The following is a 111,257-nucleotide window of genomic DNA, read 5'->3' as shown; positions in this document are numbered from 1 at the left end:
CGGTCTGTCGAATCGATGGAATTCTCTCCCCAACAGGATGAGGCGTTGAAGGCGGTGGCGCGCTGGCTGAAAGAGGGCCGGCCACAGGTCTTCCGGCTGTTCGGCTATGCCGGCACCGGCAAGACCACGCTGGCGCGCTATTTTGCCGAGCATGTCGACGGGCAGGTGCAGTTCGCCGCCTTCACCGGCAAGGCGGCGCAGGTGCTGCGTTCCAAGGGCGCGGTCAATGCCCGCACCATCCATTCGTTGATCTACCGGCCGAAGGGCGAGGAATCGGTGTCGGACGAGGTGACCGGCAAGACCTCGATGTCGCCGACCTTCTCGCTCAATCGCCAAAGCCCTATTTCACGGGCGAAGCTGGTGGTCATCGACGAATGCTCGATGGTCGACGAGCAGCTTGGCCGCGACCTTCTGAGTTTTGGCACGCCGATCCTGGTGCTTGGCGATCCGGCGCAGCTGCCGCCGATCTCGGGCGGCGGCTTTTTCACCGAGCATGAGCCGGATGTGCTCTTGACCGAAATCCACCGCCAGGCGCGCGACAATCCGATCATCCAGCTGGCGCTCGACGTGCGCGAGGGCCGCGAGTTCATGCGTGGCGACTACGGCACCGCGCAGGTCATCGGCAAGGAGGACGTCACCCAGGAGCTGGTGCTGAAGGCGGACCAGGTGTTGGTCGGCACCAACCGCACACGCCGCCGCTACAATCAGCGCCTGCGCGAGCTGAAGGGTTTCAATGCCGATTATCCGCAGGCCGGCGACAAGCTGGTCTGCCTGCGCAACGACCCCGCCAAGGGCCTGCTCAACGGTTCGCTGTGGAAGGTGATGACCTCGTCGCGCGAGACGGTGAAGCCGGGTATCAACCTTCTGGTCTCGCCCGAGGAGGACGATCCCGACCGCGGCGTCGCCAAGATCAAGCTGCTCAAGTCGGCTTTCGAGGATCCGGACGCCGATATCCCCTGGCAGCAGAAGAAGCGCTTTGACGATTTCGACTATGGCTACGCGCTGACCGTGCACAAGGCGCAGGGTTCGCAGTGGAACGACGTCGTGCTGTTCGACGAGAGCTGGGCGTTCAAGGAAACCCGCCAGCGCTGGCTTTATACCGCCATCACGCGGGCGGCAGAGCGGCTGACGATTGTTAGATAACTGGCGTTGGATAGCTGGCGTTAGATAGCCGGCGTCAGGTAGCAGCCGGCGCAGCAGGGCTGAGTGGCGTCGCACCCAGCCATTGCCAGGCATCCGCTTCGTCCTCGGCCGCGAAGTGCCTGAACTCGATGGGTGGCGAAGCCGGAAGGAAGTTCCGCGCATCCGCTATCCAGTCCGGCTCACCGATCGTCGCGCACCGGGCGATATGCTCTAGCGCATGAACCGTACCTTGTTTCAGCGTCTCGTCGTCCATATCGATCCAGTCGACGCCCTCATGGTCGACCAGCCGCACCAAGACGTCGATCCTCGGGTGCAGCGCGTAGGCAGCCTCCAGCAATCCGAACAGATTTTCGCCGTCGGCTGCCGATACATGGCCGACGACGTCGATGGCGAAAAGGTCCTCACGGTCGGTTTCGAGGCGGCGGATCGCGGGCACGGATTGGAGAAAATTCATTGGCTGGGTTCCCCCTTGCGAGCAGATGTCATCACTGGAACACCCGAAAGCCCCTGTCTGTTCCCATCAAAGGCAGTATAGATGCGCTGCACAAACAGCCGGACCTCACGCCATGCCCGCGAAACTCTCGGTCAATCTCAACGCCATCGCCATGCTGCGCAACCGCCGCGACCTGCCGTGGCCGAGCGTCACCGGGCTCGGCCGCCTGGCGCTGGCGGCCGGCGCGCACGGGCTGACGGTTCATCCGCGGCCCGACGAGCGCCACACCAGGCATTCCGACCTGCCGGAGATCCGGGCGCTGATCGACGACGAGTTTCCCAAGGCGGAATTCAACATCGAGGGCTACCCGACCGAGGATTTTCTGGCGCTTGTGGAAAGACACCAGCCGGAGCAGGTGACGCTGGTGCCCGACGATCCGGCGCAGGCGACATCGGACCATGGCTGGAACTTTGCCGCCGAGGCGGCGTTCCTTATCCCGATCGTCAAGCGTCTGAAAAAAGGGGGCTTCCGCGTGTCGCTGTTTTCCGATCCGGATCCCACCGGCGTCAATGCCGCGCGCGACACCGGCGCCGACCGCATCGAGCTCTATACCGGGCCCTACGGCAGCTATCATTCCGATTCCGCCAAGGCGCGGAAGGAGCTGGAAAGATTGGGAAAAACCGCGGATGCCGCACTCGCCGCCGGGCTCCAGGTCAATGCCGGGCACGATCTGGTGGTGAACAACCTTCCGGCATTGGCAAAGCGCATTCCGGCATTGGCCGAAGTGTCTATCGGACACGGGTTGACAGCCGATGCGTTGGAGTATGGCATGGCCGGCACGGTGGGGCGGTTTCTGAAGGCTTGCGGTTGGTAGCGGTGGTAGGCTCGTGTCGAAGGTGATATCGCATGACAGCAAGCAAGGCGCACCGCGCGGTGATCGGGGAGTAGTCGATGGCTCTTTCCAGCATCGGTAGCGAGGCTGAACCCGTCGAACAACCGAACCACTCCCAAACTGAACAGCACAGCACCAAAGTTCTGATGCTGGGCGCGCTTGGCGTCGTCTATGGCGATATCGGCACCAGCCCGATCTATGCCTTCCGCGAGGCGCTTCACGCTTCGCCTGGTACCGACACGCGTATAGATGTCCTGGGCGTGCTGTCGCTGATCGTCTGGGCGCTGACGATTATCGTCACCATAAAATACGTCGCTTTCGTGCTTCGCGCCGACAACAAGGGCGAGGGCGGCACGCTGTCCCTGATGGCGCTGGCGCGCAGCGCCTATCCAAAAGGCGCCAAGCTTATCCTCGGCATCGGACTTTGCGGGGCGTCGCTTTTTTTCGGAGACGCTATCATAACTCCGGCCATTTCCGTGCTGTCGGCAGTTGAGGGCCTGGAAGTGGTGACACCGACGCTGGAGGCCTATGTCGTTCCGATCACCTTGGTCATCCTGGCATTTCTGTTCTCCGTGCAGCGCTTCGGCACGGGGAAGGTGGCGGCAGTATTCGGGCCGGTGACGGCGCTATGGTTCCTGGCCATCGGCGTTTCCGGGCTCTACCACCTGACGGATGATCCTTCGGTGCTGTTGGCGATCAACCCGTATTATGCGATCGCCTACTTAGCCGGCACGCCGACCGCCGCTTTCGTGACCGTTGGTGCAGTGTTCCTGGCGGTAACGGGGGCCGAGGCGCTTTATGTCGACCTTGGACATTTCGGGCGCAAGCCGATCGTGCTCGCGTGGTTTTCCGTGGTGTTTCCTTGCCTGCTGCTCAACTACTTCGGCCAGGGCGCCTTTGTATTGGCGAATGGCGGCAGGCCGACCAATCCATTCTTCGAGATGTTGCCGGATTGGGCGCTGATGCCAATGGTCGGCTTGGCAACGGCCGCCACCGTGATCGCCAGTCAGGCGGTGATCTCGGGTGCTTTTTCGCTGGCACGTCAGGCAGTGCAACTCAACCTGCTGCCCCGCATCGAGGTGCAGCACACGTCCGAAATGCAGAGCGGCCAGATTTATATGCCGCGCGTCAACCTGCTCATAGCCGTGGGAGTGATGCTGCTGGTTGTCGGCTTCGGCAGCTCGAGTTCGCTGGCTTCCGCTTACGGAATTTCGGTAACCGGCGAGATGCTGATGACAACCATTCTGCTGTTCGTTGTCATGCGCAATTTGTGGAAATGGCAGCTTGGGCTCGCCCTCGCATTGGCGCTGCTGTTCGGCACCATCGACATGGGTTTCTTCCTGGCGAATGTCGTCAAGATCGTGGAAGGCGGATGGGTGTCAATATCCGTTGCCTGCCTCATGGGGCTGATCATGACCACCTGGATACGCGGCAGCCGCTATCTGTTCGACAAGACCCGGCGCAACGAAATCCCGCTCGATTTCCTCGCCGGCAATCTGTTGAAGAAGAAGCCGCAGCTGGTGTCCGGCACCGCCGTGTTCCTGACCAGCGATCCGCAAAGCGCGCCGACAGCGCTGATGCACAGCCTGAAGCACTACAAGGTGCTGCACGAGCAGAACGTCATTCTGTCGGTGGTCACCGCACCGCAGCCGCTGGTGCCCGACAGCGAACGGGTCAAGATGGAGACAGTCAACGAGTTGTTCATGCGGGTGACGCTGACCTTCGGCTATATGGAGCAGCCCAACATTCCGCGCGCGCTGGCGATCTGCCGCAAGCAGGGCTGGAAGTTCGACATCATGACGACTTCGTTCTTCCTGTCGCGGCGCTCGCTCAAGGCATCGCCCAATTCCGGCATGCCGGTGTGGCAGGACAAGCTGTTCATCGGGCTCGCCCGCTCGGCGGCCGATGCGACGGAGTATTTCCAGATCCCGACCGGACGTGTGGTCGAGATCGGCACGCAGGTGGCGATCTAAGGTTTCCGGCAGCCTTTGACGCCACGCACCGGTCATTGCGGGGCAAGCCCTGCACTGGGAACATGGTAGCCCTACCGTCACGGCACTTGATATTGCATCGCAGCAAGCGTAGAGCACCGCGCGCTTATCGGAGTGTCGTCCATGGCCCTTACCAATGCTGGTATTGAGGCAGAACCCGTCGAACAATCGAGCCATCCCGAAATCGAACAGCACAGCACCAAAGTTCTGATGCTGGGCGCGCTCGGTGTGGTCTATGGCGACATCGGCACCAGCCCGATCTACGCCTTCCGGGAAGCGCTTGTTGCGTCCTCCGGCGGCGAAATCGCCGAGCGCGGCGATATTCTGGGCGTGCTGTCGCTGATCATCTGGTCGTTGACGATTATCGTCACCATCAAATACATCATGTTCGTGCTCAGAGCCGACAACCGAGGCGAGGGCGGCGTGCTGTCGCTGATGGCGCTGGCGCGCGGCAGTTTCCCGACCCGCTCGGCGATCATCCTGGCCATCGGTATTGTCGGCGCGTCATTGTTCTTCGGTGACGCCGTCATCACGCCGGCAATCTCGGTGCTTTCGGCGGTTGAAGGCATGAATGTCGTTACCCCGACCTTCCAGCCCTACGTCGTGCCGCTGACGCTGGTCATCCTGGCGATCCTGTTTTCGGTGCAGCGCTTCGGGACCGGCGGTGTGGCGCTGATCTTCGGGCCGATCACGGCGGTCTGGTTCCTGGCTATCGGTCTTTCGGGCTTGAACCACATCATCGCCGATCCCGAAATCCTGTGGGCGATCAGCCCGCACTACATCGTCGCCTTCCTGATCAATTCGCCCGATGTCGCCTTCGTCACCGTCGGCGCCATCTTCCTCGCCGTCACCGGTGCCGAAGCGCTTTATGCCGATCTCGGCCATTTCGGCCGCAAGCCCATCGTGCTCGCCTGGCTGGCGATCGTGTTTCCCTGCCTGCTGCTAAACTATGCCGGGCAGGGCGCTTTCGTGCTGGCGAAGAACGGTCACGTCGGCCATCCATTCTTCGAGATGAACGAAGGCTGGACGCTGATCCCGATGGTGGTATTGGCAACCGCGGCGACGGTTATCGCCAGCCAGGCGGTCATCTCCGGCGCCTTCTCGCTGACCCGGCAGGCGGTGCAGCTCAATATGCTGCCGCGCCTCGAAATCCTGCACACGTCGGAACGGCAGTCGGGCCAGATCTACATGCCGCGCGTCAATGTTTTGCTGGCGTTGGCGGTGATGTTGCTGGTCGTCGGTTTCGGCGAATCGAGCAAGCTGGCCTCCGCCTATGGCATCTCGGTGACCGGCAACATGCTGGTGACGACGGTGCTGCTGTTCGTCGTCATGACGCGCATCTGGAAATGGCGCCTGTGGGTGGCGGTGGCGATGACGGCGGTGTTCGCGTTCATCGACATCGGCTTCTTTGCCTCCAACATCGTGAAGGTGTTCGAGGGCGGCTGGGCGTCGCTTGCGGTGGCCTTCACCATCGTTCTGGCGATGTGGACCTGGGTGCGCGGCAGCCGCTATCTGTTCGACAAGACCCGGCGCAACGAAATCCCGCTCGATTTCCTCGCCGGCAATCTGCTGAAGAAGAAGCCGCAGCTGGTGTCCGGCACCGCCGTGTTCCTGACCAGCGATCCGCAAAGCGCGCCGACAGCGCTGATGCACAGCCTGAAGCACTACAAGGTGCTGCACGAGCAGAACGTCATTCTGTCGGTGGTCACCGCACCGCAGCCGCTGGTGCCCGACAGCGAGCGGGTCAAGATGGAGACAGTCAACGAGTTGTTCATGCGGGTGACGCTGACCTTCGGCTATATGGAGCAGCCCAACATTCCGCGCGCGCTGGCGATCTGCCGCAAGCAGGGCTGGAAGTTCGACATCATGACGACGTCGTTCTTCCTGTCGCGGCGCTCGCTCAAAGCATCGCCCAATTCCGGCATGCCGGTGTGGCAGGACAAGCTGTTCATCGGGCTCGCCCGCTCGGCGGCCGATGCGACGGAGTATTTCCAGATCCCGACCGGACGTGTGGTCGAGATCGGCACGCAGGTGGCGATCTGAGGGTCTCGAACGGATAAATCGTCGAGGAGGCTAATATGAGCGGCGAATTGGTGCTGGTCACCGGCGGGTCCGGCTTCCTCGGCGCTCACTGCATCCTCGAACTGTTGAAGGCCGGCTACCGCGTCCGCACCTCCGTGCGATCGGCGAGGCGCGAAGCCGATGTGCTCGCCATGCTCAAGGCAGGTGGCACGGAGCCCGGTGACGCCCTTTCATTCGCCCATGCCGATCTGATGGTCGACGCAGGCTGGCCGGCGGCGGTGGCCGGCTGCGATTACGTGCTGCATGTCGCATCACCTTTTCCGCCCGGCGCGCCCACGCATGAGGATGACCTGATCCTTCCGGCGCGCGAGGGCGCGTTGCGCGTGCTGCGGGCGGCGCGGGATACCGGGGTCAGGCGCGTCGTGCTCACCTCATCCTTCGCGGCCGTCGGCTATGGCAAGATGCGCGCGGATGGGCAGCCTTTCAACGAGGAAAACTGGACCGATCCGGCAGGCAAGGTCAGCGCCTATGTGAAGTCCAAGACGCTCGCCGAGCGCGCGGCCTGGGATTTCGTCGCCGAGCAGGGCGGCGCGCTGGAGCTTGCGGTCGTCAATCCCGTTGGCATCTTTGGACCGGTGCTCGGCGCGGACCATTCGACCTCGACCGAATTTGTCCAGCGCATGCTGAACGGCGCCGTGCCTGGGCTGCCGCGCCTGTCCTTCGGCGTCGTCGACGCGCGCGACGTGGCGGATCTGCATGTTCGCGCCATGACCCACCCCGCCGCCAAGGGCGAACGGTTCCTCGCTGTCGCCGGCGATTTCATGACGGTGCGCGAGATCGCGCAGACCCTGAAGACGCGGCTCGGGCCGGCGGCGTCGCGCGTCTCGACGCGGGAGTTTCCCGATTGGCTGGTGCGCATCATCGGGCTGTTCAATCCGGAAGCGGCACAACTCGCAACGGAACTGGGCAAGATCAAGAACGCCACCAACGCCAAGGCGGTGCGCGTGCTCGGCTGGGCGCCACGCTCGCGCGAAGATGCTTTGATTGCCACGGGCGAAAGCCTGATCCGGCTGGGACTGGTCAAGCGACGTAAGTAATTGTGCAGGAGGCCGAATCGTAAGGGCTCGGCGTCCCGCAACGGCAGCTTTCAGCCGGCCAGTGCAGCCTTGTTCGTCTCCAGAAACTGCTTCAGCGGCACCGACTTTCGGCCGGAGAGTTTTTCGACCGCGTCGGTCACCATGCCGAGGTCACCTGCGCGGGCGGCAGCGTCGAACGACACCAGCACCTTTGCGAAGGGTTCAGGCAGGCCGGCCGACTTCATTCCCTCGGTCAGGGCTTCGTCGGAAAGCTGGATGACCTTGATCGGCTTGCTGGTGACCTCGGTGACCAACGCCGCCACTTCGGCAGCCGTATACGCACTGGGGCCGGTCAGCGTGTAAGTCTCGCTTTCGCTGCTGTCCGAGGCGAGCCCCGCTGCGATCGCCGCCGCGAAATCGTCACGCGTGCCGTAGGAAATGGCGCCGTCGCCGGCGGAGGTGTACCACTGACCCGATGCCAGAACCTGCGGCAACGCCATGAACAGGTTCTCGTTATACCAGCCATTGCGGAAGATCGTGTAGGGGATGCCGCTCGCCTTGACCGCCTGTTCGGTGTCGTAGTGGTCGGGCGCGAAAACAACCGGCGAACCAGGCTCGGGGTTGGGCATCGAGGTGTACAGCAGGTGGCCGACGCCAGCCTGTTTGGCCGCCGTCACCGCCGCAAGCTGCTGCTCGCGCCGCTTCCCCTGTACCTCGAGTTCGTTGGTCGAGATGACGAGTGCCCGGTCGGCTCCCGCGAAGGCCTCGGCAAGCGATTGCGGGTCGTTGAAGTCAGCGGCTCTGACGAGGACGCCGCGCGCCGCCAGATCGGCAAGGTTGGCGGGTGTACGGGTGGCGGCGATGATGCGGTTTGCGGGGACCTTTAATGTGTCCAGCAGGTGGTTGATGACGCCGCGGCCAAGCTGGCCGGAAGCGCCGGTGACGAGAAGGGTTGCGGTCATGGGGGATCCTGAAATTGCGCCGGGTGGCGGGTGCTTCTGACAGTCTCAAAAAGAGACCAGCACTAAAATAAGAATTGACCGGCCACCGTAAAGAAGGCAGTTTTTAGGGAGGTAGGCACCGCCAGGGAACCAGCAGCCATGGACGGCAAGGTCGTCAATCTGAGAACCAAGCTCAATATATTCAAAGCCACCAGCGATGGCGCAAACATTGCCGATTGCCCGGTTCGCGACGTGATGCAGGGCGTGAACGGCAAATGGAGTTCGCTGCTGATGGCGGCGCTCGCCGAGCAGCCCTATCGTTTCGGCGAGTTGCGGCGCCTGGTGCCCGACATCTCGCAGCGCATGCTCACCCAGACGCTCCACGATCTGCAGCGCGACGGCTTTGTTCATCGCGAAGTGTTCCCGACCAAGCCGCCAAGCGTCGAATACAGCCTGACCGATCTCGGCCGTTCGATGTTCGGCGCCTTGCATCAATTGATCCTGTGGGCCGAACTCAACCATGGTGCGGTGCGCAAGGCGCGCGCTGCCTTCGACGCCGGTGGCTGATATTTTGGTCCATGCAGCAGCGGCTTGATTTGACAATGGCGCTGAAGGATTGTCCCGCCAGTGGTTGGGCGGGCAATGGAAAAATCTCTAGACATCGCGATTGCGGGCGCCGGCCCGGCAGGGCTCGCCACCGCGCTCTTTCTCAAGCGTGCGGGCCATAACGTCACCATCTTCGAACGTTTCGAGGAGCCCAAGCCCGTCGGCTCCGGACTGATCCTGCAGCCGACCGGGCTGAGCGTGGTTGCCGATCTCGGCCTGCTCGACGACATTCTGGCGCTCGGCAGCCGCATCGAGCGTCTGCATGGCGCCGATGCCTCGACCGGCCGCACCGTGCTCGCCGTGCGCTACGACGCGCAGCCTGGCGGCCGCTTCGGGCTGGCGGTGCACCGGGCGGCGCTGTTCAACGTGTTGTTCCGCGCCGCGCAGCGCCAAGGCATCGCCATGGAAACCGGTGTCGAGATCGAGACGCTGGACGTCGGTGAGCGGGCGATCCTGATCTTCGACAAGAGCCGAACGGTGGGGGGCCGCAGGGCAGGGCCGTTCGACCTCGTGGTCGACGCCAGCGGCTCGCGTTCGAAGCTGCGCCGGTGCCTCAACGATCCGGCCCAGCCGCGGCAGCTCACTTACGGCGCGTTCTGGGCCTCGCTCGGCTGGCGCCAAGGCTTCGACGAAAATGCGCTGCTGCAGCGCTACGACAAGGCCAGCGTGATGATCGGCGTCCTGCCGATCGGCCGACCGGAACCGGGCGGGGAAAAGATGGCGGCGTTCTTCTGGAGCCTGAAGCCGGCGGATGCCGAAAACGTGCGCGCGGCAGGGCTCGACGCCTGGAAGGCGAGACTGGTCTCGCTGTGGCCACAGTGCGAGGCGTTCACCAGCCAGATCGACAGCTTCGACCAGCTGTCGCTGGCGCGCTACGGCCATCACACGATGAAGCTGCCGGCCGGCCGCCGGCTGGCGGTGATCGGCGACGCCGCGCATTCGACCAGCCCGCAGCTCGGGCAAGGCGCCAACATGGCGCTGCTCGACGCGGCAGCGCTCAGCCATGCCTTGGCACAGACGGGCAACGTCGAGGCAGCGCTGGAAAGCTACGCCCGGGCGCGGCGATGGCACGTCCGGATCTTCCAACTGCTGTCGCTGGCGTTGACGCCGTTCTACCAGTCGGACGGCACGATGCTGCCCTTCTTCCGCGACAGGCTGGTGGCGACCATCGCAAAGGTGCCGCCAGTGCCAAGCGTGCTTGCCTCGATGGTGGCCGGCACGCTGATCGATCCGTTCAGGCGGATCGGGCTAGAGGAGGTGCACTGGCCAGATCATCCGGCGGGATCAGGGTCGAGAGAAACGAATTTCTCGCACGCAGGAATAGACGCAGCCGCTGCGGATAGTCCGGCGCCACGGCACCCTTGATCGAGGCGCGTTCGCTTAACGCCTTGCGCCAGGCCTGGACCAATGGCTTGCCGTCCAGAATGCCGAAATTGCCGATCCCGTCGAAGGCGTCGAGATAGCGGAAGACCGGGCCGTAGACGGCGTCGACGAGGCAAAAGCGCTCGCCGTTGAACCACGGTCCGGTCTGGTCGGCCAGTTCGTCCTCCAGACGATCGAACATGGCCGAAAGTGCCGTGGACTCTGCCAGGAAGGCGGCCTCCGTCGATGCCGAGTAGAACCGGCCGATGGCGTTCAATGTCGCTGAGCCGAACTCGATCCAGGCGCGATGCCGGGCACGGGCGTAGGCGTCGGACGGATGCAGAGGATTGGCTTGCGTCTCCTCGAGGAATTCGAGAATAACGGCAGATTCGAAGATCACCGTCTCCTCGCCATTTGCGTGGACGATCAGCAGCGGCACCTTGCCCAGCGGCGAAATCGCCTTGAACCAGTCCGGCCTGTTGGCGAGGTCGATGGTGACACGCTCGAACGGTACGCCCTTCTCGGCCAGCGAGATCGCCGCGCGCTGCACATAGGGGCATAGATGATGGCTGACGAGAATGAGCTTGCCAGTCATTTCATTCTTCTCAGTCATTTCATTCTTCTCAGGCATGTCACTCTCCCCAGACATAGTTCAACGCGCCGTCCTCGACGCGCGTCGACAGGAACATCAGTCGCGACGCTTTTGGCGCCGGACCTTCGATCCGGTCGCCTGATGTCATGTCGAAGGCGGCGCCGTGCCATTGGCAGACCAGCTTGCCGTCCCTGCAGTCGAGCGGCCCGCCGAAATGCAGGCAGACATTGGCGGCGGCGCGGATGCGCTCACCGCTGCGCCAAATATGGACCTCGCGGCCGAAGAATGGCGCGATCAGGCTGCCCGTCTGTGGGACGTCGGCGACTTTGCAAATTTCGTGTTTCATGGATCTTTCCCGGATCGATGCAGTTGCATGCATATAGATGCAAGTGCATTGACCGTCAAGCTTGATGCAACTGCATCTATCGCCTAGAATGGGTCATGGCCAAAACAACCACGCCTTCGCCCGAAGCCGTCAAGGCCTGGGCCCGCCTGATGCGGGTTTCGCGCCAGCTCATCGAAAAGGCGGAAGAGGCTTTGAAGACTAGCGGCTTGCCGCCGCTCGACTGGTATGACGTGCTGCATGAACTCGCCGAGGCGGGTGAGGGCGGGCTGCGGCCATTTCAGCTGACCGAGCGCACTCTGTTTGCGCAGTATAATATCTCGCGGCTTCTGGCGCGGCTCGAGGCCGAAGGACTGGTCGAGAAACTCAGGGTTGCCGACGACGGCCGCGGCCAAACCATCCGCATCTCGGCCAAGGGCCGTGAGACCAGGCGACGGATGTGGGCTGTCTATGGACGGTCGATTGCGGAATTGGTCGGCGCAAAACTCTCCGCGGAGGAGCTGAAGATACTGGCGAGCCTGCTTGGAGAGCTGCGCCATCCGCCCGCCGATGATTGATCCGTCAGAATCTCGTGGTTGCTCGGCGGCTCTCACGTCGACGATTTTTCTACCTGACCCCTTGCGTCGAGCATAGGATTGCGCAATATGCCGAACCGTAACGTACGGTACGCAGTTTGAGGCGGCCCGGCGACCTCATCGAATGGGCAGGAAATTGTTGCAGGCAAGGGCCGAGATCGATACCAGCGAAGTGCTGACAGAGCGGCAAAAGGTCGTCCTGGACGCGGCTTTGCGGCTGCTGGTCGAGGAGGGCGACAATCTGACCATGACGGCGGTGGCGCGCCGCGCCAGCTGCTCCAAGGAAACGCTCTACAAATGGTTCGGCGACCGCGACGGACTGCTGACGGCGACCGTGCAGTGGCAGGCATCGAAAGTGCGCGTGGTGCCGGTCGACGGTGAGCGGCTCGATCTTGCCTCGCTGACGGCAAGCCTGGAAGGCTTCGCCTCGGACTGGCTAAAGGTGATTTCGAGCGATACCTCGATCGCGCTGAACCGCGTCGCGGTCGGCCATGCCGGATCCGGAAAGGACGATCTCGGCGCCATCGTGCTGGAGAATGGCCGTTTCGCGCTGGCCAGACGCCTGAAGCCGGTGCTGCTTGCCGGCAAGCATGCCGGGCTGCTCGACTTTACGGATGCCGAAATGGCGTTCCGGACCTTTTTCGGGCTGGTCGCCCGCGACGTGCAGATCCGTCTCCTGCTCGGCGACAGGCTGGAATTGACTGAAGCGGCGATCGGCGGCGATGCCGTCCGGGCAACGCAGCAGTTTCTCGCTCTTTATGGAGCAAAAACCGGGCCGCAAGGCCTCTAATCTCTACGGGAAGGAAGCAAAAGATGCGTGTCTATTACGATCGCGACGCCGATCTCAATCTGATCAAGGGCAAGAAGGTCGCCATAATCGGCTATGGCAGCCAGGGCCGGGCGCACGCGCTCAACCTCAAGGATTCGGGCGCCAAGGAAATCGCCATCGGGCTCAAGGCTGGATCGGCGACCGCCAAGAAGGTCGAGGCCGACGGGCTCAAGGTGATGAGCGTGGCGGACGCTGCCAAATGGGCCGATTTGATGATGATGGCGACGCCTGACGAGCTGCAGGCCGACATCTACAAAAACGAAATCGCGCCGAACATTCGTGACGGCGCCGCGATCGCCTTCGCACACGGCCTCAATGTGCATTTCGGCCTGATCGAGCCGAAGTCGACCGTCGATGTCGTCATGATCGCGCCGAAAGGCCCCGGCCACACGGTGCGCGGCGAATACCAGAAGGGCGGCGGCGTGCCGTGCCTGGTCGCCGTCAACCAGGATGCTTCCGGCAACGCGCTCGATCTCGCTCTGTCCTACGCCTGCGGCGTCGGCGGCGGCCGTTCGGGCATCATCGAGACCAATTTCCGCGAGGAATGCGAGACCGATCTGTTCGGCGAGCAGGTCGTGCTCTGCGGCGGCCTGGTCGAACTGATCCGCGCCGGTTTTGAGACGCTGGTGGAAGCCGGCTATGCGCCCGAAATGGCCTATTTCGAGTGCCTGCACGAGGTCAAGCTGATCGTCGACCTGATCTATGAAGGGGGCATCGCCAACATGAACTACTCGATCTCGAACACGGCCGAATGGGGCGAATATGTCTCTGGCCCGCGCATTATCACCGCCGAGACCAAGGCCGAGATGAAGCGCGTGCTGAAGGACATCCAGACCGGAAAATTCACCTCGGAGTGGATGCAGGAATACCGCGCCGGCATGTCGCGCTTCAAGGGCATCCGCCGCAACAATGACAGCCACCAGATCGAGGAAGTCGGCGCCAAGCTGCGCGCCATGATGCCCTGGATTTCCAAGAACAAGCTGGTCGACAAGGCCAAGAACTAACCCGCAGTCGTCGGGATTGGGAGCAAAGAGCCGGCGGAGCGATCCGCCGGCTCTTTCATGCCGGTTTATCGATCAGGACGCTCAGCCATAGTGCCAATGCGGCTTCGGCTCGGTGCCGGTGAACTCGACGCCGATGCGGTCGTCGCGGCGCCAGCGCACGATGGCCTTGTAGCCGATGCCGTCGACCGGCACATAGAGCAGGAACTCGTCCGGCACGCGCGCGTCTATAGACACTTTCAGCTCGGCGCCGCCGGCATGCATGTTGCGCACCGTGCACTTGACCTCGGAATTGGTGAGGCCGGTCAGAATCGTCGCGCCTTTCAGCACGCGCTGCCGGTGTTTGTTTCGCAATTCGTTGTCGGCCATGACGGCACGTCCTTCGCGACCGGATCGGCGCGATCGTCAGATGGGGCACGATATCACGGATAGGCTGAGCCGATAAACATATGGTTAGCGGTGACCGAGACCAGCCGTCTTTCCCAAATGAAAACGGCGCCGCGATGGGGCGGCGCCGTCGTGTATTGTCGTTTATAGTTCAGCTGTAGGGCGACCAGCATTGCTGGCGCGGGCCACCATAGGGCTGGAACGTGTTGTCCCAGGCCCGGTAGGACCGATAGCGGTCGTAGCACCACTGGACATGGGCGCTGGACAGACGCTGCGTGCGGTAATAGCGGCGGGGCGCCGGCTGCACGTAATAGCCGTCATTGTAATAGCCGTTGTTGTAGTAGCCGTTGTTGTAGATGCTGCCGAGGCCGAGACCCAGGCCGAGGCCGAGAACTGCTGCGGCGCCGGTGTCAAAATCACGGCCGCGATGGTGGCGGTGATGGCGCCAGCGCCAGTTGTCGCCGCCGTTCCAGTTGCCGCCATTCCAGTTGCCGTTGTTCCAGTTGCCTGACCGGGCAAAGCGACGGCCGTCGTGGCGGCGCCACTGCCAATCGTTGAAGGAGCGGCGGTCATTGCCGCCCGCCCAGCTGTCGCGAACCGGTGTGATGTCAGACAATGCGGTGCTTGCCGGCACCGACAAGTCCGGCTGCAGGATCGGGCCCGCGGCGGATGGCGCCGTGAGACCCGAGAAAAGACCGAGCGCTAACAGCCCGGATTTGACTGTGGACGAAAAGAGCGAGCTCATTGCACTCTCCAAGTGATACAGGCCCCACGCCCGGATACCCCAGGGAAGTGGCCTATTGATGGACCTTGGCGTCTGAACGGAGGATGAACGGAAAGGTTCCATCAGCCATGACGAGCAGCCCTTGTTTTCATGGGCGCTTGCAGGCAAAGGTCAGCCCATGTCGCTGCGCCTCGCCACTTTCAATGTCGAAAACCTGATGAACAGGTTCGATTTCTCGGGCTTCCGCAACCAGCTCAACGAAGACCGCACGCTGGCGCTTTTCGACATCCAGAGCGAAGCCGAATACCGGATGCTGGAGCAGGCGCGCGCCATCGCACAGTCCGACGATACGCGCCAGTTGACCGCGCTCGCCATCGCCGCCACCCGCGCCGACATCATCTGCATGCAGGAGGTTGACAACATCGAGGCGCTGAAGGCGTTCGAGTATGGCTATCTCTTCAAGATGGTGGGCGAGGGTTACCGGCAGAAATACACCACCGCCGGCAATGATTCGCGCGGCATCGACGTTGCCCTGATGATGCGCAACGAGACAGCGCAAGGTCAGCCGATCGAATTCGTGCGCATGACCAGCCATGCCTATGTCACGTTCGAGCAGTTCGGATTGCACACGCCTGAACTCGAGGCGCTCGGCAACCTGGCCAATGAACGCATCTTCCGGCGCGATTGCCTGGAGGTCGACATCAAGGTCGGCGGCGTGCCGCTGACGCTTTACCTCGTCCATTTCAAATCGATGGGCTCGCCGCGCAACGGGCTCGACGGACGCGAGGCGACGATGCCGGTGCGCATCGCCGAGGCGCAAGCCGTGCGCCGCATCATCGAGGAGCGCTTCGGCAAAGAGCACGCAGCCGATAAAAACTGGGCGATCTGCGGCGACATGAACGACTACCGCCAGCGGGTGAAGATCGAGGGCGACGCCGTCGACGGCTACCGCTTCCAGGTGATCGACGAGAGCCAGTCCTGTATCGATGTGCTCACCGCCGGCGGCTTTTGCGAGAATGTCGTCGAGCGGCGGCCGGAGATGGACCGCTGGAGTTTCTACCACACGCGCGGGCCGAAAGAGCGGCATCTGTGCCAGCTCGACTACATCCTGCTGTCGAAAGGGCTGGCGGCGAAGAATGCGACGGCGGCTCCCGACATCATCCGCAACGGCCAGCCCTGGCGCACCATCTTTCCGGCCGGACAGGCGGTGGAGCGCTTTCCGCGCGCCGGCTGGGACCGGCCGAAGGCGTCGGACCATTGTCCCGTCGCAATTAGCCTGGACATGGCTTGAGCGCGGTGAGCTTCGACCTGCCGCGCAACGTCATCCTGCCCGTCGACGAAATCGACGTCCGGCTCGACCCCGGCCCGCATCCGTTCGAGCGCGACAACGCGCAGGCGATAACTGACAACTGGCGGCGTGAGGTTACGGCCAATCCGGCGCTGTTCGACGGCACGGTGGTGCTGCTCTCGGCGCTCGCCTGGCGCGACAACCGGATCGTCGGGCGTTGTCACGCGGTGAAGTACTCGACCTTCCTGCTGTGGCGAAAGAACCGGCAGGGGACGGGCGCCGAGCATGCCTATGGCCACGCCATGCTGGTCGCCGGCGACAACGCCCTGGTGGCGATCCGCATGGGCGCGCACACGGTCCCGGCCGGCAGTGTCTACTTCGCTGCCGGCTCGTTCGAGCCGATCGATTTTCGCGATGGCCGCGTCGATGTCGATTTCAACATGATCCGTGAAGTGCGCGAGGAGACCGGGCTTGACCTGACAGGCGCTGCGCGCGGCAAGCGCTACCATGCGCTGTCGACTTCGACCGGCACGGTCCTCTTCCGCCGCTACCACGTCGATGCGCCGGCCGACGAGATTGCGCGGCGCATCGGCGCCTTCGTCGCGACCGAGACCGAGCCGGAGATCGAGGGGCCGGTGATCATCCGCCACGCCGCCGACCTGCCGGAAGGGCTGGCACCGCATATGAAGCCGCTGGTCGAGTGGCATTTTGGCGGTGGCGGGGGCTAACGGCGCGGATTGTTCTGCGCCGCCTTGCGGTCGTTGCGGGCGGCGACGAGGAACAGGATGACGCCGATGCCCAGCAATCCACCCATGACCATGCCCATCGTCTGGCCGACGACTGCCTGAAAATCGGCGGTGGCACGATCGGGATTGGCCATGCCGTAGCGGGCGAGATACCACCAAAGTCCCGCAAGGGCGCCTTCGATGATCACCATCGTCAGAATCAGCCGCGCCTTCTTGCTCATTGCCACTCCTTGACCAGATGCTTTGCTCTAAAATTAGCATCGCAGACCGGACGACAACAAGTATTGCCGATGTCGACAAGCACCCATCCTTGTGGATAGCGGTTGGTTGCGGTGGAGCTGATCTGGCGCTTATTCGTGGCGCAGCGCGTCGATCGGGTCGAGCCTGGCGCCGCGGAGCGCCGGGAAGAAGCCGAACACCATGCCGATCAGCGCCGAAAAACCGACGGCGAGCAAGATGACCGCCGGGCTCGGCGCAAACGGTATGGCCAGCGTTGCCGAGGCGAGGCCGGCCAGCGCCAGGCCGATCAGGATGCCGATAATGCCGCCGAGCAGCGACAGCACCGTCGCCTCGACCAGGAACTGGATGAGGATGTGCTTTTCATGCGCGCCGATGGCGAGCCTGATGCCGATCTCGCGGGTGCGCTCAGTGACCGAGACCAGCATGATGTTCATGATCCCGATGCCGCCGACCAGCAGGCTGACGCCCGCGACGGCGCCCAGCATGCCGGTCATGGTGGTGGTGGCGCTGGCCATGGCGTCGGCGATCTGGGTCATGTCGCGGATCGAGAAATCGTCTTCGCGGTCCGGCGTGATGCGGCGGGTGTCGCGCAAAATGTCCTCGACTCGCGGCTGCAATTCGGTGGTCGGGGTGCGGTCGTCGGCGGCGACGTAGATGTTGTCGATGTCGCGGTTGCCGGCGATGCGGCGCTGATAGGCGGCAAGCGGCATCAAGACGACATTGTCCTGGTCCTGGCCGAAGCCGGTATAGCCCTTGGGTTCGAGCAGGCCGATGATCTTGCACGAGGTGCGGTTGACGCGGATGATCTCGCCCTCGGGTTCGCCGGCGCCGAAGAATTGCTGGCGCACCGTTTCGCCGATCAGGCAGACGCCGGTGCCGGAGCGTGTTTCCGAATCAGAGAACGGGCGGCCCGACACCAGCTTCCAGTCGCGGGCGTCGAGATAGGCGCTGTCGGTGCCGGTGACGCCCGAGGTCAGGCTCTCGGTGCCGAAAATGACGCGGACTTGTTTCTGCGACGCCGGCGCAATGGCGCGCGCTCCGGTCAGGTGGGCTACGAGGGCGGCTACATCCTTGTCGGCCAGAGGCCGTACCGCCTGGTCGAGCCCGCCTGGTCCGCCGGTGCCTGCCGGGCGGCCGGAACGGACGACGAGCAGGTTCGAGCCGAGCTTGGCGATGTCCGACTTGACCTTGGCCGTGGTGCCCGAACCGATGGTCAGCATGGCGATGACGGCGGCGACACCGATGACGATGCCGAGCAGCGTCAGGAACGAGCGCAGCACATTGCGGCGGATGGAGCGCAGAGAGAGGCGGACGGTTTCCCAGATCATGACGCCAACTCCGACTTGACCGTGTCGGACGCGACGTGGCCGTCGAGGAAGCGGATGGTGCGCTCGGCATAATCGGCGACATCGGCCTCGTGGGTGACCATGGCGATGGTCAAGCCGAGCTCCCGGTTCAGCCGCGTCAACAACTCCATGATCTCATGCGTGCGGGCGGTGTCGAGATTGCCGGTCGGCTCGTCGGCGACGAGCAGCGTCGGCCTGGTGACGATGGCGCGCGCGATCGCCACGCGCTGCTGCTGGCCGCCGGAGAGTTCGGCCGGCGTGTGATGTTCGCGCCCGACCAGGCCGACCTCCGCCAGCGCCTGCATGGCAAGATCGCGGCGCTCGCGGGCCGGCGCGCCGCGATAGATCAGCGGCAGCTCGACATTTTCCGCCGCCGTGGTGCGCGGCAACAGATTGTAGCCCTGGAAGACGAAGCCGATATAGAGATTGCGCAGCAGCGCCCGGCGGTTGCGGTCGAGCCGGCCAGCATCGATGCCCATGAAGGAGTAGGTTCCGGCCGTCGGCGTGTCGAGGCAACCGATGATGTTCATCGCGGTCGATTTGCCCGAACCGGACGGGCCCATGATGGCGACGAATTCGCCACGCTGGATGGCGAGGTCGACGCCGGCCAGCGCATGGACCTTGGCTTCGCCCTGGCCATAGCTCTTCCAGACCGTGTCGAAACCGATGAGGCCCGCGGCCATGGCGTCAGCTCCGCAGCTGCGAGGCCGTGATAACCTCTGCACCTTCGTCCAGCCCGGAGGTGATCTCGGTCAGTTCGCCGTCGGTGGAGCCGATCTTGACGTTGACCGGATGCGGCCGGCCGTTCTCCAGCACATAGAGCGTGCGTGAGCCGTCGGTGGGCGCCTTCACCGGCTGGCGGCGGTTGCCGCCACGGCCCATGCGGCCGGTGAACAGATCGCTGAGGCTCCACGCGCGCGCGGCCTGCTGCGCCGGGCGGTAGCGGAAAGCGGTGGACGGCACGGTGAGCACGCTCTTGGCCTGCCTGGTGACGACCGAAACCGTGGCGGTCATGCCGGGCCGCAGCAAAAGCTCGTTATTGTCGACTTCCAACCGTGCATTGTAGGTGACGACGCCGTCGGTGGTGACCGAGGCGTAGGAGATGTCGCGGATCTCGGCGTCGAACGGCCGCTCCGGAAAGGCATCGACGGTGAAGCGTGCATGCTGGCCTGGTTTGACCGCGCCGATATCGGCCTCGTCGACCGCCGCCACCAATTCCATGTTCCTCAAATCGGCGGCGATGATGAACAGAACCGGCGCCTGCAGCGAGGAGGCGACCGTCTGGCCGGGGTCGACGGAACGCGTCAAGACGATGCCGTCAATCGGCGCATAGATGGTGCTCTTGGCAAGGTCGGTCTGCTGCGCCCTGAGATCGGCCTGGGCGATGGCGAGATTGGCCTGCGCACTATCGAGCGCCGCCTTGGAGCGGTCGCGCGTGGCAGTCGCCGCCTCGAGCGACTGATCGGTCGCCATGCCACGCCTGGTCAGTTCGGCCGCGCGGGTGAGGGCGCTTTCGTTCTCCTTCAGGGTTACCGTGGCGTCCTCGACATTGGCGGCAGCGGCCTTGGCCGAGGCTTCGGCGCGTTCGATCTGGACCTCGAGTTTCACCGTGTCGAGCGTCGCCAGCACGTCGCCCTTCTTGACCTGCTGGTTCTCTTCGGCCGAGACCGAGCGGATGATGCCGGACAGCTCGCTTGAAATGTCGACCTGGGTGAGGGGCTGCAGCGTGCCGGTCGCCGAAACCGCGACGGTGAGGTCGGCAATGGTAGCCGGCGTGGTGGTGTAGTCGATCTTGGCCGGGGAGCCGGCAAACCACTGGTAGCCAGCCAACCCGGCGGCAAGTGCGATCAGCGCCAGCAGCGCGTAAAGCCAGCCCCGGCGGCGCGTCTTGCGCACGCCGCTCTGATCAAGCCCGAGCGCCGCCTCGATGGCGGAATCCGATTCCGTCTTTGGCAGATTGACAAGCTGGTCCACGCCGGACCCCTATGAAAGCGTAATGTCCCTAGTTGTGCACAGATCAGGCTTGGTGGTTCGAATATCAAATTAAATTTCGGCCATGTTCGGATTGAGGCGGAAGGTTTTTCAAGATGCAGACCCGCAATTACTTGCTCTACGATGTGTTTACGACGGAGCGGCTGGCCGGCAATCCGCTGGCTGTCGTGCTCGACAGCCAAGGGCTGGATACAGCCGCCATGCAGGCCATTGCGCGCGAGTTCAACCTGTCCGAATCGGTCTTCGTGCTGCCGCCGGACAATCCAAAACATCGCAACCGCATCCGCATTTTCACGCCCGACTATGAGATGCCGTTCGCCGGACATCCGACAGTTGGCGCCGCGATCGCGCTGGCCGAACTGACAGGCGAGGGCGAAGCCGGCATCTTCGTGCTGGAGGAGAATATCGGCCCGGTGCGCTGCGCCGTCAGCCGGCACGATGGCGCCACCTTTGCCGAGTTCGACCTGGCGAAGCTGCCGGAGCCGCTGAAGCTCGATGCCGACCCGGAGGCGATCGGCGCCGCCCTCGGGCTGGCGCCGCACGAGATCGGCTTCGAGAATCACCTGGTGTCGTTCTGGTCGGCAGGCGTGCCTTACGTCAGCATTCCGGTCTCCAATCTGGAGGCTGCCGGCCGGATCAAGCTCGACAACCAGGCCTGGTCGGAACTGGCGCCGCGCAAGAGCGAATGGGCCTTCGCCAGCCCGTACGTCTATTGCCGCCAGACGGTGAACCATGACAGCGCCTTCCATGTCCGCATGATCGTGCCGGGTACTCCCTCCTATGAGGACCCGGCGACCGGGTCGGCGGCGGCGGCCTTTGCCGGCGCCATCATGCATTTCGATGCGCCCACCGACTGCATTTCGCAGCTGTGGATCGAGCAGGGGCTGGAGATGGGCCGCCCGTCACGTATCCGCTTGGAACTCACTGTCGAAGGCGGAAAATTGGCGTCCGCGCGCATCGGCGGCCATGCCGTCAAGGTGGCGGAAGGAAAGCTGTTCGTGTGACCGCCTGCGGCAGTTCAGCGATTTGTCGGGAAATGATTCCGGCAGGGCTGGACAGGACCGGTATCGGCGGCTATATGCCCGCCAACGCCGGTTTTTACCGGTCGAGTGGGTGCGTAGCTCAGTTGGTAGAGCAGCTGACTCTTAATCAGCGGGTCCACAGTTCAATCCTGTGCGCACCCACCAAATTTCTAGAAGAGTTGGTGGAAGACCTTGGAATGCCGGACGCGTTGACGCGCCTCGACATGCCTCAATCATGGGGCAGGTTTGCCTTAAACTCGGCGGCCGGTAAGCCGGTGCGCTATTTGGCGAAGGAGTGAAGGCCGCGCTGGATTAAGAAAAGCCCGGAAGCCGAAGCCGCCATCAATTAAAGCCAGTTTGAAACCACGGACTGGTGTCATACCCTAAGCGCGGATTATAATGATCCAGGAAGTTTTCGGCCCTATTTGACGGTCGCGCAACCACGGTGCCTGTCGATTTGCAATCCGGTTTCGCGGTCGGCTTGCTGCCAGCCTTCTTATGAGCTGTAGAACACGAGGTTGTAGCCTGAGCGGTGGCCACCTTTTTCTTCTCTTTCGCAACAGCTGCTCCGGTAGCGGCCAATACTATTGCTACGCCAAAGACAACGAGTTTCATTGAAAACGCCCTCACCCTGCACAATCCGCAATGATTGCGCCTGGTCACCGTTACGTCAATCACATTTTGTCGGCAACGGCGGCGAATAGTGCCAGTAAAAAGAGCCCACCACAGAAGCAGCGGGCCAACCCCCAGGTGCGGAATCTTTCAGCGGCCGTGCTGTTCGAGCCACCAGCCCGGAATGCCAGTGATCGGCCCGACGATGGTCAGTGAAGGTTCGGGCCGGCGCCCTCCCGTCAAATCGCTCTAGCTACTTCTCTGACACGCCAGCCTCGGCAAAACTCGCCATCCTCGCATGGCATTCCAGTGCCGAGCGGACGATGTTGACGGCGAGGCAGGCGCCGGAGCCTTCGCCCAGCCGCATGCCGAGGTCGAGCAGCGGCGGCAGGCCGAGCGCTTCGAGCAGGCGGCGGTGGCCGGATTCGGCCGAGACATGGGCGGCGATGGTGTGGGCGAGGCCAGACGGGTGCAGTCGCGCCAGGGGCGCTGCCGCTGCCGTGCAGACGAAGCCGTCGAGCAGCACCGGGACGTTCTTGCGGCGGGCGGCGAGCGTGGCGCCGAAGATGGCGGCGAGTTCGCGGCCGCCAAGGGCGGCGGCGATCTTCAGCGGGTCGGACAGCGCGTCGGCATGGCGCTTGAGGCCGGATTCTATGGCGGTGACCTTGCGCTTCAGGCCGGCATCGTCGACGCCGGTGCCGCGCCCGGTCCATTTTTCAGCGCCACCGCCGAACAGGGCGGTCGAAATGGCGGCCGCCGGCGTGGTGTTGCCGATGCCCATCTCGCCGAAACAGACGAGGTCGAGGTCGTTCGTCACCGCGTCATAGCCAGCCGAGACGGCGGCGAGGTAGGTTTTTTCGTCCATTGCCGGCACGTCAGTGAAGTCGCCTGTCGGATGATCGAGATCGAGCGGGATGACGTCGAGTTCCGCGCCGGCGATGCGGGCAAGCTGGTTGATGGCGGCGCCGCCGCCGGCAAAATTCGCCACCATCTGCAGCGTCACTTCCGACGGGAAGGCCGACACGCCTTGCGCCGTCACACCGTGGTTGCCGGCGAACACGAAGACTTTGACGCGGTCGAGTTTCGGCATGTCGCGACCCTGCCAGCGCGCCAGCCAGGCGGCGAGAGTTTCCAGCCGGCCCAGGCTGCCTTGCGGCTTGGTCAGCGTGTCCTGGCGGCGGGCGACGGCGTTGGCGGCGGTATCGCTGCCGGCAGGCAGATCGAGACAGGCGGCGCGCAGTTCGTCGAATGATTTGAATGGCATGGGGAAGGAATCTCCGGGGAAGAATCAGGACAGGGAAACGGAAGCGACGAGCAGGACAGTGATCTCGCCCAGCTGCTGCAGGGCGCCGATCGTGTCGCCGGTGTGGCCGCCAATCTGGTTGAGGCAGAGCGCGCGCAAGGCGCTGAACACGAGAGCGAGCAGGATCAGTGCGGCAAAGGCGCCGCCGAGCCCCAGGGTCAGAAGCGGGATGGCGCCGAGCACGGCGCCGAGAACAGCTGTCTGGGCCGAGACGGTCCCGGCGCCGGCAGACAGGCCGTCACTGCGCGCCGCCGGCGCCAGATGCATGAACGCGCCGAGCAGGCCGCGCGATGCGGCGTGGGCGGCGATCAGCGCGAAGAGCACGCTTGTCGGATTCGCCAGTTGCGACAGCGCGCTCCAGCGAATGAGCATCGACAGGCCAAGCGCCGAAGCTCCATAGGCGCCGATACGGCTGTCGCGCATGATCTCGAGTTTTTTATCGCGCGTCTTGCCGCCGCCAAAGCCATCTGCGACATCCGACAGCCCATCCTCATGCAGGCAGCCGGTGGCGAGCAGGGTTGCTGCAAGCGCAAGTGCGGCCGCCGGCCCAGCGGCGAGACCGAGCTTTACCCCGATGGCGTAGACGACGGCGCCGACCAAAGCGACCGCGAGGCCGGCGGCAGGCGCCGCCCAGATCGCATCGGCCAGGCTGCGGCCACGAAAGTCGAAGACCGGCAGCGGCAGCCGGGTGAAGAAGACGAGGCAAAGCGCGACGTCGTCGAGCGCTTGCCGGGGTGAGGGCACGGCGGTCATGCACTCCTCGCAATGGCGTGGAAGAAGGTGCCGCTGACAAGGCCGCGGCGATAGCCGGAGGCGCCGAGCGGATTGCCCTGGCCATCGGCTAGGTCGGCCAGCGGCTCGTCATTGCCGGTGGCGATCATCTGCGCATAGTGGAATTCATGGCCGCGGATCAGCGCGCCTTGCGGCCCCAGCGGACAGGCGGCGCGCAGGCGTGCCTCGCGGTAGCCGAGGTTCATCTTGCGCTTGGCAAAGCTGGTGGAATGGCCGAGCAGGCCAAGCATGGCGTGCGTCTCGCGGGCCGCGTCCTCCAGCGCTTCGCCCAGCACCATGAAGCCACCGCACTCACCATGGATCGGCTTGGTCTCGGCAAACCTGGCCATGCCAGCTCGAAAATTGGTTGCCGCGGCGAGGCTGCCGGCGTGAAGCTCGGGATAGCCGCCGGGCAGCCAGCAGACATCGCAATTCTGCGCCGGTGCTTCGTCGGCGAGCGGCGAGAACGGAACGATCTCGGCGCCGGCCTGACGCCAGTGGCCGGCGACGTGCGGATAGAGGAAGGTGAAGGCGGCGTCTTCGGCGAGCGCGATTCGTTGGCCGGGCGGCTGCAAGGCATGTTCGAAACTGCCTGATGCCGGCGAAAACGGCGCGGCCAGCGCCATGATGGCGTCAAGATCGAGGGATTTCTCGACCATGTCGGCGAGGCGGTCGAGATGCGTCATCAGGTCGGCATATTCGCCGGCCTGGACGAGGCCGAGATGGCGCTCCAACAAATTGAGCGTGGGATCGCGCAGGATGGCGCCGACGACCGGCAGGCCGAGCGTTTCGATCGCCTCGCTGCACAGCTTGCGGTGGCGCTCGCTGCCGAGACGGTTGAGCACGATTCCGGCCATGCGCACATCTGGGTCGTAGGTGGCAAAACCCTTCGCGACGGCGGCCGCCGTCGTCGACTGTCCCGAGACGTCGAGCACCAAAAGCACCGGCAGGTGGTAGAGCCGCGCCAGATCGGCGGCCGAGCCGGAGCGGCCTTGTCCGGCCGGGATGCCGTCGAACAGGCCCATGGCGCTTTCGAGGAAGATAAAATCGGCGTCCTCGGTGGCATTGCCGGCCAACGCGTTGAGCAGGTCAGGCGACATCGCCCAGCTGTCCAGGTTGACGCCGGACAGGCCAGTGGCGGCGGTATGAAAACCCGGATCGATATAGTCGGGGCCGGACTTGGCGCCGCGCACCTTGATGCCGCGCCGGGCGAGCGCGCGCAAAATGCCGATGGTGACGCTGGTCTTGCCGGAGCCGGAACGCGGCGCGCCGATGATGATGGCGCGGGTCATGCGTTACCCGCCAGTGCTGCGCGCATGGCGACGATGCCGCCGACGACAATGAGGGCCGGCGAGGCCAATTCCGCCGCGGCGGCCGCTTCGGAAATGGTGGCGAGTGTCGCGACGACGGTCCGCTCCTGCGGTGTCGTCGCCGAAACGATGACAGCCGCCGGCGTCGACGGCGCCAGCCCGCCTTCGAGCAGCGACGCGGCGATAACAGGCAGATTGGCCATGCCCATATAGATGACCACCGGCTGGCCGGTGCGGGCGATCGCGCCCCAGTCGAGATCGTCATCTGTGCCGGCGGCATGACCTGTCGCCAGGATGATCGCCTTGTTGATGCCGCGCATGGTTGCGGGAATGCCGGTGGCGGCCAGCGCGCTCAGCCCCGATGTCAGGCCGGGCAGGACGCGGAACGGGATTTTTTCGCGCGCCAGCGCCAGCGCCTCTTCGCCGCCACGGCCGAAAATATAGGGATCGCCACCCTTCAGCCGGATGACGCGGCGGCCATCGCGCGCCAGCCGCACCAGCAGAGCGGTGATGTCGTCCTGCTTCATCGACGGCTTGCCGCCGCGCTTTCCCGCAAAGAACAGTTCGGCCTTTTCCGCGACAGCGACGACGTCGGGCGAGACCAGCGCGTCGTAGACCAGCGCATCTGCCTCGGCTAAAGCCGCCAGCACTTCCAGCGTCAGGCAGCCGGGATCGCCGGGGCCGGCGCCGGCCAGCCAGACATGGCCCGGCTCAAGCGCACGGGGCTTGAAGTTCAGCCGTGCAAGCGCCTGTTCGAGCGTGGTGTTTTCGCTTTTACCGCTCACAATCCGTCCCGTCCCCGGAAACGCCGCTGATAGTGGGCGTCGTACAATGAACTCTCGCCAAAACCTTCCGCTGCCAGCGAGCGGCCGACGAAGATGATCGCCGTGCGCTCCATCGGGTCGGCGGCGAGCAGTGCCTCGATCGTGGCGAGCGTGCCGGTCAGCACGCGCTCGTCCGGCCATGAAGCGCGAAAGACGATCGCCACCGGGCAATCGCCGCCATAATGCGGCGACAATTCGGCGACGACTCGGTCGATGGCGTGGATGGCGAGATGAATGGCGAGCGTCGCACCGGTGCGACCGAACCCGGCCAGCGTTTCGCCGGGCGGCATTTTGGACGCGCGGCCGGAGACACGGGTCAGCACCAGGCTTTGCGCCACCTCGGGAATGGTCAGTTCGCGGCGAAGCGCGGCGGCAGCGGCGGCGAAGGAGGGAACGCCCGGCGTCAGCGTATAGGGGATACCATGCTTTTCCAGCCGGCGGATCTGCTCGGCCACGGCGCTCCACACCGAGAGGTCGCCGGAATGCAGGCGGGCGACATCGTGGCCGGCCTGGTGGGCTGTCACATATTCGACCTCGATTTCGTCGAGTGACATCGGCGCCGTATCGATCAGTTTGGTCCCCGGTGCGCAGTGTTGCAGCAATTCCGGCGCGACGATCGAGCCGGCATGCAGACAGACCGGGCAGCTTGCCAGCAGCTTGGCGCCGCGCAGTGTCATGAGGTCGGCGGCACCGGGACCGGCGCCGATGAAATGCACGGTCATGGCGCGTCTCCGCTGATGGCGATGGCGCAGGTGACCGGGCCGAGCACGGTGCGTGGACCAAGCAGCTTTGCACCGGGGCCGGCAACGGCAAGGGCGGAGGCTTCTGAGACGGAGGGTGTGCCGGCGAGGTCTTGCGAGAGATCGGATTTGCTGAGTGCCTCCGACGAGACGGCCTGAAGTGCTGCGTCATCAACGATGATGACGGGAAGGTTGAGCGTGCGGCCAGCGGCAGAGATCGCTTCTTCGTCTTTCTTGAGCGCGGCGGTCGCCAAGGCCGACAGCGCCGTTATCGCCAGCCCGTGCGCTTCGAGGGCGGTTTCGATCGCCGCGAGCACGTCTTCGATGCTCACGCCCTTCCGGCTGCCGATGCCCGCCACCATCATGGCTTCACCCAGCTCCACTGGGTGACCGGCATGGCCGGGCGCCAGGCCTGCATCGAACCGACAGGAGAAGCGCGGGAAATGGTGATGCGGGTAAGGTCGCCGCCGCGCTTGATGTGCTCCGCGAGAAGCAGCGCCTCCATCTCCAGCGTCACCGCATTGGCAACGAGACGGCCACGGGATGGCAGCGCCTTGATGGCGGCGTTCAGCACGCCGGTATCGCTACCACCACCGCCAATGAAGATCGCGTCCGGTATGGCCAACCCGGCAAGCGCCTTGGGCGCCGACCCTTCCACCACGACAAGACCGGGCACGCCGCAATGCGCGGCGTTGCGGACGATGCGGGCGGCGCGGTCGCTGTTGGCCTCGATGGCGATGGCGCGCATCGAGGGGTGAGCGAGCATCCATTCGATGCCGATGGAGCCGGAACCGGCGCCGATGTCCCACAGCAATTCGCCACGCCTCGGCGCCAGCGCCGCAAGCGTGATGGCGCGGATGTCGTGCTTGGTGATCTGGCCGTCGTGCTCGAACAGATGGTCGGCGCGGCCAACGGTCAGCGGCAGGATGCGGGCCTCTTGTGTCGATTCAAGCTCAAGCGCCAGCACGTTGAGCGGATTGATGTCTCTGAGATCGAAAGCGTCGGCACGTGCCGAGCGAAGATTCTCGTTCGGTCCGCCCAGCGCTTCCAGAACGGTCAGCCGCGAACCGCCGAAGTCGAGCTCTACGAGCAGGCGCGCTATTGTCGCTGGTGCGTCGCCGTCCGATGTCAGCGCCAGGATGCGCGCCCTGGGCTGCAGCAGCGGCCGGATCAGGTCGAGTGGGCGGCCATGCAGCGAGACGGTCTCGATGTCCTGCAACGCCCAGCCGAGCCGTGCGGCGGCCAGCGAAGTCGCTGACGGCGCGGGGATGACATGCATTTGCCCAGGCTTCACCTTGCGGGCAAGCGTAGCGCCGACACCATGGAAGAACGGATCGCCGGAGGCGAGCACGCAGACCTGCCGGCCGGCCAGCGCCAGCACGTCTGCCATGCCGGAATCGAAGGGAACCGGCCAGGCGCGCGCCTCGCCCTTAATGAGCGAAGCCACCAGCGCCAGATGCCGCTTGCCGCCGAAGACGAATTCGGCCTCGGCGATCAGCCGCTTGGCCTCGTCGCCGAGACCCGCTAAACCGTCCTCGCCGATGCCGACGATTGTAAGCCATTTTGGCGTGGGCTGTTTTTTTGACATGTCGCGCCGCCCCTCATCCGCCTTCCGGCACCTTCTCCCCGTGTAGTGACGGGGAGAAGGGAGAAGCTCCGGCGCTGACGCCTCCCTCTCCCCGTTCTTCACGGGGAGAGGGTAGGGGTGAGGGGCAGCGCCGACGCTGTTCAACATGGTGCTCATGAAGAAGATTCTGATCCTTGGCGGCACGACAGAAGCGCGCCAATTGGCCGAAAAACTGGTGGAAGATTTCCTTGTCACCCTGTCGCTGGCCGGCCGCACCGAAAGCCCGGTGGCGCAAGGCGTGCCGGTGCGCAGCGGCGGATTTGGCGGCAATGAAGGGTTGGCCGCCTATCTCAGGGAGACGCGAACCGATCTGCTGATCGACGCCACGCATCCCTATGCCGCGCGAATTTCCGCCAATGCGGCGCAAGCCGCGCAAATGACCGGCGTGCCGATCCTTGCTTTGCGCCGCCCTGGCTGGGAGCCTGTCGATGGCGACCGCTGGACGCAGGCCGATACGACAGGCGATGCGGTGCATGCGCTTGGACCGGCGCCGCGCCGTATCTTCCTGGCGCTTGGTCGCCAAGAGGTCGCGGCTTTCGAGGCGGCGCCGCAGCATCACTACCTCATCCGCAGCGTCGATCCGGTCGAGCCGAAACTGGCGGTGCCGGATGCGGCTTACCTGCTGGGGCGCGGGCCGTTCCGCGAGCCGGATGAACACGCACTGCTCGAGGAGCACCGCATCGATGTTGTCGTGTCCAAGAACAGCGGCGGCGAGGCCACCTACGGCAAGATCGCCGCGGCGCGGGCGCTCGGTATCGAGGTGGTGATGGTGCGCAGGCCCATCCTGCCGGAGGTGCCGTCGGCCGAAACTGTCGAAGCATTGGCCGCGATGATCGATCATGGTCTCGACCCCGTCGCGGAACGCGGTGTGTAGACCAGCGCCGGTTTGTCACCGCGCTTGATGATCCTTGTCTCCGGCGAGCCGATGATGATGCAGGTCGCCATGTCGGCCTTTTCCGCCTCGACATCGGCCAGCAGAAACACCTCGATGCGCTCGTCCGGGCGGCCGGCGGCGCGGCCGAAGATGACCGGCGTGGTGCCGGGCAGGATGGCGCGCAGGCATTCGAAGGCACGGCCGAGCTGCCAAGGGCGCGCCTTGCTGATCGGATTGTAGAGCGCGATGACGAAGCCGGCGCCGGCGGCAGCGAGCAGGCGCAGTTCGATCAGCTCCCACGGCTTCAGATTGTCGGACAGCGAGATGGCGCAGAAATCATGGCCGAGCGGGGCGCCGATGCGGGCGGCAACCGCCAGCATCGCAGTGATGCCCGGCACGACGGCGACATCGACCGCGCGCCACTCGGCCGGACCGGCCTCGATCGCCTCACAGACCGCGGCGGCCATGGCAAAGACGCCGGGATCGCCGCCGGAAACGACGGCGACGTCATGGCCCTCGGCGGCCTTGACCAGCGCGTCCTTGGAGCGGGCGAGTTCCTCGCGATTATCCGAGGCGACGCGGGTCTGGTCCGGGCGCAGCTCCAGCCGGTCGAGATACGGCTTGTAGCCATAGAAGAACTTTGCCCCGGCGACGGCGCGGCTGGCTTGCGGCGTCACCTGGTCGGCATTGCCGGGCCCAAGGCCGATGACGGTGAGGCGGCCGCTCATGGCTTGGCTCCCATGACGCCAGGCCGGCCGGACCAGCCGGCAACCAGCACGATGGCGAAATAGGGGGCCTTGTCGTCCGGCTTGTCGGCGAGCTTCAACGAAACGCTGCCGGCCATGGTGCCGCGCTCGACATAGACGGCGCGGGTCAGTTTGCCGGTGGCTTCCAGCGCCCGCCTGATCTTGGGCAGGTTGCGGCCGACCTTCATGATGACGGCGGCATCCGTGTCGGCGAGACGGCGTGTCAGCTCGAACTCGCTCATCGTGCCGGGCAAAACCGTCAGGACATCGTCGCCCTGGACGATCGGCACGCCGGTCTGCGACCAGCAGCCCGACATGGCGGTGACGCCGGGGATGACTTCGGTTCGGAAGCGATGGGCGAGGCGGACATGCAGGTGCATGTAGGAGCCGTAGAACAGCGGGTCGCCTTCGGAGAGCACGGCGACCATGCGGCCGGCTTCGAGGTGTTCGGCGACCTTCTCGGCCGACTGCTCGTAGAAATCGGTGATCTGCGAACGGTAGTCGTCGTGATCCTTGTCGATCTCGGTGGTGACGGGATAGAGAAGCGGCAGTTCCAGCATATCCGGCCGGAAACGCGCCTCGACGATGGCGCGCGCGTTGCTGTTGTTGCCGCGCTTGGCGAAGTAGGCGACGACGTCGGCCTCGGCCAGGATGCGCGCGGCCTTCAGCGTCAGCAGCTCGGGGTCGCCAGGCCCCGTGCCGACGCCGACGAGGCGGCCTTTTGCCAGATCTTCTTTGACAGCTGCGTTCACAGGCCGGGCCTCGCCAGCGAATTGAGCGCGGCTGCGGTCATGGCGCTGCCGCCAAGCCTGCCGCGCACGATGGCGTAGGGCACTCCATAGGAGTTTTCGGCCAGCGCATCCTTGGATTCGGCGGCACCGACGAAGCCGACCGGCATGCCGATGATGGCTGCCGGCTTCGGCGCGCCGTCGCGCAATTTTTCCAGGAGATAGAAGAGCGCTGTCGGCGCATTGCCGATGGCCACGACCGAACCGGCCATGCATTCGCCCCAGAGGTCGATCGCGGCGGCCGAGCGGGTGTTGCCGATCTGCTTGGCGATGTCGTGCGTGCGCGGGTCGCGCAAGGTGCAGATCACCTCATTGCCGGCCGGCAGCCTGGCGCGGGTGACGCCATGCGAGACCATTTCGGCATCGCAGAAGATCGGCGCGCCGGCCGCCAAGGCGCTGCGGGCGGCGGCGACGAAATCGCTGGAGAAAACAAAATGACTTGATGCTTCGACCTGGCCGCAGGCATGGATCATGCGGATGGCAACGTCGGCCTCGGCCTCGGAAAAGCGGGACAAATCGGCCTCGGCGCGGATGATGGCGAAAGAGCGCTCATAGATGGCGTTGCCGTCATGGATGTAGTCGTAGGCGGCCATGCTTATTCCTGTCGGTAGCTTTCGGCGATTGCCGCCGGCCCGAGCCTTGTCAGGCAAGCGGCGGCGGTTTCGCCCTGAAATCGTGCGCTGCGGACCATCGCCGCGACGCGACTGACGCCGCGTGCGGCGTCATAGCCCGGCCTGTAGCCCGCAGGAAGGGCCTTTGCCGTCGCGTTCACGACAAGTCCGGCTCCGTTTTCGCCGCCGACGATTGTTAGCGCGGCAGAGCCGGGGTGAGCGCAGCCCTTGGCGCAGCCGGAAATGTGCAGTGTGAAGTCGAGGATATCAGCGTTTTCGGCGGCGATTGTCTCGGCGATGTCGCGCGTGGCGATTTGTCCGGATGCGCAGGCAGGAGTGCCGGGGCAGGCGGCGATGCGGGTGCGCGGGTCGGCGGCGATGGTGACGAAGCCGAGGGCGGCGGCGGTGGCTCGCAGGGGGTGGTTTGCGGACGACGGTTGGCCGAGGAACAGCAAGGCGCGGCCGGGGGCGAGGCGGATTTCGGCGGTGCCGAGGTTCGACGCTCGGCTGGCAAGGTCGATAAGGTTTTGCGCTGGCATGCTGCCGAAGGGCAGGCCGATGCCGAGGGCGTGGCCGCTGTTCAAGTCGAAGATGCCAACCGGCGAGCGAGAGCGCTCTACGGCGCCCCCCTCTGTCCTGCCGGACATCTCCCCCTCAAGGGGGGAGATCAGCAGGGTCGCCGCCGGCTCTCCACCTTCGACGCTGAAAATCGGCGAAATCGCCCGTGACGGCGCAATCTCCCCCCTTGAGGGGGAGATGTCCGGCAGGACAGAGGGGGGCGCGACGGAGTGCCAGCTTGCGAGAGAGGCCAATTGCCTCTCCGACAGATCCCTTGCATGCGCCTCACGGCCCTTTTCGGCAACCATCCGAAGCACTGCAACGGCAATGTCGCGTGCGGCATCCGCGTCGACCGTCGCGAGCGGCTTCGCATTCTGTCCATCACCCGCGACAGACACCAGCCACTGAGTTCCTGCGCCCACCCGCACCGCCTTCAGCCTGACATCGGCCGTCACCCCATCCATCGTCAACTGCCCGCCGCCGTCGACAACCACCGAAACCTTCGGCCCGAGCCTTGGCGTCAGCCCAGCTTCCTCGACCGCAGCCCTGACCCGCTCAGCCAAAGCTCGCGGATCGGCAATCTCCCGCGGATCGATGCCGGCCAGCGGCCCGGTCTCGACCGGCACGCCGGTGCGCACGGCGATGCCCAGCGCATCCACCTCCGCCGCCAGCAGCCCAGCACTTTCCGCTGTCAGGCCGCGTATCTGCAGGCTGCCTCGTGCGGTCACTTCCATGATGCCGTTGCCGTGCCGCAGGGCGGATTCGGCGAGTCCGATCAAAAGCTTGGGCGAAAGACCTCCAGCTACAGGATTAAGCCGCACCAGCAGGCCATCGCCGGTCTGCATCGGCGCTGACAGAGCCGGGCAGGCGCCGCGCCTTGAAAAGGCGTTCATGCCGCGACTCCGAGCGCCTCGGCCTCGGCGATCAACGCCGCGAGATCGTCGTCGATCGCGTTGCGCAAGGGATGCCAGAGACCGCGCCGGCGCGCCGACAGGAAGCGCTCGGCGATGACTTTGGCAGCGGCCGGATTTTCACGCAGGATGAAGGCGCGGACATCGGGATCGCCGACATAGGCGTCATGCACGGCCTCGATCAACGCGCCCGAAATGGCGTGCGTGGTTTCGGCAAAGCCGATGAGGCGATCGACCGTCTCGGCGAATTCCGATGCGCCGCGCGGGCCGTGCCGCATCTGGCCGGCGATGAAACGCGCATTGACGGCTCGCGCCCGCACAACCCGCGACACAGCCTCGCCGACCGAGCGCGGCTTCGGCTTTTGCGGGTCGGTGGTGTCGAGCACGATGACGTCGGCATTTCGGCCCAATGCCGCAAGGGCGGCCGAAAAGCCGCCGATGAAGGCGACATCGGCGGAGCCCTCGAGAATATCGCGGCCGGGATCGTCGCCGGTGTGGACGAGCAGATCGGCCTCGGCGATGCGGGTCTCGAAAGCGCCGGGGGAGGCAATGCCTTCGCCCTCGGCGCCGCCATAGGCATGCGATGTCGCATCGAGATAGGCGCGGCCGATTTCTTCGCGCCCGACCCAGTCGCCGCTGGACAGCAGGTCCTCGACGCCGGCGCCATAGGTGCCGGGCGAGGTGCCGAAGATGCGCGGGCCGATCTTGCCATCGGCGCGGGTTCTGGCGGCGAGCGGGTTTTCCGAATCGTCCTCGTCGCGCGCGGCTACGGCGTTGGCGGCGGCGTCGATCAGCGCGATCTGGGTCGGGAACATGTCGCGGAACAGACCCGAAATCCGCCAGGTGACATCGACGCGCGGGCGACCGAGCGTGGCCGGCGGCAGCACTTCGATGCCGGTGATGCGGCCGGTGGCACTGTCCCATTGCGGCCGGCAGCCCATCAGCGCCAGGCCTTGCGCGATCTCCTCGCCGCCAGTGCGCAGCGAGGCCGAGCCCCAGAGGTCGATGACCAGCGAGCGCGGCCAGTCGCCATGCGACTGCATATAGCCGCGCACGACTTCTTCTGCCGCCGCCTTTCCCAGATCGTAGGCGGTCGGCGTCGGCATGGTGCGCGGGTCGGAGGTGAACAGGTTGCGGCCGGTGGGCAGCACGTCGGAGCGGCCACGCGCCGGTGCGCCCGCCGGACCCGCCTTGATGTGACGGCCGTCGAGCGCGGCAAGAAGTGCTGCTTTCTCGGCCTCCGCGCTTTGCACGCGCATGGCGTCGGGCTCGTCGTCGGGAGCGCGGCCATAGATGTGCAGGCCGTCCTTGATGGCGAAATCCTTGAGGTCGCAGAGCCAGGCGTCGATGCGGCGCAGCGCCTCGTCGGGCGCATCGGTTCCGGCGACGCCGGCTTCGGAGGCGAAGCCGGTCTTTTGCGCCGTGTCGACGATCAGCTTGGCCAGACGATCGCGGCGGCGGCGGTCGAGGCCGTCGGCCTGGGCGTATTCGTCGACGAGGCGTTCGAGCTTGTGCTGCCCTTCGTCGAGGCCGGCACCGGTCAACGGCGGCGGCAGATGGCCAAGCGTGACGGCGGCGATACGCCGCTTCGCCTGCGCCGCTTCGCCGGGATTGGAGACGATGAAGGGGTAAATGACGGGCAACGAGCCGGTGACGATCTCGGGGAAGCAGTTTTGTGAGAGCGCTACCGTCTTGCCGGGCAGCCATTCCAGCGTGCCATGAGCGCCGACATGGATGAGAGCATGGATGCGGAGCGATTTGCGCAGCCACAGGCCGAAGGCGATGAGGTTGTGGCGGGGAGGGAGCGTCGGGTCGTGGTAATCGGCGCGGCGGTCGGCCGAGCGGCCACGGTCGGGGGCGAGAGCGACAGTGATGTTGCCGAAGGTGGCGGCGCGGAAGGGGAAGCCGCTCTTACCCTCCCCCTTGTGGGGAGGGTGGCCCGCAGCGCCGGGTGGGGGTGGTGCACCGCTACCCCCACCCCGTTTCGCGCTATCCGCTTCGCGAATGTCGCGAACCGACCCTCCCCACAAGGGGGAGGGTGAAGGAGCGCCCCATGCCGCCTCGACTGCAGCCAGTGCCTCAGCCGGCAAATCCTTTGAGAAGTCCAGATACTCATCCAGCCCCAGCCCACCATCGCTCCGCCCCAACGTATCCAGCAGCGCACGCGGCGTTTCTGGAATCCCGTCAACGCGATAGCCCTGCTCCTTCAGGTCATGCAGCATGGCCAGCACGCTGGACGGCACATCCAGGCCCACTGCATAGCCAGTGCGGCCGGGCGCGCTCGGATAGTCCGGAATGAGGATCGCCAACTTACGCGTCGCGCGGGGCGTCTGCTGCAACCGTGTGAACGCCGCTAGCCTGTCCGCCACTTGCGCCACGCGATCCGGTTCCGGGCGGTTGGCGAAAGCGCGGTGGCCGAGCGCCGGGTCGGTCTCGCTCTCGCCCTTGAAGGAAATCGCGCCGGCAAGGATACGGCCGTCGAGTTCGGGCAGCACGACATGCATGGCGAGGTCGGCGGGCGCCAGGCCGCGCTGGTTGTTGTCCCAGACGTCGCGGCGGGTGGTGGCGACGATGACCTGGAAGACCGGCACGCCGGCGCGGTCGAACAGGGTTTGGACGCCGGGTTCGGCGCCGGAGGCGAAGGCGGTTGCGGTGATGATGGCGGCGGGGTTGAGCGAGGCCAGTGCGGTTTCGACGAAGGCCAGGGAGGTCGGGTCTTTGAGGCTGGAGACGAAGATCGGGACCGGTCTCATGCCGCGCTGGCGGAGTGCATCAAAGAGGGCATCGATTGGCGCGACATCGGCGGCCAGCAGCATCGAGCGGTAGAAGAGGATGGGGATAATGGGAGAGTTGATGTTGTCTGCGCCGAGTTCCCGCCCACCCCCCTCTGTCCTGCCGGACATCTCCCCCGCAAGGGGGGAGATTGTGCTCTCATCGACGCTTTCGCCAATCGGGGATGTTGCAGAGGAATCTATTATCGGCTGGGCAGAAAAAGTGCCGAGGTCCGCGCCGGCTGATCTCCCCCCTTGCGGGGGAGATGTCCGGCAGGACAGAGGGGGGTGTGAAGGAACGCCGACATCGGCAAAATCCAACTTGCCTACGACGCCGCGGCCAGGCTCGTAGTAACCAGCTTTCGGCACGCTGACCGGCTCAGCCGCCGCCGCATCCTGCCCAGCCAACCCCGCCAGCCGCTGCATCAGTGCTGCCATATTCTCCGGTCCGCCCTCGCGGAAATAACCAAGCAGGACGTCCAGATCCTCGCGCGGCAGCGTCGAGGCTTCGATCAGCCTGAGATCCTCGTCGTGGCTCTCGCCCGGCAGCAGCGCCAGCTTGATGCCGTTCGCACGGGCAGTCGCGGCAAGCTGGTCGCAGCCATAGCGCCACCAGTCGTAGCCGCCGAGGATGCGCACCAAAATCACCTTGGCGTGGCGGGCGACGCTGTCGATCCAGAGGTCCACGGACATGGGATGGCGCAGGTCGCGCAGCGCCGCCAGCCGCATCGACGGCAGGCGGGCGGCATCGGCCTTCCACGCCGCCGCGAGGCCGGCGAGGTCGCTGTCGGTGAAGGACAGCGCCACGATATCCGCCGGCGTCTGCCCGAGATCGACGGGCTCGGCGAGATCGTCGAGCGAGGCGGATGTGGTGGTGAGTATATGCATTTCGGCTCGTGGTTTGGATCAGCCGGCGAGTATACGCTCGATCGCCGGGCGGTTCAGTCCTTTCAGGCCAATGACGACAAGACGCGAGCGGCGGTCGTCCTCAGCCGCCCAGGCGCGGTCATAGTAATGATTGACGCGCGGGCCGACGGCCTGCAGCAAAAGCCGCATCGGCTTGCCGCCGACATCGACGAAGCCCTTTACACGCAACACGTTTTCCTGTTCGGCGGCGGTGGCGACGCGCTTGGCCAGGTCGTCGGGATTGGCGATCGAGGGGATGTCGACGATGAAGGTGTCGAAATCGTCATGCTCATGATCGAAAGCGCCGTCGTGATGCGACTTGCGGTTCTCGATGTCGTCTTCGACGGCGAGACCGAGGCCAAGCAGCACCGACGGGTCGACCTTGCCATGCGCAGTCGGCACGATTTTTACCGCGCGGGCGGAATGTTCATTGATGATGGCGTTGGCGCGGGCCGAACCGGGGGCGTCCATCAGATCGCTCTTCGACAGGATGATCAAATCGGCGCAGGCGATCTGGTCCTCGAACACTTCTTCGACAGGATCGTCATGGTCGAGCGTCTCGTCCTGAGCGCGCTGTGCCTGCAAAGCGTCCATGTCGTTGGCGACGCGGCCTTCGGCCAGCGCCGGGCCGTCTACCACGGCGATGACACCGTCGACGGTTACCCGGCTCTTCACGCTCGGCCACTGGAACGCCTGGACCAGCGGCTTGGGCAGAGCCAGGCCCGAGGTCTCGATCAGGATGTGGTCAACCTTCGGTGTCAGCGCGAGGATCTTGTCGAGGGCGGGCACGAAATCGTCGGCGACTGTACAGCAGATGCAGCCATTGGCCAGTTCGACGATGTTTTCCTCGGGGCAGGTGTCGATGCCGCAGCCTTTCAGGATTTCCCCGTCGATGCCGATGTCGCCGAACTCGTTGACGATGATGGCGATGCGCTTGCCGCCGGCATTTTCCAGGAGATGGCGGACCAGCGTCGTCTTGCCGGCGCCGAGGAAGCCTGTAACGACAGTGCAGGGAACACGGGAGAGGTTGGCGGCCGGGTTTGAAGCGTTCATCGTCAGTCCTTCAGCATGTCGAGGGGTGGGATGCGGGCAACGAGGCCGCGCTTGAGGCTATCGGGCCGGCCGCGCCACGGGATGAGGCCGTCGGCCGAAGTCGCGAAGAGCTTTGCGCCGGTAACGAGGTCGGCGCCGCTGGTTGCGGTCAGATCGCCGAAGACATAGCTCCAGCAGCCATCGCGCAGGATCGCGGCGCTGAGGCGGCGCTTGCAATTGCCGAGACATTCGGCGGTGCGGACCCGGATATCGCCGGCAGCGGCGCGGCCTGTGTCCTCAGCCAGCAATTCGCCGGCGCGCGGATGGGCGTCGGAACCGGTCTCATCGCGGCAGGAGGCGCAGACGATGACGGTCACGCCGGTCAGGGCGTCGTTGTCGCCGGACGCAATGTCCGTTGTGCCAGCCGAAAAACTGCTGTTCTGGTCCAAAAACCGTGCTCCTTGCCCGGAAACCCGCCAGGCGATCGGATACTTTGTCTCAGACGGCAGGTCTCCTGGCTCGCGGGTCATCGCCTTGGTTAGCCGCCTTCCCGGTGTTACCCAGTGGCTTTCGGCCTTGGCTCTTCGCTTACAGTTGCGGGGACAGCCGCGGATTTGGGATTTTTTCGTCCCGCACCGCATTCCCTCTTGGCCCTTGCCGTTGCGGGCAGGGGACCGTCTGGAGCGGATTTAGGCTTTTGCAGGCAGCGGTGTCAACGCACGGCTACGACATGGCAATGTCGGCCAAAGGCTTCCCCAAATTGCCGGCCGGCGTCACTTCGATGCGCTCAAGGCCAAGCCAGCCCTGCATCTGCTTCAATTCCTCGAGCAGCTGGGCAGCTGTCTCCGGCGGTGCGCCGGGCTCGGCGTACGCGGCGTGGACGCGAAGCACGCTGGCCGGGCGGTCGGCCCTGAGGTCGACGCGCCCCACGATGCGGTCGCCGAGCAGGAAGGGCAGGACGTAATAGCCGTATTGGCGCTTTTCGGCCGGGGTGTAGATCTCGATGCGGTAGTGGAAATCGAACAGGCGCTCCGAGCGCGACCGTTCGAAGACGACCGGGTCGAACGGCGCCAGCAGCGCACGCGCCTCGATCTTGCGCGGCAGGCGGGCGTCCTTGTGGAGGTAAGCCTGTTTGTCCCAGCCTTCGACGCGCACCGGCAGCAGTTCGCCCAACTCGACCAGTTCCTCCAGCCGGCCCTTCATATCGGCCGGCGACAGGCGGAAATAGTCGCGCAGGTCACCCGACGTCGCGATGCCGTGGGCGCGGGCGGAAATGCGCAGCAATTCGCGGTGCGCGTCCTCGGCCGCCGGCACCGGCAGGTCGAGGATCGCCTGCGGCAGCACGCGCTCGGGCAGGTCGTAGAAGCGCTCGAAGCCACGGCGGTGCGCCGTGGTGATGCGTCCGGCCCAGAAGAGCCATTCGAAGGCGTGCTTGGCGTGGCTCCAGCCCCACCAGCCGCCCGAACCTTTCTGTCCCTCCAGTGCCGAAGCGGCAATCGGGCCGCGCTCGGCGACCGCGCGGTAGATCTCTTCGATATAGGCGGCGTGCTCGCGGCCCCATTTGGCGAGGCCCAGATACATTTCGTCGCCGCTTTCAGCGCGCTGCATGCGCCAGCGCATCAACGGGTATGTCTCGACCGGCAGGAAAGAGGCCTCATGCGCCCAGTACTCGAATACGGTGCGCTTGCGGGTGACTGCGGCGTTGTCGAGCAAAGCCAGCGGGTAGGGGCCGAGGCGCGAATAGAGCGGCATATAGTGGGCGCGCACCACGGCGCTGACGGAATCGATCTGCAGCAAGCCGGTGCGCGACAGCACGCGGGCGAGGTGGCGGCGATCGGGCGTGCCGCCCGGGCGCGGATCGAGAAATCCTTGCGCGGCGAGCGCGATGCGCCTGGCCGTCGGGAGTGAGATTTTGTCCTTCGTCAAAGTGTCTTGCCTCGAACCATTTTCCCGACTTTAGCCGGCGATTCCGGTGATGCTAGCAGGCAAATGGCGGGAGATGTGTCAGGAGACAAAAGTGGAGTGAAAGATGAAGGAAATCAAACAGGAGGAGATCGGACCAGTTTTTCCCGGCCTGCCGTCCAGCACTGTCTTTTGAACAAGGTTTGACTTGCTTCGCTGAAAGCCGTGCGCTAACCCTCGCCGCGTTGCAGCAAAGGCACCTAAAACGGTTCAGCGGTTAAACTGTCGCGCTTCCGCATTAGGGTTGGTTGCTGTAATCAAAGTGGATTGGCCGCCAACGGAAAGCCGAGCATGAACGTACTCCTCAGTTCATACCTGCCCATCGTCCTCTTCATCGCCGTGGCCGCGGTTGTAGGCCTGGCGCTTATCATCGCGCCGTTTCTGGTGGCTTATCGCAATCCCGATCCGGAGAAGCTTTCCGCCTACGAGTGCGGGTTCAACTCGTTCGACGATGCCCGGATGAAATTCGACATCCGCTTCTACCTGGTGTCGATCCTGTTCATCATCTTCGATCTGGAAGTGGCCTTCCTGTTTCCGTGGGCGGTGTCGTTCTCGAAGATCGGCATGCTCGGTTTCTGGTCGATGATGGTGTTTTTGGCGGTGCTGACCATCGGCTTTGCCTATGAGTGGAAAAAAGGAGCGCTGGAATGGGATTGAACGACAGTTCCGGAACGCTCGTCGCGCCGAAGCCCAAAGGCCTGATCGACCCCAATACCGGACGTCCGGTCGGTTCCGACGATCCGTTCTTCCTCGAGATCAACAATGAACTGGCCGACAAGGGTTTTCTGGTCACCTCGACCGAGGCGCTGATCACCTGGGCACGCAGCGGCTCGCTGATGTTCATGACCTTCGGTCTCGCCTGCTGTGCCGTCGAGATGATCCACACCTCGATGCCGCGCTATGATTCGGAGCGGTTTGGCGTGGCTCCTCGCGCGTCGCCGCGCCAGTCGGACATAATGATCGTGGCGGGAACGCTGACCAACAAGATGGCCCCCGCTTTGCGCAAGGTCTACGACCAGATGCCGGAGCCGCGCTACGTCATCTCGATGGGCTCCTGCGCCAATGGCGGCGGCTATTATCACTATTCCTATTCGGTGGTGCGCGGCTGCGACCGCATCGTGCCGGTCGACATCTATGTGCCCGGCTGCCCGCCGAGCGCCGAAGCGCTGCTCTACGGCATTCTTCTCCTGCAGAAGAAGATCCGCCGCACCGGCACGATCGAACGGTAGACCCATGGCCGCATCCCTGAGCGAACTGTCGACCTATCTCGGCGAAAAGCTGCCGGGCCGCGTCACCGATGCGGTGCTTGCCTATGGCGAACTGACGATCTCGGTTGCTACAGACAATCTGATCGAGGTGACAAGCTTCCTGCGTGACGATTCGGGCTGCCAGTTCATTTCGATCATCGATATCTGCGGCGCCGACTACCCGTCGCGCGTCAAGCGTTTCGATGTCGTCTATCATTTGCTTTCGCCGAAGCAGAATTTGCGCATCCGCATCAAGGTGCAGGCCGACGAAGAGACGCTGGTGCCGTCGCTCACCGCTGTCTATCCCGGCGCCGACTGGTATGAGCGCGAGGCCTACGATCTCTATGGCGTGCTGTTCTCCGGCCATCCGGACCTGCGCCGCATCCTCACGGACTACGGTTTCGAGGGCCATCCCCTGCGCAAGGACTTCCCGCTGACCGGTTTCGTCGAGGTGCGCTACGACGACGAAGCCAAGCGCGTGATCTACGAGCCGGTGGAATTGAAGCAGGAATTCAGGAACTTCGATTTTCTCTCGCCATGGGAAGGGACGGACTACGTCCTGCCGGGCGATGAGAAGGCGAAACAGTAGGGGCGGCGGCGTGGCGATGATCCGCGTAGCGCTACTAAGCCTGTTTTGCTGTGCCGGCTTGCAGAATGCTTTTGCGAAAGACTGCAAAGTAGCTGGAGTGGATTGCTATTCGGCGGCGCGAGCTGTCGTGGCGAACGACACGGTGAAGAACTGCCCGACGATATTTCGTATCAAGCCTGCGATGCAGATTGAATTGGACCAGATTTTGAACGCCTTGCGCGATGCTGGAGAGCTGGCCGATCTCCAGCCTTCCAACGAGACCATTGAGCAATGCGAGCAGAGAGCAAAAGAATATGTGGCCGGGCCGCAGACGGTCCGCTTCATGGAACTGACGCCGTCAGCCAAGGAAAGGCTTGGAATCTAGCATGACCGAGCACTCCGTCCGCAACTTCAACATCAACTTCGGACCGCAGCACCCTGCGGCACACGGTGTTTTGCGTCTTGTGCTGGAGCTTGACGGCGAGGTGGTCGACCGCGTCGATCCGCATATCGGCTTGCTGCATCGCGGCACCGAAAAGCTGATCGAGCACAAGACCTATCTGCAGGCCGTGCCCTATCTCGACCGGCTCGACTATTGCGCACCGATGAACCAGGAGCATGCCTTCGCGCTCGCCACCGAGCGGTTGCTCGGCATCGAAGTGCCGAAGCGCGGCCAGTTGATCCGCGTGCTCTATTCCGAGCTCAGCCGCATCATGTCGCACATCCTCAATGTGACGACGCAGGCGCTGGATATCGGCGCGCTGACGCCGCCGCTGTGGGGTTTCGTCGAACGCGAAAAGCTGATGGTGTTTTATGAGCGCGCTTCCGGTTCGCGCATGCATGCGGCCTATTTCCGTCCGGGCGGTGTGCACCAGGATCTGCCGGCGAAGCTGGTCGAGGACATCGGCAAGTGGATCGACCCGTTCCTGAAGTCGCTTGACGACCTCGACAAGCTGCTTACCGGCAACCGCATCTTCAAGCAGCGCAATGTCGATATCGGTATCGTGTCGCTGGCCGACGCCTGGGCCTGGGGTTTTTCCGGCGTCATGGTGCGCGGCTCGGGTGCTGCCTGGGATTTGCGCAAGTCGCAGCCCTATGAATGCTATTCCGAGATGGATTTCGACATCCCGATCGGCAAGAACGGCGACTGCTACGACCGTTATCTCGTGCGCATGGAAGAAATGCGTCAGTCAGCCAAGATCATGCGTCAGTGCGTCGACCTTCTGCTCGGCAAGGAGAGCACCGGGCCGGTGTCGAACCTCGACGGCAAGGTGGTGCCGCCCAAGCGCCAGGCGATGAAGCGCTCGATGGAAGCGCTGATCCATCATTTCAAGCTCTATACTGAGGGTTACCGCGTGCCGGCCGGCGAGGTCTATGCCGCGGTCGAGGCGCCGAAGGGCGAGTTCGGCGTCTATCTCGTCTCCGACGGCACCAACAAGCCCTACCGCTGCAAGCTGCGCGCGCCCGGCTTCGCGCATCTGCAAGCCATGGATTTCCTCTGCCGTGGCCACATGCTGGCCGACGTCACTGCCGTCCTGGGTTCCCTCGACATCGTGTTTGGTGAGGTCGATCGCTAAATGTCAGTCCGCCGTCTCGCAGAAGCAAGCGTCCAGCCAGCCACCTTCGCCTTCAACCGGGCGAATGCGGCGGTTGCGAAGCAATGGATCAAGAAATATCCGAAGGGCCGGGAGCAGTCGGCGATCATTCCCTTGCTGATGATTGCGCAGGAGCAGGAAGGCTGGGTCACCAAGGCGGCGATCGAGACGATTTCGGACATGCTCGGCATGCCGCGCATTCGCGGCCTCGAAGTCGCGACCTTCTACACGCAGTACCAGCTCAATCCGGTCGGCACGCGCGCGCATATCCAGGTCTGCGGCACCACGCCCTGCATGCTGCGCGGCTCGGAAGCGCTGATGGATGTGTGCCGCTCGAAAATCCATCACGACCAGTTCCACACCAACGAGAAGGGCACGCTGTCGTGGGAGGAAGTCGAATGCCTCGGCGCCTGCGTCAACGCGCCGATGGTGATGGTCTTCAAGGATACGTTCGAGGATCTGACGCCCGAGCGGCTGGCCGAAATCATCGATCTTTACGATGCGGGCAAGGGCGCCTCGGTTCCCACGGGACCGCAAAACGGCAGAACCGGCTCGGAGCCGGCGCCTGGCCTGACGACGCTGAAGAGCGAAAAGGCGATCCTCAAAGCAACGCGCGACAAGGAAGCCAAGGCCGCGAGCAAGGCTGCCCACGCGGCGCCCGACGCAATCATTGCGGCGCCTGTTCCGGCTCCTGCCGCTCCTGCAGCGCCCGCCCCGGTCGCGCCATCCAACGCCGGCAAACCGAAAACCGATGCGCCGGAAACCAGCTCGGCGTTGAAGTCGCCCTCCAGGGCCAAGGTTGCACCGGCGGCGGAAAAAGCGGCGAGCGTCCCGGCGCCCCTGCATTCGGCCGCCAACGCCAACGCCGCGGCGCCTGAAGTCGAGAAGGTCGCCAAGCAGCGTAATGGCCCGAAGACCACCGCCACGCCGGCAACTGCCTTCACTGCGCCGGAATTCAAGGCGCCAGCGGTCAAGGCCGCGGTGGCCCCGGCCGTCAAGGCGCCGGCAGCCAGGCCCGCAAAGCCGTCGCTCGAGGACAAGAACCGTCCGGCCGGAATCGACAGGCCGGCTGCGGTCGACGATCTCAAGCTGATCTCGGGCATTGGCCCGAAGATCGAGGGCATCCTTCATTCGCTTGGCATCTTCACCTTCACACAGGTCGCATCCTGGAATAAGGCCGAGCGCGACTGGGTGGATGGATATCTCGCTTTCCAGGGCCGCATCGAGCGCGACGACTGGGGCAAGCAGGCCAAGGCGCTCGCCAAGGGCGGCGTCGCCGAATACATCCGCGTCTTCGGCAAGGAGCCACGTTGATGGCTGAAGCGCAAAGCACCGGATCTTTGCTGACGCTGCGCAGCATTGTCATCGGCGTTGTCTGCATCGCTGCTGCCAACATCCTTCTGGAGGGGCTTCGGCGCCTCGTCGAATTGCCGTTTTCGGATACCCTGGAATCGATGGCCGCGACCGGCATGGGCGTGCTGGTGTGGTTCTCGATCGTCTTGCGGGGAAAGAGGTAAGTCATGCTGGCTGACAAAGACCGCATCTTCAACAACATCTACGGCCTGTTCGATAAGTCGCTGGCCGGCGCGATGGCGCGCGGCGCCTGGGACAACACGCCCGGCATCATCGCCAAGGGGCGAGAGTGGATCGTAAACGAGATGAAGGCGTCAGGCCTGCGCGGCCGTGGCGGCGCCGGTTTCCCGACCGGGCTGAAATGGTCGTTCATGCCCAAGCAGAGCGACGGAAGGCCGAGCTATCTCGTTGTCAACGCCGACGAATCCGAGCCGGGCACGTGCAAGGACCGCGATATCCTGCGCAACGATCCGCACACGCTGGTCGAGGGCTCGTTCATCGCCGGCTTCGCCATGGGCGCGGTCGCCGCCTACATCTATGTGCGCGGCGAGTTCATCCGCGAGCGCGAGGCGCTGCAGCGCGCCATCGACGAGGCCTACGAGGCCAGGCTGATCGGCAAGAACAACACGTCCGGATACGATTTCGACATCTACATGCATCACGGCGCCGGCGCCTATATATGTGGCGAGGAAACAGCACTTCTCGAAAGCCTCGAAGGCAAGAAGGGCCAGCCCCGGCTGAAGCCGCCATTCCCAGCCAATGTCGGCTTGTACGGTTGTCCGACTACCGTGAACAATGTCGAGTCAATCGCGGTCGCGCCGACCATTTTGCGCCGTGGCGCCGCCTGGTTCTCGTCCTTTGGCCGGCCCAACAATGTCGGCACCAAGCTGTTTTGCATCTCGGGTCACGTCAACAATCCGTGCACCGTCGAAGAGGCGATGTCGATCCCGTTCCGCGAGCTGATCGAAACCCATTGCGGCGGCATTCGCGGCGGCTGGGACAATCTCCTGGCGGTCATTCCGGGCGGCGCTTCGGTGCCGCTGGTGCCGGCCGAGCAGATCATCGATGCGCCGATGGATTTCGATGCTTTGCGCGACCTGAAATCCGGCCTTGGCACGGCGGCTGTCATCGTCATGGACAAATCGACCGATATCGTGAAGGCGATCGCCAGGCTTTCCTATTTCTACAAGCATGAGAGCTGCGGCCAGTGCACGCCATGCCGCGAAGGCACCGGCTGGATGTGGCGGGTGATGGAGCGGCTGGTGCGCGGCGAGGCGCAGAAGCGCGAGATCGACATGCTGCTCGACGTCACCAAACAGGTGGAGGGTCATACGATCTGCGCGCTGGGCGATGCCGCGGCATGGCCGATCCAGGGCCTGATGCGGCATTTCCGCGGCGAGGTGGAGCGGCGCATCGACGAGTTTTCGCGCAACGCGCACCGGGCCGAACCGGTGATGGTGGCTGCTGAGTAGATTGAAATCGGGCGCAAGCCCCGGACGGAAATATAGGGGCGGGGCTGACGAAGAAACGACCAGGAGATGTCTATGGCGCCCTATTCGAACCCTTTGATGCCCAATTTGGACCAGCTTGAGAAGATGAACCAGGATTTGACAAGGATGATGCCGAAGGAGATGGCCAGCGCCGTCAACCTTCTCGCGCATCCTGTCGCGGGTGCCGCCGCCATGTCGGCGCTGGGCTTCGGCCTTGCCAACCATGCCTTTGGCGTGTGGCTAGGCGCCTTGTCGGGTGCTGCCGAGGCATCGCAGCGGATTTTCCAGCCGATCATCGACGATTTCGAGCAGCGCACCCAAGAGTTCTCCGAGACCGCGCCGGCCACCAAGGCGCGCGCGGCGACCAGAACCCTGATCGCCGAGGCGCAGAGTTTTGCCCAGGATGTGACCGATATTGCCGCTCGCACCGTCGATGCCGAGCCGGAGAAGACCGATGCCGTCGCCGAAGGCGCGACGATCGGATTGATGCCGGAGGATTTCAGACAGCCCAAGGCCGTGGCTCGTCCGGCCAAGCCGTCGGATCTCAAGGCGATCACCGGCGTTGGACCGAAGCTGGAAAAAGTGCTGAACGGCCTCGGCATCTGGACCTTTGCCCAGATCGCGGCGTGGACGCCGGAAGAGATCGCCTGGGTCGAGGACTACCTGTCGCTCACCGGCCGAATCGGCCGCGACGAGTGGACCCGCCAGGCCGCGGCGCTGACGCTGGCCGCCAAGGCGAAGAAGTAGGGGTGGCAGGCATGGAGATCCACGACAGGAGCGATGTTCTCGATGTGCGCAATGCCATCGTCAGCAACTCCAGATTTGACGATGTGAACTTGTCGAACACGCAGTTTCACAACGTCGACCTGTCGGCGGCCGTTGTGGACGACGCGAACCTCTCGGACGCGTTTTTCAGCAATGTGAATATGAGCAATTTGAAGATAGAAAACGCTGAAGTCGCCGGCATGATGATCAATGGCATCAGGCTGAGCGATCTGTTTCAGGCATATGAGACGGCGCAGACCGCCGGGGGCAATTGATGGCAAAGCTCAAGGTCGACGGGAAAGAGATCACTGTACCCGACCACTACACGCTGCTGCAGGCGGCCGAGGACGCCGGCGCGGAAGTGCCGCGCTTCTGCTTCCATGAGCGGCTGTCGATCGCCGGCAATTGCCGCATGTGCCTGATCGAGGTGAAGGGCGGGCCGCCGAAGCCGCAGGCCTCCTGCGCCATGAATGTGCGCGACCTGCGTCCGGGTCCGAATGGCGAGGCGCCTGAAATCTTCACCAACACGCCGATGGTCAAGAAGGCCCGCGAAGGCGTGATGGAATTCCTTTTGATCAACCATCCGCTGGATTGCCCGATCTGCGACCAGGGCGGCGAATGCGACCTGCAGGACCAGGCGATGGCCTTCGGCGTCGATTCCTCGCGCTATCACGAGAACAAGCGCGCGGTCGAAGACAAGTATATCGGCCCACTGGTCAAGACGGTTATGAACCGCTGCATCCACTGCACGCGCTGCGTTCGCTTCACCACGGAAGTTGCGGGCATTTCCGAGCTTGGCCTGATCGGCCGCGGCGAGGATGCCGAGATCACCACCTATCTCGAAAGCGCCATGACCTCGGAGCTGCAGGGCAATGTCATCGACCTCTGCCCGGTCGGCGCGCTGACGTCGAAGCCGTTCGCCTTCCAGGCGCGGCCGTGGGAGCTGACCAAGACAGAATCCATCGACGTCATGGACGCCGTCGGCTCGGCAATCCGCGTCGACAGCCGTGGCCGCGAGGTGATGCGCATCCTGCCGCGCGTCAATGAAGCGGTGAACGAGGAGTGGATTTCCGACAAGACCCGCTTCATCTGGGACGGATTGCGCACGCAGCGCCTCGACCGCCCCTATGTCCGCAAGGACGGAAAGCTGGCGCCGGCCAGCTGGGCCGAAGCGTTCGTTGCGATCAGGGATGCGGTGTCGAATGCGGCGCCCGAGAAAATCGGCGCGATTGCGGGCGATCTTGCCGCCGTAGAGGAAATCTACGCGCTTAAGCAGCTTATGGCTGCGTTGGGCTCGAAGAACACCGATTGCCGCCAGGACGGCGCCGCACTCGATCCCGCGCTCGGCCGCGCCAGCTACATCTTCAACCCCACCATCGAGGGCATCGAGCAGGCCGACGCGGTGCTGATCATCGGCGGCAATCCGCGCTTCGAGGCCTCGGTGCTCAATGCCCGCATCCGCAAGCGCTGGCGGATCGGCAATCTGCCGGTCGGCGTCATCGGCGAGGTCGGCGACACGCGTTACGACTATGAACAGCTCGGCGCCGGTCCGGAGTCGCTGAAAGACTTGGCCGATGGCAACGGCAAGTTCTTCCAGGTGCTGAAGAAGGCGACGCATCCGCTGATCATCGTCGGCCAGGGCGCACTATCGCGTGCCGACGGCGCGGCGGTGCTCGGCCAAGCGGCGAAACTCGCCACGGCCGTGAACGCTGCCCGCGCCGACTGGAACGGCTTTGCCGTGCTGCACACTGCGGCCGCGCGCGTCGGCGGTCTCGATGTCGGCTTCGTGCCTGGCAAGGGCGGCAAGAACGTTGCCGGCATGCTGGGGGAGAGCGAGGTTCTGTTCCTGCTCGGCGCCGACGAGATCGACATGTCCAAGACCGGCGGCGCCTTCGTTGTCTATGTCGGAACGCATGGCGACGCCGGTGCGCACCGCGCCAATGTCATCCTGCCGGGAGCCGCCTACACCGAAAAGTCCGGCACCTATGTCAACACCGAGGGACGCGTGCAGCAGACCAACCGCGCCGGCTTCGCGCCGGGCGATGCGCGCGAGGACTGGGCGATCCTGAGGGCATTGTCCGATGTGCTGGGCAAGAAACTACCCTTCGATTCGCTGCAGCAGTTGCGCGCCAAACTCTATGGCGAATACCCGCATCTCGCCCGCATCGATCATGTTGTCTCAGGCAACCCCGACGACATCGCCAGGGTGGCGAAGCTCGGCGGGCGGCTGAACAAGGGCACTTTCACCTCGCCGGTCACGGATTTCTATCTGACGAACCCGATCGCGCGGGCCTCCGCCGTCATGGCGGAATGCTCGGCGCTGGCGAAAAACGGCTTCAGGCAGGCGGCAGAGTAGACATGGACACTTTCTTCTCCTTCTATGTGGTGCCGACGCTGATCATCCTTTTAAAGTCGGTCGTGCTGATCGTCGTTTTGCTGATCGGGGTTGCCTACCTGCTTTACGCCGACCGCAAGATCTGGGCGGCGGTGCAATTGCGCCGCGGCCCGAACGTCGTCGGCCCGTGGGGCACGCTGCAGGCTTTCGCCGATCTGCTGAAATTCGTCTTCAAGGAACCGGTCATTCCGTCCGGCGCCAACAAGGGCGTGTTCCTGCTGGCGCCGCTGGTGTCGGCCGTGCTGGCAATCTCGGCCTGGGCGGTCATTCCCGTCAATGCGGGCTGGGGGATCGCCAACGTCAATGTCGGCATCCTCTACGTCTTCGCCATCTCCTCGCTCGAGGTCTACGGCGTGATCATGGGCGGCTGGGCGTCCAACTCGAAATACCCGTTCCTCGGCGCGCTGCGCTCGGCGGCGCAGATGGTGTCCTACGAAGTCTCGATCGGCTTCGTCATCGTCACCGTGCTGCTCTGCGTCGGCTCGCTCAACCTGTCGGACATCGTGCTGTCGCAGCAGGATGGGCTGGGCACCAAGCTTGGCCTGCCCAACAGCTTCCTCGACTGGCACTGGCTGGCGCTGTTCCCGATGTTCGTCATTTTCTTCATCTCGGCGCTGGCCGAGACCAACCGCCCGCCCTTCGACCTGGTGGAAGCCGAGTCGGAACTCGTCGCCGGCCATATGGTCGAATACTCCTCGACGCCGTTCCTGTTGTTCTTCCTCGGCGAATATGTCGCCGTGGTGATGATGTGCGCGCTGGCCACCATCCTGTTCCTCGGCGGCTGGCTGCCGCCCTTCGACTTCGCCCCCTTCACCTGGGTGCCCGGCGTGATCTGGTTCGTGCTCAAGATCTGCCTGATGTTCTTCATGTTCTCCATGGTGAAGGCCTTCGTGCCGCGCTACCGATACGACCAGCTGATGCGGCTGGGCTGGAAAGTGTTCCTGCCGATCTCCCTGTTCATGGTCGTTGCCACCGCGGCCTTCCTCAAAATCACGGGGTTTGCGTGATGTCCGCTTTTGGCCAGGCCGCAAAATCGCTGCTGCTGCAGGATTTCGTCAGCGCCTTCTTCCTGTCGATGCGCCAGTTCTTCGCGCCGAAGGAGACGATCAACTATCCGCACGAGAAAGGGCCGACCAGCCCGCGCTTCCGTGGCGAGCACGCGCTGCGCCGCTATCCCAATGGCGAGGAACGCTGCATCGCCTGCAAATTGTGCGAAGCGATCTGTCCGGCGCAGGCGATCACCATCGAGGCCGGCCCGCGCCGCAATGACGGCACGCGCCGCACCGTGCGCTACGACATAGACATGGTGAAGTGCATCTATTGCGGCTTCTGCCAGGAAGCCTGCCCGGTCGACGCTATCGTCGAGGGGCCGAATTTCGAGTTCGCGACGGAGACGCGCGAAGAGCTTTACTACGACAAGGACAGGCTGCTGGCGAATGGCGACCGCTGGGAGCGCGAACTGGCGCGCAACATCTCGCTGGACTCGCCCTACCGCTGACATTTGACGCATGGACGGGGCGAGGGGCCTCGTCTAAGGACAACGCAACTTGCCGGCCGGAGGCGGTCGCAGAAATCAAACAGGACGGATGTCCTGTTTGGACAGGAACCCGGGGGATCCCCAATGCTGAGTGGACTAGAGGCGGCCTTTTTCTACCTCTTCGCCTTTGTCGCGGTGGCGTCGGCCTTCATGGTCATTTCGTCGCGCAACCCCGTGCATTCCGTGCTGTTCCTGATCCTGACCTTCTTCAACGCCGCCGGCCTGTTCATGCTGACCGGCGCCGAGTTCCTGGCGATGATCCTGCTTGTCGTCTATGTCGGCGCGGTCATGGTGCTGTTCCTGTTCGTCGTCATGATGCTCGATGTCGACTTCGCCGAGATGAAGGAAGGCGCCCTGCAATATGCGCCGATCGGCGCGCTGGTCGGGCTGATCCTGGCGGCCGAGCTGATCGTGGTGCTCGGCGGCTACACCTTCGCGCCGCAACTGGCCTCGACGGTCTCCAAACCCATCCCGGATCTTGCCGCGCGGACAAACACCGCAGCACTCGGCGACATCCTTTATACCGACTACCTCTACTACTTCCAGATTTCGGGCCTCATCCTGCTGGTCGCCATGATCGGCGCCATCGTGCTGACGCTGCGCCACAAGGAAGGGATCAAGCGGCAGTCGATCGCAGCCCAGGTCGGCCGCACGCCGGCGACAGGCATGGAAATCCGCAAGGTCAAGTCGGGCGAGGGGCTCTGACGATGTTCGGTCGTTTGAAGAAAAAATACTGGGGAGAGCAGGTTGCCTCTTGGCGGGTTGATTCGACTGAGAAGGCCTGGGTATTCGTCTGGAATCGCGACGGGAATCTTACGCTGAACATCAAGAGCGAAGATTTCACATACGTTCAGGGGGCAGGCCGGAATGATGCAACAGTTATCTTCGAGCCTTCTGCCATAGACAGCCTTTTGGACGCCATCGTATCCGCGCGTTCAATGATTCAACAAATGCCGGGAAAGGTTTGATCTGGCCATGGTCGTCGGCATCGCACATTACCTGACCGTATCGGCGATCCTGTTCACGCTGGGCGTGTTCGGCATCTTCCTGAACCGCAGGAACATCATCGTCATCCTGATGTCGATCGAGCTGATTCTTTTGGCGGTCAACATCAATTTCGTTGCCTTCTCGGCGGCATTGGGCGATCTCGTCGGCCAGGTGTTCGCGCTGTTCGTGCTGACGGTCGCAGCCGCTGAAGCCGCCATCGGACTTGCCATTCTCGTCGTCTTCTTCCGCAACCGCGGCTCGATCGCGGTCGAAGACGTGAACCAGATGAAGGGTTGACGGGGCTAACATGTATCAAGCGATCGTCTTCCTTCCGCTGCTCGGCTTCCTGATCGTCGGCCTGTTCGGCAATTCGCTGGGCGCCAAGGCATCGGAATACATCACCTCCGGCTTCCTGGTGATTTCGGCCGTGCTGTCCTGGGTTGCCTTCTTCTCCGTCGGCTTCGGCGAAGGCGAGGTGTTCACCGTGCCGGTGCTGCGCTGGATCCAGTCGGGCGGCCTGGACGCGAGTTGGGCGCTGAGGATCGACACGCTGACCGTGGTCATGCTGGTGGTGGTCAACACCGTGTCGGCGCTGGTCCATATCTATTCGATCGGCTACATGCACCACGATCCGAACCGGCCGCGCTTCTTTGCCTATCTGTCGCTGTTCACCTTCGCCATGCTGATGCTGGTGACGGCGGACAATCTCGTGCAGATGTTCTTCGGTTGGGAAGGCGTGGGTCTCGCCTCCTATTTGCTGATCGGCTTCTGGTACAAGAAGCCGTCGGCCAATGCCGCTGCCATCAAGGCCTTCGTCGTCAACCGCGTCGGCGATTTCGGCTTCGCGCTCGGCATTTTCGGCGTCTTCGTTCTGTTCGGCTCGGTCAATCTCGGCACCATCTTCGCCAATGCGGCGACTTTCATTCCGGCTGAAGGCGCGCCGCAAGGCGCTGCCGTGCTCACCTTCCTCGGCTACGCGCTGGACAAGCAGGCGGCCATGACGATCGTCTGCCTGCTGCTGTTCATGGGCGCCATGGGCAAGTCGGCGCAGGTGCCGCTGCACACCTGGCTGCCCGACGCCATGGAAGGCCCGACGCCGGTCTCGGCGCTCATCCATGCCGCGACCATGGTGACCGCGGGGGTGTTCATGCTGGCGCGCCTGTCGCCGCTGTTCGAACTGTCGCATTCGGCGCTGACGGTCGTCACCTTCATCGGCGCCTTTACCGCTTTCTTCGCGGCGACCGTCGGCTTGGTCCAGAACGACATCAAGCGCGTCATCGCCTATTCGACCTGCTCGCAGCTCGGCTACATGTTCGTCGCGCTCGGCGTCGGCGCCTATGGCGCTGCCATCTTCCATTTGTTCACGCATGCCTTCTTCAAGGCGCTGCTGTTCCTCGGCTCCGGCTCGGTCATCCATGCCGTCTCCGACGAGCAGGACATGCGCAAGATGGGTGGCCTGCGGAAGCTCATTCCGAAGACCTACTGGATGATGGTGATCGGCACGCTGGCGCTGACCGGCGTCGGTATTCCGGTGACCGTCATCGGCACCGCCGGCTTCTTCTCCAAGGACGCCATCATCGAGAGCGCCTTTGCCGGCCACAATTCGGTCGCCGGCCTGGCCTTCATCCTGCTGGTCATCGCCGCCTGCTTCACCTCCTTCTATTCCTGGCGGCTGATCTTCATGACCTTCCACGGCAAGCCGCGGGCGAGCCATGATGTCATGCACCATGTCCATGAATCGCCACCGGTGATGCTGGTGCCGCTGTTCATCCTGGCGGCCGGCGCGCTGTTTGCCGGTGTGATCTTCCACAACGCCTTCATCGGCGAAGGCTATGCCGAGTTCTGGAAGGCGTCGCTGTTCACGCTGCCGGACAACCACATCCTGCACGAGATCCACGAATTGCCGCTGTGGGTGGAACTGTCGCCCTTCATCGCCATGGTGATCGGCTTTGTCGTCGCCTGGAAGTTCTACATCCGCTCGCCGGAACTGCCCCGGAGTGTCGCCGCCAACCATCGCTTGCTCTACGCCTTCCTGCTCAACAAATGGTATTTCGACGAGCTCTACGATTTCCTGTTCGTTCGGCCGGCAAAAGCCCTCGGCCACTTCCTGTGGAAGACCGGCGACGGCACCATCATTGACGGGCTCGGCCCGGACGGCATTTCGGCGCGCGTCGTCGACGTCACCAACCGCGTCGTCAAGCTGCAGACCGGCTACCTCTATCACTATGCCTTCGCCATGCTGATCGGCGTGGCCGCACTCGTCACCTGGATGATGCTCTGATGACCGCCTGGCCAATCCTCTCGCTGGTCACCTTCCTGCCGCTGGTGGGTGTGCTGCTGATCCTGTTCATCAGGGATGACAGCCCGAATGCGCGTCGCAACATCCGCGCCATCGCGTTCACGACAACGGCAGCCACCTTCATCATCTCGCTGTTCATCTGGACCGGCTTCGACAATTCGCAGGCCGGCTTCCAGTTCGTCGAGAAGTTTGCCTGGCTGGATTCCGGCATCTCGTACCATATGGGCGTCGACGGCATTTCGATGCTGTTCGTCATCCTGACGACGTTCCTGATGCCGCTCTGCATCCTGGCGTCGTGGGAAGCGATCGACAAGCGCGTCAAGGCCTACATGATCGCCTTCCTGTTGCTGGAAACGCTGATGATCGGCGTGTTCTGCGCGCTCGACATCGTGCTGTTCTACGTCTTCTTCGAGGCCGGCCTGATCCCGATGTTCATCATCATCGGCGTCTGGGGCGGCAAGCGCCGCGTCTACGCCTCGTTCAAGTTCTTCCTCTATACGCTCGCCGGCTCGGTGCTGATGCTGCTCGCCATCATGGCGATGTTCTTCCAGTCCGGCACCACCGACATCCCGACGCTTCTGACCCACAACTTCCCGGCCAGCATGCAGACATGGCTATGGCTGGCCTTCTTCGCTTCCTTCGCGGTGAAGATGCCGATGTGGCCGGTGCACACCTGGCTGCCCGACGCGCACGTCGAAGCGCCGACGGCCGGCTCGGTGATCCTGGCCGGTATCCTGCTGAAAATGGGCGGGTACGGCTTCCTGCGCTTCTCGCTGCCGATGTTCCCGCTGGCGTCGGAAATGTTCGCGCCGCTGGTGTTCACGCTCTCCGTAGTCGCCATCATCTACACCTCGCTGGTGGCGCTGATGCAGGAGGACATGAAGAAGCTGATCGCCTATTCCTCCGTCGCCCATATGGGCTTCGTCACCATGGGCATTTTCGCCATGAACCAGGAAGGCGTGCAGGGCGCGATCTTCCAGATGCTTAGCCACGGCCTCGTTTCCGGCGCGCTGTTCCTGTGCGTCGGCGTCATCTACGACCGCATGCACACGCGCGAGATCGACGCCTATGGCGGGCTGGTCAACAACATGCCGAAATACGCCACCGTGTTCCTGATCTTCACCATGGCCAATGTCGGCCTGCCCGGCACGTCAGGCTTTGTCGGCGAGTTCCTGACCATGCTCGGCGTGTTCCGGGTCAACACCTGGGTGGCGTTCTTCGCCGCCACCGGTGTTATCCTGTCGGCGGCCTACGCGCTCTGGCTCTACCGCCGGGTGATCTTCGGCGCGCTGACCAAGGAAAGCCTGAAGGGGCTGCTTGACCTGTCGACGCGCGAGAAGGCGATCATCTACCCGCTGGTCGTGCTGGTCATCTTCTTCGGCGTCTATCCCGCCCCCGTCTTCGATGCCACGGCCCAGTCGGTCAAGGCGCTCGTCACCAATGTCACCGCATCCATCGGCGCCGCGCAGACCGCGGCGGCGAATTAACCAAGGGTTTTGCGAACCATGACGCCGGACCTTTACGCCAGCCTTTCGCTCTCGACGCCGGAGCTGATCCTTGCCATCGGCGCGCTGGCGCTGTTGATGGTCGGCGCCTATTCGCGCGCCAACGCAGTCAATCTGGTGACCGGACTTGCGGTCGCCGTGCTGGTGATCGCCTGCCTATGGCTGGTCTTCTCCACGGGGCAGGGGAGCGCCTATGGCAACGCCTTCATCCAGGATCCTTTCTCCCGCTTCATGAAGGTGTTGTCACTGATCGGTTCGGCGGTAACGCTGGTGATGTCGATGCGCTTTGCCAAGCAGGAGCATTTCGACAAGTTCGAATACCCAGTGCTGATCCTTTTGTGCACGCTCGGCATGATGCTGATGATCTCGGCCAACGGCATGATCGGGCTCTATCTCGGCCTCGAGCTGCAGTCGCTGGCGATCTACGTGCTGGCGGCGATCAATCGCGACAATCTGCGTTCGACCGAGGCCGGCCTGAAGTACTTCGTGCTCGGCGCGCTGTCGTCGGGCATGCTGCTCTACGGCATCAGCCTCGTCTACGGCTACACCGGCAATGTCGGCTTCCAGGAAATCGCCTCGGCACTCGGCAGCGGCGAGCGCCAGCTCGGCCTCGTCGTCGGCCTGGTCTTCGTGCTGGCCGGCCTTGCCTTCAAGATATCGGCGGTGCCGTTCCATATGTGGACGCCCGATGTCTATGAGGGTGCGCCGACACCGGTCACCGCCTTCCTGGCGGCAGCTCCCAAAATGGCGGCGATGGCGTTGATCGTGCGCGTCACCATGGGCGCCTTCAAGCCGATCGCTTCCGACTGGCAGCAGATCGTCGTCTTCATCTCGATCGCCTCGATGGCGCTCGGCGCCTTTGCGGCAATAGGCCAGACCAACATCAAGCGGCTGATGGCGTACTCCTCGATCGGCCATATGGGCTATGCGCTGGTCGGCCTTGCCGCCAACAGCCAGGCCGGCGTGCGCGGCGTCGCCATCTACATGCTGATCTACCTGGTGATGACGCTCGGCACCTTCGCCTTCATCCTCGCCATGCGGCGCAAGGAAGGCAATGTCGAGCAGATCAGCGATCTCGCCGGTCTCTCCTCGACCAACCCGATCATGGCGACGATCCTGACCATCCTGATGTTCTCGCTGGCCGGCATCCCGCCGCTCGCCGGCTTCTGGGGGAAGTGGTACGTCTTCCTCGCCGCCATCAACGCCAACCTTTATGCGCTGGCGATCATCGGCGTGCTGGCCTCCGTCGTGGGCGCCTTCTACTACCTGCGCATCATCAAGATCATGTGGTTCGACGAACCGGCCGGCGGCTTCGTGCCGATGGCCGTCGAGCTGCGCCTCGTGCTCGGCCTCAGTGGCGCTTTCGTGCTGTTCTATGTGCTGATCGGCGGTCCGATCGCGACCTACGCCGAAGCCGCCGCCAAGACGTTTTTCTGACCGGATGGCATTTCGGCTGGCTCCAACTTCTGAAACGGAAGGGTTCCGGCTCGAGGCCCACGACAGTGTCGGCTCCACCAACACGCTGGCGCTGGACCACGCAAGGGCAGGCGACCCCGGCAAATTATGGGTCGTTTCCAAGAAGCAGGAAAGCGGCCGCGGCCGCCGCGGCCGGGCCTGGGTCTCACCCGAAGGCAATCTGGCAGCGACATTGCTCGTCATCACCGGTGGTGAACTTCGCCTTGCCGCGACGCTGGGCTTCGTCGCCGGCCTGTCGCTGGCCGACGCGCTCGACGCCGTGGTGCCGAAGGGCAGGTTCGCCATCGGCCTCGACGGCGCCAGCCAGGGGCAGAACCGCTTCGAGCTGAAATGGCCGAACGATGTGCTGGCCTCCGGCGCCAAGCTGGCCGGCATCCTGCTGGAATCGGCCATTCTCGATGGCGGTCGTTTCGCGGTGGCGGTGGGCATCGGCGTCAATGTGGTGGCGCATCCGCCGGATTTGCCGTATCCGGCGACATCGCTTCAGGCACTGGGCGCGACATGCGACGCCGAAACGCTGTTCTTGGCGCTGTCCGATGCCTGGACCGACAATGCCCGGCTGTGGGACGACGGACGCGGGCTCGACGCCATCCGGCGTCGCTGGCTGGCGCGCGCGGCGGGGCTTGGCGGCGAGGTTGCTGTCAGGATTGACGGGAATGTGGTGCGCGGTACCTTCGAGACCATTGACGCGGACTGCCGTTTCGTGATCCGCGATGATGAGGGGTCGGTCGTGACGGTAGCCGCCGGCGACGTGCATTTCGGCGCCGTCGCGTCGGCAAAGATTTAGGGCTGGCCGCAAGGGCCGGGAAGGGAAATTTGATGGCGAAAGCGCAAAACGCCGAACTCGTCTTCGTGCCGCTCGGCGGCGTCGGCGAGATCGGCATGAACTTCGCCCTTTACGGCTATGGGCCGCCTAGCGCGCGCGAGTGGATCGTCGTCGATGTCGGCGTGACCTTTCCCGACGCAGCGCACCCGGGCGTCGACCTGATCCTGCCCGATACGCGCTTCATCGAGGAGAACCTCGCCGGCCTGCGCGGCATCATCATCACCCACGCGCATGAAGACCATTACGGGGCGCTGCTCGACATCTGGCCGAAGCTGAAGGCGCCGGTGTGGATGACACCGTTCAGCGCCGGACTGCTGGACGCCAAGCGCCAGGGCGAGCAGGGCGCGCCGAAGAAAATTCCGGTGACGATCTACCGGGCAGGCGAAACATTCACTGTCGGCCCGTTCTCGATCGAGGCCATTCCGGTGGCGCACTCGATCCCCGAGCCGATGTCGCTGGCGATCACCTCGCCGGCCGGCACCGTCATCCATACCGGCGACTGGAAGATCGATCCGGAACCGACGATCGGTCCGAAAACCGACGAGGCGCGGTTTCGCGCCTATGGCGACAAGGGTGTGCTGGCGCTGATCTGCGATTCCACCAATGCGCTGCGCGAAGGCGAATCGCCGTCGGAAGTGGCGGTGGGCGAAGGCCTCAGGGGCGTCATCCAGAGCGCTGTCGGCCGTGTCGCCGTCACCACCTTCTCCTCCAATGTCGGACGCATCGTCTCGATCGCCAAGGCGGCGCGCGATGCCGGCCGCCAGTGCCTGGTGCTCGGCCGCTCGCTGAAGCGGGTCATCGATGTCGCCGGCGAGCTCGGCTACATGGACGGGCTGCCGGAGTTCATCGCCGAGGAGGATTTCGGCTTCATCCCGCGCGAGAACCTGGTCATCATCTGCACCGGCAGCCAGGGCGAGGCGCTGGCAGCGCTGGCAAAACTGTCGCGCGACGAGATGAAGTCGGTGTCGCTGACCGCCGGCGACACGGTGGTGTTTTCCTCACGCACCATTCCCGGCAACGAGAAGGCGATCCTCGAGATCAAGAACCGCCTCATCGACCTCGGCATCAAGATCATCGAGGATGGCGACGCGCTGGTGCATGTCTCCGGCCATCCCCGCCGCAGCGAATTGCGCAGGATGTATGAATGGGTGCGGCCGCAGATCGGCGTTCCCGTGCACGGCGAAGCCGCGCATCTGGTGGCGCAGGGGTCGCTGATGTCGACGTCGGGCATCGGCCAGGTGGCGCAAGTGCGCGACGGCGACATGCTGCGGCTGGCGCCGGGTCCGGCCACGATCATCGACCAGGTGCCGTTCGGCCGCATCTACAAGGACGGCAGGCTGATCGGCACCGACCAGGCGATGGGCATACGCGACCGGCGCAAGCTATCCTTTGCCGGCCATGTCGCGGTCAATGTCGTGCTCGACGACAAATATGAGCTCGCCGGCGATCCCGATCTGGTCGCCATCGGCGTCGCCGAGGCCAATGCCCGTGGCGAAAACATGGAAGATCTGATGCTCGACGCGGCCGTCGGCGCGGTCGACTCGATCCCTCGCCAGCGCCGCAAGGACCTCGATCTGGTGCAGGAAGCGGTGCGCCGCGCCGTGCGCGGCGCCGCCAACGAGGCCTGGGGCAAGAAGCCGCTGGTGACGGTGTTTGTGACGAGGTGAGGGAATAGGCAGTAGGCGGTAGGCAGTGGAGACAAATGCAGATGTATCACTACTGCCTGCTGCCCATTCCCTACTCTCTTAACTTGTGGAGCACTTCATGCTGGGACGCCTGAACCATGTCGCGCTTGCCGTGCCGGACCTGGCCGCGGCGATTGCGGCCTATCGCGATACGCTTGGCGCGAAGGTCACCGCGCCGCAAGCGCTGCCCGAGCATGGCGTTACCGTGGTGTTCGTCGATGTCGGCAACACCAAGATCGAACTCCTGGAGCCGCTGGGCGAGGGGTCGCCGATCGCGGCCTTTCTGGACAAGAACCCCTCGGGTGGCATGCATCATGTCTGCTACGAGGTCGACGACATCCTTGCCGCGCGCGATCACCTCAAAGCGAGCGGCGCCCGCGTGCTGGGCGACGGCAATCCCAAAACCGGCGCCCACGGCAAGCCGGTGCTGTTCCTGCATCCCAAGGATTTCTTCGGCACGCTGGTCGAACTGGAGCAGGCATGAGCTGGATTTCGTTTGCCGCGCTGTTCTTCATCACCTGGTGGCTGATGCTGTTCATCGTGCTGCCGTTCAGCGTCAAGACGCAGGATGACGACCAGGACGTGACGCTGGGCACGGTTGCGAGTGCGCCGCGCGGGCCGCATATGCTGCGCGCCGTGATCCGCACCACCATCGTCACGGCTGTCGTCATGGGGGTTTTCTATAGCCTGACGCACGGGCTGGGCTACAGCCTCGACGAAGTCCCGCACATCATCCCCGAAGCCAGCCAGGCACCGGCTAACTAACCACTTTCCCGCCGGCAGATCGGCTGGGATGTTTGTGTCTGTTTCGGAGCGCCAAACTCAGATTTTGTCTCGCCAGCCTGCGATGCGCAATAGGCGGCCAGGCATGGCCCACCCGCATTAGAATCACGCCTTGGTGTCAGGCTGACGCAAGCTCACGTGATTTGGGAACAGGTTGATCTAACCAGATGATCGGGCAAAAAAAATGCAAGGCACAAGGCCTTGCAATTTAAACGCGTTCCGATCTGTTTTCCGGTTTCCGGCGGCAGCGGGTAACCGCGCCTAGATCGCATCCTCCCAAGACTTTGACCGCGTAGGAGAGCAGATTTTTCTCCACCCTCTCGGTTATCGGGGCACACTAGCCTAACCCTGATGAAATTGTCACGCAGAATTTTGCCCGCAATCGGGCAATCTGTGCTGCAGTGCACAATAGTGCGGCAGGCTTTGCTTGCGAAACGAACAACACCGGGGCTGCCGCCTTAATCTGGTCAGGTGTGCCGCGTCGCCCGGACGCGCAAAGCGTGTGTGAGGACTTTGCAGTCAGGCGATCACTTTGCGTCAGAAGCATTATCGTTTTCGGTGCGAAGGTCTTTGGAAGAAGAATCGATTTTTGCGATTTCGGACCGATGCGACCGGTCGGGTTTCCATTCCGTCACGAAATAGCTATGAAGCCGGGGCAAGCAAGCCAGCCGCGCCGATTCCGGCGCAGCCTCCTCTCTCACGGACCTGTCCATGCGTTTGTCGCAGTTTTTCCTGCCCATCCTGAAAGAAAATCCGCGCGAGGCCGAGATCGTCTCGCACCGGCTGATGCTGCGTGCCGGCATGATCCGCCAGCAGGGGCAGGGCAGCTTTTCCTGGCTGCCGCTGGGCAAGCTGGTGCTCGACAAGGTCTGCCGCATCATCCGCGAGGAGCAGAACCGCGCCGGCGCGCTGGAAATCCTGATGCCGACCATCCAGTCGGCCGATCTGTGGCGCGAAAGCGGCCGCTATGACGATTACGGCAAGGAGATGCTGCGCATCAAGGACCGGCAGGACCGCGACATGCTTTACGGTCCGACCAATGAGGAAGTGGTCACCGAGATCGTGCGCGCCTACGTCAAGTCCTACAAGGACTTGCCGCTAAACCTCTACCACATCCAGTGGAAGTTCCGCGACGAGGTGCGGCCGCGCTTCGGCGTTATGCGCTCGCGCGAATTCCTGATGAAGGATGCCTATTCCTTCGACCTCGATTTCGAGGGCGCGAAGGCCGCCTATAACCGCATGTTCGTATCCTATCTCAGGACGTTCACGCGCATGGGGCTGCAGGCCATTCCGATGCGGGCCGACACCGGGCCGATCGGCGGCGATCTCAGCCATGAATTCATCATCCTGGCCGACACCGGCGAGAGCCAGGTCTATTGCGACCGCGAATATCTGTCGCTGCAGGTGCCCGGCGAGAAAACCGACTTCGGCAATGACGGCGAGATCGCCGACATCGTCAAGACGTGGACGACGCCTTACGCCGCCACCGACGAGATGCATGACGAGGCGGCCTGGGACAAGCTTGGCGAAGCCGACCGGGTCTCGGCACGCGGCATCGAGGTCGGCCACATCTTCCATTTCGGCGACAAATATTCCAAGCCCATGGGCGCCAAGGTGACCGGGCCCGACGGCAAGGATCATTTCGTTTCCGGCGGCTCCTACGGTATCGGTCCGTCGCGGCTGGTGGCGGCGATCATCGAGGCCAGCCATGACGATAACGGCATCATCTGGCCGGAAGCGGTGACGCCGTTCGACATCGGCCTGATCAACATGAAGGCCGGCGACGCCGAGTGCGACCGCGTCTGCGGCGAGCTCTACGCCGCCTTCACCGGCGCCGGCAAGGATGTGCTTTACGACGACACCGACCAGCGGCCGGGCGGCAAGTTCGCCACCGCCGACCTGATCGGCCTGCCCTGGCAGGTGATCGTCGGGCCGCGCGGCGTGGCCGCCGGCGAGATCGAGATCAAGAACCGCCGGACCGGCGAGCGCGAGACGCTGCCGGTCGCGGAGGCCAGGAAACGCTTCGGTGCAACCGCATGAGCGAAGCCGCGGCAGCGAAGTCTTCGGTAGCCCAGTCTCCGGTTGGCAAGTCTCCGGTCGCCAAATCTCCGGTCGCCAAGTCTCCGGTCGCCGGCCCGTTCTCCATGTTCGAACGCATGGTCGCCTGGCGTTATTTGCGGTCGCGCCGCAAGGAGACGGTGATCTCGGTCATCGCCTCGATCTCCTTCCTTGGCATAATGCTGGGCGTCGCCACGCTGATCGTCGTCATGGCTGTCATGAACGGGTTTCGAGCCGAACTTCTGACCCGCATCCTCGGCGTCAACGGCCATCTGATCGTGCAGCCGCTGGATTCGCCGCTTGAGGATTATGCGCAGGTCGCAGCCCGCATCAACGGCGTGGCCGGCGTCAAATACGCGATCCCGCTGATCGACGGCCAGGTGCTGGCGCAGGGCAATGTCGGCGGCGGCATGGGCGCGCTGGTGCGCGGTATCAGGGCCGAAGACCTCGGCAAGATCGCAATCGTCGCCCAAAACGTCAAGCAAGGCACGCTTGAGGGCTTCGACTCCGGCGAGGGCGTCGCCATCGGCAAGCGCATGGCGGAGAATCTCGGCCTTGTGCTCGGCGACACCATTACGCTGATCTCGCCGGATGGCGATGTGACGCCGATGGGCACGACGCCGCGACTGAAGGGCTACAAGGTGGCGGCGATCTTCGAGGTCGGCATGTCGGAGTATGACAGCTCCATCGTCTACATGCCGTTTTCCGAAGCGCAGCTCTATTTCAACATGGACGGCAGGGCGCAGACGATCGAGATCTATGTCGACAATCCCGATAATGTCGACGCGCTGAAACCGCTGGTCGATGCGGCGGCGCAACGGCCGATCGACATGGTCGACTGGCGCCAGCGCAACGAGACGTTCTTTTCAGCACTGCAGGTCGAGCGCAACGTCATGTTCATGATCCTGACGCTGATCGTGCTGGTGGCGGCGCTCAACATCATCTCCGGCCTGATCATGCTGGTGAAGGACAAGGGCCACGATATCGCCATCCTGCGCACGATGGGCGCCTCGCGCGGCGCCATCCTGCGCATCTTCCTGATGACGGGCGCTGCGATCGGCGTAACCGGCACGCTCGCCGGCGTGCTGCTCGGGGTGCTCATCTGCACCAACATCGAATCGATCCGCCAGTTCTTCTCCTGGATGACCGGCAAGGTGCTGTTCAATCCGGAACTCTATTTCCTCAGCCAGCTGCCGGCAAAGATGGACCCGCGCGAGACCACCTATGTCATCCTGATGGCGCTCGGCCTGTCCTTCCTGGCAACAGTGTTTCCGGCATGGCGCGCCGCACGGCTCGATCCGGTCGAGGCCTTGAGATACGAATGAAGTCCGAGATCATTATCGAGCTGAAGAGCGTCGAGCGGCACTATGTCCAGGGGCCGCGCAAGCTCACCATTTTGAACGGCGCCGACTTTTCGCTGAAGCGCGGCGAGATGGTGGCGCTGGTGGCGCCGTCGGGCACCGGCAAGTCGACGCTGCTCCATACGGCGGGCCTGCTCGAGCGCCCCGACGCCGGTGACGTCATTCTGGCCGGCCGCGCCTGCGGACGGCTCTCCGACGACGAACGCACGGCAATCCGCCGCAACGATGTCGGCTTCGTCTATCAGTTCCATCATCTGCTGCCGGAGTTTTCGGCACTGGAAAACATCATGATGCCGCAGCTGATCAAAGGGCTTTCGCGCAAGGAGGCGTCGGAGCGCGCAGCACAGCTGCTCGACTATATGCAGATCGGCAAGCGCGCGTCGCACCGTCCGTCGGAGCTGTCCGGCGGCGAGCAGCAGCGCGTCGCCATTGCCCGCGCGGTCGCCAATGCGCCCTTGCTGCTGCTCGCCGACGAGCCGACCGGCAATCTCGACCCGGTCACCGCCTCCTATGTCTTCGAGGCGCTTGGCGCGCTGGTCAAGCAGTCCGGCCTTGCCGCGCTGATCGCGACCCACAATCACGAACTCGCCTCGCGCATGGACCGCCGGATGACGTTGGCGGATGGCAAGGTCGTTCCGTTGTAGGCCCCAACTTCCTCATCCTAGGGTCTGCGCCGCGTCGCTGCGCTCCTTGCTCCGCCCTAGGATCACGAAGTGATTGGTGCGTGTCCCGATCGCAAAGGCATGCGATGCGCCCTGCGTCAGCACTGCCGTCACCCCGTCAACCTTTCCTTAACCCTGCCCAAACCGGCTGTCAGGATTCATCGGCCTGCCGCTTTCCGCTCATTGACTTTCGAACAAAGTTAGAACAAAATACGAACATATCAACAACAGGAGAGAGTTATGAGCGATCTTGTTCAGGACGTCGTTTCGTTGGTGTGCATGAGTGCGTTTCTGGTTTCCATGGCTGTCTGGATCGGCGCCATGTGATGCAACTGCGGTTCGCCGCACTGTTTTAGGCGGGCAGGAAGGCGCTGTGCCGTTAAGCCTTTCTTGCCGCCATGACGCTAGGCTGCCCCGCCAAGACAGGGAGCAAAAACCTCAGGTGTCGCCGATCGTGACGGCCCTTCTGGTGGCCGGTAATCTCGGACTGATTTTCCTTCTGATGACTGCGCCGCTCGGTTTGCGCACGGTGAGGCTCAGCCGCGTGGTCGCAATGGACCGGCAGCGCCTCTGGCAGGCGCTGTGGCCGCTCGGCAGCGATGCCGGCTGGTCCGGCGAGATACTCTCGGCCCAGCCGCTGGACGGGCAGGGCACGGCCCGCATCCTGCTGTCCTGGGAGGGCCGGGACGGCCAGCCGATCGAGCGAAGGTCGCGCTTCGAGGACGTCGTCGAAGGCAGTCGTTTTTCGATGCGGGTCATCGAGGATACCGCGCTCGACGCGTCGTTCTGGAAGGATTTTTATGAGACCACTGAACTCACCTCGGAAGGTGCCGGCACGCGGGTGACGCTCAGCCAGACCGATCGCTATCGCGGCGTCGCCTTCTTGGTGTTCCGCTACTTCGCCATGCGCCGCGAGCTCGGCAAGCTGGAGGTCTGGGCGAGGACCGGACAATATCGCAAGGGCGGTTGGTTCGAGCATCCGCTGAGCCAGGTCGGTTTCGCCGTTCTTTCGGCTTTCATCCTGTGGCCGTTCTTCGGGCTCAATCTCGGCGGCCTGGCGCTGGCCGCGATCCTGACCTCGGTGGTCGCCCTGCATGAGCTCGGCCACATGGCGGCCTTTCGGCTGACCGGTCATCGCAAGGCGCGGATGATCTTTATCCCGCTGCTCGGCGGCCTCGCCATTGGTGGCCGGCCTTATGACAGCCGCTTCGAGGTCGCCTTCGTGGCGCTGATGGGCGCCGGCTTTTCCGCGTTCCTGGTTCCGCTGCTGATCGTCGCCAGCGGGCTCGCATCCGGCGAGGGACATCGGCTTGCCGCGGCCCTTCTGGCGACGCTTGCCGGCTTTGCCGCATTGTTCAACATCGCCAATCTGGTGCCGGTTTGGAAATTCGACGGCGGTCAGGTGCTGCGCCAGATCTGCCCGGGGCCGGCCGCCCTGGCGCTCGCCTCGTTTTCCCTGCTCTCGGCCTTGCTGTGGCTTGGCTGGCTGGCCGGCTTTTCCCAAAGCTTTCTGCTGGTGGCGGGCGCCGTCTTTGCCATCCTCAGCCTGATGACAGTGGGTAGCGGGGTAAAACCGCGCCACGAATTGAAGCCGATCCGCATCTTCGATCGTTTCGCCATGGCCGGCGCGCTGCTGGCCGTCTTCGCCATTCACGGTTTCGGGCTGTTGTGGGCCTCGGCGCGGTTGCTTTGAGCGTTGGTCGAGGCGAGACTCAGCCGGCCTTGCGAGCCGGTTCTGTAGAAGTTGACTTCGCTGCCCCGAAAACATCCTCGAAGGCGGATTTCAGCGCCAGGTCGAAATCGGCCATGGTTACGGGCAGGCCGAGGTCGACGAGGCTGGTGACGCCGTGATCCGGCACGCCGCATGGCACGATGCCGCTGAAATGGCTGAGATCCGGCTCGACATTGACGGCAATGCCATGAAAGCTCACCCAGCGCCGCAGCCGGATGCCGATGGCCGCGATCTTGTCTTCAGCCGGCGAGCCGTCGGGCAGGGACGGGCGCTCGGGCCGCACCACCCAGACGCCGACGCGGTCCTCGCGGCGTTCGCCGCGTACATTGAAGGCGGCAAGCGTGCCGATGATCCACTGCTCGAGCGCGGCGACGAAGGCGCGCACATCCTCACGCCGGCGCTTCAGGTCAAGCATGACATAGGCAACCCGCTGCCCCGGCCCGTGATAGGTGTATTCGCCGCCGCGCCCGGCGGCAAAGACCGGGAAACGGTCGGGGTCGATCAGGTCCTCGATGCGGGCGCTGGTCCCGGCGGTGTAAAGCGGCGGATGCTCGACCAGCCAGACCATCTCGGCGGCTGCACCCGCGCGGATCGCCTCGGCGCGCGCTTCCATCAGGGCCAGCGCATCGGTGTAGCCGGTCAGGCCGGGCTCGATGCGCCATTCGACCGGCGCCGAACCCGGCAAGGGCAGGAACGACGTGGCGATCTGGCTGCGTTCGGTCATGGCTTTTTCGTTTTTCGCGTGATGCACGCCGGCTTGGCGAAACCGCCTTGCGCTCTGGGGCCAAATGCATTTGCCCTTCATATGGCGGTATCCGGCTGAAACGTCCAGTTCGCCACGCATTTCGGCCTTCGCGCACGACCCCGAAGATAGGAACGATCTTCGGAAAGGATCATGCGCCAAATCAAAGTGCTGCAGCGTCCTTTGCGCGTCCCACAGGACGCGCGGCGCTGTAGAGGCCGATATGCCAATTCGCGGCGATTATTGCGCGCCGCGCCCTTGTTTCGCAGGAAACGATTTGCTACACGCCGCGAGCCGGTTCGTTCCGGCTCCTACCACGGGCGGTCGTGGCGGAATTGGTAGACGCGCAGCGTTGAGGTCGCTGTGGGGCAACCCGTGGAAGTTCGAGTCTTCTCGACCGCACCATAATTTTTCGGCCATTGAAATCATTGCGGCTTCTCAGGCCGTCGACGCCAAATCATCGCCTTTGGCGCTTGAACCGGCCGCAGCAGAGTTGCAACAAGAGGTCGCAGAGCCGCACGCGAACGCCGCTTGGCTCGCACCGGCCAGCCTCCTGCACCTGAGTCCCCGGCTTTGCCGGTGGCGGGGCAGGGGATGTGGTTGACCTAAGCGGCGCGTCGTTGCGGGAAATGGAGACCCGGACGGGCTCGACGAGGGTCAACGGCCGTCACGACGGTGTGGTGGTGATCGCAGTAGACGCGATCCGGCGACGTCGGCCCGGCACAAAACCGGTAACCACCGGGTACCGACCGGTCTTCGCTCACCGGGAAGCGGCACTGGTGCAGGCCTAGCTGAATGAGGGGGACGTCTCTCGACGCTGGTCTGATATTTTCACGCATGATGGTTTTCAGTTTCCTGGTTCATAGCCATTGCCGGCTGACGGCCGCGATGCGACCGGTCGGAGCGAGCTTCTCTCGTTTTGGAGGGCTGTGCCACATATGGTGCTGATAGCACCGTCAAAGAAGCCCGGCGCCCCGCTTCTGCAGCCAAATCGTTTGCGACTTAAGGCCACACCCGCGAGCGCCCGAAGCACCTGTCCGGCCGGGATTTGCCGGCGCGCCGTTGCATAGCCTCAGTCCGTCGCCGCCGATCGCTTGAAGACGATGGTGACCCTGGTTCCCTCGCCGGCACTCGACTTGACGTCGAATTGCGCCTTGGCATTTTCGGTCAGCGACCGCGCGATCAAGGAGCCGAGCTTGCCGGGCCTGGGCCAGGTCTCACCCGTCGGCAGACCGATCCCATCATCGGCGACAGTCACCCGGCAACCATCGCCGCTGACGACGCTGTGCAGCGTGATCGTGCCGCCATCGCGCCCGACGAATGCATGTTTGAGAGCGTTGGTCAGCAACTCATTGACGACCAGGCCTGTCGGCATGGCAACGTTGATGGATACCGGATAGGTATCCACCTTAAGGTCGAGGCGGATACCTTCGACTGCGTGCGACGCCATGACGGCGGACGCGATCTGGCTAAGGTACACGCCAAGATCCACCTCATCCTTCTGCTGGTCAGCCGACAATGTCTGGTAGAGGATTGCCAATGCGTCTACCCGGCCGGCAAGCCTTTCGAAACGCTTCTGGTCCGGTTCGGTGGCGTTGCGGGTTTCCATCCGGATCAAAGCGGTGATCATCTGCAGATTGTTTTTCACCCGATGCTGCAGTTCGCGCAACAGGGTGTCCTTCTCCCGGATGAGCTCCTCCGCGGGTCGCGCGTCCTCGGTCTCACCGTGTGCCGTGACGTCGACAAGCGCCACCAGCCGGAAGCAGGGCTTGCCGTTGTCGTCCTCGATAACGTTGGAATAAACGTCGACGATTGCCGGCTTGTCCTCGCCGCGCTCGAGGCGAAACGTGCCGACGAAATCGGTGTCTTCAACGACAGCCTCGGCGAGCGGCCTGTCCTTCTGCCGATGAAGCCCCCTGCCGGAAAGGGCCGCCCAGTTTTCCCGCGCAAGCTTCGGCGCCTTGAGGTCCGAGAGCTTCTCGAATTCGGGATTGGCGTAGACGACACGTTCCTTCGCGATCAATTCCGAGACGGCGATCGCGATCGGCATCTGGTCGAGAAATTTCTTGAACTGGTCGCTTTCCAGCGCGGTGGCGAGGTCAGGCGTATCGAGCAATTGCTCGACAGCGTCAGCCTTATCGGAGTCTGTCATCTCGGCGCCTGCGTGATGCGTGGAAGCCATCAATATCAGGCATGCAATTCACCCGCCATCTCCAATATCGAAGGGGATACGACAGCGTCACTACTGGTGCGGGCCGCGTCGCGCAGCGCTCCACCGCCTGCCGCTCACGAACGAATTGGACAGAAGGCATTTTTCTCAGGGCCGCCGAACTTTGAAAAGAAATGTCTATGGAATTTGTAGAATTACGCTTTGAATGGGATCTCGGTACTGCTCGCAAGCCTTGGCGGCCTTCGCCTCCTGAGTTGAGATCAGTGCTCTCGTTGCCAAGCAAGTCGGCTCCCGATGAGGGAGTTGCTCCGCCGATCGCTATGCGGCCGGCAGACGGCGGAGCATTGCCACCAGCCCGCGGCTTTAGAGGAAGAGGTTCCCATGACCAGACTTACCCCCGTAGAGCAGATCATCCCGGATGCCGATATTGTCCCGCTTACCGGACGCGTCGGCGCAGAGATCAGGAACATTCGGCTCTCCGGCGACCTGCCGCAGCAGACGGTCGCGGCGATCAACCAGATCCTGTTGCGGCACAAGGTGGTGTTCTTCCGCGACCAGGCGCATCTCGACGATGCCGAGCAGGAGCGCTTTGCCCAGCGTCTCGGCGACCTCGTCCCGCATCCGACCCAAGGTCCCGTCAAGGGAACGGCGTCCATTCTCGAACTCGATTCCAGCCGTGGCGGCGGTCGCGCCGACCAATGGCATACCGATGTCACCTTCGTCGACGCCTATCCGAAATTCTCCGTTCTTCGCGGCGTCGTCATACCGCCGGCCGGCGGCGACACCATCTGGTCGAACACCGCGGCCGCCTATCAGGACCTGCCCGAGCCGTTGAAGCTGCTGGCCGACAATCTCTGGGCGGTGCACAGCAACGCCTACGATTACGCCGCGGTGCGGCCGCGTGCGAGCGCCGCGGAAAAGAAGCACTTCGAGGAAATCTTCACCTCGACGATCTACGAGACCGAGCATCCCGTTGTCCGCGTCCATCCCGAAACAGGCGAGCGCTCGCTGCTGCTCGGCAATTTCGTGCAACGGCTGATCGGTCTTTCCAAAAGCGATTCGGCGAAGCTCTACGAGGTGTTCCAGTCCTATGTCACGGCGCCGGAGAACACCGTGCGCTGGCGCTGGAAGGCCGGCGATGTGGCGATCTGGGATAACCGCGCGACGCAGCACTACGCCGTCAACGATTACGGCGACCAGCACCGGGTGGTGCGTCGCGCCACGGTCGACGGCGACATTCCGGTCAGCGTCGACGGCCGCCGCAGCGCCACCCGCACCAAGGTCGCGAAGCCGGCAGCCGACAAGGCGGCATGAGGCGCGGTCGAACGCGAAGGCCGCTGTTCAGGCGGCCTTCTTCATCCCCGCCAGCGTCTCTGCAACCACCTCACCAAACGACGACGGCGTCGGCACGATGATCACCCCGGCGTCCTTGAGGATCTCCACCTTTTCCTGCGCCGACTCGCCGAAGGCCGAGATGATGGCGCCGGCGTGGCCCATGCGGCGGCCTTTGGGGGCGGAGAGGCCGGCGATGTAGGCGATCAGGGGCTTGCGCATATTATCGCGCGCCCAGATCGCGGCTTCGGCTTCCTGCGGTCCGCCGATCTCGCCGATCATCACCACCGCGTCGGTGTCGTCATCCTGTTCGAACAGTTTCAGCATGTCCTTGAAGGACGAGCCGTTGATCGGGTCGCCGCCAATGCCGACGCTGGTCGAGACGCCGATGCCGAGCGACTTCATCTGCGACGCCGCCTCGTAGCCCAGGGTTCCGGAGCGGCCGACAATGCCGACGCGGCCAGGCAGATAGATGCTGCCGCGCATGATGCCCATCAGCGCCTGTCCGGGCGTGATGACGCCGGCGCAGTTCGGGCCGATCAGCCGCATGCGGTCCTCGTAGCGGTAGCGCAGCATGTAGCGCTTGACCTGCATCATGTCCTGCGACGGGATGCCGTCGGTGATGCAGACGCAGAGTTTTATGCCGGCGTCGGCCGCTTCCATGATGGAATCGGCGGCAAAGGGCGGCGGCACGAAGACGATGCTGGCCTCGGCGCGGGTCTCGCGCACCGCGCCCTTGACCGTGTTGAAGACAGGCAGGCCGAGATGCTTCTGGCCGCCTTTGCCGGGGGTGACGCCGCCGACCAGCTTGGTGCCATAGCGTTTCATGTCGTCGGCATGGAAGCTGCCGATCTTGCCGGTGAACCCCTGGACGATGACGCGGGTGCTGCGGTTGAGCAGGATTGCCATTTTCTCGACCTCCCTCAGGCTGCTTTTTTCTTGGTGGCCGCGCGCCAGGCAGCGACGGCTTTTTCGGCGGCTTCGGCCAGCGTGTCGGCAACGATTACCGCCTCGCCGGAATCGGCCAGGATGCGGCGGCCTTCCTCGGCCTTGGTGCCGGAGAGACGGACCACCAGCGGCACGTTGACGCCGACCTCGCGTATCGCCTTGATGATGCCTTCGGCGACCCAGTCGCAGCGGTTGATGCCGGCGAAGATGTTGACCAGGATGGTCTCGACATTCTTGTCGCCGAGCACGGCGCGGAAGGATTTCGCCACCCGCTCCGGCGAGGCGCCGCCACCGATGTCGAGGAAGTTGGCCGGTTCGCCGCCGGCGATCTTGATCATGTCCATGGTCGCCATGGCGAGCCCTGCGCCATTGATGATGCAGCCGATGTTGCCGTCGAGGCCGACATAGGAGAGGCCACGGTCGCTGGCAAAAGTTTCGCGCGGATCTTCCTGGCTTTTGTCGCGCAGCTCGGAGATTTCCGGCCGGCGGAACAACGCGTTCTCGTCGAACGACATTTTGGCGTCGAGCGCGATCAGATTGCCGTCGCGGGTCACCACCAGCGGATTGATCTCCAGCATCGAGGCGTCGTAGTCGCGGAACACCTGATAGCAGGCGAAGATGGTTTCGGTCGCCTTGCCGATCAGATTGTGGTCGAGGCCGAGCCCGAAGGCGATCTCGCGCGCCTGGAAACGCTGCATGCCGACGCCGGGATCGACCGATGTGCGCAGGATGGAGTTCGGTGCCTTCTCGACGATGTCCTCGATCTCCATGCCGCCGGCAGCGGACGCCACGATCATGACGCGCTCTTCCTTGCGGTCGAGCACGAAGCCGACATAGAGCTCCTGCGCGATATCGACGGCTTCCTCGAGATACAGGCGCGAAATCAGCTTGCCGCGCGGGTCGGTCTGCTGTGTCACCAGCTTGCGGCCGAGCATGCCCTCGGCCGCGCTGGAAATCTCCTCGTCATTGGCGCACAGTTTGATGCCGCCGGCCTTGCCGCGGGCGCCGGAATGCACCTGCGCCTTCAGCACCCATTTGGCGCCGCCGATCTCGCGGGCCCTGTAGGTCGCCTGCTCGGGGCTGTAGGCCAGCCCGCCGCGCGGCACATGCACGCCGTGGCGTGCCAGCAGTTCCTTGGCCTGATATTCGTGGATGTCCATTTTGTCCTCCCTGAACAGTCAATGCGTGGCGACGCGCGGCTCGCTAGAGAATTGGCTGGCCCGTTCGATTGCCTCGTTGACCACCAGAACATTGCGCGCCATGCGTTCCGACGCTGCGTCGATCATCTTGCCGTCGAGTGCGGCCGCTCCCTTGCCCTGCGCCTCCGCCTCCTTCAGCACTTCGAGGATGCGCCGGGCGCGGGTGACCTCTTTTTCCGGTGGAGAGAAGACGTCGTTGGCAAGCGCGATCTGCGAGGGGTGGATCGCCCACTTGCCTTCGATGCCCAGCGCCGCCGCGCGCCTGGCGCCAGCGATGTAGCCCTCCGGATCGGAGAAGTCGCCGAACGGCCCGTCAATGGCGCGCAAGCCATAGGCGCGGCAGGCGACGGTCATGCGCGACAGAGCGAAATGCCACTGATCGCCGGGATAGTCGGGGTTGAGGCCGCCAATGTTGACCGTGCGCGCCTTGCAGCTTGCCGCATAGTCGGCGACGCCGAAATGCATGGCTTCCAGCCGGCCGGGTGTCGCGGCAATCGCCTCGACATTGGCCATGCCGAGCGCGGTCTCGATCAGCGCTTCGAGGCCGACGCGGGTCCTGAAACCCTTTGCCATCTCGATCTGGTTGACCATGGCCTCGACCATGTAGAGGTCGGCCGGCACGCCGACCTTCGGCACCAAAATGGTGTCCAGCCGGTCACCGGCCTGCTCCATGACGTCAACCACGTCGCGGTACATGTAGTGCGTGTCGAGGCCGTTGATGCGCACCGAGACGGTCTTGCCCTTGGCGCGCCAGTCGATGTCGTTGAGCGCCTGGATGATGTTCTTGCGGGCGCGTTCCTTGTCGGGCGGGGCGACCGCATCCTCGATGTCGAGGAAGATGAAGTCGGCGGCGCTGTTGGCCGCCTTGTCGATCATTTCCGGGCTGGAGCCTGGAACCGCCAGCTCGCTGCGCTGCAGCCGTAATTTCTTGAGGTGGTTGATGGTGTGGCTCATTGTCGGCTCCTCAGGCGGCTTCGGCGACCGGCACGGCGGCCGAGGCGCGGAAGTGCTGGATGGCGGCGCCGACGCCGGAGCCGGGCGCCAGCCGTACGCCGCAGTCGAGCAGCGCCATTTCGGCGGCCGAGAGCGAGGCCAGCACCATCACCTCGTTCAGCCAGCCGAGATGGCCGATGCGGAAGACCTTGCCGATCACCTTGTTGAGGCCGCCGCCGAGCGCGGTCTGGTATTTCTGGTAGGCGCGCTTGACCACATCGCCGCTGTCGACGCCGTCCGGCACCAGGATGGCGCTGACGGTGTCGGAGTGCCATTTAGGCGTCTTGGCGCAGAGCTTCAGGCCCCAGGCGTCGACCGCCTTGCGCACGCCTTCGGCGAGGCGATGGTGACGGGCGAAGATGTTTTCCAGCCCTTCCTCGGCGATCAGGTCGAGCGAGGCGCGCAGGCCGCGCAGCAGCTGAGTAGCCGGCGTATAAGGGAAATAGCCGGCGTCGTTGGCGCGGATCATATCTTCGAAGGAGAAGAAACAGCGGCGGTGGGTGGCGCTCCGCGAGGCCACCAGCGCCTTCTTGCTGACGGAGAGGAAACCGAGGCCGGCGGGCAGCATGAAACCCTTCTGCGAGCCGCTGACCGCGCAATCGACGCCCCATTCCTCCTGGCGAAAGTCGATCGAGCCGATCGACGAGACGCCGTCGACGAAGAGCAAAGCAGGGTGGTTGGCGTCATCGAGCGCGGCGCGGCAGCCGGCGACGTCGCTGGTCACGCCGGTCGCGGTCTCGTTTTGGGTGCAGAAGACTGCCTTGATGCGGTGCGCCTTGTCGGCCCTGAGCCGCTCGGCATAGAGCTCGAGCGGCACGCCGGTTCCCCATTCGCAGTCGATGACATCGACCTCGAAGCCGAGCCGTTCGGCCATGTCGACCCACAGATGCGAGAACTGGCCGAAGCGCGACATCAGCACGCGGTCACCGGGGCTGAGCACATTGGTCATCGCCGCTTCCCAGGCGCCGGTGCCGGAGGAGGGATAGATGAAGACGCGGCCGGTCTCGTTCTTGAACACCGTCTTGATGTCTTCGAACAGCGGTAGCGTGAGATCGGGGAAGGATGCTGCACGCATGTCCTCCATCGGCAGGTTCATCGCCTGGCGGACCTGTTCGGGAATGTTGGTCGGTCCGGGAATGAAAAGATGGGTGAAACCGGCCATGTCGCGAACTCCTCCTGATCCAGCAAAGCGGTGATGGGGAGTTTCGTTTCGACGGCTAATGGCAACAACACCTCAAGAGGTAACATCTTGCCGCGCGCGGGTGGGGGTTGCCTACCCGGGTGACCTACCCGCGGCTCATCGCTTTCCTACCCGAACGGCTGCTTCTGGGTACGCCGCTCGCGCGCATAGAGCGCGACGGCCATCGCCCGGTTGCGGACGTCGAGCTTGTCGTAGAGATTCTTGAGGTGATACTTCACCGTGTTCTCGGAAATCCCCGTACGCGTCGCGATCTGCAAATTGGTCCAGCCGTCGGACAGCACGGCCAGCAGTTCGCGCTCGCGCACGGTGAGCAGCGACAAGGGCGTGTCGTTGACCTTATTGATGTCGATGTAGGGGATGCAGATGCGTCCATGCGCGACGGCCAGGATGGTCTCGAAGATGATCGCTGGATCGTCGAACTGGAAGCAGTAGCCCTGGGCGCCGAGGCGCACGCACTGCTTCAGGATGCCGATGTCGTGGTCGTTGGAAAACACCGCGATGCGCACGCCGAGCTTGCGGCTGTGAACCTCGGCCAGCACATCGGCGCCGTCCATGTCGGCAAGCTTCCACCCGATGATTGCGACGTCGAATTCGCCTTCCGCTGCCAACTCAAGAAAATGCCTGCCGCTTTGCACGCAGGCCAGGAGCTCGAAGCGCCCGTCGCAGTCCAGCATGTCGCGCAGCGCCGATATCACGAGCGGATTGCGTTCGGCCACGACCACGCGCACGCGCCGTTCCTCGATTGCTTTCTGCGTCTGCGACCTGATCTTCAAGGGCTTCCGGCTGTTCTGGTTGTCGCCTGGGCGGGTCCGGCCTTTGCCTGAACCTGCATCATGACAATTCTGCCCCAACCGTGCTGGGGTGCTCTTTCCCCAGCGACATGCGCTGTCGCGCCGCCTGAATCCTGGGCGGCGTCATATCCTGATGAAATCGCTCTCGCCCATATGCAGGGCGGGGCGCATTTCGTTTGATATTACCGTGCGTTGCGCGCTAGACCTGACAGGCACCTTTTCCGAAATTCCCATGGCGGGAGCCGCTGGTGGAACGCCAGGACGACCACACGACCGGCGCCAAAGCCGCTGACGATGCCCACGCCGACATCTATGGCGAGGACGGCGCCGTTCTGTCATCATTCCTCGCCCAGATCGGGGCGGCGATCGCCGATCGCGATACGCTGACGCTGAAGCGCGAAGTCGACGACCTGCACCAGTCGGAACTTGGCGATCTGCTCGAGGCCCTGCACCCCGAACAGCGTCGCGCCCTTGTCGAACTGCTCGGCGCCGACTTCGACTTCTCGTCGCTGACCGAGGTCGACGAGGCGATCCGCCGCGATATCGTCGACAATATGCCCAATGAGCAAATTGCCCAGGGCATGCAGGACCTCGATTCCGACGACGCGGTCTACATTCTCGAAGATCTTGAAAAGGAAGACCAGGACGAGATCCTGTCGCAGCTGCCGTTCACCGAGCGGATCAGGCTGCGCCGCTCGCTCGACTACCCGGAAGAGACCGCCGGCCGCCGCATGCAGACCGAGTTCGTCGCCGTGCCGCCGTTCTGGACCATAGGCCAGACCATCGACTACATGCGCGAAGACAAGAACCTGCCCGAGCGGTTCAGCCAGATCTTCGTCATCGATCCAAGCTTCAAGTTGCTCGGCGCCATCGACCTCGACCAGATCCTGCGCACCAAGCGCACGACCAAGGTCGGAGACGTGATGCACGAGACGAGGCACGCCATTCCGGCCACCATGGACCAGGAAGAGGCGGCGCGGGACTTCGAGCAATACGATCTTCTGTCCGCCGCCGTCGTCGACGAGAACGAGCGGCTGGTCGGCGTGCTGACCATCGACGACGTCGTCGACGTCATCCAGCAGGAGGCCGAGGAAGATCTGCTGCGCATGGGCGGCGTCGGCGACGAAGAGTTGTCCGACAGCATTCTTTCGACCTCGCGCTCGCGCGTGCCCTGGCTGCTGGTCAACCTGTTGACGGCGTTCCTGGCGGCATCGGTGATCGGGCTGTTCGACCGCACCATCGAGCACATCGTGGCGCTGGCCGTGCTGATGCCGATCGTGGCCGGCATGGGCGGCAATGCCGGTTCGCAGACCATGACCGTCACCGTGCGCGCGCTGGCGACCAGGGATCTCGACATCTACAATGCCGGCCGCATCATCCGCCGCGAAATGGGCGTGGGTTCCATCAACGGCATCATCTTCGCCGTGCTGATCGGCATCGTAGCGGCCGTCTGGTTCCGCGATCCCAATCTGGGCGGCATCATAGCGGCGGCCATGATCATCAACATGTTCGTGGCAGCTCTTGCCGGTATCCTGATCCCGCTATTGCTCGACCGGTTCAAGATCGACCCGGCGGTGGCGTCGGCGGTTTTCGTCACCACCGTCACCGACGTCGTTGGCTTCTTTGCCTTCCTCGGGCTGGCCACCTGGTGGTTCGCTATCCCTTGAGAAAGAGGCGTTGCGGGTTCAATTGACTTTTACGTAAATGTGGTGCGAGGCTTGCGCGGGGTTTCATGCCGAGTCCGGCTTGGAACGGGGTTGATCGGAATGCGTTGGAAGTCCCGGGCGACCGGGCGTTTTCCGATGTTCCGACATTTGGAGCAAAGATGCGGGAATATTATTCGATCACCGAACTGACCCGCGAATTCGACGTGTCGACGCGGACGTTGCGCTTCTACGAGGATGAGGGGCTGGTGCAACCGGTCCGGCGGGGCCGCACAAGGCTGTTTCGCCCATCTGACCGGCATCTGATCCGCCAGATCATGCGCGGAAAGCGGCTCGGCTTCTCGATCAACGAAATCCGCGAAATCATCCAGATGTACAAGGAACCGCCCGGCGAGGTCGGTCAACTCAAGCTGATGATCAAGCGCATCGAGGAGAAGCGCGAGGATTTGCGCCAGAAGCGGCGGGATCTCGAGGAGACGCTGGCGGAGCTCGACCAGGCCGAGGAGTCATGTGTTGAGCGGCTGGTGGAGCTGGGGGTTAATACCTGAGCGGACCCCCGAGCGTTTGCGCGCCCGTCGCAAACGTTCGCGATTAGCCGGAGCCCTTCCCACTTCGTCATTCTAGGGCGAAGCAGGAGCGAAGCTCCGTCGCGGAGACTCTAGAATCCATTCCGTGACATCGGTCGTGGAGTGCAGCGGTAGCGAATTCTGGACCATAGCAACGCTCTGGAGTCGCGGCATGGATCCTCGGGTCTGTGCTGCGTCGCTGCGCTCCTTGCTTCGCCCGTGGATGACGACGAGACAGCCGTTTCGGCTAATCGCTGAAGTGTGCGGCCCTGCCGGCGACCACACGCCGCCTCAGATCCAGCGCCTGACCCGCTTCGCATAGTCGCGGTACTTCTTGCCGAATTTGGCGAACAGCACCTTCTCCTCGCTCTCGATGGCGACCTTCTGCGTTGCAAAAGCCGCGATCAGGGCCAGCGGCAGGAACCATATGATCCCCGAGACGAAGGCGACGCCGATCAAAAGCAGCGTGTTGGCCAGATACATCGGGTTGCGCGTGACGCCGAACGGGCCAGACGTCACCAGATGCTCCGGCAAGCCATTGGGGTTCATCGTCGTTTTGGCCCGGATCATGGTGCGGATAGCGGTGAACCAGAGGGCTGCGACGGCAAACAGCACCACAAAGCCGGCGGCAAACAAAAGGTCGCCCAAGAGGTCGCCGATCCAGGGCAGGGGATAGAACAGGCCGAGCGCGATGCTGATGGCAATGGCGGCGATGTAGATCAGCGGCGGCCATGGGATCAGCCGTGGTCTCGGTAGATCGGGTTTTGCCAGCCCGGGTTTTGTGAGCTTGTCGGTCATTGTTGCCCTCCCTGCGTCATCGGACTCTCCTCCGTCCTTGCGGTGCAGATGCCGGCGAGTTCACCGAGATGCGCTTTGAACTCCGGGGTCTGGTCACCATTGTAGAGCCGGTCGAATGCCGCTTCGCTTTGCAGCGTGTCCAGCATGCACACACAATAGCTGGTGCAGAACTCCGTGTCGCGCTGCTGTTCGCAAGATACCTGGCATTCCTTGAGGAAGATCACTTCCCTTGTTTCGACGGGCGCCGGCGCAATCTGCGAGAACAGCCAGACGCAGCCGAACAGCAGCGGCTGGTGGATCAGGTAGAAAGCCAGGCTGTGGCGGCCGATGAAGGTGAGCGGCCTGGTCCAGCTTCCTGATCCCAGCGTGGCCAGCCGCGCCAGCAGGCCGGTGGTGGACGCAAACTTTGCCGCGGCGATGCCGAGAAGTACGGCGCCGAACCAGGGAAACAGCGGCACGTAATCGTTGGAGCGCGGGTTGATCGCCGACAGGCCGACCCACCACAGCGCCGGATGATCGAAGGCTTCGGATCGGAGATAGAGGGGGACTGCGATCACCAAAGCTGCCACGAAAAGCGTCAGCAAGGACGGCAGCCGCAAGAACAAAAGGCCGAGCAGGCTGGCCAGCGCGATCTCGTGCAGGATGCCGAAGAAGATGAAGCTGTCCGGCGTGATGAAGTACGTGACCGCCGATATAGCGGCTGCCGCGACGGCGACCATGGCAAAGCGTTTCCAGAAGCCGGTCCAGCGGATCTGCCTGCCATGCGCGAGAAACAGGCTGACGCCGACCAGGAACAGGAAGGCCGAGGCGATGCAGCGCGCATAGATCTTCCACCAGCCGACGGCGGTGAGGCCGGGATCGGTGTAGTGGAAATTTTCGAGATCCCAGGTGAAGTGGTAGCTCGCCATGGCGATCAGCGCGATGCCGCGTACGACATCGATGGCGACGATGCGCTTCGGTTGATCTCGCTTCAGTTGATCTCCAGGGGGTGCGGTATGGATGCTCATGGTCTCGCGATCTGATTCAGCCCCAAAGACGACTATCACGGTTGCACCGGACAAAAGAAGGCCGCCCTCTACGCTCCGGGTCGCGCCGTGCGGCTGCATCGGGCGGCGCTTTAGGCCAGAGCCGGAAAGCCTTTGGCCGAATTCGCTTTTTGCCGGGAAGGGGTCGGTTTCCTGTTACCGACGGAGGAAGCGCCAGCGCAGATTTGACGCCGCGAGTCTGATTTGGGGATCAAATGTCCACCCATGTGCGCCATCCGATCTGGCTTCCGGCCCTGCGTCCGGCGGATGCGCGCACCTTTGCCTCGCTCTATGCGGTCGAATCCTTCGCCCGTGCCACGGTGTCGAGCGTCATCCCGATCCAGGCCTATGAGATTCTGCACAACGAGCAGATCGTCTCGATCCTCTACACCATCGTGGCGCTGCTCGGCCTGTCGGTGACCTTGTTCATGCCGATCTTGATCCGCAGGTTTGCCCGGCGCTGGGTCTATACCGCCGGCGCCTGCCTGCTGGCGATAGGCTCGCTGTTCTTCGTCACCCACACGCTTGCCGGGCAACTGGCAGGCATGCTGTGCCGCGTCATGGGGGCGAGCGCCCTGTCGATCACGCTCAACCTCTACATCATGGACAACATCCGCAAGACCGATTTCATGCAGGCCGAATCGCTGCGCATGGCGTGGTCGATGCTGGCCTGGACCGGCGGGCCGACACTCGGCATCTTCCTCTACACACGCTACGGCATCTATGCCGCGCATGGCGCGGTCGCGGTGTTTGCGTTGGCCTTGCTGGCGCTGTTCTGGACCTACAGGCTGGGCGACAACCGGTCGATCCGGCCGGGCAAGACACGGCCGGCCAATCCGCTGGCCAATATCGGCCGCTTCGTAGCACAACCCAGGCTCAGGCTGGCCTGGCTGATCGCCTTCGGCCGCTCCTGCTTCTGGACGACGTTCTTCGTCTACGGGCCGCTGTTCATGGTGATTACCGGCGAGGGCAAGCTTGCCGGCGGCCTGCTGGTTTCGGCCGGCAATGCGCTGTTGTTCATGGCGATCTTCTGGGGCAAAGCGGGAAAACGCTTCGGCGGCCGGCGCACCATGACCTTCGCCTATTTCGCGATGTCGGCGACGCTGCTTGCGGCGGGCGCGGTCGGCACTACCGCGCCGCTGCTTACGGGCTTTTTCCTGCTCTGCGGCGCCTTCTTCACCATCGCGCTCGATGCACTGGGCTCGACCGCCTTCATGCGCTCGGTGCGGTCCTATGAGCGGGCGCAGATGGCCGCGGTCTACCGCACCTATCTCGACTTTTCCGAGCTGACGCCGCCGCTGGTCTATTCGGTGGTGCTGGCGTTTTTCGGCCTCGGCTCGGTGTTCGTGACGCTGGGCATTCTGGCCGCGGTTTGCGGCTTTATCACCTGGCGCTATCTGCCGAAGTCGCTTTAGTCGCCGATCAGGCGGTTGCCTCAAGCGCTGCATGCCGCTCGCGCACCCAGTTGTGGAAGCGGTGCAGATCGTACTCCTCCGGCATTAGCACGCCGGCCTGGTGGCGCATCGAGCGCAGGCCTTTCTGATTGATCTCGCAGATCGCGGCATCCTCCTCCAGCACCTGGGTGCCGAAGGCGACGACATTGTCGATGTCGGTCTCAGCCAGCGCCTCGGGCGCGAACAGCCATTCGGCGGTGAGTTCGGTCTGTTCGGGACCGAGCGGCATCAGTCGCACCGTCCTGACATAATCGACATGGCCGACGATGAACATCGAGGGCAGGCTGGTGGCATAGGTCTGTCCGGCCGCACGCTCGGCTGGCGTCAGGCCCGGTAAGACCGGGCCATGGGCATGTCCGTCGCGCGACCAGGTCTCGGCGCCGGCGCGCAGGCCACCCGAAAACTCCGGCGCGTCATTGTCGGCATGGCGGACCCAGTCGGGGTCGTCGTGCCGGCTCATCAGGCCGCGGCCGTATATCGGCACCAGCCGAGACAGGTCCTTGTGGACGCCCGGGCAATGCAGGCACTCGTTGAAGTTTTCCCAGAAGATCTTCCAGTTGCAGTTCATCACCTTGCGCAGGACATGGCCTGATACCAGCGTTTCCAGCGGCCAGTTGGCGAGGTCGCCGGATGCGGGATCGAAGGAGGTCCCGGCGGAGCCGGCCGCAGCCTGCTGAAGGTTCACAAAGACAAAACCGCGCCACACCGACAGCGCCACCCGGTAGAGCGGATGATCTGCCTTGTCGAAACCATCTGGCAGCGATTTCGAGGGAACGCGCACGAGATCGCCGCGCAGCGAGTAGGACCAGGCGTGGTAGGGGCACGTGATGAGCCGCGCTTTCAGCCGGCCCTCGCTTTTCTGGCAAAGCTGCGAGCCGCGATGCCGGCAAGTGTTGTGGAAGGCGCGCAACTCGCCGGTCTCGTCCCGCAGAATGACGATTTCCTGCGTGCCGACGCGGAATGTCCGGAACGCCAGCGGCTGGGCGAGGTCGGCCTCGCGGCAGACGAGCAGCCAGCTTTTGTGCCAGATGGCGTCGAGATCGCGCTGGTAAGCCTCGCTATCCCAATAGGCCGACGACGGTAGCGTCGGTTCGGCCCGGCTCAGGCCGTTATAGGGGTCGCGCTCGCTCGGGCTGGGATGCATGGCTGGCTTCCTATGAAGCGTCAGCCGACACCCCGGCAAATCGTTTGTCAATCAGAGTGCCGCATTGCCGGTTGCAGGCGCGGCGCATAATCATGTCGTGGACACGGGACATTCGGAAATTGGGGGGATTCGGAAGTGGCCGCACGACAGATGTCGCTTACGCCGGAGCTGGTCGCGCGCTGCTGGCGCGAGATCAGGGACCCCGGGCCGGATCCGGACGCGATGCATCTCGATGAAGCCGACTATGACGCGCTGCTGGATGAATTGCAGGTCGAACTCCCGGACAGCGAACCGCTATGGCTGTTCGGCTATGGATCGCTGATCTGGAAACCGGAAATAGATTATGTCGAGGACCGCGTTGCGCTGGCGCGCGGCTGGCATCGGTCCTTTTGCATGAACATGACGCGCTGGCGCGGCACCAAGGACAGCCCCGGCCTGATGATGGCGCTGGACCGTGGCGGACAATGCAAGGGCGTCGCCTTTCGGCTGACCGGCAATAACCGGCGCGAGCAGTTGGGCCGGCTTTTCCGGCGCGAAGTCACGCTGAAGCCGACAAGCTACCGGCCGCGCATGCTCAAGCTTGCAAGCGAGGCCGGACCGCTCAGGGCATTGGCCTTCGTCATCAACCGCAACGGCCTGACCTATTCCGGACCGCTCGACGAGGGCAAGGTCGTCGAAAGGCTGGCAACGTCCTGCGGGCACTGGGGGTCGGGCGCCGACTATCTCTACAACACGGTGAAAAACCTTGAAGAGCGCGGCATTCACGATCGCCATCTGTGGCGGCTGCAGCGGCTGGTTGCCGAGCGGATCACCGCGTTGAACCCGTAACGCCGCATGGCGCATTCGCGCTGTTGGCCGGCGGAATTTGGTTTGCCGGATGCGACCGTTTCAGCCTATAGTCATGCATGTCGTCGGTTCCGTTAGGGACCAAGAGGGAATGCGGTGAGGGCTGACTTGTTGCCCAATGCCGTGGCTGCCCCCGCAACTGTGTGCGGTAGTCCTCTCCAAGCCACTGGGGATTTTTTCTTCGGGAAGGTGGGGAAGGGCGCTGATCCGCGAGCCAGGAGACCTGCCGGCGACAGGGAACTGACTTCGATGCCCTCGGGTGGAGGGCGAAAGGACAAGATATGAATACCGCTTCCGTCTCCCTCGGCGCTTCCGTCTCCTCGCAGTCGCGCTTCATGCAGCTCGTGCTTAGCGCGTTTCTGGGCATTTTCGTCGTCGGCGTTGTCGGTTTCTCGCACATCGATGCGGTCCACAATGCGGCGCACGACTATCGCCATTCGATGGCGTTTCCCTGCCACTGACGAGGATCTGACATCATGAACCTGTTTCGCAACGTCGTGTTCATCGCGGCGATCGCAGGGCTCGTGGCCGGTGTCGCTCTCGCCTGCATGCAGGCCTACGCCACCGTGCCGCTGATCCTCAAGGCGGAGGTCTACGAAAAGGCTGGTGGCGGCCATGAGCATCAGCATGCCGCGGCGCCCGCCGCCAACGCTGCGGACCCCGATGCCATGAGCACCGCCGCGCCGGCGGAAAATGCGGTGAGCAGCGCAGCACCGGCTGAAGCAGCCGCGCCGGCGGAGGACGAAGGCTGGGCGCCGGCCGACGGCTTCGAGCGTTTCGCCTTCAGTGTCGTCGCCAATATCGTCACCGGCATCGGCTTCGCGCTGGTCCTGGTGGCGGTTTCCGAGTTCGCCGGCGGCATCGGCAGCTGGCGCCAGGGCGTGTTCTGGGGTCTGGCGGGCTTTGCCGTGTTCGCGCTGGCGCCGGGACTCGGCCTGCCGCCGGAACTGCCGGCAATGCCGGCGGCCGATCTCATACAGCGCCAGATCTGGTGGTGGGCAACGGTGATGGCAACCGCGATCGGCCTTGCCCTTATTACCTTCCGCACGTCGGCGCCCCTGACCGTGCTCGCCGTCCTCCTGATCGTCGCCCCGCATATTGTCGGCGCGCCGCAGCCTGACAGTTTCGTAACGCCGATCCCGGAGGGCCTGCATCATCAGTTCGTGGTGGCGGTGACGCTGACCAATCTGGTGTTCTGGCTGGTGCTCGGCGCAGTTGTCGGCATAGTGCACTCGCGCTTCGCCGGCACCGCGACCAGCCTGCGCGACAGCTTTGCCTGATCGCAGTTTGACCTTCATCATCGGCGGTGCGCGCTCCGGCAAGAGCGCGCATGCCGAAACTTTGGCGACGGCGTTGCTGCCGCCATGGGCTTATATCGCCACCGCGCAAGCCTATGACGGCGAAATGCGCGAGCGCATCGCGCAGCACCGCTCGCGCCGCGGCGAGGGATGGGCGACCATCGATGCCCCGCTTGATCTTGCAGGCGCGCTCGAAGCTTTGCCGGACAACCAGCCGGTGCTTGTCGACTGCCTGACGCTGTGGCTGACCAATCATATGCTTTCCGACCATGATCTCGAGGCGGAATGCCGGCGGCTAGCCGACATGCTGTCGCGGCCGCGCGGGCCCTGGCTCGTTGTCTCGAACGAAGTCGGGCAAGGCATCGTGCCCGACAATGCGCTCGCACGCCGGTTTCGTGATGCCGCCGGCCGTCTCAACCAGCAGGTCGCGGCGGTTGCCGATACGGTGCTACTGATGGTGGCGGGGCTGCCGCTCAAGGTGAAATGATGACCGATATCGACGCAAAAGACGAAGAACGCCACCGCGCCAAGATGGCCAAACGCAAGGCGGTGCAGGACGCCGAGGTCGCGGAAAAGACGGTCGAGAAGGGGCTGCTGATCGTCAACACCGGACCCGGCAAGGGCAAGACCACGGCCGCCTTCGGGCTGGCGCTGCGCATGCTCGGCTATGGCAAGCGCGTCGGCGTCGTCCAGTTCATCAAGGGCAAATGGCACACCGGCGAAAAGGACGCCTTCGCGGCGTTCGGCGACCGTGTCGTCTGGCACACGATGGGCGAGGGTTTCACCTGGGAGACGCAGGATCTGAAGCGCGACATTGCGGCGGCCGAAGCCGCCTGGGCCAAGGCGCTGGAACTGATCGCCGATCCCTCGATCAGCCTCGTCGTGCTGGACGAACTGAACATCGCGCTACGCTACGACTATCTCGATCTCGACCGAGTGGTGGCGGCGCTGAAAGCGCGGCGCGAAGGTCTGCATGTCGTCGTCACCGGCCGCAACGCCAAGCCGGCGCTGGTCGAGGCGGCGGATCTGGTGACGGAGATGGGCGTGACCAAGCATCATTTTTCGGCCGGCGTGAAGGCACAGCAGGGGATTGAGTTTTGAGGGATTTCGTACCCTCCCCCTTGTGGGGAGGGTCGATCCGCGAAGCGGAGCGGGGTGGGGGTCCTCGTAGGGCGCAGTCCCCCGCCCCGGGGCTTCGCGCCGACCCTCCCCACAAGGGGGAGGGTAAAGGAAGGGCGACGATAAGCTCTCAGGACGTTACCGCGATAAGCACCGCCGACAGCAACCCGAACAGCCCAATCAGCAGATAGTCGGCGACCTGATAAAGTTTCAGCGCCTGCCTGATGTCCTGGCTTTCCGCCGCGCGCCTACCGCCTTCGCCCATATAGGCGTCCTCGACGATGACGCCGCCATAGCTGCGCGGGCCGGCGAGCGCCAGGCCGAGTGCGCCGGCCATTGCCGCTTCCGGCCAGCCGGCATTGGGCGAGCGGTGCTTTTTGGCGTCGCGCCGCACTGCTTGCCAGGCGTTGCGGGGATCGGCGCCGTCAACGAGAAAGGCGGCGGCAACGATCAGCAACGCGGTCAGCCGGGACGCCGGCAGGTTGATCCAGTCGTCGAAGAGTGCCGCCGCGCGGCCGAAGGCCTCGTGGTGCGGGGTGCGGTGGCCGATCATCGAATCGGCGGTGTTGGCGGCCTTGTAGGCGACGCCGCCGGCCAGACCGCAGACACCTGTCCAGAAGGCGGGCGCAACGATGCCGTCGGAGAAATTCTCGGCCAGGCTTTCGATGGCGGCGCGGCTGACGCCGGCATGGTCGAGCTTCTCTGGATCGCGGCCGACGATGCGCGCAACCGCAATGCGGCCGAGCGCCAGCCCGCCGGTATCCAGCGAATCGGCCACCGCCTCGACATGTTCGGTAAGGCTCTTTTGCGACAGCAGCGACGAGGCCAGGATTGCCGTGATGATCATGCCGGCAGGAAAGAGCTGCCAGAGCAGGATTTGCACGATGAAGGCGATTGCCGCCGGCACCAGCACGATCACCAGCAGCGCCTGCACGCCGCGGCGGCGACGCAGCGCGTCGGAATCAGTGTCGCGGTTGAGCCTGAGGTCGAGAAAGGCTATCAGCCTGCCGAACCAGGTGACGGGATGGCCGACGGCACGGAACAGCCAGTCCGGGTAACCCAGGATGCGTTCGATGGCCAGCGACAGGAAAGCGATCAGGATCGACATGAAGCTTTCTGATGGAGCGATTACTGTGGTGGATCACGGTGGATCCCTTGGCCGGGCGAGGGCGCTCTTCCCTCACGCGCCACAACCTTTCGTCGATCTCTCGACAGGTATCAATCCGCACTCCTACCCGCTTTTCGAGCTGCCCGCCACCGCCCTGTCACGATTGCCGGAGGCCGCGCGCCTGCGTGAACTGGCCAGGGTCGCGGCCGGCGCCTATGGCGCGCCTTCGGCCGAGAATGTGACGGTCGCCCCGGGCACGCAGATCCTGCTGCCGCGCGTCGCCTCGCTGGTCAGCCCCGGCAAGGCGCTGGTGCTCGGGCCGACCTATGCCGAGCATGCCAGGGCCGCCGCGATTGCCGGCCATGCGGTGGCGGAGGTCGACGATTTCGAGGCGCTTGCCGGAGCCGAAATTGCCATCGTCGTCAATCCCAACAATCCCGACGGGCGAGTCGTGTCGCGGGAAAGGCTGCTTCGGCTTGCCGAGACATTGCGCGCCATAGGCGGTCTGCTGGTCGTCGACGAAGCCTTCATGGATGTCGGCCCGCACGCGGAAAGCCTGGCCGGCGATGTCGGGCGGGGCGGCATCGTCGTGCTGCGCTCGTTTGGCAAGTTCTTCGGTCTCGCCGGCCTGCGGCTCGGCTTCGCACTTTCCGATGCAGCGACGGTCGAAAGGCTTGAAACGCAATTCGGCCCTTGGGCGGTCGCCGGCCCAGCGCTCGAATACGGCATCCGCGCGCTTGCCGACAGCGGCTGGCAGGCCGGCATGCGGCGGCGGCTGGCGCAGGATGCGGCGCGGCTCGATGCGCTGCTTTCGCGCTTTGGCGTTGCTGTCGCCGGCGGCACGACGCTGTTTCGCTATCTCCGGCTTGCCGATGCACCGGGGCTGTTTTCGACGCTCGGTGAGCGCGGCATATTGCTCAGGCATTTTTCCGAGCGTCCCCAGGTGCTCCGCGCGGGGCTGCCTGGAAGTCAGGAGGAATGGCAGCGGCTCGAATCGGCGCTTGCCGACTGGCACGCACGGCGCGACGATGGGTCGAAGGAGATCGCGCCATGATCCATATCTGTTCGCTGGCAAAGCTTGAGGAGACGGTGGCCAAAAGCGGCGCCGAGCGCGTGCTGTCGCTGCTCGCTGCCGGCACCGAGGTGACGCGGCCGGCCTCAATCGCGAGGGAAAACCACCTGCATCTGGTCATGCACGACATCGCGGTGGCGCAGGACGGCATGACCATGCCCGGCGAAGACCATGTGCGCAATCTGCTCGATTTCGCCCGGAAATGGGACCGCGCCAAACCCATGGTCGTCCATTGCTATGCCGGCATCAGCCGCTCGACCGCCTCGGCCTATATCATTGCGGCGGCGCTCGCCCCGAAGCGCGACGAAGTCGAACTTGCGCAGACATTGCGGAAGCTTTCGCCCTCGGCGACACCCAATCCACGGTTGATCGCCGTCGCGGATGCTCTGCTCTCACGACAAGGCCGCATGATCGAAGCGATCGAAGCGATCGGGCGGGGCGCCGATGCTTTTGAGGGTACGCCTTTCGTGTTGAAGATCGACGGCTAAGGCGGCCCGCTATGCCAGCCAGTCGGCAAGCTTCGCCTTGCGCACATCCTTCAACAGGGTGATGAAGCCGTCGGCCTGATGCTCCGCCGTCAGTCGGCCTTTCTCGGCCGTGGCAATGCTGGCATCGCCGACCACGCCGTTGGGGTTGAGATCCCCAGCGATCCAGGCGAAAGCGTGCGTTCCGGTGTGGCGCAGCAGCGCAAATTCGGTTTCGGCGCGGGCGACCTTGGAGGCGAAATTGTCGGCCTTGGCCATGTCGACTAACTCCGGGCGAAAATGCAGCATCAGCGAGGTCTCGACGTCGCCGCCATGGATGCCATGGCGGTCCTCAAGCTCGGTGTACATGCCGGCGGGGCGGCCGAAGCGCTGCCAGCTGGTCTTCACCGCCAGCATCCTCTCACGCACGCGCAGCTCGCGCGTGACGATGCCCATGATCTCTTCATTGCCGCCATGCGAGTTGACGACGATCAGTTTCCTTACGCCTGCGCGGGCAACGGACAGGCCAAGCTCGGTCCAGGCACCGACCAGGGTGGCCGCCGGCAGGGTGAGCGTGCCCGGCGCCTGCAGATGCTCGTTCGACTTGCCGACCGTTTGGACCGGCAGGATGCGGATGTCGAGATCGCCGGGCAGGCGGGCGATGACCGTCTCCAGCATGCCGTTCATGATCGAGGTATCGGTTGATACAGGCAGATGCGGGCCGTGCTGCTCGATCGCCGCCACCGGCAGCACGGCAATCGTCGCCTCCGGATCGATCGCGGCGTATTCGGTGGTCCGGTAGTCGCCCCACCAAACGCGTCTGTTTGCAACGGTCATGTCATGCCTCTTGACTGTGAGGGAGACCTAGCGCGACAAACGTCGCCTGTCGATCACCCAGCCGCAATCGCCTCGACCTCGACCTTGAACTCCGGCCGCGCAAAGCCTGACACGATCATCAGCGTCGAGGCGGGCGCGGGGCTGGCAAACAAGCGGTCGCGGACGTCCATATAGGGCCGCAGAAAGGCGCGGTCGGTGACGTAGGCGTTTATGCGCACGATGTCGCCTAGCCCCAGCCCGGCTTCAGCCAGAATCGCCGCTATGTTTTGAAAGCAGAGCTCGGCCTGCGCGCCGGCATCCTCGGGGATCTGGTCGTCCGCCGTGATGGCGACCTGACCGGAGCACAGAACCAGCCGCTTGCCTGGCGGCACCTCGACGCCGTGGCTGTAGCGGGCGAAAGGCGGCTTGATCGACCTCGGCGCGAGGTATCTGAACATGGCAATCTCCTGTCTGCGAGACCAGCCTAAGACGTGACCGATAGTACGTTCAAGATGTGGTGCATGGCACAAGGGCGATTGTGGACAGGCGTCCAAAAAATAGGCACGATGCCTCCCGCACAGCATGACCCGTCTGGTGTTGGCAGTGACTGCCGCGCAAGCAGGCGGCCCGGGCGGTGGCATGTGTCTTGCTTCTTGGATCAATGGTGTCGAGCCCGGCGCGTGACGCTCCGGAGCCAACAAAGGGTGGTGTCGATGTACGGAAAACAGAAGATTTCAGCGCTTGCGGTCGCGCTGCTTGGAGCCGGCACGTTCGGCGCGGCAGCAAACGAGAAGGTCACCTTCGGCACCAACTGGCTGGCCGAGCCCGAGCATGGCGGCTACTACCAGGCCGTCGCCGACGGCACCTACGCTGCATGTGGCCTCGACGTGACGATTTCGCAGGGAGGTCCGCAGGTCAGCGGGCGGCCGCTGCTGCTGGCCGGCAAGCTCGATTTCTACATGGGCGGCAATCTGCTGTCGGCCTTCGACGCCGTCCAGCAGGGCATCCCGATGCGCGTCGTCGCCGCCGATTTCCAGAAGGACCCTCAAGTCATCATGTCCCACCCGGGGCAGGAGCTGGACAAGTGGGAGGATTTGAAGAACGCCGACCAGTACATTCTCGGCGACGAGGGCGTCCAGACCTTCTTCCAGTGGATGGTCATCGAACTCGGTTTCGATGCCGCCAAGCGCGTGCCCTACACCTACAACACCGCTCCATTCCTGGCCAACAAGAAGTCGATCCAGCAGGGTTACGTCACCTCGGAGCCTTTTGCGGTCAAGAAGGAAGGCGGCTTCGTGCCCAACCAGTTCCTGCTCGCCGACTATGGCTGGGACACCTATTCGACGACGATCGAGGTGATGCAGGACACGATCGACAAGCGGCCGGAGGTGGTCCAGTGCTTCGTCGATGGCTCGGCCAAGGGCTGGTACAACTACCTCTACGGCGACAACAAGGCCGCCAACGAGATGATCAAGAAAGACAACCCCGACATGAGCGACGAGCAGATTGCCTTCTCGATCGAGCAGATGAAGAAGTTCGGCCTGGCCGATTCCGGCGACACCGAAAAGCTCGGCATCGGCGCCATGAACGAAGACCGGATCAAGAGCTTCTATGACAAGATGGTCAAGGCCAAGGTCACGCCCGAGGGCATCGATATCAAGAAGGCCTACACGCTGGCCTTCATCAACAAAGGTGTCGGGATCGAGCTGAAGAAGTAGTCGTGAAGCTGGAAAAGATGGCGCAGGCGCCCATGAGGGCATCGGGTGAAGGCCCAATGCTGCTGACGCTGCGCCATGTCGGCAAGGTGTTTTCCAATGGCGTGACTGCATTGAGCGACGTCGATCTCGCCATCCGCGAGGGCGATTTTGTCAGCCTTCTCGGGCCGTCCGGCTGCGGCAAGTCAACGGCGTTGAGGCTGATCGCGGGCCTGTCGACGCCGACATCCGGTCAGCTCGACTGGGGCGGTTCGATCGACCGCGCCAATATCGGCTTCGTCTTCCAGGAACCGACGCTGCTGCCCTGGGCCAATGTATTCGACAATGTCTGGCTGCCGCTCAGGCTGAAAGGCGTGTCGCGCGCCAAGGCGGCGCCGGCGGTGACGGAGATGCTGGAGCGGGTGCACCTGACCGGCTTCGAGAACGCCGTGCCGCGCGAGCTTTCCGGCGGGATGAAGATGCGCGTCTCGATCGCACGCGCGATGGTGACGAAGCCGCGCATTCTGCTGATGGACGAGCCGTTCGCCGCACTCGACGAGATCACCCGCTTCAAGCTCAACAACGACCTTCTGGAGCTGTGGCAGGACGAGCGCTTCACCGTCGTCTTCGTCACCCACAGCGTCTTCGAAAGCGTGTTCCTGTCCAACCGCGTCGTCGTCATGGCGGCGCGGCCGGGCCGCGTCCATGCCGAGCTTGCCATCGACGCCTCCTATCCGCGAGACGAGGTTTTCCGCACTTCGCCCGACTATGCCGCGCTCTGCCGCCAGGCCTCGGACATCCTGGTCAACGCCATCAACACATCAGCCGGACCGCACCATGACGGCCATTGACCAGAATGCCGCAACGCTCGACGCGGAAGAGGCGGGCCGCGTACGCCAGGAGCGGCTGGAGCGGATCGGCCGGTGGGTCTTGCCTTTGGCGATCATGATCCTGGCGATCTGGCTGTGGGACCGCATTTGCGTGTGGAACGCGATCCCGCAATATATCCTGCCGCGCCCCGGCGTGGTGCTGTGGACGCTCTATAGCGATGCGGGGCTCCTGTTCTCCGCGCTGCTGGTCACGTTGCGCATAACCTTTCTCAGCCTGCTGCTCGCGGTCGTCGGCGGCGTCGGACTGGCGGTGCTGTTTGCGCAATCGAAATGGGTGGAGATGTCGTTCTTTCCCTTCGCCATCGTGCTGCAGGTAACGCCGATCGTGGCGGTCTTCCCGCTCATCAACATCTATGTGGACAACCAGACGGTGAAGCTTTTGCTTTGCGCCTGGATCGTTGCGTTCTTCCCGATCCTGTCCAACACCACGCTCGGCCTCAATTCGGTCGACCGCAATCTGCGCGACATGTTCAAGCTCAACGGCGCGACGCGCTGGCAGCAATTGCGCTATCTCAGACTGCCGGCGGCCATGCCGTATTTTCTAGGAGGCTTGAAGATAGCCGGCGGCCTGTCGCTGATCGGCGCCGTGGTGGCCGAGTTCGTCGCCGGCGCGCAGGGGCAGTCGTCGGGGCTGGCGTCGCGCATCATCGAGGCCGGCTACCGCCTCAACGCGCCAAGGCTGTTCGCGGCGCTGATCCTGATCTCGCTCACCGGCATATTGATCTTCCTGGTGCTGTCGCTGGTGTCGCATCTCATCCTGCGCCGCTGGCACGAGAGCGCGCTGAAGCAGGAGCGGTAGGGGGTTGGGTGACGTGATTGAGATGCTGGCGCGAAACACCCCCCTCTGGCCTGCCGGCCATCTCCCCCTCAAGGGGGGAGATTGGACGTCATCCGGGATTTCGCCAATTATCGACGTTGGAAGACGGGTGCTGTCGGAAAAGCTGCCAATCTCCCCCCTTGAGGGGGAGATGCCCGGCAGGGCAGAGGGGGGCGGTCCTTGATACCGACCTCTGGCTCGTACCATCTCACCAACGTCCGCCTTCACCGGTCGCTGACATCAGGTCTTGCCCCCACTTACGACATCGACGGTTTCGCGCTGGCCGACATCGCCGTCGCCGACGGTAAGCTCTCCAGCATCGCCGCGCACAAGAAATCAAAAGCGCCAGCCACCGCCATCGACCTTGCCGGCCGCATCATCCTGCCGTGCTTCGTCGACTGCCACACCCATATCGACAAGGGCCAGATCTGGCCGCGCAAACCCAATCCCGACGGCAGTTTCATGGGCGCGCTCAATGCCACCGGCGCCGACCGTGCAGCGCGCTGGAGCGCCGAGGACGTGGCGCGGCGCATGGATTTCTCTTTGCGCTCGGCCTACGCGCACGGCACCAAGGCCTTGCGCACTCATCTCGACAGCGTGCCGCCACAGGAGGAAATCTCCTGGCCGGTGTTCGAGGCGATGCGGGAGAAATGGCGCGGCCGCATCGAATTGCAGGCAGCCTGCCTGCTCGGCATCGAAGGCGTGCGCGACAGAAAGTGGTTCGAGAGGCTGGCCAAGCGTGTGGCTGCGGCCAAGGGCGTGCTCGGCGTCGTCACCTATATGGTGCCGGATCTCGAAGAGCTTCTCGACAAGGTGTTCGCCGAGGCGAACAGGCACGGGCTCGATCTCGATTTCCACGCCGACGAGACCGACGACATCGCGGCGATATCGCTGAAGAAGATCGCCGAGGCGGCACTGTGGAACGGTTTTGAGGGCAACATGCTGGTGGGACATTGCTGCTCGCTGGCGCGCCAGCCGGATCTCGACGTGCTCGATACACTCGACAAGGTGGCCAAGGCGCGGCTGGCGGTGGTGTCGCTGCCAATGTGCAATCTCTATCTGCAGGACCGGCGTGCCGACCAGACCACGCCACGCTGGCGCGGCGTGACCCTGCTGCATGAGATGAAGGCGAGGGGCATCCCGGTCGCGGTCGCCTCCGACAACACCCGCGATCCGTTCTATGCCTATGGCGATCTCGACATGCTGGAGGTCTACCGCATGGCGACGCGCATCCTGCATTTCGACCATCCGGTCGGCGACTGGCCGCAGACGGTGGCGGCGACGCCGGCCAAGGTGATGCGGCTCGACGGTGTCGGGACACTGACAGCCGGTGGCAGCGCCGATTTCATCGTCTTCAAAGGGCGGAGCTGGACGGAATTGCTGTCGCGGCCCGAATCGGATCGCATCGTCGTGCGCGACGGCCGAGCGATCGACAGGCAATTGCCCGATTATGCCGAGCTCGACGAACTGATGGTGGAATGATGGATGTTTCGGCGCTCAAACGCGATCTCGACGGGATAAAGCTCGACGACAATCCGGCCATCGTCCAGCAGAAGAGCCGCGACTTCTACTGGTACAGCCCGGTGCTGAAGCAGCAGCTCGACCACGTCACCGGCGACCTGATCGTGACACCGAAGACCGAGGCCGAACTGATCCGTGTGCTCGCCGCTTGCCACCGTCATGGCGTTCCGGTGACGCCGCGCGGCAGCGGCACCGGCAATTACGGCCAGGCGATGCCGCTATCGGGCGGCGTGGTTTTGAACCTTGCCGAGATGAACGAGATCAAGGCCATAGCGCCGGGCCGCGTCGTCACCGGGCCGGGCGCGATCCTCGCCGACATCGACAGAGCGACGCGCGCGCATTCCGGGCAGGAACTGCGGCTGTCGCCGTCGACCTACAACACCGCCTCGATCGGCGGCTTCATCGCCGGCGGCTCGGGCGGCGTTGGCTCGATCAATTTCGGCGGTCTGCGTGATTTCGGCAATGTGCTGCGGCTGCGCGTCGTCACCATGGAAACCGAACCGAAGGCGCTCGAACTCACCGGCGAGGATTTGCACAAAGTCACCCACGCCTATGGCACCAACGGCATCATCACCGAGGTCGAGATGCCGCTGACTGCAGCCTATGAATGGATCGACGTGATCGTCGGCTTCGACGCTTTCATGCCGGCAGCCCGCTACGGCAACGCGCTGGCACGCCAGGACGGCATCCTGACCAAGCTGATCACGCCGATCGCCGCGCCCGTGCCGCAGCTCTATTTCAAGCGCCACCAGAAGTTCTTCCGGGACGGGCAAAGCATCTGCGTCGTCATGGTTGCCCGGCATGGGCTAGACGCGTTCCTCGCCTTCACCCGCCGCGCCGGCGGCGAGGTCATCTTCAATGCCGCGACGGCCACGGACGAAGAGAAAAAGGGCCTGCCGCCGGGCTTCGAGCTGGCGTGGAACCACACCACGCTCAGGGCACTGCGGGTCGATCCCGCGATCACCTATCTGCAATCGCTCTATCCGTTTCCCAACCAGCTGGCGCTGGTGGAGAAGATGGACGCGATGTTTCCGAACGAGGTCTTTTCGCATCTCGAATTCGTGCGCCTCGACGGCAACATCACCTGCTTCGGCCTGCCGCTGGTGAAATTCACCACCGAGGCCCGGCTCAACGAAATCATCCGGCTGCATGAGGAGAACGGCTGCCCGATCTTCAACCCGCACCGCTACACGCTGGAAGAGGGCGGCATGAAGCAGACGGATGAAATCCAGCTCGCCTTCAAGCGCGAGACCGATCCGCAAGGCCTGCTCAATCCCGGCAAGATGATCGCCTGGGAAAATCCGGATTACGACTATCGCTCGGGCCGGACTTTTTTGTTCAAGGGGTTGCAGAAAGCAGAATGAGCAGAGGTTTGAGCTTGAGCACCCCCCTCTGTCCTGCCGGACATCTCCCCCGCAAGGGGGGAGATTGGCAGCCTGAACGCCGCGGCCAATCTGACACGCTGACAATTAGTGAAAGCGATGCGGCAGTCCGATCTCCCCCCTTGCGGGGGAGATGCCCGGCAGGGCAGAGGGGGGTGCCTCGCGCCCACCTCGCAAGTATTTCCCCATGAAAGTCCTCGTCCTCTACGCGCATCCGGTGGAGATCAGCTTCAATGCAGGCCTGCACCGCACCATCGTCGAGCGGCTGACGGCGGCCGGCCATGAGGTCGACGATTGCGATCTCTATGCCGAGGATTTCGACCCCAGGCTGACGCGCGGGGAGAGGCTGGATTATCACAACCAACGCAGCCCTGCGGACCCGGCCGCGCCCCATGTCGAGCGTTTGCTGCGGGCTGAGGCGCTGGTGCTGTCATATCCCGTCTGGAACTACGGCTTCCCGGCCATCCTGAAAGGCTTTTTCGACCGCGTGTTTCTGCCCGGCGTGTCGTTCAAATTGGTCGACGGCAAGGCGCGGCCTTCGCTCCACAACATCCGCAAGCTGACCGCCGTCACCACCTATGGCGGCAGCCGGTTCCGCGCCATGCTGATGGGCGATCCGCCGCGCAAATTGGTCAAGCGGATGCTGCGCGCGACGATCAGGCCCGGCGCCTCGGTGTCCTACCTCGCGCATTATTCGATGAACCTGTCGACCGAGAAGACCCGCGCGGCCTTCATGGCCAAGGTCGCGGCCGGGATGGATGAATTCTGATGCGCGTGCTGGTGGTCTATTGCCATCCGGTGCCCGAAAGCTTTTGCGCCGCCATCAGAGATGCCGCAGTCGATGTGCTGAAGGCACGCGGCTGGGAGGTGCGGCTGCTCGACCTCTACGCCGAAAAATTCGACCCGGTGATGGGTAGCGAGGAGCGGCGCGCCTACAATGAGCGGGCGCCGGAGGATCCGGCCCTAAAACCGCATTTCGAGCATCTCGCCTGGGCTGAGGCGATCCTGTTCATCTATCCGACCTGGTGGTACGGGCTGCCGGCCATGCTGAAGGGCTGGCTCGATCGGGTCTGGGCGACCGGTGTCGCCTTCAAGCTGGGCAAGGGGCGCATCACGTCGCTGATGACACATGTCACCAGGGTCGGCGTCATCACCACCTGCGGCGCGCCGACCTGGTGGAGCGTCGTCGTCGGCCAGCCCGGCCGCAAGACCTTGCTGCGCGGTATGCGCGCGCTGTGCGCCCGCCGCTGCCGGACGTTTTTCCTGGCGCACTACCTGATGGACGCCTCCACGCCAAGGACGAGGGCGGCGTTTCTGGTGAAGGTGCTGGCGAAGCTGGAGCGGTTTTGAGCTTCTTCACCCTCCCCCTTGTGGGGAGGGTCGCGCAGCAAAAGCCGCTTCGCTCCGACTGCGAGCCGACCCTCCCCACAAGGGGAGGGTAAAAAGGTGCTACATCCTCGTCCGTTCCGCCTTGGGATCGTACATCGGTTTCAGCGATGCTTCCGCCGGAAAGCGCTCGCCGGCGATCTCGATCTCGTAGGACGAGGCCAGCAGATCCGCCTCGCTCTCGCCCTGGCAGGGCACATAGCCCAGCCCGATCGCGCCGCCGAGATGGTGGCCGTAGTTGCCTGATGTGATCGGGCCGACGATCTTGCCGTCGCGAAGGATCGCCTCGTTGTGGAAGAGCAGAGGCTGCGGGTCCTTCAGCCGGAACTGCACCAGCCGGCGCGACAGGCCGGCTTCTTTTTTCTTCAGCACCGCATCGCGGCCGATGAACTCGCCCTTGGCGGTTTTGACCGCAAAGCCGAGGCCGGCCTCCAGCACATTGTCCTCGTCGGTGATGTCGTGGCCGAAATGCCGAAACGCCTTTTCGATGCGGCAGGAATCCAGCGTATGCAGGCCGCAAAGTTTCAGGCCGACATCGCCGCCGGCCTCGTCGATCGCCTCGAAGACATGAGCCGCCTGGTCGGTCGAGACATAAAGTTCCCAGCCGAGTTCGCCGACATAGGTGACGCGGTGGGCACGGGCGAGGCCCATGCCGATCTCGATCTCCTGGAAGGTGCCGAACGGATTGTTCTCGTTGGAGAAATCGTTAGGGCTGACTTTCTGGATCAGCTTTCGCGCATCCGGACCCATCAGGCAGAGCACGCTTTCTGCCGCCGTCACATCGGTGATGACAACGAATTCCTCGCCGACATGCCGCCGCAGCCAGGCGAGATCGCGTTGCAACGTCGCGCCCGGTACGACGAGGAAATAGGCCGTGTCCGACAGCCGCGACACGGTAAGATCGCTCTCGATGCCGCCGCGCTGGTTGAGCATCTGAGTGTAGACGATCTTGCCCGGCGCCACGTCCATGTCGTTGGCGCAGAGCCTTTGCAGGAACGCGCAGGCATCGCGGCCCTCGACACGGATCTTGCCGAACGAGGTCATGTCGAACAGGCCGACCTTGTTGCGGACCGCCAGGTGTTCCTCGCGCTGGTTGTCGAACCAGTTCTGCCGCTTCCAGGAATAGCGGTATTCGCGCTCTTGCCCTTCGCGGGCGAACCAGTTGGCGCGCTCCCAGCCGGCGACTTCGCCGAAGACCGCGCCGCGCGCCCTCAGGTGTTCATGCAGGGGCGATCGCCTGACATTCCTGGACGTTGCCATCTGCCGGTAGGGGAAATGGTCGGCATAGAGCAGGCCGAGCGTCTCGGAGACCCGCTCCTTGAGATAGCGGCGGTTCTTCTGGAATGGCTGGGCGCGGCGGATGTCGACTTCCCAGAGGTCGAAGGGCGCTTCGCCGTCATTGATCCACTGCGCCAGCACCATGCCGGCGCCGCCGGACGACACGATGCCGATCGAGTTGTAGCCGGTCGCCATCCAGTAGCCCGACAGCTCCGGCGCTTCGCCGAGATAGTAGCGGTCGTCGGGGGTAAAGCTTTCGGGGCCGTTGAAGAAGGTGTGAATGCCGGCGGTTGCCAGCATCGGCATGCGGTTGACGCCCATCTCGAGGATCGGCTCGAAATGCTCCATGTCCTCCGGCAACTGGTCGAAGCAGAAATCCTCGCTTATGCCGTCCATGCCCCAGGGCTTGGCCACCGGCTCGAAGGCGCCGAGCATCATCTTGCCGGCGTCTTCCTTGTAGTAGGCGCATTCATCGGGAACGCGCAGCACCGGTAGACGACCGAGCCCGGGGATCGGCTCGGTGACGAGATAAAAATGTTCGCAGGCATGCAGCGGGATGGTGACGCCGTTCTGGGCGCCGAGTTCGCGCGCCCACATGCCGGCGCAGTTGACGACGATGTCGGCCTCGATCGTGCCCTGGTCGTCGCCTTGCGCCCACGACACGCCGGCAACGCGACCGGCCTTGGTGTGGACCTTGGTGACCTTCACATTCTCGACGACTGTGGCGCCGCGCTGGCGGGCGCCCTTGGCCAGCGCCATGGCGATGTTGGCCGGATCGCATTGGCCGTCGAGCGGCAGATGCACGGCGCCGACCACATCGGACACGTTGAGATGCGGGTACATCTCCTTGACTTCACCAGGCGAAATCTCGCGCACATCGACATCGAAGGCGCGGGCGAGCGAGGCCTGACGGTAAATCTCGTGCTTGCGCTCCTCGGTCAGCGCCACGGTGATCGAGCCGACCTGGCGCATGCCGGTGCCGACTTCGGTCTCGGCCTCCAGCTTGACGTAGAGGTCGGCCGAATATTTCGCCAGCCGCGTCATGTTCTGCGAGCCGCGCAGCTGGCCGATCAGGCCGGCGGCGTGCCAGGTCGTTCCCGAGGTCAGCTGCTTGCGTTCCAGCAGCACGATGTCGGTCCAGCCGAGCTTGGCCAGGTGGTAGGCGACCGAACAGCCGGAGACACCGCCGCCGATAATAACCGCGCGGGCCTTGATGGGAATGCTTCTGGTCATGCGGCCTCGCGGCGATAGCCGGATGCGAAGCGGCGCAGGCGTTTTGCGGCTTCCTGAAGCACCGGTTCCGGTTGGCAGAGGCTGATGCGGATGTGGCCGGCAGCGGCCTTGCCGAAGCTGGAACCCGGCATGACGCCGACACTCTCCTGGTCGAGAAAGGCCCAGGCGAATTTCTCGTCGTCGGGCTCGACGGCGGAGATGTCGAGCATGACATACATGCCGCCCTCGGAGCCGTGCACGCTGACATTGTTCATGCCGCGCACGGCGTCGAGCAGGACGGTGCGGCGCGCCGCATAGCGTTCGGCGATCTCCTTGACGCCAAAGCGGTTCTCCAGCGCCTCGGCGCAGGCGATCGAGATGAAGGCCGGCAGGCCGTAGGTCGTCACCAGATTGAGATTGGTCAACAGCGTGATCATCTGCGTCGGGCCGGTCAGCCAGCCCATGCGCCAGCCGGTCATGCCGTGGCTCTTGGACATCGAATTGATGACCAGCGTGCGCTCGGCCATGCCGGGCAGGCCGCGCGGCGAGATGTGCTCGCCGCCGCCGAGCGTCCAGTAGACCTCGTCCGACAGCAGCCAGAGATCGTGCTCGCGGCAGATCTCGGCCAGCTCTTCCAGACGCTCACGCGAATAGACGGCGCCGGTCGGGTTGTTCGGCGTGTTGATCAAAATGGCGCGCGTGTTGGGCTTGAGCGCCGCGCGGATCATCTCGGCGTGCGGCTGGAAACCGTCTCCGGCCGGCGTCTCGACGACGGTGAAGCTGGCGCCGGCGGCGCTGAAGGTGTTGGGATAAGTCGCGTAGTAGGGCGCCACCACGATGGCGTGGTCGCCCTGGTCGAGAACGGCCTGCACCGCCGCGTAAAGGGCGGCCTGACCGCCCGGCGTGGCGATGACTTGGTCAGGCGCCGTCTCGACCCCGGTGCAAGCGGTCGAGGCCGCCGCCATCGCCCTGCGCAGGCGCGGAACGCCGGACAGCGGGGTGTAGTGATGGTTGCTGCCGCGAACCGCCGTCACGCAGGCTTCGATCGTCTGGCTCGGCGTATCGAAATCATGGTCGCCGACCGACAGCATGATGATGTCCTGGCCGGCCTCCTTGCGGGCCCATGCCTCGGTGTGGACCTCCCAGCCATCTTTGCCCGAAGGCACGATGCCGGAAATGCGCGATGAGGGTCTGGGCATCAGGATACTCCCGAGATTTCGTGGCCGGCCTGTTCGAGCTGATCGCGCAACGCGGCGATGTGGGCAGGGCCGACTTCGCAGCAGCCGCCGACGATGGTGGCGCCAGCGGCGACCCAGCCGAGCGCCTGGTCGGCATAGGCATCCGGATCAAGGTCGTGGCGTGCGTGCAGCACTTCGACCGTTCCGCCATGCTTGAGCGCTTCGACAGAGGTGAAGCCATTGGCATAGGCGCCGACCGGGCCGCCGAGGGCAATCAATTCGGGCAGTGCCGCGACGATAGTTTCTGGCCGGCAGCAATTCACCAGGCGCGCTGCAACCGTCAGGCCGTCGAGGGCGTCCGCCGCTGCCGCTATTGTTTCGCCGCTGCGCAGCCGCGCCGCGCCGTGATCGGCGAGCGTCCAAGATACCCAGACAGGTTTGCCGCTTTCCGACGCAGCGGTAACGGCCGCACGGCCTTCCTCGGCTGAGGCCATGGTCTCGCACAGGAACAGGTCGACGCCATCGGCCTGCTCGGCGACGATGCGGCGATAGATGTCCAGCGTCTCCTGGAACGATATGGTCAGCGCCGGCGCATAGCTGCCGAACAGCGGTGACAGGCAGCCGGCGATCGCTGCATCGCCTGCCTCGTCGCGTGCCTGTCTTGCCAATTCGATGCCGCGCTTCTGCAAGGGCTTGAAGAGGTCTTCTGCTCCTTCCCGCGCGAGCCGCTCCGGCGTTGCCGAATAGGTGTTGATGGTGATGACGCGAGCGCCGGCCCGGATGAATTCGGCATGCAGGTCACGCACCAGATCCGGCTCGTCGATCAGCACCCTGGCCGACCAGAGCGGCGTCGGCTCGGAGCTGCTGCGGCGGACCAGTTCCTGGCCCATGCCGCCATCGGTGAGAATGACTTTCTTCATGCTCTCAGTCTTTCGTTTTTCGGATCCCACAGCGGCTCGTCTTTCTGCACGACTGCCTTGAAACGATCGCCAAAAATTTCAATCTCGATCGCGGTATCGGGTTCAGCCAGGTCGGCGCGCAGCATGCCGAGCGCGATCGATTTGTCGATGCGATGCCCCCAGCCGCCGGACGTCGTCTCGCCGACGATCTTGCCGTCATGCCAGAGCGTCGACACGGACGGCGCGTCGCAATCGCCGGGGTTTTCGACCACCAGCGTGACGAAGCGCTTCTTCACGCCTTGCTGCTTTTCGTTCTGCAGGGCTGCCTTGCCGCGGAAGTCGGGCTTGTCCCATTTGACGAAGCGCTCGAGCCCGCCCTGCAGGACCGTATAGTCGGTCGACAGGTCGCCCTTCCAGGTCCGGTAGCCCTTTTCGAGGCGCAGCGAATCCAGCGCATACATGCCGAACGGTTTCAGACCGTGTTTTTGTCCCGCCGCCCAGATGGCGTCGAAGATGGCGGCGGTGTCTCCCACCTTGGTGTGGATTTCCCAGCCGAGTTCGCCGGCGAAGGATACCCGCACCAGCTTCGCCCAGCGGCCGGCGATGGTGGTTTCCTGATGCGTCAGCCAGGGCAGCGAGAGATCCGCGCCGCAGACCTCGGCCAGGATCTTGCGCGAATTGGGGCCCGCGAGGATTTGCGTCGAATAGTCTTCGGTCCTGTCGGTGAGGGTGAAAGCTGCGTCCTTCGGCAGGCGCGACTTCAGCCATTCGAAATCGTGCCACTGCGCTACCGCCGCGGTGATCAGCGTCATCTGCTCTTCGCCATGGCGCACCACCGACATCTCGGTGACGATGCGGCCCTTGTCGTCGGCGAAATAGGCGAGGCCGATGCGGCCGGGCTTGGGCACCAGGCCGGTGACCTGCAGCGCCAGCCATTCGGCTGCGCCAGGACCTTCGAGGTTGAAGCGCGAGAAGCCGGGCAGGTCCAGAAAGCCGGCGGCGTCGCGCACCGCCAGGCATTCTTCGCGCACGCGGTGCTGCCACGGCCCGTCGCGGCGGAAGGTGAGTGTTGCTTCTTCCGACGTGTCGTCACCGGGTTGCGCATACCAGGTGGCACGCTCCCAGCCATTATAGGCGTCGAACTGGGCGCCGAGCGCCTTGATGCGATCGTGGATCGGCGACAGCTTGCGGTCGCGCCCGGCCGGCCAGGCATGGCGCGGGAACTGGATGGCGTATTCGTTGCCGTAGATCTCCATGCCCTTGGCGACGCTATAGTCGGGGGCGGCCGCAAAGCTGGTGAAACGGCGCGGATCGCAAGACCACATGTCCCATTCGGTCTGGCCCTGCGTCACCCATTCGGCCAGCACCTTGCCGGCGCCGCCGCCCTGGGCGATGCCGAAGGTGAAGACACAGGCCTCGAACGCGTTGGGAACGCCGGGCATCGGACCGATCAGCGGATTGCCGTCCGGCGCGTAAGGGATCGGCCCGTTGATCACCTTGGACAGGCCGGCAGTGCCGAGAATCGGCACGCGGGCTACGGCATCGGCAAGGTAGTGCTCGAGACGGTCGAGATCGTCGGGGAAGAGCTGGAAGGAAAAGTCCTCCGGCATCGGGTCGTTGTGGGTTGCCCAATGCGCGCGGCAATTGCGCTCATAGGGACCGAGATTCATGCCGTTCTTTTCCTGGCGCAGATAGTAGGAGGTGTCGACGTCGCGCAGCAGCGGCAGCTTCTTGCCCTGCTCCTTCGACCAGGCCACCAGTTCGGGGATTTCCTCGAACAAAATGTACTGATGGCTCATCACCATCATCGGGACGTCGCGGCCGAACATTTTGCCGACTTCCGCGGCTCGGTAGCCGGCGGCGTTGACGACGATCTCGCAACGGATCTCGCCTTGCGGCGTCTCGACAACCCATTCGTCGTTCTCGCGGCGCACACCTGACACCGGACAGAAGCGGACGATCCTGGCGCCTATGTCGCGCGCACCCTTGGCCAGTGCCTGCGTCAGCTGCGCGGGGTCGATGTCGCCGTCGTTTGGATCGTAGAGCGCACCTTTGAGGCCATGCGTCTCGATGAAGGGATAGCGGCGCTTGATCTCATCAGGGCCGACAATGGCGATGTCCATGCCCTGGTAGCGGCCCATGCCCTTGGCGCGCTGGAACTCCTGCATGCGCTCCTTGGTGTGGGCGAGGCGGAGCGAGCCGGTAACGTGGTAGTTCATGGGATAGTCGACCGCGTCGGCGAGACCGCGATAAAGCTCGGTCGAATAGCGCTGCATGTTCATCAGCGACCAGGACGACGAGAAGGTCGGCACGTTGCCGGCGGCATGCCAGGTTGAGCCCGATGTCAGCTCGTTCTTTTCAAGCAGCACGCAATCGGTCCAGCCCGCCTTGCAAAGGTGGTAGAGCGAGGAGGTGCCGACGACACCGCCTCCGATGATCACCACGCGTGCCGTGGTCGGCAAACCGGCCATATTAGAAATCCCTCGTTCAATAAACAGGCGGCGAAACCACCCAGATGACCACGGCCGGCTCGGTGCCGGGATTGCGCCAGCGGTATGGCTTGCGCTCGAAGCGGAACGAATCGCCTTCGCCGAGCCGGTGCCAGACGCCGGCTATCTCGATCTCGAAAATGCCAGAGGCGATGTAGCCGGCTTCCTCGGTTGGCCGCAGCTGCTCGCTCTTCATCTCGGCGCCCGGCGCGAAGATCGAACGCACCATCTCGAAAGTACCGCCGAGATCGGGCGACAGAAGCTCCTCCACGAGGCCGGATTCGCTTGTGCCAAGCGTGCGCCGGCTGCCGGCGCGCACGATGACGCCGCGCTCCTTCTCGATCGGCACGTCGTGGCTGAAGAACAGGCTGAGCGGCACGCCGAACAGGTCTGCGAAGGCCCTGAGGTCGCCAAGTGAAGGGATAGACAGGCCGCGCTCGACCTGGCTGACCCAGCCGACAGAGCGGCCAAGCTTCAGCGCGATCTCAGCCAGCGTCAGCCCACGCGCCTTGCGGAGCGCACGGATGTCGCTCGCCAGCAGGCGCTCGTCAGGTCCCTGCAACGTTTTGGGGATAGCTGGGGGCAAAACGCTCACTTGATGAAAATCCGGAAATGAATTTCATGAGAGCTCATGTCCGTGAAAAAATCAAGCTAATTTTCATGGGCACACAAGATTTGCTTGCGCGATTTTGGAGGTTCATGCAAAGGCTCTGGCACGAGCGGCGGGTGTGGGAATGCGGGTCGGCGACCAAGGATTGAAATCTGCGCAAGGTCTTCTCCGATAGCCGGTTCGGCTTTCGAAGTGTGCGCAAAGGGACGGCCCATGCTGGAAAAAAATGGCCTGGCAGCGCAAAACGCGGCTGTTGTCGATGAGGCGATCATCTCGCGCCGTTCAGTGCGCGCCTTCCTGCCCGACATGGTCGATGACGAGACGATCCGAGCCATTCTTGGCGTCGCCGCGCGCGCGCCTTCGGGCACCAATATGCAGCCCTGGCGGGTCTATGTCGTCAAGGGCGACGTCAAGCAGCAGATCACCGATGCCATCCTGAATTCCGGTATCCGCGCCGAAAAGGCCGATTGGGACGAGTATCGCTATTACCCCACCCAGTTCTTCGAGCCGTATCTCACCCGCCGCCGCGCCAACGGTTTCGGGCTCTATGGGGCACTCGGCATCGGCCGCCGCGAGGTCGACAAGATGCGCGCCCAGCACGACCGCAACTTCGTCTTCTTCGACGCGCCGGTCGGCATGATCTTCACCATAGACCGGCGGCTGAACCAGGGCTCGTGGATCGACTACGGAATGTTCCTGCAGAACATCATGGTGGCCGCGCGAGGCAGGGGCCTGCACACCTGCCCGCAGGCCGCCTTCGCGCCCTATCACCGGCAGATCCGGCCGGTGCTCAACATCCCCGATGAGGAGATCGTCGTCTGCGGCATGGCGCTCGGCCTCGAGGATACGTCGAAACCCGAAAACGACTTCCGCACCGACCGCGTGCCGCTGGAAGAATGGGTGACATTCAGCGGCTAGGCCTCGGCTACCGGGGCCTTATTCCACGTTCATCTGCGCGCCGTGGCCGCTGACATGGGCGCCGTCCTGCGGTGTCAGTCTGAGATAGGCGATCAGCGCGCACAACGTGATGACGCCCTCGACCACGAACAGGATGCGGAAATCGTTGGTCACCGCCGGCCTGCCGCCAGCCAGGAACGACAACAGCGCCGCCGCCAGGCCGACGCTGATCGCCACCCCCAACTGCCACAGTATGTAGTAGAGCGCGCTGAAGCGGGCGAGCTGGTCGGGCGCGATGTCGGAATAGGCGAGGTTGCCGGTCGAAGCCCACTGCGCCGAGCGCAGAACGCCGAAGGCAAAGATATAGACGAGCACGATCCAGACCGGCGTTGTCGCCTCAATCAAGGCGAAGCCCGCTACCATGGCAGCAACGATCGGCGTGTTGACGACCAGCACGCGGCGAAAGCCGAAACGGTTGAGCAGGCGCGGCATGAAGACACGCATGATCAGCGAGCCGATTGCGGCGACGAAAGTCAGCGATCCCGCCTGCACCGCGCTCATGCCGAAGCCGAGCTGGAACATCAGCGGCAAAAGGAAAACGACCGAGCTCAGGCCGATCGTGTCCAGCCCACCACCGGTGAGGAAAGAGATGCGAAAGGTGCGGATGCGCAGGAGTTTCAGGTCAAGCAAGGGGTTGCGGGCGCGCAGGCAGTAGAAGGAGGCAAGCGTCAGGATGACGATCGCCAGCGCCAGCTCGGCCGCGATCATGCTGCCGGCGGCGTCTTTGGCCGCAAGCGAATCCATGCCGAAGACCAGCAGGACCATGCCGCCGCCGACCAGCAGGAAGCCCGGAAAATCGAACGGCGTGCGCACCGGCTTGGTGACCGTCGGAAACAGCGAGGCGGCAAGGACGGCGGCCGCCAGCGCGAACGGCACGTTGATGAAGAAGATCCAGCGCCATGAAATGTAAGTCGTCAGCGCGCCGCCGACGAGCGGGCCGACCAGCGGTCCGGACTGGCCGGCCAGTGAGATATACATGTTGATCTTCAGCGTGCGGCTGCGCGGGAAGGTCGACAGGATGACGACCTGGCCGAGCGTCCCGATCAAGGCGCCGCCGAAGCCTTGCAGCGCGCGGGCGCCGACCAGCGTCCAGATGTCGTTGGACAATCCGCACAGCGCCGATGACGCGGCGAACACCAGCAAGGCGAAGCAGTAAACGTTGCGCAAGCCGAAGCGGTCGGCGGCCCAGCCGCCGAGCGGCATCGAGATGATCAGGCTGGCGACATAGACGGTGATCAACAGGCCGAGCTGGCTCGGCGGCCGGCCGAGGCTGTCGCTGATGCCGGGCAGGGCGGTGACCACGACATTCTGGTCGAGGCTGGTCATGAACACGCCGCAGGCGACCGTCAGCGGCAGCAGGAGCAAGGCTCTGGCCGACACATCGGCGCGATCCGTGGCGCCGGCGGATAGTGATGCGGTCATGGGGATGTTCGAACCAAACGAGGATGCCGACTCTAAAGAAGGGGTTTTCAGACCCCCTTTGGACCGTTGGGCGGCCACGTTTATCCATCATGGGCGTCTAGCGCGGGATTCTCTAGCGGCAGAGCCGGCTGGCCTTGATGCCAGTGGCGGAAGGCGGGACGGCTACTGCACCTCGTAGCCGACTTCCTCGCTGGCATGGCAGAGCGCCTTCCAGAACGAGCGGGCGAAGGAGCGGAAGACATAGATGTCGAACTGGTCGGCGCCGGTGCGCTGGATCTGCGCAAAGACGTCGTGATGGGTGGTCGAACGGCCGGCGCCGATCGGGAAGGCGGGCAGCGCAAAGTCGATGGCGAAGAATTTCGCCAGCACCCATTCGGCCTTAGGGCCGGCGATGCGGATAGCGGTGCGGCCATGCGACAGGTCGGTGATCGTGCCGATTACCGGGGTTACGTCCCCGGCAAAACTCGCCGCCAGGCCCTCGGCATCGTCGACGACGGTGAATTTTCCAGGCGCGAAACCGAACACGGCCTTGCCGTCCTTGGCGAGACCGCCGCCCGCGCCATCGGGCAAATCGACGCCGGTGACCTTCCGGATCGCTTCGATCAGCTGCTTTTCCGCGCCCGGCCATGCGGCCAGCTGCAGGATCGAGCCCGGCCTGGTCTCGGTCAGGATGACATCGACGCCATGCTCGAAATTGCCGTGCGAACCCGGATGGAACACCGGCTCGAGCGGCGAGAGGCGCTCGGGTGATTGGCGTTCGGGTGATTGGCGCTCAGCCATGCATGCGGCTCCCGTCCGGGTCGTAGAAATGGTTGGAGACGATCTCGACGGGCCCGAACCGCTTGCGCAGCGGATCGGAGACGAATGCCCGGGTACCATGGCGCGCCTTGCCGCCTTCGACCAGGGCCAGCGCGATGTGCTTGCCCAGCGCCGGCGAATAGCAGCAGGCGGTGATGTGGCCGATGGAATCGTGCGGATTGGCTTCGTCCAGTTGCTCGACGAGGTGGGCGCCGCCATTGAACGGCCGGTTGTCGAGCGAGACCAGGCCGACCAGTTGCAGCCGCTCGGGCGCGATCAGGCCTTCGCGGTCCATCATCGCCGAGCCGATGAACGGCTTCTTCTTCGACAGCATCCAGTCGAGATGCAGGTCGCGCGCCGTGGTGCGCCCGTCGATCTCCGCGCCGGTGACATGGCCCTTTTCGATGCGCATCGTGCCCAACGCCTCCAGCCCGTAGGTGACCAGGGCGAACGGCTTGCCGGCTTCGATAAGGGCTTCCCAGACATGGGTGCCGTAGCCGGCGCCGCAATAGACCTCGAAGGCCATTTCTCCGGAGAAGGACAGCCGGCAAATCATCACCGGCACGCCTGATATCTCGCCGCGCACGATGCCCATGAAGGGCAGGGCTGTGTTGTCGACGGCGGTGCCGGTGACACAGGCGGCGAGGATGGCCCGCGCCTTCGGCCCGCCGATGGCCGCGCCCGCCCATTCGTCGGTTACCGAGGTGACATGCACTTTGAGTTCCGGCCAGATGACGTCGAGGAAATATTCCAGATGCTGCATCACCTTGCCGGCGTTGGCCGTGGTGGTCGTCATCAGGAAATCCTGTTCGCCAAGCCGCCATGTGGTGCCGTCGTCGAAGGCCAGCCCGTCCTCGCGCAGCATCAGGCCGTAGCGGGCCTTGCCGACGGGGAGGGTGGAAAACATGTTGGTGTAGACGCGGTCGAGGAATTCGCCCGCATCCGGCCCCTGAACGGCGATCTTGCCCAGCGTCGAGACGTCGACGATGCCGGCGCTTTCGCGCGTCGCCCTGGCTTCACGGACATAAGCCTGCTCGACCGTCTCGCCGGCAAGGCCGTAGATCATCGGTCGGAACCAAAGGCCGGCCGAATATAGGGTCGCACCATTGGCGAGGTGCCAATCATGCATCGGCGTCAGCCGCTCGGGCTTCAAATCGCCGAAACGCTCGGCGGCGAGCGAGCCGATCGACACCGCGGAATAGGGTGGGCGGAAGCGCGTCGTGCCGACTTCGGGGATCGGTTTGCCCAGCGCCTCGGCCATGATGGCGAGCCCCGGGACGTTGGAGTTCTTGCCCTGGTCGGTCGCCATGCCGAGCGTGGTGTAGCGCTTCAGATGCTCGACGGAGAGAAAACCTTCGCGATGCGCCAGCCGCACGTCTTCGGCAGTCACGTCATGCTGGAAGTCGACGAAGCTTTTTCCCTTGGCTTTGATCTCGAACACCGGCGCCGGATCTGGGTTTCCCGGGGCTGCTTCGACATCCGGCAAGGCTGCCGGCGCAGCCGCTCCGCCCGCGGCGGACAGGCCGGCTGCACGGCCCTCAGTGATGGCTTCGACGGTCGAAAAGCTGCCGTTGAAAGCGCCGGCGCCAATCCATTGCCGAGTCGGTTTCGGCGGCAGGAAGGCCTGGCGGGCAGGATTCCACTCGGCTCTCGCGCCAGCCTGGCTGGCGAGGTGGATGGTCGGCGACCAGCCGCCCGACATCAGCAGGCTATCGGCGTGGATGCTGCGGGCGTCACCGCTGAGCGCGCCCGAGGTCATGTCGAAGCGCTGCACCTTGAGGCCGGAGAGCGCCTTGCCGCCTTCGGTGGCGACCACGGCATGGCCGGAGAGGATTTCGGCTTCGGCCTCGGTGGCGAGGCTGCGCATTTCAGCCGAAAGCTCGGGGCGCACATCGACGATGGCGACAATAGCCGCCCCGGCCTTCCTCAGCGCCAGCGCCGAGCGATAGGCGCTGTCATTGTTGGTGAACAGCGCGATCCTGTCGCCGGGCAGCACGCCATAATCGTTAGCATAGCGCTCGGCGGCATGCGCCAGCATGACGCCCGGCCGGTCATTGCCGGGGAACACAAGCGGCCGCTCGAAAGAGCCGGCGGCCAGCACCACCGTCTTGGCGCGGATCGCCCAGTAGCGATGGCGCGGCTCGCCCTTGCCGGGCGTTTCCTTGTGGTCGGTGACGCGCTCGAGTGCGGCCAGCGTGTTGCCGTCATAATAGCCCCACACTGTGGTGCGCGGCAGCAGGCGGACCGTGTCATGGCCCTCAAGCTGGCTGACGGCGCGCGCCGCCCAGTCGGCGGCCGGCGCGCCGTCGATGGCCTCGCCGGACCAGTTGGCCGAGCCGCCGAAACGCGGCTCGAGTTCGGCCAGGATGACGCGCGCGCCCTGGTCGGCAGCGGCCTTGGCGGCTGACAGGCCGGCCGGGCCGGAGCCGACCACCAGCACGTCGCAAAACGCGTTCATGCGCTCGTAGCGCGAGGTGTCGGCGGCAATACCGGCGCGGCCCAGGCCGGCGGCGCGGCGGATGAAATGCTCGCAGAACATCCAGAAGCGGGTGCCTTTCAAGGGGCCGAAGACAGGGCCCATGAAGGTCTTGTAGTAGAAGCCGGCGGCCAGGATCTTGCCGCCGAGCTGGTTGACGGCGTTGATGTCCCAGGCGAGCGAGGGAAAGCGGTTCTGGCTGACGGCGACCAGCCCGTCATAGATCTCGACCATGGTTGCGGCGATGTTGGGCTCGCGCACTTCGCCGCGCAGCACCGTCACCAGCGCGTTCGGTTCCTCGACGCCGGCCGAGAGCAGGCCGCGCGGGCGGTGGTATTTGAATGAGCGGCCGAAAAGCGTGACGCCGTTAGCAAGCAGCGCCGAGGCCAGCGTGTCGCCGGCATGGCCGGTGTAGGGCGTGCCGTCGAAGGTGAAGCGGATGGTGCGCAGCCGGTCGACGCGGCCGCCGGTCTCGGTGCGGCGCGGGCTCACGACTTGCCTCCGGCTTTGTGCCGGGCGGCGGCATTGTGGTCGCCGCGGGCGAAACCGGTGCTGGAAATCTCATGCGTGACCGTGTTGCGCACCATCCTCAGATGGGTGCGGCAGCCGCCCGAATGCTGCCAGATCTCATTGTGGTCGCCGGCCGGGTTCAGCCGATCGTAGACATAGGCGTTCCAGGCGTCGAGGTCCTGCGAGTTGGGCTGCGGGCGCTCGCGGTTGCCGTCGCCCTGATAGGTGAACTCGATGACGTCGCGCGGGCCGCAATAGGGACAAGTGATAAGCATTTGTTTGAACCCTAATGCAGCCGGGGCGTTGCGCCCTGGCCCTTGTCGTCAATCACTAGGCCGCGATAAAAACGGTCGAGCGTGAACGGCGCGTTGAACGCGTGCGGTTCGTCCTTGGCGATGGTGTATGCGAAGCACCAGCCCGAGGCCGGCGTCGCCTTGAAGCCGCCATAGCACCAGCCGCAATTGAGATACATGCCCGGCAGCGGGCCGGTGGTGATGATCGGCGAACCGTCCATCGACATGTCGCAGACGCCGCCCCATGAGCGCAGCATGCGTACACGCGCAAGGCCGGGAAACAGCGCCAGCATCTCGCTCATCACCTCATCGACGATGGGCAGGTTGCCGCGCTGAGCGTAGCTGTTGTAGCCGTCGATGTCACCGCCGTAGACGAGGCCGCCCTTGTCGGACTGCGACATGTAGAAATGACCCATGCCGAAGGTCAGCACCGTGTCGACGAAAGGTTTCAGCGATTCGGTGACGAAGGCCTGC

The 111,257-nt window shown here is 64.1% G+C and carries 109 protein-coding genes, 2 tRNA genes, 1 pseudogene and 2 riboswitches (1 of these 114 only partly in view); of the genes and pseudogenes, 62 read left to right on the top strand and 50 right to left on the bottom strand.

The window, feature by feature from the left end; genetic code table 11:
• The first annotated feature begins 15 nt into the window (after window positions 1-15).
• On the top strand, window positions 16-1,143 hold the full coding sequence (locus tag NLY36_RS04405) for an ATP-dependent DNA helicase (protein ID WP_023668361.1): 1,128 nt from the start codon (window positions 16-18) through the stop codon (window positions 1,141-1,143).
• 34 nt (window positions 1,144-1,177) lie between these two features.
• Here the strand turns inward: NLY36_RS04405 and NLY36_RS04400 are convergent, their stop codons facing one another.
• Complete coding sequence (locus NLY36_RS04400) at window positions 1,178-1,597, bottom strand: SpoIIAA family protein (RefSeq protein ID WP_023682069.1); 420 nt, start codon at window positions 1,595-1,597, stop codon at window positions 1,178-1,180.
• A gap of 112 nt (window positions 1,598-1,709) precedes the next feature.
• Between NLY36_RS04400 and NLY36_RS04395 the strand changes: the two genes are divergently transcribed.
• The 4 genes from NLY36_RS04395 to NLY36_RS04380 all read left to right on the top strand — a co-directional run bounded on the left by NLY36_RS04395 (window position 1,710) and on the right by NLY36_RS04380 (window position 7,578).
• Entirely contained in the window at window positions 1,710-2,450 is a 741-nt protein-coding gene (locus tag NLY36_RS04395) for a pyridoxine 5'-phosphate synthase (protein ID WP_023690926.1), read from the top strand.
• Between the two features lie 77 nt (window positions 2,451-2,527).
• Window positions 2,528-4,441, top strand: coding sequence for a potassium transporter Kup (locus tag NLY36_RS04390; protein ID WP_286461699.1), 1,914 nt, complete (start codon window positions 2,528-2,530; stop codon window positions 4,439-4,441).
• Window positions 4,442-4,582: 141 nt separating this feature from the next.
• A complete protein-coding gene (locus NLY36_RS04385; protein ID WP_286461698.1) occupies window positions 4,583-6,502 on the top strand; it encodes a potassium transporter Kup in 1,920 nt (639 codons plus the stop codon).
• 35 nt (window positions 6,503-6,537) lie between these two features.
• Window positions 6,538-7,578 carry an SDR family oxidoreductase gene (locus tag NLY36_RS04380; RefSeq protein WP_023735936.1) on the top strand — a complete coding sequence of 347 codons (1,041 nt, stop codon included), beginning with the start codon at window positions 6,538-6,540 and terminating at the stop codon, window positions 7,576-7,578.
• 50 nt (window positions 7,579-7,628) lie between these two features.
• Here the strand turns inward: NLY36_RS04380 and NLY36_RS04375 are convergent, their stop codons facing one another.
• On the bottom strand, window positions 7,629-8,519 hold the full coding sequence (locus tag NLY36_RS04375; RefSeq protein ID WP_023735935.1) for an SDR family oxidoreductase: 891 nt from the start codon (window positions 8,517-8,519) through the stop codon (window positions 7,629-7,631).
• Between the two features lie 138 nt (window positions 8,520-8,657).
• Here NLY36_RS04375 and NLY36_RS04370 point away from each other — a divergent pair, with 138 nt between their 5' ends.
• Window positions 8,658-9,065: a winged helix-turn-helix transcriptional regulator gene (locus NLY36_RS04370; RefSeq protein ID WP_023690335.1), complete on the top strand. Its 408-nt coding sequence runs from the start codon at window positions 8,658-8,660 to the stop codon at window positions 9,063-9,065.
• Between the two features lie 75 nt (window positions 9,066-9,140).
• The gene (locus NLY36_RS04365) at window positions 9,141-10,469 is read left to right on the top strand and encodes an FAD-dependent oxidoreductase (protein WP_023735934.1); all 1,329 of its coding nucleotides are present in this window, start codon (window positions 9,141-9,143) and stop codon (window positions 10,467-10,469) included.
• Here the strand turns inward: NLY36_RS04365 and NLY36_RS04360 are convergent.
• Together NLY36_RS04360 and NLY36_RS04355 are read right to left on the bottom strand one after the other, a co-directional pair.
• Window positions 10,363-11,097: pseudogene (locus NLY36_RS04360) on the bottom strand (glutathione S-transferase family protein); the annotation flags it as partial. The gene NLY36_RS04365 and the pseudogene NLY36_RS04360 overlap by 107 nt on opposite strands.
• A 1-nt stretch (window position 11,098) precedes the next feature.
• The gene (locus NLY36_RS04355) at window positions 11,099-11,404 is read right to left on the bottom strand and encodes a Rieske (2Fe-2S) protein (protein WP_023735932.1); all 306 of its coding nucleotides are present in this window, start codon (window positions 11,402-11,404) and stop codon (window positions 11,099-11,101) included.
• A gap of 95 nt (window positions 11,405-11,499) precedes the next feature.
• Here NLY36_RS04355 and NLY36_RS04350 point away from each other — a divergent pair, with 95 nt between their 5' ends.
• From NLY36_RS04350 to ilvC, 3 genes are all read left to right on the top strand, one after another.
• Window positions 11,500-11,958, top strand: a complete 459-nt coding sequence (locus NLY36_RS04350; protein ID WP_023698360.1) for a MarR family winged helix-turn-helix transcriptional regulator — start codon at window positions 11,500-11,502, stop codon at window positions 11,956-11,958.
• A gap of 142 nt (window positions 11,959-12,100) precedes the next feature.
• A complete protein-coding gene (locus NLY36_RS04345) occupies window positions 12,101-12,766 on the top strand; it encodes a TetR/AcrR family transcriptional regulator (protein WP_245260243.1) in 666 nt (221 codons plus the stop codon).
• Between the two features lie 23 nt (window positions 12,767-12,789).
• The gene (gene ilvC, locus NLY36_RS04340; protein ID WP_013531065.1) at window positions 12,790-13,809 is read left to right on the top strand and encodes a ketol-acid reductoisomerase; all 1,020 of its coding nucleotides are present in this window, start codon (window positions 12,790-12,792) and stop codon (window positions 13,807-13,809) included.
• A gap of 81 nt (window positions 13,810-13,890) precedes the next feature.
• Here ilvC and NLY36_RS04335 read toward each other — a convergent pair whose 3' ends face one another.
• Together NLY36_RS04335 and NLY36_RS04330 are read right to left on the bottom strand one after the other, a co-directional pair.
• On the bottom strand, window positions 13,891-14,175 hold the full coding sequence (locus tag NLY36_RS04335) for a PilZ domain-containing protein (protein ID WP_023685169.1): 285 nt from the start codon (window positions 14,173-14,175) through the stop codon (window positions 13,891-13,893).
• Between the two features lie 169 nt (window positions 14,176-14,344).
• Window positions 14,345-14,938 (bottom strand): BA14K family protein, encoded by a 594-nt coding sequence (locus tag NLY36_RS04330; RefSeq protein ID WP_023733828.1) that lies wholly within the window; start codon window positions 14,936-14,938, stop codon window positions 14,345-14,347.
• A gap of 157 nt (window positions 14,939-15,095) precedes the next feature.
• Here NLY36_RS04330 and NLY36_RS04325 point away from each other — a divergent pair, with 157 nt between their 5' ends.
• Entirely contained in the window at window positions 15,096-16,208 is a 1,113-nt protein-coding gene (locus NLY36_RS04325; RefSeq protein ID WP_023733827.1) for an endonuclease/exonuclease/phosphatase family protein, read from the top strand.
• A gap of 5 nt (window positions 16,209-16,213) precedes the next feature.
• Window positions 16,214-16,933 carry an NUDIX hydrolase gene (locus NLY36_RS04320; RefSeq protein ID WP_023668380.1) on the top strand — a complete coding sequence of 240 codons (720 nt, stop codon included), beginning with the start codon at window positions 16,214-16,216 and terminating at the stop codon, window positions 16,931-16,933.
• Here the strand turns inward: NLY36_RS04320 and NLY36_RS04315 are convergent.
• From NLY36_RS04315 to NLY36_RS04300, 4 genes are all read right to left on the bottom strand, one after another.
• A complete protein-coding gene (locus NLY36_RS04315; protein WP_023735930.1) occupies window positions 16,930-17,172 on the bottom strand; it encodes a hypothetical protein in 243 nt (80 codons plus the stop codon). The two genes, NLY36_RS04320 and NLY36_RS04315, sit on opposite strands and share 4 nt — an antisense overlap.
• Before the next feature lie 129 nt (window positions 17,173-17,301).
• The gene (locus tag NLY36_RS04310; protein WP_023685173.1) at window positions 17,302-18,519 is read right to left on the bottom strand and encodes an ABC transporter permease; all 1,218 of its coding nucleotides are present in this window, start codon (window positions 18,517-18,519) and stop codon (window positions 17,302-17,304) included.
• Window positions 18,516-19,220 carry an ABC transporter ATP-binding protein gene (locus tag NLY36_RS04305; protein WP_023735929.1) on the bottom strand — a complete coding sequence of 235 codons (705 nt, stop codon included), beginning with the start codon at window positions 19,218-19,220 and terminating at the stop codon, window positions 18,516-18,518. Before NLY36_RS04305 ends, NLY36_RS04310 begins: the two co-directional genes overlap by 4 nt.
• Window positions 19,221-19,224: 4 nt before the next feature.
• On the bottom strand, window positions 19,225-20,511 hold the full coding sequence (locus tag NLY36_RS04300; protein ID WP_023735928.1) for an efflux RND transporter periplasmic adaptor subunit: 1,287 nt from the start codon (window positions 20,509-20,511) through the stop codon (window positions 19,225-19,227).
• Window positions 20,512-20,624: 113 nt separating this feature from the next.
• On the opposite strand from NLY36_RS04300, the gene NLY36_RS04295 reads away from it, so the two are divergent.
• Both NLY36_RS04295 and NLY36_RS04290 read left to right on the top strand, forming a co-directional pair.
• Window positions 20,625-21,533: a PhzF family phenazine biosynthesis protein gene (locus NLY36_RS04295; RefSeq protein ID WP_023735927.1), complete on the top strand. Its 909-nt coding sequence runs from the start codon at window positions 20,625-20,627 to the stop codon at window positions 21,531-21,533.
• Window positions 21,534-21,640: 107 nt separating this feature from the next.
• A tRNA-Lys gene (locus tag NLY36_RS04290) sits at window positions 21,641-21,716 on the top strand.
• A 177-nt stretch (window positions 21,717-21,893) separates the two neighbouring features.
• Here the strand turns inward: NLY36_RS04290 and NLY36_RS04285 are convergent.
• The 8 genes from NLY36_RS04285 to NLY36_RS04250 all read right to left on the bottom strand — a co-directional run bounded on the left by NLY36_RS04285 (window position 21,894) and on the right by NLY36_RS04250 (window position 28,699).
• Complete coding sequence (locus NLY36_RS04285) at window positions 21,894-22,166, bottom strand: hypothetical protein (RefSeq protein WP_155922523.1); 273 nt, start codon at window positions 22,164-22,166, stop codon at window positions 21,894-21,896.
• A 250-nt stretch (window positions 22,167-22,416) separates the two neighbouring features.
• Entirely contained in the window at window positions 22,417-23,427 is a 1,011-nt protein-coding gene (cobT, locus tag NLY36_RS04280; RefSeq protein WP_023735926.1) for a nicotinate-nucleotide--dimethylbenzimidazole phosphoribosyltransferase, read from the bottom strand.
• A gap of 24 nt (window positions 23,428-23,451) precedes the next feature.
• Window positions 23,452-24,219 carry an adenosylcobinamide-GDP ribazoletransferase gene (cobS, locus tag NLY36_RS04275; RefSeq protein WP_031249173.1) on the bottom strand — a complete coding sequence of 256 codons (768 nt, stop codon included), beginning with the start codon at window positions 24,217-24,219 and terminating at the stop codon, window positions 23,452-23,454.
• Entirely contained in the window at window positions 24,216-25,529 is a 1,314-nt protein-coding gene (locus NLY36_RS04270) for a cobyrinic acid a,c-diamide synthase CobB (protein ID WP_023735925.1), read from the bottom strand. The genes cobS and NLY36_RS04270 overlap by 4 nt, the downstream gene beginning before the upstream one ends.
• Window positions 25,526-26,332 carry a uroporphyrinogen-III C-methyltransferase gene (cobA, locus tag NLY36_RS04265; RefSeq protein WP_023698347.1) on the bottom strand — a complete coding sequence of 269 codons (807 nt, stop codon included), beginning with the start codon at window positions 26,330-26,332 and terminating at the stop codon, window positions 25,526-25,528. Before cobA ends, NLY36_RS04270 begins: the two co-directional genes overlap by 4 nt.
• A complete protein-coding gene (gene cobM / locus NLY36_RS04260) occupies window positions 26,329-27,093 on the bottom strand; it encodes a precorrin-4 C(11)-methyltransferase (protein WP_023698346.1) in 765 nt (254 codons plus the stop codon). The genes cobA and cobM overlap by 4 nt, the downstream gene beginning before the upstream one ends.
• Window positions 27,090-27,476, bottom strand: coding sequence for a cobalamin biosynthesis protein (locus NLY36_RS04255; RefSeq protein ID WP_023698345.1), 387 nt, complete (start codon window positions 27,474-27,476; stop codon window positions 27,090-27,092). The genes cobM and NLY36_RS04255 overlap by 4 nt, the downstream gene beginning before the upstream one ends.
• Entirely contained in the window at window positions 27,473-28,699 is a 1,227-nt protein-coding gene (locus NLY36_RS04250; protein ID WP_023698344.1) for a bifunctional cobalt-precorrin-7 (C(5))-methyltransferase/cobalt-precorrin-6B (C(15))-methyltransferase, read from the bottom strand. Before NLY36_RS04250 ends, NLY36_RS04255 begins: the two co-directional genes overlap by 4 nt.
• Window positions 28,700-28,853: 154 nt before the next feature.
• On the opposite strand from NLY36_RS04250, the gene NLY36_RS04245 reads away from it, so the two are divergent.
• A complete protein-coding gene (locus tag NLY36_RS04245; protein WP_032934672.1) occupies window positions 28,854-29,612 on the top strand; it encodes a cobalt-precorrin-6A reductase in 759 nt (252 codons plus the stop codon).
• On the opposite strand, the gene NLY36_RS04240 is transcribed toward NLY36_RS04245, so the two are convergent.
• The 8 genes from NLY36_RS04240 to NLY36_RS04205 form a co-directional block, all read right to left on the bottom strand.
• Window positions 29,576-30,340, bottom strand: coding sequence for a precorrin-3B C(17)-methyltransferase (locus NLY36_RS04240; RefSeq protein WP_023698342.1), 765 nt, complete (start codon window positions 30,338-30,340; stop codon window positions 29,576-29,578). The two genes, NLY36_RS04245 and NLY36_RS04240, sit on opposite strands and share 37 nt — an antisense overlap.
• Window positions 30,337-31,110: a precorrin-2 C(20)-methyltransferase gene (locus tag NLY36_RS04235; protein ID WP_031249169.1), complete on the bottom strand. Its 774-nt coding sequence runs from the start codon at window positions 31,108-31,110 to the stop codon at window positions 30,337-30,339. Before NLY36_RS04235 ends, NLY36_RS04240 begins: the two co-directional genes overlap by 4 nt.
• Entirely contained in the window at window positions 31,107-31,739 is a 633-nt protein-coding gene (locus NLY36_RS04230; protein ID WP_023698340.1) for a precorrin-8X methylmutase, read from the bottom strand. Before NLY36_RS04230 ends, NLY36_RS04235 begins: the two co-directional genes overlap by 4 nt.
• A 2-nt stretch (window positions 31,740-31,741) precedes the next feature.
• Window positions 31,742-33,208 carry a precorrin-3B synthase gene (gene cobG, locus NLY36_RS04225; protein ID WP_023735924.1) on the bottom strand — a complete coding sequence of 489 codons (1,467 nt, stop codon included), beginning with the start codon at window positions 33,206-33,208 and terminating at the stop codon, window positions 31,742-31,744.
• Window positions 33,205-36,885, bottom strand: coding sequence for a cobaltochelatase subunit CobN (gene cobN, locus NLY36_RS04220; protein WP_023735923.1), 3,681 nt, complete (start codon window positions 36,883-36,885; stop codon window positions 33,205-33,207). Before cobN ends, cobG begins: the two co-directional genes overlap by 4 nt.
• A gap of 18 nt (window positions 36,886-36,903) precedes the next feature.
• The gene (gene cobW / locus NLY36_RS04215; RefSeq protein WP_023698338.1) at window positions 36,904-37,956 is read right to left on the bottom strand and encodes a cobalamin biosynthesis protein CobW; all 1,053 of its coding nucleotides are present in this window, start codon (window positions 37,954-37,956) and stop codon (window positions 36,904-36,906) included.
• A 2-nt stretch (window positions 37,957-37,958) separates the two neighbouring features.
• Window positions 37,959-38,384 (bottom strand): DUF1636 family protein, encoded by a 426-nt coding sequence (locus tag NLY36_RS04210; RefSeq protein WP_023685191.1) that lies wholly within the window; start codon window positions 38,382-38,384, stop codon window positions 37,959-37,961.
• 38 nt (window positions 38,385-38,422) lie between these two features.
• Window positions 38,423-38,629: riboswitch (cobalamin riboswitch) on the bottom strand.
• Between the two features lie 29 nt (window positions 38,630-38,658).
• On the bottom strand, window positions 38,659-39,861 hold the full coding sequence (locus NLY36_RS04205) for a winged helix-turn-helix domain-containing protein (RefSeq protein ID WP_023735922.1): 1,203 nt from the start codon (window positions 39,859-39,861) through the stop codon (window positions 38,659-38,661).
• Window positions 39,862-40,188: 327 nt separating this feature from the next.
• Here NLY36_RS04205 and NLY36_RS04200 point away from each other — a divergent pair, with 327 nt between their 5' ends.
• The 27 genes from NLY36_RS04200 to NLY36_RS04070 all read left to right on the top strand — a co-directional run bounded on the left by NLY36_RS04200 (window position 40,189) and on the right by NLY36_RS04070 (window position 66,182).
• Window positions 40,189-40,554 carry an NADH-quinone oxidoreductase subunit A gene (locus NLY36_RS04200; protein WP_023670825.1) on the top strand — a complete coding sequence of 122 codons (366 nt, stop codon included), beginning with the start codon at window positions 40,189-40,191 and terminating at the stop codon, window positions 40,552-40,554.
• Window positions 40,545-41,126, top strand: a complete 582-nt coding sequence (locus NLY36_RS04195) for a NuoB/complex I 20 kDa subunit family protein (protein WP_023670824.1) — start codon at window positions 40,545-40,547, stop codon at window positions 41,124-41,126. Before NLY36_RS04200 ends, NLY36_RS04195 begins: the two co-directional genes overlap by 10 nt.
• Before the next feature lie 4 nt (window positions 41,127-41,130).
• Window positions 41,131-41,733, top strand: a complete 603-nt coding sequence (locus NLY36_RS04190) for an NADH-quinone oxidoreductase subunit C (protein ID WP_023670823.1) — start codon at window positions 41,131-41,133, stop codon at window positions 41,731-41,733.
• A gap of 10 nt (window positions 41,734-41,743) precedes the next feature.
• Window positions 41,744-42,097, top strand: coding sequence for a hypothetical protein (locus tag NLY36_RS04185; RefSeq protein ID WP_156933208.1), 354 nt, complete (start codon window positions 41,744-41,746; stop codon window positions 42,095-42,097).
• Between the two features lies 1 nt (window position 42,098).
• On the top strand, window positions 42,099-43,289 hold the full coding sequence (locus tag NLY36_RS04180) for an NADH-quinone oxidoreductase subunit D (RefSeq protein WP_023712705.1): 1,191 nt from the start codon (window positions 42,099-42,101) through the stop codon (window positions 43,287-43,289).
• Window positions 43,290-44,621 (top strand): NADH-quinone oxidoreductase subunit E, encoded by a 1,332-nt coding sequence (locus NLY36_RS04175; protein ID WP_023735920.1) that lies wholly within the window; start codon window positions 43,290-43,292, stop codon window positions 44,619-44,621.
• Window positions 44,621-44,824 (top strand): hypothetical protein, encoded by a 204-nt coding sequence (locus NLY36_RS04170; protein WP_023690953.1) that lies wholly within the window; start codon window positions 44,621-44,623, stop codon window positions 44,822-44,824. Before NLY36_RS04175 ends, NLY36_RS04170 begins: the two co-directional genes overlap by 1 nt.
• 3 nt (window positions 44,825-44,827) lie before the next feature.
• The gene (nuoF, locus tag NLY36_RS04165; protein WP_023670819.1) at window positions 44,828-46,132 is read left to right on the top strand and encodes an NADH-quinone oxidoreductase subunit NuoF; all 1,305 of its coding nucleotides are present in this window, start codon (window positions 44,828-44,830) and stop codon (window positions 46,130-46,132) included.
• Between the two features lie 72 nt (window positions 46,133-46,204).
• Entirely contained in the window at window positions 46,205-46,897 is a 693-nt protein-coding gene (locus NLY36_RS04160; protein ID WP_023690305.1) for a helix-hairpin-helix domain-containing protein, read from the top strand.
• An 11-nt stretch (window positions 46,898-46,908) separates the two neighbouring features.
• On the top strand, window positions 46,909-47,190 hold the full coding sequence (locus NLY36_RS04155) for a pentapeptide repeat-containing protein (RefSeq protein ID WP_023690954.1): 282 nt from the start codon (window positions 46,909-46,911) through the stop codon (window positions 47,188-47,190).
• Entirely contained in the window at window positions 47,190-49,271 is a 2,082-nt protein-coding gene (nuoG, locus tag NLY36_RS04150) for an NADH-quinone oxidoreductase subunit NuoG (RefSeq protein WP_023735919.1), read from the top strand. Before NLY36_RS04155 ends, nuoG begins: the two co-directional genes overlap by 1 nt.
• A 2-nt stretch (window positions 49,272-49,273) precedes the next feature.
• Window positions 49,274-50,317: an NADH-quinone oxidoreductase subunit NuoH gene (nuoH, locus tag NLY36_RS04145; protein WP_023735918.1), complete on the top strand. Its 1,044-nt coding sequence runs from the start codon at window positions 49,274-49,276 to the stop codon at window positions 50,315-50,317.
• Window positions 50,317-50,808, top strand: a complete 492-nt coding sequence (gene nuoI / locus NLY36_RS04140) for an NADH-quinone oxidoreductase subunit NuoI (protein WP_023685203.1) — start codon at window positions 50,317-50,319, stop codon at window positions 50,806-50,808. The genes nuoH and nuoI overlap by 1 nt, the downstream gene beginning before the upstream one ends.
• Before the next feature lie 123 nt (window positions 50,809-50,931).
• Window positions 50,932-51,552: an NADH-quinone oxidoreductase subunit J gene (locus NLY36_RS04135; protein WP_023670812.1), complete on the top strand. Its 621-nt coding sequence runs from the start codon at window positions 50,932-50,934 to the stop codon at window positions 51,550-51,552.
• Between the two features lie 2 nt (window positions 51,553-51,554).
• On the top strand, window positions 51,555-51,815 hold the full coding sequence (locus tag NLY36_RS04130; protein WP_023670811.1) for a hypothetical protein: 261 nt from the start codon (window positions 51,555-51,557) through the stop codon (window positions 51,813-51,815).
• Window positions 51,816-51,822: 7 nt separating this feature from the next.
• Window positions 51,823-52,131: an NADH-quinone oxidoreductase subunit NuoK gene (gene nuoK / locus NLY36_RS04125; RefSeq protein ID WP_023670810.1), complete on the top strand. Its 309-nt coding sequence runs from the start codon at window positions 51,823-51,825 to the stop codon at window positions 52,129-52,131.
• 10 nt (window positions 52,132-52,141) lie between these two features.
• Complete coding sequence (nuoL, locus tag NLY36_RS04120) at window positions 52,142-54,115, top strand: NADH-quinone oxidoreductase subunit L (RefSeq protein WP_023735917.1); 1,974 nt, start codon at window positions 52,142-52,144, stop codon at window positions 54,113-54,115.
• Window positions 54,115-55,620 (top strand): NADH-quinone oxidoreductase subunit M, encoded by a 1,506-nt coding sequence (locus NLY36_RS04115; RefSeq protein ID WP_023735916.1) that lies wholly within the window; start codon window positions 54,115-54,117, stop codon window positions 55,618-55,620. The genes nuoL and NLY36_RS04115 overlap by 1 nt, the downstream gene beginning before the upstream one ends.
• Window positions 55,621-55,638: 18 nt before the next feature.
• Window positions 55,639-57,075 carry an NADH-quinone oxidoreductase subunit NuoN gene (gene nuoN, locus NLY36_RS04110; RefSeq protein WP_023735915.1) on the top strand — a complete coding sequence of 479 codons (1,437 nt, stop codon included), beginning with the start codon at window positions 55,639-55,641 and terminating at the stop codon, window positions 57,073-57,075.
• Window positions 57,076-57,079: 4 nt separating this feature from the next.
• The gene (locus tag NLY36_RS04105; protein ID WP_286461692.1) at window positions 57,080-57,901 is read left to right on the top strand and encodes a biotin--[acetyl-CoA-carboxylase] ligase; all 822 of its coding nucleotides are present in this window, start codon (window positions 57,080-57,082) and stop codon (window positions 57,899-57,901) included.
• A 32-nt stretch (window positions 57,902-57,933) separates the two neighbouring features.
• Window positions 57,934-59,607, top strand: a complete 1,674-nt coding sequence (locus tag NLY36_RS04100) for a ribonuclease J (protein WP_023735914.1) — start codon at window positions 57,934-57,936, stop codon at window positions 59,605-59,607.
• A gap of 97 nt (window positions 59,608-59,704) precedes the next feature.
• Entirely contained in the window at window positions 59,705-60,109 is a 405-nt protein-coding gene (gene mce / locus NLY36_RS04095) for a methylmalonyl-CoA epimerase (RefSeq protein WP_023670804.1), read from the top strand.
• Window positions 60,106-60,390 (top strand): DUF1467 family protein, encoded by a 285-nt coding sequence (locus NLY36_RS04090; RefSeq protein WP_023670803.1) that lies wholly within the window; start codon window positions 60,106-60,108, stop codon window positions 60,388-60,390. Before mce ends, NLY36_RS04090 begins: the two co-directional genes overlap by 4 nt.
• Before the next feature lie 729 nt (window positions 60,391-61,119).
• Window positions 61,120-62,448 carry a proline--tRNA ligase gene (proS, locus tag NLY36_RS04085; RefSeq protein WP_023735912.1) on the top strand — a complete coding sequence of 443 codons (1,329 nt, stop codon included), beginning with the start codon at window positions 61,120-61,122 and terminating at the stop codon, window positions 62,446-62,448.
• A gap of 104 nt (window positions 62,449-62,552) precedes the next feature.
• Window positions 62,553-63,791, top strand: coding sequence for a lipoprotein-releasing ABC transporter permease subunit (locus tag NLY36_RS04080; RefSeq protein WP_031209216.1), 1,239 nt, complete (start codon window positions 62,553-62,555; stop codon window positions 63,789-63,791).
• The gene (locus tag NLY36_RS04075) at window positions 63,788-64,471 is read left to right on the top strand and encodes an ABC transporter ATP-binding protein (protein ID WP_023735911.1); all 684 of its coding nucleotides are present in this window, start codon (window positions 63,788-63,790) and stop codon (window positions 64,469-64,471) included. Before NLY36_RS04080 ends, NLY36_RS04075 begins: the two co-directional genes overlap by 4 nt.
• 460 nt (window positions 64,472-64,931) lie before the next feature.
• Window positions 64,932-66,182 (top strand): peptidase M50, encoded by a 1,251-nt coding sequence (locus tag NLY36_RS04070; RefSeq protein WP_023735910.1) that lies wholly within the window; start codon window positions 64,932-64,934, stop codon window positions 66,180-66,182.
• 19 nt (window positions 66,183-66,201) lie between these two features.
• Here NLY36_RS04070 and lipB read toward each other — a convergent pair whose 3' ends face one another.
• Window positions 66,202-66,945 (bottom strand): lipoyl(octanoyl) transferase LipB, encoded by a 744-nt coding sequence (gene lipB / locus NLY36_RS04065; RefSeq protein WP_023735909.1) that lies wholly within the window; start codon window positions 66,943-66,945, stop codon window positions 66,202-66,204.
• 338 nt (window positions 66,946-67,283) lie between these two features.
• Here lipB and NLY36_RS04060 point away from each other — a divergent pair.
• Window positions 67,284-67,368 (top strand) — tRNA-Leu (locus NLY36_RS04060).
• 200 nt (window positions 67,369-67,568) lie between these two features.
• On the opposite strand, the gene NLY36_RS31500 is transcribed toward NLY36_RS04060, so the two are convergent.
• Together NLY36_RS31500 and NLY36_RS04055 are read right to left on the bottom strand one after the other, a co-directional pair.
• Window positions 67,569-67,802 carry a GcrA family cell cycle regulator gene (locus NLY36_RS31500; protein ID WP_081726058.1) on the bottom strand — a complete coding sequence of 78 codons (234 nt, stop codon included), beginning with the start codon at window positions 67,800-67,802 and terminating at the stop codon, window positions 67,569-67,571.
• Between the two features lie 233 nt (window positions 67,803-68,035).
• Entirely contained in the window at window positions 68,036-69,115 is a 1,080-nt protein-coding gene (locus NLY36_RS04055) for a sensor histidine kinase (protein ID WP_023735908.1), read from the bottom strand.
• A gap of 399 nt (window positions 69,116-69,514) precedes the next feature.
• Here NLY36_RS04055 and NLY36_RS04050 point away from each other — a divergent pair, with 399 nt between their 5' ends.
• Window positions 69,515-70,447, top strand: coding sequence for a TauD/TfdA dioxygenase family protein (locus tag NLY36_RS04050; protein WP_023685215.1), 933 nt, complete (start codon window positions 69,515-69,517; stop codon window positions 70,445-70,447).
• Between the two features lie 27 nt (window positions 70,448-70,474).
• On the opposite strand, the gene sucD is transcribed toward NLY36_RS04050, so the two are convergent.
• The 5 genes from sucD to NLY36_RS04025 form a co-directional block, all read right to left on the bottom strand.
• Window positions 70,475-71,374 carry a succinate--CoA ligase subunit alpha gene (sucD, locus tag NLY36_RS04045; RefSeq protein WP_023690296.1) on the bottom strand — a complete coding sequence of 300 codons (900 nt, stop codon included), beginning with the start codon at window positions 71,372-71,374 and terminating at the stop codon, window positions 70,475-70,477.
• Window positions 71,375-71,388: 14 nt separating this feature from the next.
• Complete coding sequence (locus NLY36_RS04040) at window positions 71,389-72,573, bottom strand: malate--CoA ligase subunit beta (protein WP_023712720.1); 1,185 nt, start codon at window positions 72,571-72,573, stop codon at window positions 71,389-71,391.
• An 18-nt stretch (window positions 72,574-72,591) separates the two neighbouring features.
• Window positions 72,592-73,566, bottom strand: coding sequence for an HpcH/HpaI aldolase/citrate lyase family protein (locus tag NLY36_RS04035; protein WP_023670793.1), 975 nt, complete (start codon window positions 73,564-73,566; stop codon window positions 72,592-72,594).
• Between the two features lie 10 nt (window positions 73,567-73,576).
• Window positions 73,577-74,767 carry an aminotransferase class V-fold PLP-dependent enzyme gene (locus NLY36_RS04030; RefSeq protein WP_023731220.1) on the bottom strand — a complete coding sequence of 397 codons (1,191 nt, stop codon included), beginning with the start codon at window positions 74,765-74,767 and terminating at the stop codon, window positions 73,577-73,579.
• A 146-nt stretch (window positions 74,768-74,913) separates the two neighbouring features.
• A complete protein-coding gene (locus tag NLY36_RS04025; RefSeq protein ID WP_032885522.1) occupies window positions 74,914-75,534 on the bottom strand; it encodes a response regulator transcription factor in 621 nt (206 codons plus the stop codon).
• A 311-nt stretch (window positions 75,535-75,845) separates the two neighbouring features.
• On the opposite strand from NLY36_RS04025, the gene mgtE reads away from it, so the two are divergent.
• Both mgtE and NLY36_RS04015 read left to right on the top strand, forming a co-directional pair.
• Window positions 75,846-77,264 carry a magnesium transporter gene (mgtE, locus tag NLY36_RS04020; protein WP_023690975.1) on the top strand — a complete coding sequence of 473 codons (1,419 nt, stop codon included), beginning with the start codon at window positions 75,846-75,848 and terminating at the stop codon, window positions 77,262-77,264.
• A 158-nt stretch (window positions 77,265-77,422) separates the two neighbouring features.
• Window positions 77,423-77,809 (top strand): MerR family transcriptional regulator, encoded by a 387-nt coding sequence (locus NLY36_RS04015; protein WP_006203215.1) that lies wholly within the window; start codon window positions 77,423-77,425, stop codon window positions 77,807-77,809.
• Between the two features lie 309 nt (window positions 77,810-78,118).
• On the opposite strand, the gene NLY36_RS04010 is transcribed toward NLY36_RS04015, so the two are convergent.
• Together NLY36_RS04010 and NLY36_RS04005 are read right to left on the bottom strand one after the other, a co-directional pair.
• A complete protein-coding gene (locus NLY36_RS04010) occupies window positions 78,119-78,625 on the bottom strand; it encodes a methyltransferase family protein (RefSeq protein WP_031249167.1) in 507 nt (168 codons plus the stop codon).
• Window positions 78,622-79,632 carry an acetyltransferase domain-containing protein gene (locus NLY36_RS04005; RefSeq protein ID WP_023735906.1) on the bottom strand — a complete coding sequence of 337 codons (1,011 nt, stop codon included), beginning with the start codon at window positions 79,630-79,632 and terminating at the stop codon, window positions 78,622-78,624. Before NLY36_RS04005 ends, NLY36_RS04010 begins: the two co-directional genes overlap by 4 nt.
• Before the next feature lie 233 nt (window positions 79,633-79,865).
• Here NLY36_RS04005 and NLY36_RS04000 point away from each other — a divergent pair, with 233 nt between their 5' ends.
• Window positions 79,866-81,065 carry an MFS transporter gene (locus NLY36_RS04000; protein WP_023735905.1) on the top strand — a complete coding sequence of 400 codons (1,200 nt, stop codon included), beginning with the start codon at window positions 79,866-79,868 and terminating at the stop codon, window positions 81,063-81,065.
• Between the two features lie 7 nt (window positions 81,066-81,072).
• On the opposite strand, the gene NLY36_RS03995 is transcribed toward NLY36_RS04000, so the two are convergent.
• Window positions 81,073-82,248 carry an aromatic ring-hydroxylating oxygenase subunit alpha gene (locus tag NLY36_RS03995; RefSeq protein ID WP_023735904.1) on the bottom strand — a complete coding sequence of 392 codons (1,176 nt, stop codon included), beginning with the start codon at window positions 82,246-82,248 and terminating at the stop codon, window positions 81,073-81,075.
• Window positions 82,249-82,383: 135 nt separating this feature from the next.
• Here NLY36_RS03995 and NLY36_RS03990 point away from each other — a divergent pair, with 135 nt between their 5' ends.
• The 5 genes from NLY36_RS03990 (at window position 82,384) to cobO (ending at window position 85,493) form a co-directional block, all read left to right on the top strand.
• On the top strand, window positions 82,384-83,076 hold the full coding sequence (locus tag NLY36_RS03990; protein ID WP_027050266.1) for a gamma-glutamylcyclotransferase: 693 nt from the start codon (window positions 82,384-82,386) through the stop codon (window positions 83,074-83,076).
• 67 nt (window positions 83,077-83,143) lie between these two features.
• Window positions 83,144-83,339, top strand: a riboswitch (cobalamin riboswitch).
• A 36-nt stretch (window positions 83,340-83,375) separates the two neighbouring features.
• A complete protein-coding gene (locus NLY36_RS03985) occupies window positions 83,376-83,555 on the top strand; it encodes a CbtB domain-containing protein (RefSeq protein ID WP_023670784.1) in 180 nt (59 codons plus the stop codon).
• Window positions 83,556-83,570: 15 nt separating this feature from the next.
• Entirely contained in the window at window positions 83,571-84,374 is an 804-nt protein-coding gene (locus NLY36_RS03980) for a CbtA family protein (RefSeq protein ID WP_023735903.1), read from the top strand.
• Window positions 84,367-84,879: a bifunctional adenosylcobinamide kinase/adenosylcobinamide-phosphate guanylyltransferase gene (gene cobU / locus NLY36_RS03975; protein ID WP_023735902.1), complete on the top strand. Its 513-nt coding sequence runs from the start codon at window positions 84,367-84,369 to the stop codon at window positions 84,877-84,879. The genes NLY36_RS03980 and cobU overlap by 8 nt, the downstream gene beginning before the upstream one ends.
• Window positions 84,879-85,493: a cob(I)yrinic acid a,c-diamide adenosyltransferase gene (gene cobO, locus NLY36_RS03970; RefSeq protein ID WP_023698319.1), complete on the top strand. Its 615-nt coding sequence runs from the start codon at window positions 84,879-84,881 to the stop codon at window positions 85,491-85,493. The genes cobU and cobO overlap by 1 nt, the downstream gene beginning before the upstream one ends.
• 148 nt (window positions 85,494-85,641) lie before the next feature.
• Here the strand turns inward: cobO and cbiB are convergent, their stop codons facing one another.
• Window positions 85,642-86,619, bottom strand: a complete 978-nt coding sequence (gene cbiB, locus NLY36_RS03965; RefSeq protein ID WP_023698318.1) for an adenosylcobinamide-phosphate synthase CbiB — start codon at window positions 86,617-86,619, stop codon at window positions 85,642-85,644.
• On the opposite strand from cbiB, the gene cobD reads away from it, so the two are divergent.
• Entirely contained in the window at window positions 86,618-87,673 is a 1,056-nt protein-coding gene (cobD, locus tag NLY36_RS03960) for a threonine-phosphate decarboxylase CobD (protein ID WP_023735901.1), read from the top strand. The two genes, cbiB and cobD, sit on opposite strands and share 2 nt — an antisense overlap.
• Window positions 87,670-88,179: a tyrosine phosphatase family protein gene (locus NLY36_RS03955; RefSeq protein ID WP_023706115.1), complete on the top strand. Its 510-nt coding sequence runs from the start codon at window positions 87,670-87,672 to the stop codon at window positions 88,177-88,179. The genes cobD and NLY36_RS03955 overlap by 4 nt, the downstream gene beginning before the upstream one ends.
• Before the next feature lie 9 nt (window positions 88,180-88,188).
• Here the strand turns inward: NLY36_RS03955 and NLY36_RS03950 are convergent, their stop codons facing one another.
• Together NLY36_RS03950 and NLY36_RS03945 are read right to left on the bottom strand one after the other, a co-directional pair.
• Window positions 88,189-88,992 carry a creatininase family protein gene (locus NLY36_RS03950; RefSeq protein WP_023735900.1) on the bottom strand — a complete coding sequence of 268 codons (804 nt, stop codon included), beginning with the start codon at window positions 88,990-88,992 and terminating at the stop codon, window positions 88,189-88,191.
• A 53-nt stretch (window positions 88,993-89,045) separates the two neighbouring features.
• Complete coding sequence (locus tag NLY36_RS03945) at window positions 89,046-89,429, bottom strand: RidA family protein (RefSeq protein WP_023735899.1); 384 nt, start codon at window positions 89,427-89,429, stop codon at window positions 89,046-89,048.
• 255 nt (window positions 89,430-89,684) lie between these two features.
• Here NLY36_RS03945 and NLY36_RS03940 point away from each other — a divergent pair, with 255 nt between their 5' ends.
• The 7 genes from NLY36_RS03940 (at window position 89,685) to NLY36_RS03910 (ending at window position 96,625) form a co-directional block, all read left to right on the top strand.
• Complete coding sequence (locus NLY36_RS03940; RefSeq protein WP_023735898.1) at window positions 89,685-90,689, top strand: ABC transporter substrate-binding protein; 1,005 nt, start codon at window positions 89,685-89,687, stop codon at window positions 90,687-90,689.
• Window positions 90,690-90,691: 2 nt separating this feature from the next.
• Window positions 90,692-91,516, top strand: coding sequence for an ABC transporter ATP-binding protein (locus NLY36_RS03935; protein WP_023735897.1), 825 nt, complete (start codon window positions 90,692-90,694; stop codon window positions 91,514-91,516).
• Window positions 91,503-92,354: an ABC transporter permease gene (locus NLY36_RS03930; RefSeq protein ID WP_023670772.1), complete on the top strand. Its 852-nt coding sequence runs from the start codon at window positions 91,503-91,505 to the stop codon at window positions 92,352-92,354. The genes NLY36_RS03935 and NLY36_RS03930 overlap by 14 nt, the downstream gene beginning before the upstream one ends.
• 198 nt (window positions 92,355-92,552) lie before the next feature.
• Window positions 92,553-93,854, top strand: a complete 1,302-nt coding sequence (locus NLY36_RS03925) for a cytosine deaminase (protein ID WP_023735896.1) — start codon at window positions 92,553-92,555, stop codon at window positions 93,852-93,854.
• Entirely contained in the window at window positions 93,854-95,257 is a 1,404-nt protein-coding gene (locus NLY36_RS03920; protein WP_031249166.1) for an FAD-binding oxidoreductase, read from the top strand. Before NLY36_RS03925 ends, NLY36_RS03920 begins: the two co-directional genes overlap by 1 nt.
• Before the next feature lie 205 nt (window positions 95,258-95,462).
• A complete protein-coding gene (locus NLY36_RS03915) occupies window positions 95,463-96,044 on the top strand; it encodes an NAD(P)H-dependent oxidoreductase (RefSeq protein WP_023735894.1) in 582 nt (193 codons plus the stop codon).
• Window positions 96,044-96,625 carry an NAD(P)H-dependent oxidoreductase gene (locus tag NLY36_RS03910; RefSeq protein ID WP_023735893.1) on the top strand — a complete coding sequence of 194 codons (582 nt, stop codon included), beginning with the start codon at window positions 96,044-96,046 and terminating at the stop codon, window positions 96,623-96,625. The genes NLY36_RS03915 and NLY36_RS03910 overlap by 1 nt, the downstream gene beginning before the upstream one ends.
• Before the next feature lie 99 nt (window positions 96,626-96,724).
• Here NLY36_RS03910 and NLY36_RS03905 read toward each other — a convergent pair whose 3' ends face one another.
• From NLY36_RS03905 to NLY36_RS03885, 5 genes are read right to left on the bottom strand one after another with little or no spacing between them, the layout of a single operon-like run.
• A complete protein-coding gene (locus NLY36_RS03905) occupies window positions 96,725-99,172 on the bottom strand; it encodes a GcvT family protein (protein WP_023735892.1) in 2,448 nt (815 codons plus the stop codon).
• Window positions 99,169-100,350, bottom strand: a complete 1,182-nt coding sequence (locus NLY36_RS03900) for a pyridoxal phosphate-dependent aminotransferase (RefSeq protein WP_023698309.1) — start codon at window positions 100,348-100,350, stop codon at window positions 99,169-99,171. The genes NLY36_RS03905 and NLY36_RS03900 overlap by 4 nt, the downstream gene beginning before the upstream one ends.
• Window positions 100,350-101,249, bottom strand: coding sequence for a homocysteine S-methyltransferase family protein (locus tag NLY36_RS03895; protein WP_023698308.1), 900 nt, complete (start codon window positions 101,247-101,249; stop codon window positions 100,350-100,352). Before NLY36_RS03895 ends, NLY36_RS03900 begins: the two co-directional genes overlap by 1 nt.
• The gene (locus tag NLY36_RS03890) at window positions 101,246-103,699 is read right to left on the bottom strand and encodes a GcvT family protein (RefSeq protein ID WP_023698307.1); all 2,454 of its coding nucleotides are present in this window, start codon (window positions 103,697-103,699) and stop codon (window positions 101,246-101,248) included. Before NLY36_RS03890 ends, NLY36_RS03895 begins: the two co-directional genes overlap by 4 nt.
• 16 nt (window positions 103,700-103,715) lie before the next feature.
• The gene (locus NLY36_RS03885) at window positions 103,716-104,258 is read right to left on the bottom strand and encodes a helix-turn-helix domain-containing protein (protein ID WP_023698306.1); all 543 of its coding nucleotides are present in this window, start codon (window positions 104,256-104,258) and stop codon (window positions 103,716-103,718) included.
• A 282-nt stretch (window positions 104,259-104,540) separates the two neighbouring features.
• On the opposite strand from NLY36_RS03885, the gene NLY36_RS03880 reads away from it, so the two are divergent.
• Window positions 104,541-105,245, top strand: a complete 705-nt coding sequence (locus tag NLY36_RS03880) for a nitroreductase (RefSeq protein WP_023698305.1) — start codon at window positions 104,541-104,543, stop codon at window positions 105,243-105,245.
• An 18-nt stretch (window positions 105,246-105,263) separates the two neighbouring features.
• Here the strand turns inward: NLY36_RS03880 and NLY36_RS03875 are convergent, their stop codons facing one another.
• From NLY36_RS03875 to NLY36_RS03855, 5 genes are all read right to left on the bottom strand, one after another.
• Entirely contained in the window at window positions 105,264-106,706 is a 1,443-nt protein-coding gene (locus NLY36_RS03875; protein WP_023698304.1) for an MFS transporter, read from the bottom strand.
• A gap of 162 nt (window positions 106,707-106,868) precedes the next feature.
• Window positions 106,869-107,486, bottom strand: coding sequence for a sarcosine oxidase subunit gamma (locus NLY36_RS03870; protein ID WP_023698303.1), 618 nt, complete (start codon window positions 107,484-107,486; stop codon window positions 106,869-106,871).
• Window positions 107,479-110,472, bottom strand: a complete 2,994-nt coding sequence (locus NLY36_RS03865) for a sarcosine oxidase subunit alpha (RefSeq protein WP_023735890.1) — start codon at window positions 110,470-110,472, stop codon at window positions 107,479-107,481. The genes NLY36_RS03870 and NLY36_RS03865 overlap by 8 nt, the downstream gene beginning before the upstream one ends.
• On the bottom strand, window positions 110,469-110,765 hold the full coding sequence (locus tag NLY36_RS03860; RefSeq protein ID WP_023670367.1) for a sarcosine oxidase subunit delta: 297 nt from the start codon (window positions 110,763-110,765) through the stop codon (window positions 110,469-110,471). Before NLY36_RS03860 ends, NLY36_RS03865 begins: the two co-directional genes overlap by 4 nt.
• 11 nt (window positions 110,766-110,776) lie before the next feature.
• Window positions 110,777-111,257, bottom strand: partial view of a sarcosine oxidase subunit beta family protein gene (locus NLY36_RS03855; RefSeq protein ID WP_023735889.1) — the 3' end only. 779 nt of this gene lie beyond the right edge of the window; 481 of the gene's 1,260 nt are visible here — the last part of the coding sequence; its start codon lies off the right edge, out of view; the stop codon is at window positions 110,777-110,779.

It is taken from the genome of Mesorhizobium sp. C399B (assembly GCF_030323185.1).
In the GTDB taxonomy this organism is placed as follows: domain Bacteria; phylum Pseudomonadota; class Alphaproteobacteria; order Rhizobiales; family Rhizobiaceae; genus Mesorhizobium.
This window is presented reverse-complemented; position numbering and strand designations above follow the sequence as displayed.

Excerpts from the sequence above, each read along its gene's own strand:
- NLY36_RS04405 (WP_023668361.1), top strand. The coding sequence starts at position 16 with ATGGAATTCTCTCCCCAACAGGATGAGGCGTTGAAGGCGGTGGCGCGC.
- NLY36_RS04400 (WP_023682069.1), bottom strand. The coding sequence starts at position 1,597 with ATGAATTTTCTCCAATCCGTGCCCGCGATCCGCCGCCTCGAAACCGAC.
- NLY36_RS04395 (WP_023690926.1), top strand. The coding sequence starts at position 1,710 with ATGCCCGCGAAACTCTCGGTCAATCTCAACGCCATCGCCATGCTGCGC.
- NLY36_RS04390 (WP_286461699.1), top strand. The coding sequence starts at position 2,528 with ATGGCTCTTTCCAGCATCGGTAGCGAGGCTGAACCCGTCGAACAACCG.
- NLY36_RS04385 (WP_286461698.1), top strand. The coding sequence starts at position 4,583 with ATGGCCCTTACCAATGCTGGTATTGAGGCAGAACCCGTCGAACAATCG.
- NLY36_RS04380 (WP_023735936.1), top strand. The coding sequence starts at position 6,538 with ATGAGCGGCGAATTGGTGCTGGTCACCGGCGGGTCCGGCTTCCTCGGC.
- NLY36_RS04375 (WP_023735935.1), bottom strand. The coding sequence starts at position 8,519 with ATGACCGCAACCCTTCTCGTCACCGGCGCTTCCGGCCAGCTTGGCCGC.
- NLY36_RS04370 (WP_023690335.1), top strand. The coding sequence starts at position 8,658 with ATGGACGGCAAGGTCGTCAATCTGAGAACCAAGCTCAATATATTCAAA.
- NLY36_RS04365 (WP_023735934.1), top strand. The coding sequence starts at position 9,141 with ATGGAAAAATCTCTAGACATCGCGATTGCGGGCGCCGGCCCGGCAGGG.
- NLY36_RS04355 (WP_023735932.1), bottom strand. The coding sequence starts at position 11,404 with ATGAAACACGAAATTTGCAAAGTCGCCGACGTCCCACAGACGGGCAGC.
- NLY36_RS04350 (WP_023698360.1), top strand. The coding sequence starts at position 11,500 with ATGGCCAAAACAACCACGCCTTCGCCCGAAGCCGTCAAGGCCTGGGCC.
- NLY36_RS04345 (WP_245260243.1), top strand. The coding sequence starts at position 12,101 with ATGGGCAGGAAATTGTTGCAGGCAAGGGCCGAGATCGATACCAGCGAA.
- ilvC (WP_013531065.1), top strand. The coding sequence starts at position 12,790 with ATGCGTGTCTATTACGATCGCGACGCCGATCTCAATCTGATCAAGGGC.
- NLY36_RS04335 (WP_023685169.1), bottom strand. The coding sequence starts at position 14,175 with ATGGCCGACAACGAATTGCGAAACAAACACCGGCAGCGCGTGCTGAAA.
- NLY36_RS04330 (WP_023733828.1), bottom strand. The coding sequence starts at position 14,938 with ATGAGCTCGCTCTTTTCGTCCACAGTCAAATCCGGGCTGTTAGCGCTC.
- NLY36_RS04325 (WP_023733827.1), top strand. The coding sequence starts at position 15,096 with ATGTCGCTGCGCCTCGCCACTTTCAATGTCGAAAACCTGATGAACAGG.
- NLY36_RS04315 (WP_023735930.1), bottom strand. The coding sequence starts at position 17,172 with ATGAGCAAGAAGGCGCGGCTGATTCTGACGATGGTGATCATCGAAGGC.
- NLY36_RS04310 (WP_023685173.1), bottom strand. The coding sequence starts at position 18,519 with ATGATCTGGGAAACCGTCCGCCTCTCTCTGCGCTCCATCCGCCGCAAT.
- NLY36_RS04305 (WP_023735929.1), bottom strand. The coding sequence starts at position 19,220 with ATGGCCGCGGGCCTCATCGGTTTCGACACGGTCTGGAAGAGCTATGGC.
- NLY36_RS04295 (WP_023735927.1), top strand. The coding sequence starts at position 20,625 with ATGCAGACCCGCAATTACTTGCTCTACGATGTGTTTACGACGGAGCGG.
- NLY36_RS04285 (WP_155922523.1), bottom strand. The coding sequence starts at position 22,166 with ATGAAACTCGTTGTCTTTGGCGTAGCAATAGTATTGGCCGCTACCGGA.
- cobT (WP_023735926.1), bottom strand. The coding sequence starts at position 23,427 with ATGCCATTCAAATCATTCGACGAACTGCGCGCCGCCTGTCTCGATCTG.
- cobS (WP_031249173.1), bottom strand. The coding sequence starts at position 24,219 with ATGACCGCCGTGCCCTCACCCCGGCAAGCGCTCGACGACGTCGCGCTT.
- NLY36_RS04270 (WP_023735925.1), bottom strand. The coding sequence starts at position 25,529 with ATGACCCGCGCCATCATCATCGGCGCGCCGCGTTCCGGCTCCGGCAAG.
- cobM (WP_023698346.1), bottom strand. The coding sequence starts at position 27,093 with ATGACCGTGCATTTCATCGGCGCCGGTCCCGGTGCCGCCGACCTCATG.
- NLY36_RS04255 (WP_023698345.1), bottom strand. The coding sequence starts at position 27,476 with ATGATGGTGGCGGGCATCGGCAGCCGGAAGGGCGTGAGCATCGAAGAC.
- NLY36_RS04250 (WP_023698344.1), bottom strand. The coding sequence starts at position 28,699 with ATGTCAAAAAAACAGCCCACGCCAAAATGGCTTACAATCGTCGGCATC.
- NLY36_RS04245 (WP_032934672.1), top strand. The coding sequence starts at position 28,854 with ATGAAGAAGATTCTGATCCTTGGCGGCACGACAGAAGCGCGCCAATTG.
- NLY36_RS04240 (WP_023698342.1), bottom strand. The coding sequence starts at position 30,340 with ATGAGCGGCCGCCTCACCGTCATCGGCCTTGGGCCCGGCAATGCCGAC.
- NLY36_RS04230 (WP_023698340.1), bottom strand. The coding sequence starts at position 31,739 with ATGGCCGCCTACGACTACATCCATGACGGCAACGCCATCTATGAGCGC.
- cobG (WP_023735924.1), bottom strand. The coding sequence starts at position 33,208 with ATGAACGCCTTTTCAAGGCGCGGCGCCTGCCCGGCTCTGTCAGCGCCG.
- cobN (WP_023735923.1), bottom strand. The coding sequence starts at position 36,885 with ATGCATATACTCACCACCACATCCGCCTCGCTCGACGATCTCGCCGAG.
- cobW (WP_023698338.1), bottom strand. The coding sequence starts at position 37,956 with ATGAACGCTTCAAACCCGGCCGCCAACCTCTCCCGTGTTCCCTGCACT.
- NLY36_RS04200 (WP_023670825.1), top strand. The coding sequence starts at position 40,189 with ATGAACGTACTCCTCAGTTCATACCTGCCCATCGTCCTCTTCATCGCC.
- NLY36_RS04195 (WP_023670824.1), top strand. The coding sequence starts at position 40,545 with ATGGGATTGAACGACAGTTCCGGAACGCTCGTCGCGCCGAAGCCCAAA.
- NLY36_RS04190 (WP_023670823.1), top strand. The coding sequence starts at position 41,131 with ATGGCCGCATCCCTGAGCGAACTGTCGACCTATCTCGGCGAAAAGCTG.
- NLY36_RS04180 (WP_023712705.1), top strand. The coding sequence starts at position 42,099 with ATGACCGAGCACTCCGTCCGCAACTTCAACATCAACTTCGGACCGCAG.
- NLY36_RS04175 (WP_023735920.1), top strand. The coding sequence starts at position 43,290 with ATGTCAGTCCGCCGTCTCGCAGAAGCAAGCGTCCAGCCAGCCACCTTC.
- NLY36_RS04170 (WP_023690953.1), top strand. The coding sequence starts at position 44,621 with ATGGCTGAAGCGCAAAGCACCGGATCTTTGCTGACGCTGCGCAGCATT.
- nuoF (WP_023670819.1), top strand. The coding sequence starts at position 44,828 with ATGCTGGCTGACAAAGACCGCATCTTCAACAACATCTACGGCCTGTTC.
- NLY36_RS04160 (WP_023690305.1), top strand. The coding sequence starts at position 46,205 with ATGGCGCCCTATTCGAACCCTTTGATGCCCAATTTGGACCAGCTTGAG.
- NLY36_RS04155 (WP_023690954.1), top strand. The coding sequence starts at position 46,909 with ATGGAGATCCACGACAGGAGCGATGTTCTCGATGTGCGCAATGCCATC.
- nuoG (WP_023735919.1), top strand. The coding sequence starts at position 47,190 with ATGGCAAAGCTCAAGGTCGACGGGAAAGAGATCACTGTACCCGACCAC.
- nuoH (WP_023735918.1), top strand. The coding sequence starts at position 49,274 with ATGGACACTTTCTTCTCCTTCTATGTGGTGCCGACGCTGATCATCCTT.
- nuoI (WP_023685203.1), top strand. The coding sequence starts at position 50,317 with ATGTCCGCTTTTGGCCAGGCCGCAAAATCGCTGCTGCTGCAGGATTTC.
- NLY36_RS04135 (WP_023670812.1), top strand. The coding sequence starts at position 50,932 with ATGCTGAGTGGACTAGAGGCGGCCTTTTTCTACCTCTTCGCCTTTGTC.
- NLY36_RS04130 (WP_023670811.1), top strand. The coding sequence starts at position 51,555 with ATGTTCGGTCGTTTGAAGAAAAAATACTGGGGAGAGCAGGTTGCCTCT.
- nuoK (WP_023670810.1), top strand. The coding sequence starts at position 51,823 with ATGGTCGTCGGCATCGCACATTACCTGACCGTATCGGCGATCCTGTTC.
- nuoL (WP_023735917.1), top strand. The coding sequence starts at position 52,142 with ATGTATCAAGCGATCGTCTTCCTTCCGCTGCTCGGCTTCCTGATCGTC.
- NLY36_RS04115 (WP_023735916.1), top strand. The coding sequence starts at position 54,115 with ATGACCGCCTGGCCAATCCTCTCGCTGGTCACCTTCCTGCCGCTGGTG.
- nuoN (WP_023735915.1), top strand. The coding sequence starts at position 55,639 with ATGACGCCGGACCTTTACGCCAGCCTTTCGCTCTCGACGCCGGAGCTG.
- NLY36_RS04105 (WP_286461692.1), top strand. The coding sequence starts at position 57,080 with ATGGCATTTCGGCTGGCTCCAACTTCTGAAACGGAAGGGTTCCGGCTC.
- NLY36_RS04100 (WP_023735914.1), top strand. The coding sequence starts at position 57,934 with ATGGCGAAAGCGCAAAACGCCGAACTCGTCTTCGTGCCGCTCGGCGGC.
- mce (WP_023670804.1), top strand. The coding sequence starts at position 59,705 with ATGCTGGGACGCCTGAACCATGTCGCGCTTGCCGTGCCGGACCTGGCC.
- NLY36_RS04090 (WP_023670803.1), top strand. The coding sequence starts at position 60,106 with ATGAGCTGGATTTCGTTTGCCGCGCTGTTCTTCATCACCTGGTGGCTG.
- proS (WP_023735912.1), top strand. The coding sequence starts at position 61,120 with ATGCGTTTGTCGCAGTTTTTCCTGCCCATCCTGAAAGAAAATCCGCGC.
- NLY36_RS04080 (WP_031209216.1), top strand. The coding sequence starts at position 62,553 with ATGTTCGAACGCATGGTCGCCTGGCGTTATTTGCGGTCGCGCCGCAAG.
- NLY36_RS04075 (WP_023735911.1), top strand. The coding sequence starts at position 63,788 with ATGAAGTCCGAGATCATTATCGAGCTGAAGAGCGTCGAGCGGCACTAT.
- lipB (WP_023735909.1), bottom strand. The coding sequence starts at position 66,945 with ATGACCGAACGCAGCCAGATCGCCACGTCGTTCCTGCCCTTGCCGGGT.
- NLY36_RS31500 (WP_081726058.1), bottom strand. The coding sequence starts at position 67,802 with ATGCGTGAAAATATCAGACCAGCGTCGAGAGACGTCCCCCTCATTCAG.
- NLY36_RS04055 (WP_023735908.1), bottom strand. The coding sequence starts at position 69,115 with ATGACAGACTCCGATAAGGCTGACGCTGTCGAGCAATTGCTCGATACG.
- NLY36_RS04050 (WP_023685215.1), top strand. The coding sequence starts at position 69,515 with ATGACCAGACTTACCCCCGTAGAGCAGATCATCCCGGATGCCGATATT.
- sucD (WP_023690296.1), bottom strand. The coding sequence starts at position 71,374 with ATGGCAATCCTGCTCAACCGCAGCACCCGCGTCATCGTCCAGGGGTTC.
- NLY36_RS04040 (WP_023712720.1), bottom strand. The coding sequence starts at position 72,573 with ATGGACATCCACGAATATCAGGCCAAGGAACTGCTGGCACGCCACGGC.
- NLY36_RS04035 (WP_023670793.1), bottom strand. The coding sequence starts at position 73,566 with ATGAGCCACACCATCAACCACCTCAAGAAATTACGGCTGCAGCGCAGC.
- NLY36_RS04030 (WP_023731220.1), bottom strand. The coding sequence starts at position 74,767 with ATGGCCGGTTTCACCCATCTTTTCATTCCCGGACCGACCAACATTCCC.
- NLY36_RS04015 (WP_006203215.1), top strand. The coding sequence starts at position 77,423 with ATGCGGGAATATTATTCGATCACCGAACTGACCCGCGAATTCGACGTG.
- NLY36_RS04010 (WP_031249167.1), bottom strand. The coding sequence starts at position 78,625 with ATGACCGACAAGCTCACAAAACCCGGGCTGGCAAAACCCGATCTACCG.
- NLY36_RS04005 (WP_023735906.1), bottom strand. The coding sequence starts at position 79,632 with ATGAGCATCCATACCGCACCCCCTGGAGATCAACTGAAGCGAGATCAA.
- NLY36_RS04000 (WP_023735905.1), top strand. The coding sequence starts at position 79,866 with ATGTCCACCCATGTGCGCCATCCGATCTGGCTTCCGGCCCTGCGTCCG.
- NLY36_RS03995 (WP_023735904.1), bottom strand. The coding sequence starts at position 82,248 with ATGCATCCCAGCCCGAGCGAGCGCGACCCCTATAACGGCCTGAGCCGG.
- NLY36_RS03985 (WP_023670784.1), top strand. The coding sequence starts at position 83,376 with ATGAATACCGCTTCCGTCTCCCTCGGCGCTTCCGTCTCCTCGCAGTCG.
- NLY36_RS03980 (WP_023735903.1), top strand. The coding sequence starts at position 83,571 with ATGAACCTGTTTCGCAACGTCGTGTTCATCGCGGCGATCGCAGGGCTC.
- cobO (WP_023698319.1), top strand. The coding sequence starts at position 84,879 with ATGACCGATATCGACGCAAAAGACGAAGAACGCCACCGCGCCAAGATG.
- cobD (WP_023735901.1), top strand. The coding sequence starts at position 86,618 with ATGAAGCTTTCTGATGGAGCGATTACTGTGGTGGATCACGGTGGATCC.
- cbiB (WP_023698318.1), bottom strand. The coding sequence starts at position 86,619 with ATGTCGATCCTGATCGCTTTCCTGTCGCTGGCCATCGAACGCATCCTG.
- NLY36_RS03955 (WP_023706115.1), top strand. The coding sequence starts at position 87,670 with ATGATCCATATCTGTTCGCTGGCAAAGCTTGAGGAGACGGTGGCCAAA.
- NLY36_RS03950 (WP_023735900.1), bottom strand. The coding sequence starts at position 88,992 with ATGACCGTTGCAAACAGACGCGTTTGGTGGGGCGACTACCGGACCACC.
- NLY36_RS03945 (WP_023735899.1), bottom strand. The coding sequence starts at position 89,429 with ATGTTCAGATACCTCGCGCCGAGGTCGATCAAGCCGCCTTTCGCCCGC.
- NLY36_RS03940 (WP_023735898.1), top strand. The coding sequence starts at position 89,685 with ATGTACGGAAAACAGAAGATTTCAGCGCTTGCGGTCGCGCTGCTTGGA.
- NLY36_RS03930 (WP_023670772.1), top strand. The coding sequence starts at position 91,503 with ATGACGGCCATTGACCAGAATGCCGCAACGCTCGACGCGGAAGAGGCG.
- NLY36_RS03920 (WP_031249166.1), top strand. The coding sequence starts at position 93,854 with ATGGATGTTTCGGCGCTCAAACGCGATCTCGACGGGATAAAGCTCGAC.
- NLY36_RS03915 (WP_023735894.1), top strand. The coding sequence starts at position 95,463 with ATGAAAGTCCTCGTCCTCTACGCGCATCCGGTGGAGATCAGCTTCAAT.
- NLY36_RS03910 (WP_023735893.1), top strand. The coding sequence starts at position 96,044 with ATGCGCGTGCTGGTGGTCTATTGCCATCCGGTGCCCGAAAGCTTTTGC.
- NLY36_RS03905 (WP_023735892.1), bottom strand. The coding sequence starts at position 99,172 with ATGACCAGAAGCATTCCCATCAAGGCCCGCGCGGTTATTATCGGCGGC.
- NLY36_RS03900 (WP_023698309.1), bottom strand. The coding sequence starts at position 100,350 with ATGCCCAGACCCTCATCGCGCATTTCCGGCATCGTGCCTTCGGGCAAA.
- NLY36_RS03895 (WP_023698308.1), bottom strand. The coding sequence starts at position 101,249 with ATGAAGAAAGTCATTCTCACCGATGGCGGCATGGGCCAGGAACTGGTC.
- NLY36_RS03890 (WP_023698307.1), bottom strand. The coding sequence starts at position 103,699 with ATGGCCGGTTTGCCGACCACGGCACGCGTGGTGATCATCGGAGGCGGT.
- NLY36_RS03880 (WP_023698305.1), top strand. The coding sequence starts at position 104,541 with ATGCTGGAAAAAAATGGCCTGGCAGCGCAAAACGCGGCTGTTGTCGAT.
- NLY36_RS03875 (WP_023698304.1), bottom strand. The coding sequence starts at position 106,706 with ATGACCGCATCACTATCCGCCGGCGCCACGGATCGCGCCGATGTGTCG.
- NLY36_RS03870 (WP_023698303.1), bottom strand. The coding sequence starts at position 107,486 with ATGGCTGAGCGCCAATCACCCGAACGCCAATCACCCGAGCGCCTCTCG.
- NLY36_RS03860 (WP_023670367.1), bottom strand. The coding sequence starts at position 110,765 with ATGCTTATCACTTGTCCCTATTGCGGCCCGCGCGACGTCATCGAGTTC.